Source organism: Phyllobacterium sp. YR531 (assembly GCF_000282595.1).
In the GTDB taxonomy this organism is placed as follows: domain Bacteria; phylum Pseudomonadota; class Alphaproteobacteria; order Rhizobiales; family Rhizobiaceae; genus Phyllobacterium.
Genome location: NZ_AKIZ01000038.1, coordinates 169,639 through 257,533, shown reverse-complemented (window position 1 = coordinate 257,533; position 87,895 = coordinate 169,639). Strand labels below are relative to the sequence as shown.

General features: G+C 52.8%; 86 protein-coding genes, 1 tRNA gene and 2 pseudogenes (1 of these 89 cut by a window edge). 49 read left to right on the top strand and 40 right to left on the bottom strand.

Annotated elements, in window-relative coordinates:
- The 6 genes from PMI41_RS25595 to PMI41_RS22690 form a co-directional block, all read left to right on the top strand.
- Positions 1–1,757: YadA-like family protein (locus tag PMI41_RS25595; RefSeq protein WP_193372110.1), on the top strand; the 1,757-nt coding region annotated here is incomplete at its 5' end.
- A gap of 11 nt (positions 1,758–1,768) precedes the next feature.
- Positions 1,769–2,344, top strand: a complete 576-nt coding sequence (locus PMI41_RS22710; RefSeq protein ID WP_008128801.1) for an invasion associated locus B family protein — start codon at positions 1,769–1,771, stop codon at positions 2,342–2,344.
- Positions 2,345–2,478: 134 nt separating this feature from the next.
- Positions 2,479–4,017 (top strand): Do family serine endopeptidase, encoded by a 1,539-nt coding sequence (locus PMI41_RS22705; RefSeq protein ID WP_008128799.1) that lies wholly within the window; start codon positions 2,479–2,481, stop codon positions 4,015–4,017.
- A gap of 133 nt (positions 4,018–4,150) precedes the next feature.
- Positions 4,151–4,855: a response regulator transcription factor gene (locus PMI41_RS22700; protein ID WP_008128797.1), complete on the top strand. Its 705-nt coding sequence runs from the start codon at positions 4,151–4,153 to the stop codon at positions 4,853–4,855.
- Positions 4,852–6,249 carry a HAMP domain-containing sensor histidine kinase gene (locus PMI41_RS22695; RefSeq protein WP_008128795.1) on the top strand — a complete coding sequence of 466 codons (1,398 nt, stop codon included), beginning with the start codon at positions 4,852–4,854 and terminating at the stop codon, positions 6,247–6,249. Before PMI41_RS22700 ends, PMI41_RS22695 begins: the two co-directional genes overlap by 4 nt.
- Positions 6,246–9,221: a bifunctional [glutamine synthetase] adenylyltransferase/[glutamine synthetase]-adenylyl-L-tyrosine phosphorylase gene (locus PMI41_RS22690; RefSeq protein WP_008128793.1), complete on the top strand. Its 2,976-nt coding sequence runs from the start codon at positions 6,246–6,248 to the stop codon at positions 9,219–9,221. Before PMI41_RS22695 ends, PMI41_RS22690 begins: the two co-directional genes overlap by 4 nt.
- 1 nt (position 9,222) lies before the next feature.
- Here PMI41_RS22690 and PMI41_RS22685 read toward each other — a convergent pair whose 3' ends face one another.
- Positions 9,223–11,553, bottom strand: coding sequence for an ATP-binding protein (locus PMI41_RS22685; protein ID WP_008128792.1), 2,331 nt, complete (start codon positions 11,551–11,553; stop codon positions 9,223–9,225).
- Between the two features lie 250 nt (positions 11,554–11,803).
- On the bottom strand, positions 11,804–14,449 hold the full coding sequence (gene pepN, locus PMI41_RS22680) for an aminopeptidase N (RefSeq protein ID WP_008128790.1): 2,646 nt from the start codon (positions 14,447–14,449) through the stop codon (positions 11,804–11,806).
- 369 nt (positions 14,450–14,818) lie between these two features.
- Here pepN and PMI41_RS22670 point away from each other — a divergent pair, with 369 nt between their 5' ends.
- Entirely contained in the window at positions 14,819–15,742 is a 924-nt protein-coding gene (locus PMI41_RS22670) for a DMT family transporter (protein ID WP_052025966.1), read from the top strand.
- Here the strand turns inward: PMI41_RS22670 and PMI41_RS22665 are convergent.
- The 3 genes from PMI41_RS22665 to PMI41_RS22655 all read right to left on the bottom strand — a co-directional run bounded on the left by PMI41_RS22665 (position 15,739) and on the right by PMI41_RS22655 (position 18,614).
- Positions 15,739–16,995, bottom strand: coding sequence for an MFS transporter (locus PMI41_RS22665; protein ID WP_008128787.1), 1,257 nt, complete (start codon positions 16,993–16,995; stop codon positions 15,739–15,741). The two genes, PMI41_RS22670 and PMI41_RS22665, sit on opposite strands and share 4 nt — an antisense overlap.
- Before the next feature lie 104 nt (positions 16,996–17,099).
- Positions 17,100–17,942, bottom strand: a complete 843-nt coding sequence (locus PMI41_RS22660) for a uracil-DNA glycosylase (RefSeq protein WP_008128785.1) — start codon at positions 17,940–17,942, stop codon at positions 17,100–17,102.
- Between the two features lie 66 nt (positions 17,943–18,008).
- Positions 18,009–18,614, bottom strand: a complete 606-nt coding sequence (locus PMI41_RS22655) for a hypothetical protein (protein WP_008128783.1) — start codon at positions 18,612–18,614, stop codon at positions 18,009–18,011.
- A 160-nt stretch (positions 18,615–18,774) separates the two neighbouring features.
- Here PMI41_RS22655 and PMI41_RS22650 point away from each other — a divergent pair, with 160 nt between their 5' ends.
- The 3 genes from PMI41_RS22650 to PMI41_RS22640 all read left to right on the top strand — a co-directional run bounded on the left by PMI41_RS22650 (position 18,775) and on the right by PMI41_RS22640 (position 21,216).
- Positions 18,775–19,155, top strand: coding sequence for a hypothetical protein (locus PMI41_RS22650; RefSeq protein ID WP_008128781.1), 381 nt, complete (start codon positions 18,775–18,777; stop codon positions 19,153–19,155).
- Positions 19,152–19,346 carry a helix-turn-helix transcriptional regulator gene (locus PMI41_RS22645; protein ID WP_008128780.1) on the top strand — a complete coding sequence of 65 codons (195 nt, stop codon included), beginning with the start codon at positions 19,152–19,154 and terminating at the stop codon, positions 19,344–19,346. The genes PMI41_RS22650 and PMI41_RS22645 overlap by 4 nt, the downstream gene beginning before the upstream one ends.
- A gap of 202 nt (positions 19,347–19,548) precedes the next feature.
- Positions 19,549–21,216 carry an electron transfer flavoprotein-ubiquinone oxidoreductase gene (locus PMI41_RS22640; protein ID WP_008128778.1) on the top strand — a complete coding sequence of 556 codons (1,668 nt, stop codon included), beginning with the start codon at positions 19,549–19,551 and terminating at the stop codon, positions 21,214–21,216.
- Between the two features lie 8 nt (positions 21,217–21,224).
- Here PMI41_RS22640 and PMI41_RS22635 read toward each other — a convergent pair whose 3' ends face one another.
- Entirely contained in the window at positions 21,225–22,226 is a 1,002-nt protein-coding gene (locus tag PMI41_RS22635; protein WP_008128776.1) for an endonuclease/exonuclease/phosphatase family protein, read from the bottom strand.
- Positions 22,227–23,103: 877 nt separating this feature from the next.
- Here PMI41_RS22635 and PMI41_RS22630 point away from each other — a divergent pair.
- Positions 23,104–23,454, top strand: coding sequence for a VOC family protein (locus PMI41_RS22630; RefSeq protein ID WP_008128774.1), 351 nt, complete (start codon positions 23,104–23,106; stop codon positions 23,452–23,454).
- Here PMI41_RS22630 and PMI41_RS22625 read toward each other — a convergent pair whose 3' ends face one another.
- Positions 23,455–23,901: a MarR family transcriptional regulator gene (locus PMI41_RS22625; RefSeq protein WP_040856422.1), complete on the bottom strand. Its 447-nt coding sequence runs from the start codon at positions 23,899–23,901 to the stop codon at positions 23,455–23,457.
- 80 nt (positions 23,902–23,981) lie between these two features.
- On the opposite strand from PMI41_RS22625, the gene PMI41_RS22620 reads away from it, so the two are divergent.
- The gene (locus tag PMI41_RS22620; protein WP_008128771.1) at positions 23,982–24,743 is read left to right on the top strand and encodes a VOC family protein; all 762 of its coding nucleotides are present in this window, start codon (positions 23,982–23,984) and stop codon (positions 24,741–24,743) included.
- Positions 24,744–24,746: 3 nt separating this feature from the next.
- On the opposite strand, the gene PMI41_RS22615 is transcribed toward PMI41_RS22620, so the two are convergent.
- Positions 24,747–26,255, bottom strand: coding sequence for an AMP nucleosidase (locus PMI41_RS22615; RefSeq protein WP_008128770.1), 1,509 nt, complete (start codon positions 26,253–26,255; stop codon positions 24,747–24,749).
- A gap of 44 nt (positions 26,256–26,299) precedes the next feature.
- A complete protein-coding gene (locus PMI41_RS25150; protein ID WP_008128768.1) occupies positions 26,300–26,464 on the bottom strand; it encodes a hypothetical protein in 165 nt (54 codons plus the stop codon).
- Between the two features lie 177 nt (positions 26,465–26,641).
- Between PMI41_RS25150 and PMI41_RS22610 the strand changes: the two genes are divergently transcribed.
- The 3 genes from PMI41_RS22610 to PMI41_RS22600 all read left to right on the top strand — a co-directional run bounded on the left by PMI41_RS22610 (position 26,642) and on the right by PMI41_RS22600 (position 30,810).
- Positions 26,642–27,343, top strand: a complete 702-nt coding sequence (locus PMI41_RS22610) for a glutathione S-transferase N-terminal domain-containing protein (RefSeq protein WP_008128765.1) — start codon at positions 26,642–26,644, stop codon at positions 27,341–27,343.
- Positions 27,344–28,340: 997 nt separating this feature from the next.
- On the top strand, positions 28,341–29,561 hold the full coding sequence (locus tag PMI41_RS22605; protein WP_008128762.1) for an MFS transporter: 1,221 nt from the start codon (positions 28,341–28,343) through the stop codon (positions 29,559–29,561).
- A gap of 172 nt (positions 29,562–29,733) precedes the next feature.
- Positions 29,734–30,810 carry an ABC transporter substrate-binding protein gene (locus tag PMI41_RS22600; RefSeq protein WP_244423996.1) on the top strand — a complete coding sequence of 359 codons (1,077 nt, stop codon included), beginning with the start codon at positions 29,734–29,736 and terminating at the stop codon, positions 30,808–30,810.
- Positions 30,811–30,868: 58 nt separating this feature from the next.
- Here the strand turns inward: PMI41_RS22600 and PMI41_RS22595 are convergent, their stop codons facing one another.
- Positions 30,869–31,216, bottom strand: a complete 348-nt coding sequence (locus PMI41_RS22595; protein WP_008128758.1) for a DUF2147 domain-containing protein — start codon at positions 31,214–31,216, stop codon at positions 30,869–30,871.
- 460 nt (positions 31,217–31,676) lie between these two features.
- On the opposite strand from PMI41_RS22595, the gene PMI41_RS22590 reads away from it, so the two are divergent.
- Together PMI41_RS22590 and PMI41_RS22585 are read left to right on the top strand one after the other, a co-directional pair.
- Positions 31,677–31,943, top strand: a complete 267-nt coding sequence (locus PMI41_RS22590) for a sel1 repeat family protein (RefSeq protein ID WP_008128756.1) — start codon at positions 31,677–31,679, stop codon at positions 31,941–31,943.
- Between the two features lie 249 nt (positions 31,944–32,192).
- Positions 32,193–32,375: a hypothetical protein gene (locus tag PMI41_RS22585; RefSeq protein ID WP_008128754.1), complete on the top strand. Its 183-nt coding sequence runs from the start codon at positions 32,193–32,195 to the stop codon at positions 32,373–32,375.
- A 126-nt stretch (positions 32,376–32,501) separates the two neighbouring features.
- On the opposite strand, the gene PMI41_RS22580 is transcribed toward PMI41_RS22585, so the two are convergent.
- The 5 genes from PMI41_RS22580 to PMI41_RS22560 all read right to left on the bottom strand — a co-directional run bounded on the left by PMI41_RS22580 (position 32,502) and on the right by PMI41_RS22560 (position 39,208).
- A complete protein-coding gene (locus tag PMI41_RS22580) occupies positions 32,502–34,490 on the bottom strand; it encodes an acetyl/propionyl/methylcrotonyl-CoA carboxylase subunit alpha (protein WP_040856505.1) in 1,989 nt (662 codons plus the stop codon).
- Between the two features lie 205 nt (positions 34,491–34,695).
- Positions 34,696–36,303 (bottom strand): carboxyl transferase domain-containing protein, encoded by a 1,608-nt coding sequence (locus tag PMI41_RS22575; RefSeq protein WP_008128750.1) that lies wholly within the window; start codon positions 36,301–36,303, stop codon positions 34,696–34,698.
- A 23-nt stretch (positions 36,304–36,326) separates the two neighbouring features.
- Positions 36,327–37,322, bottom strand: coding sequence for a hypothetical protein (locus tag PMI41_RS22570; RefSeq protein ID WP_157179467.1), 996 nt, complete (start codon positions 37,320–37,322; stop codon positions 36,327–36,329).
- Between the two features lie 58 nt (positions 37,323–37,380).
- Positions 37,381–38,544: an isovaleryl-CoA dehydrogenase gene (locus PMI41_RS22565; RefSeq protein WP_008128746.1), complete on the bottom strand. Its 1,164-nt coding sequence runs from the start codon at positions 38,542–38,544 to the stop codon at positions 37,381–37,383.
- On the bottom strand, positions 38,510–39,208 hold the full coding sequence (locus PMI41_RS22560; protein WP_008128744.1) for a TetR/AcrR family transcriptional regulator: 699 nt from the start codon (positions 39,206–39,208) through the stop codon (positions 38,510–38,512). The genes PMI41_RS22565 and PMI41_RS22560 overlap by 35 nt, the downstream gene beginning before the upstream one ends.
- A 94-nt stretch (positions 39,209–39,302) precedes the next feature.
- Here PMI41_RS22560 and PMI41_RS22555 point away from each other — a divergent pair, with 94 nt between their 5' ends.
- Together PMI41_RS22555 and PMI41_RS24410 are read left to right on the top strand one after the other, a co-directional pair.
- The gene (locus PMI41_RS22555) at positions 39,303–39,779 is read left to right on the top strand and encodes a hypothetical protein (RefSeq protein ID WP_086003544.1); all 477 of its coding nucleotides are present in this window, start codon (positions 39,303–39,305) and stop codon (positions 39,777–39,779) included.
- Entirely contained in the window at positions 39,779–40,450 is a 672-nt protein-coding gene (locus PMI41_RS24410; RefSeq protein ID WP_008128739.1) for a hypothetical protein, read from the top strand. The genes PMI41_RS22555 and PMI41_RS24410 overlap by 1 nt, the downstream gene beginning before the upstream one ends.
- Positions 40,451–40,503: 53 nt before the next feature.
- On the opposite strand, the gene PMI41_RS22545 is transcribed toward PMI41_RS24410, so the two are convergent.
- The 3 genes from PMI41_RS22545 to PMI41_RS22535 form a co-directional block, all read right to left on the bottom strand.
- Entirely contained in the window at positions 40,504–41,793 is a 1,290-nt protein-coding gene (locus tag PMI41_RS22545) for an epoxide hydrolase family protein (RefSeq protein ID WP_008128737.1), read from the bottom strand.
- A gap of 184 nt (positions 41,794–41,977) precedes the next feature.
- Positions 41,978–42,340 (bottom strand): DUF423 domain-containing protein, encoded by a 363-nt coding sequence (locus PMI41_RS22540; protein WP_008128735.1) that lies wholly within the window; start codon positions 42,338–42,340, stop codon positions 41,978–41,980.
- A 1-nt stretch (position 42,341) separates the two neighbouring features.
- Positions 42,342–43,466: a pyridoxal phosphate-dependent aminotransferase gene (locus PMI41_RS22535; protein WP_157179473.1), complete on the bottom strand. Its 1,125-nt coding sequence runs from the start codon at positions 43,464–43,466 to the stop codon at positions 42,342–42,344.
- A gap of 229 nt (positions 43,467–43,695) precedes the next feature.
- Here PMI41_RS22535 and PMI41_RS22530 point away from each other — a divergent pair, with 229 nt between their 5' ends.
- A complete protein-coding gene (locus PMI41_RS22530; RefSeq protein WP_008128731.1) occupies positions 43,696–44,214 on the top strand; it encodes a DUF1236 domain-containing protein in 519 nt (172 codons plus the stop codon).
- Between the two features lie 54 nt (positions 44,215–44,268).
- Here the strand turns inward: PMI41_RS22530 and PMI41_RS22525 are convergent, their stop codons facing one another.
- The 4 genes from PMI41_RS22525 to PMI41_RS22515 form a co-directional block, all read right to left on the bottom strand.
- Complete coding sequence (locus tag PMI41_RS22525; protein WP_008128730.1) at positions 44,269–44,535, bottom strand: hypothetical protein; 267 nt, start codon at positions 44,533–44,535, stop codon at positions 44,269–44,271.
- Positions 44,536–44,784: 249 nt separating this feature from the next.
- Complete coding sequence (locus tag PMI41_RS25340) at positions 44,785–44,979, bottom strand: hypothetical protein (RefSeq protein WP_157179465.1); 195 nt, start codon at positions 44,977–44,979, stop codon at positions 44,785–44,787.
- 171 nt (positions 44,980–45,150) lie between these two features.
- Positions 45,151–48,369 carry a multidrug efflux RND transporter permease subunit gene (locus PMI41_RS22520; RefSeq protein ID WP_008128728.1) on the bottom strand — a complete coding sequence of 1,073 codons (3,219 nt, stop codon included), beginning with the start codon at positions 48,367–48,369 and terminating at the stop codon, positions 45,151–45,153.
- Positions 48,370–48,653: 284 nt separating this feature from the next.
- Positions 48,654–49,874, bottom strand: coding sequence for an efflux RND transporter periplasmic adaptor subunit (locus PMI41_RS22515; protein ID WP_008128726.1), 1,221 nt, complete (start codon positions 49,872–49,874; stop codon positions 48,654–48,656).
- A gap of 181 nt (positions 49,875–50,055) precedes the next feature.
- Here PMI41_RS22515 and PMI41_RS22510 point away from each other — a divergent pair, with 181 nt between their 5' ends.
- Positions 50,056–50,643: a TetR/AcrR family transcriptional regulator gene (locus PMI41_RS22510; protein ID WP_008128723.1), complete on the top strand. Its 588-nt coding sequence runs from the start codon at positions 50,056–50,058 to the stop codon at positions 50,641–50,643.
- A gap of 261 nt (positions 50,644–50,904) precedes the next feature.
- On the opposite strand, the gene PMI41_RS25140 is transcribed toward PMI41_RS22510, so the two are convergent.
- Together PMI41_RS25140 and PMI41_RS22505 are read right to left on the bottom strand one after the other, a co-directional pair.
- A complete protein-coding gene (locus tag PMI41_RS25140; protein WP_008128721.1) occupies positions 50,905–51,069 on the bottom strand; it encodes a hypothetical protein in 165 nt (54 codons plus the stop codon).
- Between the two features lie 175 nt (positions 51,070–51,244).
- A complete protein-coding gene (locus tag PMI41_RS22505) occupies positions 51,245–51,769 on the bottom strand; it encodes a hypothetical protein (RefSeq protein WP_008128720.1) in 525 nt (174 codons plus the stop codon).
- A 17-nt stretch (positions 51,770–51,786) separates the two neighbouring features.
- Between PMI41_RS22505 and PMI41_RS22500 the strand changes: the two genes are divergently transcribed.
- The 5 genes from PMI41_RS22500 to PMI41_RS22485 all read left to right on the top strand — a co-directional run bounded on the left by PMI41_RS22500 (position 51,787) and on the right by PMI41_RS22485 (position 54,104).
- A tRNA-Ser gene (locus tag PMI41_RS22500) sits at positions 51,787–51,878 on the top strand.
- Positions 51,879–52,060: 182 nt separating this feature from the next.
- A complete protein-coding gene (locus PMI41_RS22495) occupies positions 52,061–52,468 on the top strand; it encodes a hypothetical protein (RefSeq protein ID WP_008128719.1) in 408 nt (135 codons plus the stop codon).
- A 160-nt stretch (positions 52,469–52,628) separates the two neighbouring features.
- Positions 52,629–52,760, top strand: a complete 132-nt coding sequence (locus PMI41_RS25590; RefSeq protein ID WP_008128717.1) for a hypothetical protein — start codon at positions 52,629–52,631, stop codon at positions 52,758–52,760.
- A 93-nt stretch (positions 52,761–52,853) separates the two neighbouring features.
- Positions 52,854–53,795, top strand: a complete 942-nt coding sequence (gene dapA, locus PMI41_RS22490) for a 4-hydroxy-tetrahydrodipicolinate synthase (RefSeq protein ID WP_008128715.1) — start codon at positions 52,854–52,856, stop codon at positions 53,793–53,795.
- 51 nt (positions 53,796–53,846) lie between these two features.
- Positions 53,847–54,104, top strand: coding sequence for a hypothetical protein (locus PMI41_RS22485; protein ID WP_008128713.1), 258 nt, complete (start codon positions 53,847–53,849; stop codon positions 54,102–54,104).
- A gap of 8 nt (positions 54,105–54,112) precedes the next feature.
- Here the strand turns inward: PMI41_RS22485 and PMI41_RS22480 are convergent, their stop codons facing one another.
- Both PMI41_RS22480 and PMI41_RS22475 read right to left on the bottom strand, forming a co-directional pair.
- The gene (locus tag PMI41_RS22480) at positions 54,113–54,475 is read right to left on the bottom strand and encodes a DUF4180 domain-containing protein (protein ID WP_008128711.1); all 363 of its coding nucleotides are present in this window, start codon (positions 54,473–54,475) and stop codon (positions 54,113–54,115) included.
- Between the two features lie 89 nt (positions 54,476–54,564).
- Entirely contained in the window at positions 54,565–55,536 is a 972-nt protein-coding gene (locus PMI41_RS22475; protein ID WP_008128710.1) for a nucleoside recognition domain-containing protein, read from the bottom strand.
- A 116-nt stretch (positions 55,537–55,652) separates the two neighbouring features.
- Here PMI41_RS22475 and PMI41_RS22470 point away from each other — a divergent pair, with 116 nt between their 5' ends.
- Genes PMI41_RS22470 through PMI41_RS22460 form a run of 3 tightly spaced genes read left to right on the top strand, consistent with a single transcriptional unit; the run spans position 55,653 to position 57,034 of the window.
- Entirely contained in the window at positions 55,653–56,105 is a 453-nt protein-coding gene (locus PMI41_RS22470; protein WP_008128709.1) for an Lrp/AsnC family transcriptional regulator, read from the top strand.
- Positions 56,106–56,144: 39 nt separating this feature from the next.
- Positions 56,145–56,516, top strand: coding sequence for a hypothetical protein (locus tag PMI41_RS22465; RefSeq protein ID WP_008128707.1), 372 nt, complete (start codon positions 56,145–56,147; stop codon positions 56,514–56,516).
- 23 nt (positions 56,517–56,539) lie between these two features.
- Positions 56,540–57,034 (top strand): cupin domain-containing protein, encoded by a 495-nt coding sequence (locus PMI41_RS22460; RefSeq protein ID WP_008128706.1) that lies wholly within the window; start codon positions 56,540–56,542, stop codon positions 57,032–57,034.
- 3 nt (positions 57,035–57,037) lie between these two features.
- Here the strand turns inward: PMI41_RS22460 and PMI41_RS22455 are convergent, their stop codons facing one another.
- Both PMI41_RS22455 and PMI41_RS22450 read right to left on the bottom strand, forming a co-directional pair.
- Entirely contained in the window at positions 57,038–57,550 is a 513-nt protein-coding gene (locus PMI41_RS22455; protein ID WP_008128705.1) for a hypothetical protein, read from the bottom strand.
- Positions 57,551–57,591: 41 nt separating this feature from the next.
- Positions 57,592–58,461 carry a LysR family transcriptional regulator gene (locus PMI41_RS22450; protein WP_008128704.1) on the bottom strand — a complete coding sequence of 290 codons (870 nt, stop codon included), beginning with the start codon at positions 58,459–58,461 and terminating at the stop codon, positions 57,592–57,594.
- Positions 58,462–58,571: 110 nt separating this feature from the next.
- On the opposite strand from PMI41_RS22450, the gene ampC reads away from it, so the two are divergent.
- The gene (gene ampC / locus PMI41_RS22445) at positions 58,572–59,735 is read left to right on the top strand and encodes a class C beta-lactamase (protein ID WP_008128703.1); all 1,164 of its coding nucleotides are present in this window, start codon (positions 58,572–58,574) and stop codon (positions 59,733–59,735) included.
- Here the strand turns inward: ampC and PMI41_RS22440 are convergent.
- A complete protein-coding gene (locus PMI41_RS22440; protein ID WP_008128702.1) occupies positions 59,702–60,259 on the bottom strand; it encodes an AAA family ATPase in 558 nt (185 codons plus the stop codon). The genes ampC and PMI41_RS22440 overlap by 34 nt on opposite strands.
- Before the next feature lie 183 nt (positions 60,260–60,442).
- On the opposite strand from PMI41_RS22440, the gene PMI41_RS22435 reads away from it, so the two are divergent.
- Together PMI41_RS22435 and PMI41_RS22430 are read left to right on the top strand one after the other, a co-directional pair.
- The gene (locus PMI41_RS22435) at positions 60,443–61,144 is read left to right on the top strand and encodes a hypothetical protein (protein WP_008128701.1); all 702 of its coding nucleotides are present in this window, start codon (positions 60,443–60,445) and stop codon (positions 61,142–61,144) included.
- 166 nt (positions 61,145–61,310) lie between these two features.
- The gene (locus PMI41_RS22430) at positions 61,311–62,519 is read left to right on the top strand and encodes a GAF domain-containing sensor histidine kinase (RefSeq protein ID WP_008128700.1); all 1,209 of its coding nucleotides are present in this window, start codon (positions 61,311–61,313) and stop codon (positions 62,517–62,519) included.
- 17 nt (positions 62,520–62,536) lie between these two features.
- On the opposite strand, the gene PMI41_RS22425 is transcribed toward PMI41_RS22430, so the two are convergent.
- On the bottom strand, positions 62,537–62,920 hold the full coding sequence (locus PMI41_RS22425) for a RidA family protein (RefSeq protein WP_008128699.1): 384 nt from the start codon (positions 62,918–62,920) through the stop codon (positions 62,537–62,539).
- An 86-nt stretch (positions 62,921–63,006) separates the two neighbouring features.
- A complete protein-coding gene (locus PMI41_RS22420) occupies positions 63,007–63,642 on the bottom strand; it encodes a VOC family protein (protein ID WP_008128696.1) in 636 nt (211 codons plus the stop codon).
- 264 nt (positions 63,643–63,906) lie between these two features.
- Between PMI41_RS22420 and PMI41_RS22415 the strand changes: the two genes are divergently transcribed.
- Positions 63,907–64,653, top strand: a complete 747-nt coding sequence (locus PMI41_RS22415) for a L,D-transpeptidase (protein ID WP_040856412.1) — start codon at positions 63,907–63,909, stop codon at positions 64,651–64,653.
- 33 nt (positions 64,654–64,686) lie between these two features.
- Here PMI41_RS22415 and PMI41_RS22410 read toward each other — a convergent pair whose 3' ends face one another.
- From PMI41_RS22410 to PMI41_RS22385, 5 genes and pseudogenes are all read right to left on the bottom strand, one after another.
- Positions 64,687–65,592 (bottom strand): LysR family transcriptional regulator, encoded by a 906-nt coding sequence (locus PMI41_RS22410; protein WP_008128691.1) that lies wholly within the window; start codon positions 65,590–65,592, stop codon positions 64,687–64,689.
- 334 nt (positions 65,593–65,926) lie between these two features.
- Positions 65,927–66,171, bottom strand: a pseudogene (locus PMI41_RS24820) (tyrosine-type recombinase/integrase); the annotation flags it as partial.
- A gap of 576 nt (positions 66,172–66,747) precedes the next feature.
- Positions 66,748–67,662: pseudogene (locus PMI41_RS22400) on the bottom strand (site-specific integrase).
- Positions 67,663–68,045: 383 nt separating this feature from the next.
- Complete coding sequence (locus PMI41_RS22390) at positions 68,046–69,101, bottom strand: porin (protein WP_008128683.1); 1,056 nt, start codon at positions 69,099–69,101, stop codon at positions 68,046–68,048.
- A 60-nt stretch (positions 69,102–69,161) separates the two neighbouring features.
- On the bottom strand, positions 69,162–69,491 hold the full coding sequence (locus tag PMI41_RS22385) for a multidrug efflux SMR transporter (RefSeq protein ID WP_008128681.1): 330 nt from the start codon (positions 69,489–69,491) through the stop codon (positions 69,162–69,164).
- Between the two features lie 462 nt (positions 69,492–69,953).
- Between PMI41_RS22385 and PMI41_RS22380 the strand changes: the two genes are divergently transcribed.
- From PMI41_RS22380 to PMI41_RS22370, 3 genes are all read left to right on the top strand, one after another.
- Entirely contained in the window at positions 69,954–71,036 is a 1,083-nt protein-coding gene (locus PMI41_RS22380) for a porin (RefSeq protein ID WP_008128678.1), read from the top strand.
- A gap of 156 nt (positions 71,037–71,192) precedes the next feature.
- Positions 71,193–71,855, top strand: coding sequence for a BON domain-containing protein (locus tag PMI41_RS22375; RefSeq protein ID WP_008128676.1), 663 nt, complete (start codon positions 71,193–71,195; stop codon positions 71,853–71,855).
- Between the two features lie 141 nt (positions 71,856–71,996).
- Positions 71,997–72,590, top strand: coding sequence for a hypothetical protein (locus PMI41_RS22370; protein ID WP_008128674.1), 594 nt, complete (start codon positions 71,997–71,999; stop codon positions 72,588–72,590).
- Between the two features lie 42 nt (positions 72,591–72,632).
- Here the strand turns inward: PMI41_RS22370 and PMI41_RS22365 are convergent, their stop codons facing one another.
- Complete coding sequence (locus tag PMI41_RS22365; RefSeq protein ID WP_008128672.1) at positions 72,633–73,523, bottom strand: alpha/beta hydrolase; 891 nt, start codon at positions 73,521–73,523, stop codon at positions 72,633–72,635.
- Positions 73,524–73,603: 80 nt separating this feature from the next.
- Entirely contained in the window at positions 73,604–75,697 is a 2,094-nt protein-coding gene (locus PMI41_RS22360; protein ID WP_008128670.1) for a lytic transglycosylase domain-containing protein, read from the bottom strand.
- Positions 75,698–76,273: 576 nt separating this feature from the next.
- On the opposite strand from PMI41_RS22360, the gene dapA (PMI41_RS22345) reads away from it, so the two are divergent.
- The gene (gene dapA / locus PMI41_RS22345; RefSeq protein WP_008128669.1) at positions 76,274–77,155 is read left to right on the top strand and encodes a 4-hydroxy-tetrahydrodipicolinate synthase; all 882 of its coding nucleotides are present in this window, start codon (positions 76,274–76,276) and stop codon (positions 77,153–77,155) included.
- 24 nt (positions 77,156–77,179) lie between these two features.
- Positions 77,180–77,668, top strand: a complete 489-nt coding sequence (smpB, locus tag PMI41_RS22340; protein WP_008128667.1) for an SsrA-binding protein SmpB — start codon at positions 77,180–77,182, stop codon at positions 77,666–77,668.
- Between the two features lie 16 nt (positions 77,669–77,684).
- Here the strand turns inward: smpB and PMI41_RS22335 are convergent, their stop codons facing one another.
- Both PMI41_RS22335 and PMI41_RS22330 read right to left on the bottom strand, forming a co-directional pair.
- On the bottom strand, positions 77,685–78,338 hold the full coding sequence (locus PMI41_RS22335; protein WP_008128665.1) for a uracil-DNA glycosylase: 654 nt from the start codon (positions 78,336–78,338) through the stop codon (positions 77,685–77,687).
- Positions 78,339–78,404: 66 nt separating this feature from the next.
- Positions 78,405–78,980: an NYN domain-containing protein gene (locus tag PMI41_RS22330; RefSeq protein WP_008128663.1), complete on the bottom strand. Its 576-nt coding sequence runs from the start codon at positions 78,978–78,980 to the stop codon at positions 78,405–78,407.
- Positions 78,981–79,281: 301 nt separating this feature from the next.
- Between PMI41_RS22330 and rpoZ the strand changes: the two genes are divergently transcribed.
- The 11 genes from rpoZ to PMI41_RS22275 form a co-directional block, all read left to right on the top strand.
- Entirely contained in the window at positions 79,282–79,680 is a 399-nt protein-coding gene (rpoZ, locus tag PMI41_RS22325; RefSeq protein WP_008128661.1) for a DNA-directed RNA polymerase subunit omega, read from the top strand.
- A 157-nt stretch (positions 79,681–79,837) separates the two neighbouring features.
- Positions 79,838–82,042, top strand: a complete 2,205-nt coding sequence (locus tag PMI41_RS22320; protein WP_008128658.1) for a bifunctional (p)ppGpp synthetase/guanosine-3',5'-bis(diphosphate) 3'-pyrophosphohydrolase — start codon at positions 79,838–79,840, stop codon at positions 82,040–82,042.
- A 28-nt stretch (positions 82,043–82,070) separates the two neighbouring features.
- Positions 82,071–82,649: an orotate phosphoribosyltransferase gene (pyrE, locus tag PMI41_RS22315; RefSeq protein WP_040856397.1), complete on the top strand. Its 579-nt coding sequence runs from the start codon at positions 82,071–82,073 to the stop codon at positions 82,647–82,649.
- 60 nt (positions 82,650–82,709) lie between these two features.
- Positions 82,710–83,267: a DUF2062 domain-containing protein gene (locus PMI41_RS22310; protein WP_008128653.1), complete on the top strand. Its 558-nt coding sequence runs from the start codon at positions 82,710–82,712 to the stop codon at positions 83,265–83,267.
- On the top strand, positions 83,264–83,668 hold the full coding sequence (acpS, locus tag PMI41_RS22305) for a holo-ACP synthase (RefSeq protein WP_008128652.1): 405 nt from the start codon (positions 83,264–83,266) through the stop codon (positions 83,666–83,668). Before PMI41_RS22310 ends, acpS begins: the two co-directional genes overlap by 4 nt.
- An 87-nt stretch (positions 83,669–83,755) precedes the next feature.
- Complete coding sequence (lepB, locus tag PMI41_RS22300) at positions 83,756–84,529, top strand: signal peptidase I (protein WP_008128651.1); 774 nt, start codon at positions 83,756–83,758, stop codon at positions 84,527–84,529.
- A gap of 7 nt (positions 84,530–84,536) precedes the next feature.
- Positions 84,537–85,253, top strand: coding sequence for a ribonuclease III (gene rnc, locus PMI41_RS22295; RefSeq protein WP_008128650.1), 717 nt, complete (start codon positions 84,537–84,539; stop codon positions 85,251–85,253).
- Positions 85,246–86,184 carry a GTPase Era gene (era, locus tag PMI41_RS22290; protein ID WP_008128649.1) on the top strand — a complete coding sequence of 313 codons (939 nt, stop codon included), beginning with the start codon at positions 85,246–85,248 and terminating at the stop codon, positions 86,182–86,184. The genes rnc and era overlap by 8 nt, the downstream gene beginning before the upstream one ends.
- 18 nt (positions 86,185–86,202) lie before the next feature.
- Positions 86,203–86,982 (top strand): DNA repair protein RecO, encoded by a 780-nt coding sequence (gene recO / locus PMI41_RS22285; protein WP_008128648.1) that lies wholly within the window; start codon positions 86,203–86,205, stop codon positions 86,980–86,982.
- Positions 86,975–87,493 (top strand): PaaI family thioesterase, encoded by a 519-nt coding sequence (locus PMI41_RS22280; RefSeq protein WP_008128647.1) that lies wholly within the window; start codon positions 86,975–86,977, stop codon positions 87,491–87,493. Before recO ends, PMI41_RS22280 begins: the two co-directional genes overlap by 8 nt.
- Positions 87,494–87,673: 180 nt before the next feature.
- Positions 87,674–87,895, top strand: partial view of a PTS sugar transporter subunit IIC gene (locus PMI41_RS22275; RefSeq protein ID WP_008128646.1) — the beginning only. 1,182 nt of this gene lie beyond the right edge of the window; only the first 222 of its 1,404 coding nucleotides appear in the window; the start codon lies at positions 87,674–87,676; its stop codon lies off the right edge, out of view.

Sequence of the window (87,895 nt, the reverse complement as noted above, 5' to 3'; positions counted from 1 at the left end):
CGCTGAAAACACAGGGTGATGCGCTTACCACACAAGGCAAGCAGATCGGCGAGCTTGAAACATCGGTCAAGGATCAAGGCGGTCGTTTGACTACGGCTGAAGGCGCACTGAAAACACAGGGCGACAAGATCGGTGCATTGGAGAAAAATGCCCTTCTGCATGACGGAACTGCTTATAATGCCAATCACAATGGCACCAAGAACCGGATTATCAACGTCGAGAATGGTGTTGATGTCAGTGATGCGGCCACTGTGGGTCAATTAGATGATCTCAAGCAGTCATTGAACGCCGGCAAGACCGGACTGGTGCAGAACGATCCGGCAGGTGACGAGATCAAGATTGGTGGTGATTCCACTGCCAATACCGTCAACATCGGCGGTAAGACCCCTGAGCTTGATGACAATGACGATCCGGTGAAAGATGCCAATGGCAATACGGTCATGATTGATGCAGATCGTACGCTGACCGGTGTTGCTGATGGTGTTGAGCCGAATGATGCGGTCAACAAGAGCCAGCTTGATGCGGTCGAAGAGAAAGCCGATAATGCACAGCTTGCTGCTGATAATGCACAGATTACAGCAGATGCTTCCGCCGAACAGCTTGAAGGCATAGGTGCTCACGAGACAGTTGCTGGCAGGATTGCGGAGGCTTCGGAAACGGTCGGCAAGTCAGTTGCCGGTGTGCTTGGCGGTGGTGCAACTGCTGACAAGGATGGCAAGGTAACTATGCCAAGCTTGAAGCTTACAAGTCTTGGCAATGATGCCAACGGCAGGCCGGTTACCCAGCCAAGCACAATCGTCGATGGGCTGAATGCTGTGGATGCGGTAGTCAAGGGTCAAGGCGACAGGCTGACAACAACTGAAGGCACTGTTTTGAAGCAGGACGGGATCCTTGCTACGGCCACGAAGGACATTGCCGATCAAGGCGGTAAGATTGCTGAGTTGAACAAGAATGACGAAGCATTCAACACGCGCTTCCAGGGCGTGGATCAGACAGTTGGTGATCTGAAAAAGCAGCTGGAGGCGGAAGCAAAACTCGCAGCCGAAAATGACGATATGTTGGACACCGTAGTTAATCACGTAGACTCACTCGACAGCAAGCTTGGTAATCTGGAAAACAAGGCTGTGGCTTATGACACAACGCCTGATGGCAAGAAGACTAACCAGCTCACACTGCAGGGCGGTGATCTGAATGCTCCGGTTCTCATCAAGAATGTAGCCGAAGGCAAAGACGATACTGATGCTGCAAACGTGGCTCAGGTGAAGAAGGCCACTGTAGAAGCGAATACTTACACTGATAAAGCAGCGACAACCACTCTAACAAAGTCGAAGACTTATACCGATGAAGTAGCGACAACCACGCTAACCAAGTCGTATGAATATACTGATACCGCTCTTACTAAAGTTGGCAACTTGTCTGAAACAGTCAATGGTATAGATGGCAGAACCGGCGCTCTGGAAACAAGAACTGGCGCTTTGGAAAAAGGCTTCGACCAGCTAAGCTCTGACATCAAGTCGGTACGCAAGGAAGCACATCAGGCGGCAGCTGTCGGTTTGGCTGCATCATCCCTGCGCTTCGATAACACACCGGGTAAGGTCAGTGTGGCCATGGGTGGCGCCGTCTGGCGTGACCAGGGTGCCATGGCATTCGGTGCGGGCTATACCAGCGAAAGCGGTAAAATCCGCACCAATTTGACAGGTGCGACCAGTGGTGGTGAGTTTGGTGTATCGGCTGGTATCAGCTTCACTCTGAATTAATCGGATACAACATGAAATTGCAAACAAGGCAGTTTATCGGGTACCTCGTTTGCATCATCCTGTCCGGCGCTTTACCCGCTGCCGGACAGGAGCTTCCTGTTTCAGACTATTCGATCAAGCCATCCGAAGTAGTGATTCCCCAAGGCGCTGAACTCGGTTCTTATCGCCGCACCGTTCAACCTTTCGAGAACTGGGAACTGCGGTGCGACGAAAATCTCAAGGCAAAGAAAAAAATCTGTAATGTAACGCAAACAATTCTCGATCAGGCGGGACAGTTTGCGTTCAGTTGGTCTTTGGCAGCCACTGAAGACGGCAAGCCATTGATGATTTTGCGGACACGCCCGGAACTGGGTGACAAGAAACCCATAGCACTTCGTTTCAGCGGGCGGAAAGAACCGGTAATTGTTGAAACAAATGGCTGTGATGCGGCCGTTTGCGTGGCAATATTGCCTGTCGGTCCGGTTATCAGAGAGCAAATAGCCAAAGCGGCCATTGCTCAAATATCCTACGAAATCAGCTCTTCCGGCTCTCTGGTTTTCAACGCTCCCCTGCAAGGGCTGGCGACGGCTGTCGCTGCCATCAAGTAAGCTGTTCAATTACCCAGCGCGCCAAACCTTACAAATTTGTCATGATGCGGAAATGGCGGGGTAATCTTCCTATGTGTATCACTGATGGTACAAACGATCATCAGCCGATCGCATTGCCCAAGGAGCACATCCAAATGTCGAATAATCTGAAATCTTCCCGTTACCGTAAGGGCATTGCCGCCGCCCTCCTGTCGTCAGCACTGGTCGGCGGCTTTTTGGCAACGGGTCCGCTTAGCGCAATTGCACCGGCGCAGGCGGAAGCTGTTCGCGTCGAAACCGCCCAGCAGCCGGGTTTCGCTGACGTCGTTGAAAAGGTCAGCCCCGCAGTTGTCAGCGTTCGCGTGAAAAGCGCCGTGAAGGAAAATGTGAGCAGCAATGATGGTTTCCCGGGCATGGATCAATTGCCCGATGATCATCCTTTGAAGCGCTTCTTCTACGATTTCGGTGGCGGTCAGGACCAGCCGGGACGTCGTGGTATGGAGCCACGTAAATCTCCACGCGACCAGAATCGCCCGGAGCGTATCCGACCGACCGCACAGGGTTCCGGTTTCTTCATTTCTGAAGATGGCTATCTCGTCACAAATAATCACGTCGTTGAAGACGGCTCCGCCTACACGGTTGTCCTCGATGACGGCACAGAGCTTGATGCAAAACTTATCGGCAAGGATAAGCGGACAGATCTGGCCGTTCTGAAAGTCGATGACAAGCGCAAGTTCACCTATGTCAATTTCGGCGATGACAACAAGGTTCGCGTTGGTGAATGGGTTGTTGCAGTCGGTAATCCCTTTGGTCTCGGTGGCACGGTAACGGCAGGTATTGTCTCGGCTCGTGGCCGCGATATCGGTGCCGGACCTTATGATGATTTCCTGCAGATTGATGCGGCGGTCAACAAAGGTAATTCCGGTGGCCCTGCCTTCAATCTCAATGGTGAAGTCGTCGGTATCAATACAGCTATTTTCTCACCATCCGGTGGTAGCGTGGGTATCGCCTTTGCCATTCCTGCACAAACCGCAAAACAGGTCGTTGATCAGCTGATCAAGAATGGCACTGTTTCCCGTGGCTGGATTGGTGTGCAAATTCAACCGGTAAGCAAGGAAATTGCCGAATCTCTTGGCCTCGCGGAAGAAAAAGGTGCGCTTGTTGCTGATCCTCAGTCCAATGGGCCTGCCGCAAAAGCCGGTATTGTTGCCGGTGACGTGATTACAGCTGTCAATGGTGACAAGGTTAGTGATCCCCGCGATCTTGCAAAGAAGATTGCAGCAATTGTCCCCGGCAAGGATGTTGAACTGACGGTTTGGCACAAGGGTGAAGCCAAGGCGATCAAGGTTGCGATCAAGGAAATGCCCGGCGACGAGAAACTCGCATCTGCGACACCGCAGCAAAATGATGAGCAAAAATCATCCGCGCTAGACGATTACGGTCTGACTGTGATGCCTGCCGACGATGGTGAAGGTGTTGTTGTGACGGACGTTGATCGTCAGGGCGATGCCGCAGACAAGGGTATCAGCACGGGCGACATCATTGTCTCGGTCAATAATCAGCCGGTCAAAAGCGGCGGCGATATAGATGCTGCAATTGCAGATGCGACCAAGACCGGTCGCAAGGCTGTGCTTTTGCAGGTTCAGACAAAAGACCAGTCGCGTTTTGTAGCCCTGCCAATCAATCAGGGCTAACAGCAGAACCGAGAAATGCAGCGGCGCTGCATCCCCACCCGCTAAGCGCCAATGCACAGGGCAACAGGTTCCTTCGATCTGTTGCCCGTTTTTCTTTCTGGTTTCACTGACTTTATCTGATTAGAGTAAGATCATGAAAATACTTGTCATTGAAGATGATCGTGAAGCGGCCCGCTACCTGGAAAAGGCTTTCACCGAAGCTGGCCACTCGGCAGATATTGCCGGTGATGGCGAGACGGGTTATGCGCTGGCCGAGCAGGGCTCATACGATGCTCTTGTGGTTGATCGCATGTTGCCCCGCCGCGATGGCCTTTCGGTTGTCGCTGCACTGCGCGCCCAAGGCAATGACACGCCGGCTTTGATCCTTTCTGCGCTGGGACAGGTTGATGACAGGGTTACTGGTCTGCGGGCGGGGGGAGACGATTATCTCACCAAACCCTATGCATTCTCGGAATTGCTTGCGCGTATTGAAGTCCTGCAGCGGCGCTCAAGCCCCAAAGAGGCCGAGACTGTCTATCGTGTCGGTGATCTTGAACTTGACCGGCTTTCGCATACGGCAAAGCGGGCGGGTCAAACAATCATTTTGCAGCCACGCGAATTCCGCCTGCTGGAATATTTGATGCGCAATGCCGGTCAGGTCGTTACGCGCACAATGCTGCTAGAGCATGTTTGGGATTACCATTTCGATCCCCAGACAAATGTGATTGATGTCCATGTTTCCCGGCTGCGCGGCAAGATCGAAAAAGGTTTTGATACGCCTCTGCTGCACACAGTGCGCGGTGCCGGATATATGCTGAAGGCTAATCCAGCCGAGATCAGCGCCGGAACCAATGGATGAGCCGTTTTCGCTCTTTGCTGAAAATGACGGCGGTGCGGCTGTCGGCTCTGTACTTGTTGCTTTTCACAATCTGCGCAATCGGACTGGTGTTCTATATGACCAGTTCATCAGTCAGGCTGCTGACCAGCCAGACCGAAACAGCAATCAATGAAGAAGTCGAGGGGATTGGCCGTGCCTATCAACGGGGCGGAATTGCCGGTCTTGTACGGTCAATCGATCGGCGCGGCAGGCAGCCGGGCGCTTTTCTCTATCTGGTTGCAGACCCAGCCGGGCGTATCGTTGCCGGCAACGTCCAGAGCATTGAAGTCGGCGTGTTGCAGACCAATGGCTGGATATCGCGGCCTATAAGTTATGAGCGTTATACGGAGGGTACTGATCCGCAGACGCACACGGCCATAGCCCGCGTCATTGTATTGCCAAATGGCATGCGCGTCATGGTGGGGCGTGATCTGGGTGAGCCGGAACAGGTCCGTCTTGTGGTAAGGCGTGCGCTTCTGGCGGCTCTTGGAACAATGGGTATCGGTGCCTGTCTTATCTGGTTTTTTGTTGGCCGCCGGGCGCTGCATCGGATTGACGAAGTTTCAGTGGCCTCGCAGCGCATCATGGGCGGCGATCTGGCGGGGCGATTGCCCGTCAATGGTTCCGGTGATGAATTTGACCGACTATCGGAAAATCTCAATGGCATGCTGGCGCGGATACAGGAATTGAACGAAGGCGTTCGGCATGTATCCGACAATATTGCTCACGACCTGAAGACGCCGCTGACACGCATGCGTAACCGCGCCGAGTCCGCACTATCAAATGCCAAGACTACCAAGGCCTACCGGGCCGCTATTGAGGATATGATCGGCGATTCCGATGTTCTCATACGCACATTCAATGCCATCCTGATGATATCGCGCCTTGAATCCGGTTATTCCAGCGAGACTATGGAGCTTTTGCCCCTTTCTGTAATCGCCGAAGATGTTTTCGAACTATACGAGCCATCGGCGGAGGATGCGGGGGTCACATTGTCGCTCGGCCAGATGGATTCAACTCCGGTCAAAGCCAATCGCGAACTTGTAGGTCAAACCATCTCCAATCTCGTCGATAATGCCATAAAATATGCTGCGGGCGATGCACCGGTGGAGGTTAAGCTTTCGGTGGAAAAGCATGATCGCCGTATAGAAATCATCGTGAGCGACAATGGACCTGGCATTCCTGCCGATCAGGTGGACCGCGCTACGGAGAGGTTTGTGCGGCTGGAGGAAAGCCGTTCGCAACCCGGGTCTGGCCTCGGTCTAAGCCTTGCAAAGGCTGTCATGAAATTGCACGGTGGAGCTCTGGAACTGCATGACAATGCGCCAGGGCTGCGTGCAGTGCTGGCGTTTCCGGCGGGAGGGGACAATGCATGACTTCAAAAGAATCGAGCACTGGCGGGCAGCCGTTCTTTGATCTGAAACTGCGCAACCTGACACCACTCGACAAGAAGCAGGCAGCGGTATTTCTACAAGAGCTTTTGGATAAAGCCACAGAGCAGGAGTGCCCTGTTGGTACTGCCCTGAAGGATGAAAAGCCTGCCGCAGCTTTTATTTCGGCGGTTCTCGACCTTTCGCCTTATCTGCGAAATGTCCTCTTGCGCCGCCCTGTATTGATCGAACCTTTGTTCAACAGGTCGCTGGACTCCCGCCTTCAGGAATTGCTGCAGGAAATTGCAGATGTCACGCAGGCCGAAAGCGTCACTGAGACATCGATCATGACGGCGTTACGCCAAAAGAAACTTGAAGGGCATCTGTTGATTGCTCTTGGTGATCTTTCCGGCCATTTCTCCAGCAGCGATACAACTCTTTACCTCTCTAAACTTGCGCAAGCCTGTGTCGAAGCGGCTGTACGCTTCCTTTTGCGCGATGCCCACAATGCCGGGAAATTGAAGCTGCCCGATCCTGAAAATCCGGACAAGGATTGCGGATGGATCATTCTGGCCATGGGCAAGTTCGGCGCGTTTGAGCTGAACTATTCCTCGGATATTGATCTGATCGTTTTTATCGACGAGCAGAGCCCGGCAATTACCGACCCTTATGAATGCGTTGAAACCTTTTCGCGCCTGACGCGCCGTCTGGTACGCATTCTTCAAGACCGCACCGCTGACGGCTATGTATTCCGCACCGATTTGCGGCTTCGTCCTGATCCCGGATCGACGCCGCTTGCCATCCCTGTGGGTGCTGCCCTCAATTACTATGAAGGGCGGGGGCAAAACTGGGAACGCGCTGCCATGATAAAGGCGCGGCCAGTGGCGGGGGATATACAGGCGGGCAAACAGGTGCTGGCGGAGCTGGCGCCCTATGTCTGGCGCAAATATCTCGACTATGCCGCTATCGCCGATGTGCATTCCATCAAGCGCCAGATCCACGCCCATAAAGGCCATGGTGAAGTCGCCGTGCGCGGTCACAATGTAAAGCTTGGCCGAGGCGGTATACGTGAGATCGAGTTTTTCGTGCAGACCCAGCAATTGATTGCCGGGGGACGGTTTCCGCAGCTTCGCGGGTCCAGCACTGTTGCCATGCTTGGCGCGTTGCAGGGGCTGGGCTGGATCAGCGCCGAAGCGCGCGACACACTTGCGCAGAAATATGGTTTCCTGCGGGATGTCGAGCATCGCATTCAGATGATTGCCGATGAGCAGACCCACATATTGCCGGAAGATGACGAAAACTTCCGCCGCGTTGCTTGTCTCATGGGTTATCACGATACGGACACCTTCACGGAAGACTTCCGACAAGCCTTGAAGACCGTCGAGACCCATTACGCGGCACTGTTCGAGCAGGCGCAGGATTTGGCGGGAGAGGCGGGCAATCTGGTTTTTACTGGCGATGTCGATGACCCCGATACTTTGGAAACCTTGGCAAAGTTCGGTTTTGAGCGGCCAAGCGATATTTGCCGGGTTATCCGCACATGGCATTTTGGGCGGTACCGCGCTACGCAGTCGGCTGAATCGCGAGAAAGGCTGACCGAGCTGACGCCTGTGCTGCTGAAAGCATTTGGCGCGACCAGCCGCGCGGATGAAGCCCTCATGCGCTTTGACGAGATGATAAAGGGGCTTCCGGCCGGTATCCAGCTGTTCAGTTTGCTACAGTCCAATCCGCGCCTGCTTGATCTGCTCGTGCTGATCATGGGGGCAGCGCCACGACTTGCTGATATTATCACCCGCAAGCCGCACATTTTCGATGGCATGCTCGACCCCGCAATTTTTGCCGACGTGCCTACACACGCCTATCTGGCTGAGCGTCTCACAAGCTTTCTCGGACCGTCGAAGGTCTATGAAGATGTCTTGGACCGCCTGCGCATTTTCGCCGCCGAACATCGTTTTCTCATCGGCATAAGGCTGCTGACCGGCGCAATTGACGGCGCTCGGGCAGGCAAGGCATTTTCTGATCTGGCTGATCTTGTCATAGATAGCGCGCTCCACGCGGTCATCGACGAGTTTGACAGCAAACATGGCAAGATTAGTGGTGGGCATATCGCTATACTCGGCATGGGCAAGCTCGGCAGCCGTGAATTGACGGCAGGTTCGGATATCGATCTGATTCTCTTGTACGACCATGACGAAACTGCTGAAGAATCCGACGGCGCAAAACCACTCGCCCCTTCACAATATTATATGCGCCTGACGCAGCGGCTGATCGCGGCACTGTCTGCACCGACCGCCGAGGGTGTGCTTTACGAGGTTGATTTTCGCCTGCGCCCCTCCGGCAATAAGGGTCCGGTCGCCACTCATATCGACTCTTTTCGCAAGTATCAGCGTACGGAGGCATGGACTTGGGAGCATATGGCACTCAGCCGCGCCCGCCCTGTCGCGGGCGATACCGCATTCTTTGCCGAGATTGAAAAGGATGTTACTGAAATATTGGCGCTGCAACGCGATACATCGAAAATTGCCAAGGACGTTGCCGAGATGCGCGCCATGATCGAGGAAGAAAAACCGCCGCGCGACGAGTGGGATTTGAAGCTTGTGCCAGGTGGCATTATCGATCTTGAGTTCGTTGCGCAATTTGCAGTGTTGACCGGCAATGTCGAAGGGTCCGTTATCGCGCAGTCGACGGCAGAGGTGCTTGGCAAGCTCAACCCGGATTTGGTCGATCCGGCAACCATAGACACGCTGGTCGATGCAGCCAATCTCTATACGGTAGTAACTCAGCTTATCCGCCTGTGTCTCAATGGAGCTGCGAAGCGTGAGGATTTTCCGCCCGGGCTTGTGGAGCAGCTTTGCCGGTCATGCGATCTTCCGGATTTACAGCGGCTTGAAAGTCAGTTGAAGGACAGTGCCAAATCAGTGCGAAAAATCTTCGATGCGATTTTGAAAGATGCACGGAAACAGCCGAAGTCTAGTTGATCTAAGCAGCTTCAGCCAACCGCGTTGGAATGCGGACCGAGACAATCGTTCCGATACCTTCCTGCGAGCGGATTTTGAGGGCGCCACCATGCAATTGTGTCAGCGAGCGCGAGATCGCGAGACCAAGGCCGGAACCGGCATGGGATTTGGTGAATTGGTTTTCGACCTGCTCGAACGGCTGGCCAATTTTCTTCAGCGCAGATTTGGGAATGCCGCAGCCGGTATCCTCGATGGTCAGCACCAATGCGCCTGAGACCTTGCGAGCACGTACGGAGATGCGCCCGCCTGTGCTGGTGAATTTGACGGCATTAGAAAGCAGGTTGATCAATATTTGCTTGATGGCGCGGCGATCTGCGTCGAGTGTGACACACTCGTCGATGCGCGTATCTACTTTCACCTCTTTTGCCTGCGCTTGCAGGGATACAACACGCACTGTCTCGCGGATAAGCGGGCACAGGTCAATTTCTTCGCGGTCCAGTGTGAAATGACCAGCTTCGATCTTAGACATATCGAGGATGTCATTGATCACGTTCAAGAGATAATTGCCACTGGTGTGAATATCCTGAACATATTCAACATAACGGTCCGAACCCAACGCGCCGAATGTTCCCGTGTGCATGATCTCTGAGAAGCCGATGATGGCATTAAGCGGGGTGCGCAGCTCGTGAGACATATTGGCGAGGAATTCGGATTTCGCCCGGTTGGCAGCCTCGGCGCGTTCCTTTTCCACTGCGTATTTACTGTTCAGCTCGGTCAATTCCAGCGTGCGTTCAACTTCCGATTTGCGCGCAAGGCTGAGGTCATGAATTGTTGCCATCAGGCGGCGCTCGCTATCGATCAGCCGTTCCTCATGCACTTTCAACTGCGTGATATCTGTGCCGACGGAAACCAGCCCACCATCCTGCGTGCGCCGCTCATTGACCTGTAGCCAGCGGCCGTCAGCAAGTTGCCGTTCAAAGGTCAAAGCTCCATTACGGCCATGTTCGTTGGCCATGCGCTTTTCAGAAGCGAAGGCACGAATGCGTGGCTCCAACTCATCGCGGCCAATCCCGGGCAGCAAGCATTCATTGGCAAGGCCGGAATATTCATTGAACTTGCCATTGGACATGACAAGACGGTTTTCCGCATCCCAAAGGACGAAGGTTTCCGAAATGCTTTCGATGGCTTCGCGGATACGCTGGTCTGCCTGTGCAGTTGCCTGTGCGAACCTATGCTGCTCGCTGACATCTACAGCCACACCAACCAGATGCAAGTCGCCCAGATTGTCAGTGTCGGCGACCTGAGCGCGAACACGCATCCAGACCCAGTGACCTTCCGCGTGACGCATGCGGAACACCCGGTCCATCTGGGTAACTTCGCTGGCGGCTACCTGCGCGGCAACGGCATAAAGCTTGTCATCATCGGGATGGATGATTGCTGAAATATCACCGAGTGACAGGATGGAGTCATAGGCCTCGTAACCCAGCATCTCATACATCGAGCGTGACCAGTAGACACGGCCACGTGCCATGTCCCAATCCCACAGGCCGCAGCGTCCGCGGGCCAGTGCCGTATCCACCCGTGCCTGCGTATGCTGGTAGAGCGCATCCGCATCCTGCGCCCGGGCTGACTGGCTGAAATATGCGTAGAGTACGATCAGCATGATCGTTGCAGTGCCTGCGAACATCGTGACATTCATTGAAACGGTGCTACGCCAGTCAGCGAAAATCGCTTCCACTGAATGCGCAACCAGAACGGAATAGGCATTGTTTTCAGAGCGGGAAAAGGCGGCAAAAGCTGGCGTACCCTCTACCTTCACCGGCATTGCACCCGCTCTTGCTCCAAAAAGAAACAGTGGCTGACCCTCTGTAATAAAGGCTTCGAGGTTCCTGTTGCGCCAATGATCCATACCATCGGAGGCAGCAACAATATTGGCTTCAGGGGTTGCTATGGCAAACCACATTCCATCCGGGATCAGATCGTTCGAGCGCATTTCGCTCAGTATGTTCTGCAAATCTCCAGCACCAAGAGTCTCGCCCTTGTTCATGCGGTTATCGATGACGCTGGCCACATGGCTGGCAGCAATTGCAAGCGTGGCGCGTGCAGTACGTTCGGTATCGTCGCGCCAGGCAAGAAGCGACATCGAACGGACGACAGCAAGGACGAGCAGGAAAACAATAATGAGTGGCGGGATGGCACGGCGCAGATACGGCTCAGCTGCAAGCAGCTTTCCGTAAGCAGGGTCAGCAAGAAGTCTTATGTGTCCGGAAAGCTTGTTGCGCGGCTTTGCCCCAACCTTGCTTCCGGCATAATTCTTCCCCGTCGGCGCGCGATACGCGTCCGCATTTGCCATCGAGTGGCCCCCTCATTTTGCCTTTGTATTCAGTGATTTGCTTCGACACGCCGCACATCCGAAGCACCTGTAGTGAATCAAAACTGATTCTTCGTGTCTAGCCCTTTTGTTAAATATTTATCAACACTTGTGGCAGGCGGAATCATAATCAAAAGGATAGCCGATAAGCCTTTGATATGACTCAAATTCCCTCCGGAGGGTGTCCGGAGGGAATTTGGAAATGGACCGGTGGATAAGTTTTTTGAGCCGATCAGGCGAGTGTCCGCTCGACGATATCGCGCACATCCGCCGATAATCCAGCGACTGTTGCGATGCTGGCAAGAGCTTCCCTGGCGTGCTCGCGGCGCTCCGGTTCAAAGGACCGCCAAGAGCGCATTGCAGTCAAAAGTCTGGCCGCGAGCTGCGCATTTTTCTTGTCTATGGTGAGGATCGTTTCAGCGAAGAATTGATAGCCTTTGCCATCCGCACGATTGAATCCGGTCTGGTTGCCGCTGGAAAATGCTCCGATGAGCGAACGTGTGCGATTGGGGTTGTCGAGTGAGAACAGCCGGTGCGTCATCAGTTCGCGCACTTTGCCAAGAGCGCTTTCGCCCGGCTGCAGGGCTTGCACGACAAACCACTTGTCCATTACCAGCGCATCATTGCCATAGCGTGCTTCAAATGCCTGCAGCGCGTCATTGGTGGCGCTGCTTGTGCCAAAGCGTTGCACAAGAACGCCAAGAGCTGCGGCGCGGTCGGTCATGTTGTTGGCTTGCTTGAACTGAGCGGCAGCACGTTTCGGCGAGCCATCTGCAACACTCAGATAATCCAGCAGGACGTTACGCAAAGAACGTCTACCAGCGCCGGCCGCATCCGGATTGAACGTGCCATGATGTTCAAGCTCAGCATATAACTGGCTGAACTTTTCGCCATGGGCCTCGGCTACAGCGCGGATAAGTGCATCGCGACTGCCAAGAATGGCGTCCGGGTCGATATTTGCACCAAGCTCACGAGCAATATCACTCTCTGATGGAATGCTGAGGCACAGGGCGCGGAAAGCTTCATCCAAACTATTGTTGAATGCCAGTTCGCCCAGAAGCTTGATTGAAGAGCTTTCAATGGTCGCGGGCTTGCCACCACGCACGCGTTTCGAATTGCTGGTGAGCTTGGAGTTGAGCAGCTGTGTGAGAGCCTGCCAGCGTGTCACTTCATCTCGGTCGTTCCGTGCCAGAAAGACCAGATCTGAGCGGGTGAGTTCGCTGGTCATTGTCACCGGGGCTGAAAAGCCGCGCAGCAGTGAAGGCACTGGCCGCTCGGTTATGCCTGAGAAGGTAAAACGTTCCTTGCGTTTACGCAGATGGATAACATCTTCTTTCACCAGCCCGCCCTTGGTGGCACGTGGCTTTATTTCACGCCCTTTGGTTCCCAGAAGTCCGAACTGTATCGGAATATGCATCGGCTTTTTTGAGGGCTGGCCGGGAGTAGGTTTCAGAGATTGTTCAATCTCGATCTCGAAAGTCTTTGTGGCCTGATCATAATCATAGGTGATGGCAAGGTTTGGCGTTCCCGCCTGATCGTACCAGAGCGCGAACTGGCTCAAATCTTCGCCGGATGCGTCTTCGAATACTTTGATGAAATCTTCGATTGTTGCCGCATCGCCGTCATGGCGCTCAAAATACAGGTCCATGCCCTTGCGGAACGTCTCTGCACCAAGGATCGTGTGGATCATGCGAACCACTTCAGAACCTTTTTCGTAAACGGTCGATGTGTAGAAATTATTGATCTCGCGGAACTGGCGGGGGCGAACCGGATGGGCGAGGGGACCTGCATCTTCCGGAAATTGATGGGCTTTGAGGCCTTTGACTTCGGCAATGCGTTTGACGGCACGAGAGCGCATATCGGCAGAGAATTCATGATCGCGATAAACGGTCAGGCCCTCCTTGAGACAAAGCTGGAACCAGTCGCGGCAAGTGATTCTGTTTCCTGTCCAATTGTGGAAATATTCATGGGCGATGACGGCCTCAATACCGGCATAGTCCACGTCGGTCGCCGTGTCCGGTTCTGCAAGGACGTACTTGTCGTTGAAGACATTAAGGCCCTTGTTCTCCATGGCGCCCATGTTGAAATCCGACACGGCAACAACATTGAAAACATCGAGATCATATTCGCGTCCGAATTTTTCTTCGTCCCATTTCATGGAGCGTTTCAGCGCATCCATGGCATAGAGGGCGCGGCTTTCCTTACCATGCTCGACATAGATGCCAAGATCAACGGAACGTCCCGAGGCCGTGGTAAATGTGTCGGTTATGACACCAAGATCGCCTGCGACGAGCGCAAAAAGATAAGCGGGTTTTGGATGCGGATCATGCCAGGTAGCGAAATGACGCTTGCCATCAAGCGAACCTTTTTCACCCGGATTGCCGTTCGAAAGCAAAAGTGGAGCCGCGCTCGCTTCGGCTTCGATGCGGACCGTGTACACTGACAACAGGTCCGGGCGATCCAGATAGTAAGTAATGCGCCGAAATCCTTCTGCCTCGCACTGGGTGCAGTATACATTGCTTGAGCGATAAAGGCCGGTCAGTTGCCGATTGGTGGTTGGGTTGATCTCGGTAGTGATTTCAAGGGTGAATGCATCGGTGTCCGGTAACCCGCGGATTTCCAGCCGGTCAGGTGTGACCACATAGGCATTGTCACCCAAGGCCACTCCGTCAATGCGAATTCCCGCCAGCGTTAACTCATCACCATCCAGCACGAGCGGCGTGTCGAGTGCGACACCTTCCCTGCGTTCGATCTTCAGCGTGGACTTAACGATTGTCCGCTCCGGGTGCAGACTGAAATCGAGGTGGGTCTCAGGAATAAGAAAATCGGTTGGCTTGTAGTCTTCCAAGTGAAAAACTTGGCCGGTATCGGTACGCATTGGATAACTGTCCTTTAAAAGCAATTCCAGGAAAAGTGGGAACCGGTTTTCCGTCCGGAGTTGCGCATAACAAAAAAGATGGAACGGTACTGGAGTTTCGATGAAGAAACAGACCGTTCCATTTTGGCGGACCCTAACCGTGTTTTGCACCGCGCACAACAAATGCGGGCACTCACCGGATATATGGAGCAAAAACGCAACGTGATTGGTTTTCGTCTGGCGCCGCCTCAGAAACGGTCGTAAAGATATATCAGTTAAATTTCCATACCATCCTTACAAGTTGCTCCAAGTTTCAAGGAATATCTCACCGTGACTACCAATGTTCACCCGAAAGAAGGTGAACCGCTCAACGCGAACGCCGTTCGCACCATGAATGTCATGCTCGGAATCGGCCTGAAGATCGCCTCGGTGTGTGTCTTCGTCTGCATGTCCAGCCTGCTGAAAGCCTCCGACGGAATCCCTGCCGGGCAGCTTGTCTTCTTCCGATCCTTTTTTGCAATCTTTCCGGTCATCGCCTTCATCGCCTGGCAAGGGCAACTCAGTGTTGCTTTCAAAACCAAAGAGCCTTTCAGCCATTTCTGGCGCGGGTTTGTCGGTGTAAGTGCCATGAGCATGAGCTTTTACGGCTTGACCAAACTGCCACTGCCGGAGGCAATCGCCATCAGCTATGCGACACCACTTTTGACTGTCGTATGCAGTGCAATTTTCCTCAAAGAGACGGTGCGGCTTTATCGCTGGTCGGCGGTTGGCGTTGGCCTCATTGGTGTCCTGATCATCCTTTGGCCGCGCATGTCATTCTTCACGGGTGAAAGCGAATTTGGCGGCGATCAGGCAGTTGGAGCATTGGCGACGCTGGGGGGAGCTGGCCTTGCGGCCATCGCCATGCTGTTGGTACGCAGACTGGTGCAGACAGAACGCACGCCTACCATTGTCGTTTACTTCTCCATCGCCTCCAGCCTGATTGCCCTGGTAAGCTTTCCGTTCGGCTGGGTCTGGCCAACAGGACTGCAGGCAACCTATCTGATTATGGCCGGTATTGCGGGCGGTGTGGCGCAGATCCTTTTGACGGAAAGCTATCGCCATGCGGACATGTCTGCAATTGCGCCGTTTGAATACACATCGATGCTGCTTGGACTTGCTATCGGCTATTTACTGTTCGGGGATATCCCCACATGGGAAATGATCATTGGCGCTACCATAGTTATCGGCGCTGGCATCTTTATCATATACCGCGAGCATCGCCTTGGCCTTGCCCGCGCCCGTGCTAAAAAGGCATCGACGCCCCAAGGCTAAGACTTTTGTTGATCGGGCACGCCTTCGCTGAGCGGGTGAAGGTTGAACGTTTCCGGTGTTTGCGGCCTGTCATGAGCACCGATGGCAAAGTCAGGACGGTCTGACGGTGCCTGTGAGGCTCGGCGCAGGCTGCGCCAGAATGCATACCCGCCATAGGCCGCATATGTCATTGCCATGGTGACGAAGAAGCCGGACGGACCATTCATATCCATCAGGCGGCCAGCGATCTGCGGCCCGATCATACTGCCAATGCCATAGACGATCAGTAGACCACTCGAGATTTTCACGAATTCGCTTGGCTCGGCGAAGTCATTGGCGTGGGCAACATTAAGCGAATAGATCGGAAATAGCACAGTTCCGAACGCAAACATCAGCGTATAGACCACCCATGGCGTGTTGGGCTGGACCAGGATCATCGTAATCGAGATCAGCACACCGCCAATACCAGCCACAACCATCACGTAGCGCCGGTCCACGAAATCTGAAATTCGGCCAATGGGATATTGAAACAGCGCACCGCCAATCATAGAGCTGGCGATCATGGTCGCAATACCAAATGTCGAAAGGCCGATATCGCGTCCATACACTGCCGAAAGGAAGTTCCAGGCACCCGCAATGATCCCGGCCAGCAGCGAACCCACCATTGCAGCAGGTGATTTGCGATAGAGACCCGGTAAATCAAGCGATACCTGCGTAAGCGGGCGAGGGGATTGCGCATTGGATAGACCCGTCGGCACCAGCGCCGAGGCATATATCAGAGCGCCGATCATGAACAGCACGTGCGTTGCCGGATTTCCAAAAGGCAATATGTATTGTCCCACCAGCAGGCCGAGCATGGAAACGATCATGTAGATGGAGAAAACCATGCCGCGTGTAGCATTGGTCACGCGCTCGTTGAGCCAACTCTCGATAACCATGTAACTGCCAGCTAACGAAAAGCCAGCCAAAGCCCGGAACAACGTCCAAGCCCATGGATCCATGATCAGCCCATGCATGAGCATCGACATGCTCAGCAGAGTAAGAAGCACCGCGAAAACACGCACATGGCCGACGCGGCGCACAAGGCGCGGAACGACAATGCAACCGCCGGTGAAGGCGAGCGCATAGCCTGTACCCATCCAGCCAATGGTCGTTGGCGTCCAGCCTTCCATGCCAGCGCGAAGCGGCAGCAAAATGCCTGCCAAGCCTCCGGCTGTCAGCATCAAAAATGTGCTGGTCAAAAGCGCCGTAATGGGCAAAAGCTGGCGAAACATGAGTTTATCCTGATTGTCACTGAGCCTACAGCGCGCGGCGGGTGCAACGCGCCGGAAATTACGACACTGCGACTCCGGTTTTGCGGCAGGTGAGGCCGTATGGCCTAATCAGTGAGCGCGCGCAACCGCAACTTGATGTTGACAAAATCTCTCCAGGCAAACCTTTTCTGTGCTGAATTGCGCAGTAGGTAGGCAGGATGCAGCGTCGGCATGACCGGGATTTGATTGCCCGAAACGGTCAGGTGAGTTTTCCAGTTGCCGCGAAGCCGCAAGATGCCTTCCGTGGCATTTGTCAGCGCTTTCGCTGCAGGTCCGCCAAGAGCGACCAGCAGTTTTGGATTTGCCAGTTCAATCTGCCGCTCGAAGAAGGGGCGGCAAATCTCTGTTTCCAGTGGCGTTGGCGTTCGGTTGCCGGGTGGACGCCATGGAATTGTGTTGGCGATGTAGACACTTTGCCGGTCAAGTCCGATTGCAGCGAACATCCGGTCGAGCAATTGACCGGAACGCCCGATGAACGGCACGCCTTCCAAATCTTCCTCGCGGCCTGGAGCTTCCCCGATAAACATTATCGCCGCCTGCGGATTTCCATCGGCGAAGACAAGATTCTTTGCAGTGAACTTGAGGTTACAGCCGTCAAAGGCTGCGAGTTGCTCCCGCAATTCCTCCAGTGTGTTCGCGCTTGCTGCCATCTGGCGGGCCATTGCTATTTTCGCGTCATCCGGCACAGAAGCCTTGCTGAGCGTTGAGGGCGCTGGGCCAGCTGCTTCCGGCGCAGATTTTGCCGCTACAGGCGACGGTGCGACGGTGCTGCGAGCGGCAGCGGGCACTGGTTGGGTAGGTGCACGTTTGGTATCAACCTGCGAAAATCGGTCAATGGGCGCTTCGTCCAACGGGGTATCAACACCCGCTTCGGCATAAAAGTGCAAGATTTCGCTTAACGTTGACAATCGGTTATCCTTCTCATCCCTGAAGTCGCAAATTGCCGCCTCTATTGCAAGCGTAAGACGTCATAATTACGAGGATGGAATGCGCGGGTCCTGTACGAGATAGAATGTGCGCTTGGGTGTGAAGTCGGCAATCGGAAAACCAAAGCTCGCATTCTCGCTGGGATCGATCTTCCCATCGCGGAAAATCATTCTGTCATAGGGTTCGAAATCATCGCTGAAGCTTGCATAGCCCCGCGAATCTATGGCGTCTTTCTTGTCGCCCGGCTGATAGAATGAAAGCCCGTCTCCATAATCGCTCGGCACATTCAACTGTTCCTGTAACTCAAAACCGAATTCCACCCACGGATGGCCGCTGCCATTAACTGCTTCGACCCGCAAATGAAACAGGATGCCGATGTCTTCAGCCGGATCTTTCAGGTTGGTTTGTTCGGTTCGAATGATGAGGACGGTGGGTGCCGTGGAATGAAACTCCTCCGCCAGAACAATGGGGTCCTGCCGCGTGCCCTTGCCGCTTATGCCAGTAATGGTGAATCCACCCATTTCATCGGAAAACGTGTAACGGCCTGCACTCCATAATTTTCCGGATTCGGCAGTCGCTTGCCCGGTCAAGGAGTAAAAGACCCAAAAGACGATCAGGCTCCTCCCAAGCGTGTGCAGACGTAGCCACTTCATCCGGCCCTCCCAAGGGTTTGAAATCAAACGTGGTCGGCAACTCGATAACAGGATTATGACGGAAAAGACTGAAGGTGCAACTAAAGGTATATGTAAAGGAAACTTGACAGGTGTTTGATGCCTCCGGTAGATACCCAACATCGTTTGATGAGGTGTGAAAATGACGAAGTTTGGCAGATATGCGTTTGAGCTTGGTGGTGCGTTGGCCGCCTATATTGTTTGTCTGGTGCTTTCGCTCCGGCTGCTTTCAGTGGGCGGGCAGGGCGAGTTGATGCGCCTCGCACTCACACTGCTGCCCATGCTGCCGGGCCTCGCCATATGTTGGGTTATCCTGCGTGGCTTGCGCCGACTGGACGAGCTTGCGCGCAAAATTCAGCTGGAAGCTATCGGCGTTGCGTTTGCCGGAACTGCGCTTATTACATTCAGCTATGGCTTTCTGGAAAATATCGGCCTGCCAAGCCTTTCGATGTTTGTGGTCTGGCCTTTGATGGCGGGCCTTTGGTTTGTCGGGACCATCATCGGACAACTGCGCTATCGATGAAAAATTCGCTGAAAATTCTGCGTAGTCAAAAGGGCTGGTCACAAGGTGAACTCGCGGACCGGCTCGATGTTTCACGCCAGACAGTCAATGCCATCGAGACCGGAAAATACGATCCCGGTTTGCCGCTGGCTTTCAAGATTTCAACTCTGTTTGACTGCCGGATCGAAGACATATTCCTATACGGTCAGTGACGTGTCACTTCGCCTCATCTTGTTTCAATTATTGACGTTTACGTTAAAGTAAATATAAATTTACCCTGCCAGTCGTGGAATGAGGGCAATTGGCCGCATCTGATATGCGCGACTCACTGTAGCAAACAGCTATTGTTAGGCTACAAATCGAAAAAACTGCGTACCGTAAGGTGCATAAGGGAATTTACTGCAGGAGGAATGCATGAGCGAGGCAATTGAACTTCCAGAGCGCGAGAGCATGGAGTTTGATGTCGTGATTGTTGGTGGTGGCCCATCGGGTCTTTCCGCTGCCATCAGGCTCAAGCAGATCAACCCGGAGCTTTCGGTCGTTGTTCTTGAAAAGGGCGGCGAAGTCGGTGCGCACATTCTTTCCGGCGCTGTGGTCGATCCTATCGGTGTCGACAAGCTTTTGCCCGGCTGGCGCGAAGAGGAGGGGCACCCCTTCAAGACGCCTGTTACCGCCGATCACTTTCTGGTCCTTGGGCCCGCAGGCTCAGTCCGCTTGCCGAACTTTGCCATGCCACCGCTGATGAACAATCACGGTAATTTCATTGTCTCGCTCGGCAATGTCTGCCGCTGGCTCGGCACCAAAGCAGAAGAACTCGGTGTCGAGATTTATCCGGGCTTTGCTGCAACGGAAGTGCTTTACAATGAAGCCGGTGCTGTTATCGGCGTTGCGACAGGCGATATGGGCATCGAGAAGGACGGCTCACATGGCCCGGCCTATACGCGTGGCATGGAACTGCTCGGCAAATATACGCTGATTGCAGAAGGCGCGCGCGGCTCACTCGCCAAGCAGTTGATCAATCAGTTTAAACTGGATGAAGGCAAGGAGCCGGCAAAATTCGGCATCGGTTTGAAAGAACTCTGGCAGATCGATCCTGCCAAGCATAAGCTCGGCCTCGTACAGCATTCATTTGGCTGGCCGCTCGATATGAAGACGGGCGGCGGGTCGTTCCTCTATCATCTTGAGGACAATACGGTCGCGGTCGGGTTCGTGATGCACCTGAACTACAAGAACCCCTATCTATCTCCATTCGAAGAATTCCAGCGCTTCAAGACCCATCCTGCGATCCGCGATATTTTCGAAGGCGGCAAACGTCTTGGATATGGTGCGCGCGCAATTACTGAAGGCGGCTGGCAGTCCGTTCCAAAACTTTCCTTCCCGGGCGGAGCGCTGCTCGGCTGTTCCGCTGGTTTCGTCAATGTCCCGCGTATCAAGGGATCACACAATGCCATGCTTTCGGGCATGCTGGCTGCGGAGCACGTCGCGGAGGCCCTGACAGCGGGCCGCGCCAATGATGAGCTTATTTCTTATGAAAACGCCTGGCGTACGAGTGAGATCGGCAAAGATCTCAAGCGCGTCCGCAACGTCAAACCTATGTGGTCCAAGCTTGGAACCATTGGCGGCGTAGCCCTTGGCGGTCTCGATATGTGGCTCAACACGATTTTCGGTGGGTGGTCACCCTTTGGGACCTGGAAACACGGCAAGAACGACGCCGCATCCTTGGAGCCGGCTGCAAATTACAAACCCATTGCCTATCCAAAGGCGGATGGCGTCCTGACGTTTGATCGTCTCTCCTCCGTATTCCTGTCCAATACAAACCACGAAGAGAATGAGCCGGCTCATCTGATCGTCAAGAACATGGCGCTTCAAAAGACCTCTGAGCACGATATTTATGCCGGACCATCAACCCGTTATTGTCCGGCGGGTGTTTATGAGTGGGTAGAGGAATCGACCGGCCCGAAATTTGTGATCAACGCGCAAAACTGCGTTCACTGCAAAACCTGCGATATCAAAGACCCGAACCAGAATATCAACTGGGTGCCCCCGCAAGGTGGTGAGGGGCCTGTCTACACCAATATGTAGAGCAAATCTTACTGTTGGAGCATCACTGTCTGCTGTTCCGGCTCATTACTGTCGTCAACTCCGGTAATTGAAAACCGTAGCAGCAGCGGCAGGTGGTCGGAACCGACGGGTTCGAGACTTTCAACACGCGCTGCAACGATTCTGTCAGAAACCAGTATATGATCCAGCGGTAGACCAACCCATTTTGCCGCATGGGCAAGAGTTCCATTCACCAGCCAACTTGGACGCAAACCTTCGGCAAGACGGGTTTTGCTATATTGAGTGATGTTCTTGAGCGTCTGGCTCCAAGGCACAGCATTGAAGTCGCCTGAAATAATCAACGGTCCTTCGAGTTTCTCAAAATAAGGCCGGACTTCTTCAACATTCCAATCCTGTGCGAATGGCCACGGCCAATCCAGATGCAATGAAGTTATGATGGCGCTGCGCCCGCCAAAATCTATTCGCGCAATTGCAACGAGGCTATCGACACATATCGGCGTCGACCCCATTGCAAATGGGCGCCGCGAAAGAATTGCCGCGCCGCCGATACGGCTGCGGTTGGAGCAATAGAACGTATAGGGATAACGTGCTTCGATAGTTTTGAGACGCGGCCGCCAATTGTCGGAAACCTCTTGCAAAGCAATGACATCGGGCGACTCCCTGCCAATCAGCCGGAAAACATCTGCCTGCTGCTCGTTGTCATAGCGCAGGTTCAGTTGCAGCAGCTTGTATTGCGCTTGTAGTGTTGGAGCAGCCTCCGCACTGGGACCGGACGGCGGTGTCAGTACAGTTGCCAAAGCCGTCAGTGCCAAAACCATCGCCATAATTCCCTCGCGCCATAGGCGAAAGAACAGGGCAGGAGTGGCAGAAAGCGCCATGAATACGGCAAGATGCATACGCAGATGCGAGAATGAATCTAGTGCCGGATGCGCGGCGCCGAAGAATCCGAGCACCAATGGTATTGAAAAAAGCACCGGCACCAATACGGCGGCTAGCTTCATCCAGGATTGATTGGTCTTGGTTTTCATCATTCCGCATTAAACCGCCAATTGCGACGCAATCAAGATGCGCTGCGCGCGTTCTGACAACAACCCGCAAACCATTCTCTAAACGATTTATACAACCCTGAATTCGTTGCTGTCACATCTGATTCAAGTCAATTGTTCTCCGGTTCCAATGGCAAAAGCAGTGTGGATCGAGCGAACCGATCCATCGGGAAGATAGGCTTCCCGACTGGGCATCAGCCTTGCCATTAAAACTGGAGGTGAACTATGCGGTTGCTACCGTTTAGCGTCACGTTGACAATGAAAAAGACCCGGACAAGCTGGTCACTCAGCATCCGGGTCCATTTCAGATAAGTCAACAAAAGAGGGGTGGGCGGAAGTCCGCCCCTCACTCCACTTCTGAATATAACATCATTGCAGGCATTTCCAAGCAACTTGTGGTTGGATATTAAGTAAACTCGCAATTTACGATCCCAAACCAAGCAGAATTAGCAACCCAATACACCGCCGAGTGCTGGTTTTTACAACCCTGCATTCGTTGCTGTCATATTTGATTCAAGTCAATTGTTCTCCGGTTCCAATGGCAAAAGCAGTGTGGATCGAGCGACCGGTCCATCGGGCAGATAGGCTTCCCGACTGGGCATCAGCCTTGCCGTTAAAACTGGAGGTAATCTATGCGGTACATGCCGTTTAGCGTTACGCTTACTATGAAAAGAACCCGGACTAGCTGGTCGCTCAGCATCCGGGTCCATTTCAAGCAGTAAGCAAAAAGAGGGGTGGGCGGAAGTCCGCCCCTCACTCCACTTCTGAATATAACATCATTGCAGGTATTTCCAAGCAACTTGTGGTTGGACTTTCGTTCAACAAAATTATCCACTACGGTTTGTGACGATGGAGTAATTACATGGCTGTAAAACGTATTGTTGCCAATCTTGCTGCGAACGACCCGCAGGCCTCTCGCTCGTTTTATGAGACATTGTTCGGTCTGGATGTTGTCATGGACCACGGTTGGATTGTGACATTCGCTTCGACGGCGATTATGAAACCCCAATTGAGTGTGGCGAGCGAGGGTGGCTCCGGCACCATGGTTCCACAAATATCGATAGAAGTCGATGATGTGGACAATGTCTATGAACTTGCCAATGCCGGCGGCCATGAGATCGTTTATGAGATTACCGATGAACCGTGGGGCGTGCGCCGTTTTTATGTGCGCGATCCCTCAGGCGCTATCATCAATGTGCTGCAGCACAAATGATCAGAGAAGCTTTCTCAGATCGGCAAGCAGTCGTCCTTGCTCGCCCAAGGTCAAAACCTGCTCCAGATCACCGTGCGTGCTTACCCATATCGGCATCACATCCGCCAGAAGGCTCATGCCTTGTTGCGTCAATGCCAGCAGGCGGCTTCGCTTGTCACTCGGATCGATAATAACCTTAACAAGACCGCGTCTTTCCATAGGCTTCAGTGCGGCGGTCAATGTCGTGCGGTCCATCGCAAGCAAAGAGGCTACGGAGCTGAGATTTGGCGGCTCGGGCCGGTTCAATGACATCAGCAGTGAAAACTGGCCATTGGTCAGATCATGCGGGCGCAATGCTTCATCAAACATTCGCGCCAATGCACGTGCGGCCCGTTGGACAGTCAGGCACATACAATTGTCCCGGACATAGAGGGTGGTTTCGTAGGGAACGGTTATCATCTTTGACATGATTCATTTATGTTGATATCAACTTAATTGTCAATATTGAGATGCTGATATCACAGCTTAATGTTTTGGGAGGAACAGCCATGAGCGGGAGTTTTATCTGGTACGAATTGCTGACAAGCGATGCGCAAGCCGCCGAGGCTTTTTATACCTATGTCGTGGGCTGGGGCGCGGAGGATTCCGTTACTTCACCTTTCCGGTACCGTCTGCTGACCGTCGACAAAGCTCCGGTAGCTGGTTTGATGTCTGCGAAGGACGCACAGGTCGAGGGCGTGCCGCCCATGTGGTCGGGCTACGTCATGGTTGATGATGTGCCTGCCTACGTCGAACGCGTCAAACAGGCTGGCGGGAAGGTTCATACCGAGATCATGGATATTCCCGAGGTTGGAACATTCGTGGTTGTCGCAGACCCGCTGGGCGCACCATTCCAGCTATTCAAGCCCGCCAGAACTGATCGCGGTGGCTATCCGCCGCCCTTCACGCCCGGCACCATCGGCTGGCATGAACTGGTTTCTGATGACGCTGAAAAAGCCTTGGCATTTTACGCCAGTCTGTTTGGCTGGACCAAGGGCGAGGCGATGGATATGGGGCCAATGGGCACTTACCAGATATTCAATGTCGACGGGCAAATGTATGGCGGCATGATGACCAGTACAGATACCTCCGATGTTAAGCTCTGGCGCTTTTACTTCATCGTGGATGACATCGATACGGCAGTTGCGCGCATCAAGGAAAAGGGTGGTCAGGTAACCACCGAGCCTATGGAGGTTCCGGGTGATGCCTGGATCATTGAGGGCCGCGATCCGCAGGGCGCTTATTTTGCACTGACCGGACCGCGTAAATAATCCCTATTGGAATGCCATCTCGAAGAAGCTGCGCAGTTTTCTGGAGTGCAGCTTTTCGGGAGGCATTTCCGCCAGCTTCTCGAGCGCCCGGATACCGATCTGCAGATGTTGTGCCACCTGCCGCTTGTAAAACTCCGTGGCCATGCCCGGCAGTTTCAGTTCGCCATGCAGTGGCTTGTCGGAAACACAAAGCAATGTCCCATAAGGCACGCGGAAACGGAAACCGTTTGCAGCAATTGTTGCAGATTCCATATCAAGGGCAATTGCGCGCGACTGTGACAGCCGCTTCACCGGGCCGCGCTGATCACGCAGTTCCCAATTCCGGTTGTCGATCGTGGCAACTGTCCCTGTGCGCATGATACGCTTCAGATCATAGCCTTCAAGCCCGGTCACTTCCGCCACCGCCTGCTCTAGGGCGACCTGTACTTCCGCCAGTGCCGGAATAGGCACCCAGACCGGCAAGTCGTCATCCAGAACGTGATCTTCGCGCACATAGGCGTGAGCAAGCACATAATCGCCCAGAGCCTGCGTATTGCGCAGACCTGCGCAATGGCCAAGCATCAGCCAGGCATGTGGCCTAAGCACGGCAATATGATCGGTGATTGTCTTGGCATTGGACGGCCCTACGCCAATATTGACCATTGTGATGCCAGAGCCATCTTCACGGGCCAGATGATAGGCCGGCATTTGCGGCAACCTGCCGATGGGGACGCCGGATGTAGGTGCCTCATCACCAGCTTCGGTGATGAGATTGCCCGGCTCGATAAAGCGCTCATACCCGCCACCGCCAGCGGCCATAAGTCCGCGCGATAGCGCGCAGAATTCATCAATATAGAACTGGTAGTTGGTGAAAAGCACATAGTTCTGGAAGTGCATCGGCTTCGTCGCTGTGTAGTGCGACAGGCGATGCAGCGAATAATCCACCCGCTGCGCCGTAAAGGGCGAGAGCGGCATGATGCTATCGAGATCGTCGGTCTCATACTCACCATTAACGATTCGGTCGTCGGTTGCAGCCAGATCCGGTACATCGAACAGATCGCGCAGCGGCAACAGGAACGCGTCGGCGACCGAAGATTCAACATGCGTGCCTTCAAGGAAAGCGAAGTGGATCGGGATCGGCGTTGTCGATTCCTGAACAGTTACCGGTCCGCCATGATTGCGGATCAGCAATCGGATCTGCTCTTCAAGATAATTGTCGAACAGATCGGGGCGGGTGATCGTTGCCGAATATTGGCCAGGCGCAGAGACATGCCCAAAGGCGAGGCGGGAGTCGATCTGCGCGTAGCTTGATGTCGAGAGGCGAACTTCCGGGTAAAACGCTCTAAAATGAGTTGCATCTCCAGCTTCACCCTTTGCCACTTTATCGAAGGAATCGCGCAGAAACTGCGTGTTGCGTTCATAAAGTGCGCTGAGCGCCTGAACGGCGGCCTTGGCATCTGTGAATTCTTCTGCCTCCACATGAGCGGGCATGCTGATGGAGACTATTTTCTTCGTTCCGATTCGTTTGTCCATCACCTAATATAGTGACTTCATGTGACAGTTGAAAAGCGGCTTGCTCAAACTCTTTGCAGGCTTACAAGGAGAACCAGACCTATGCCGCCATTTGATGGCGAGCGGCTTTCATAACTTGCTGCAAAAGCAATAACGGGGCCGACAAGAATGGCAGAAAAGATCAATGCCCGTAAAAACAGCAGCGAATAATTGGCGGTTGCGTTTAACATTATTGTTCCCCGAAAAGCGGCTTTGATATTATCTGGTCACGACTTTGCCCCATCCCGGCTGAACGGACGCTGATAGCATTGTTCATCAAGCGTTCAACAAGCGCTGCGTGAGCCCTTGTGAACCCGCAACCGGTGCCTATCTTTAAAAATCCAGATGACCCACTCATGGAGACGGATATGACGACCCAGACCAAGCCGATCGAGCTTTATTACTGGCCGACACCGAATGGATGGAAAATTTCCATCATGCTCGAAGAGCTCGGCGTTCCTTATGGTGTGAAACTGATCAATATCGGCAAGGGCGATCAATTTGCCCCCTCATTCCTGAAGATTGCGCCCAATAATCGCATGCCTGCCATTATTGATCCGGAGGGACCGGATGGAGAACCGATTTCAATTTTTGAATCCGGTGCGATCTTACAATATCTCGGCCGCAAGTTTGGTAAGTTTTATCCGCAGGATGAAAGGACTCGGGTGGCCGTCGAGGAATGGCTTTTCTGGCAGGTTGGCGGGCTCGGACCCATGGCAGGGCAGGCGCATCATTTCCGCAATTATGCGCCGGAAAAGATCGAGTACGGCATCAACCGCTACACCAATGAGGTAAATCGTCTGTATGGCGTGATGAACCGCCGGCTTGAGGGCAGGGACTATCTGGCGGGCGAGTATTCCATCGCCGACATGGCTTCCTATGGCTGGACAATTTCCCATGCCAATCAGGGGCAGGACCTCAACGATTTCCCGAACCTGAAGCGCTGGTTTGAATCCATTCGCGCACGACCGGCAGTGGAACGCGGTGTAGCAGTTGGCAAGGAAGAACGCCGTAACCTCGCGGATGATAAGGAAGCGCAGAAGATACTCTTCGGCCAGAGAGCGCTCTGATACGCTGTTCTGGTAATTGACTGGAACGCCTCCGAGCGTTCCGGCCTTCAATTAAGGCAATCAAGCTTCCACCGCATTAGTCTGGCCCTACGGGTTACGCTCGTACTCATGGGCGATCTGATGATACGCATGCAAATATCTGATGCCAGGAACGCTGATGCCCGGCGTGAGCAATGCAATTATATGAAGCGAGGAATGCAACATTTGGCGCGGAGGCAAAAATCTGATGCCGGGATGCTAATGCCCGACGCGAGGCCAGTAATTATATGAGACAAGGAATGCAATATCTGGAGCGTATGCAAATATTTTATGCCGGGAACGCTGATGCACCAGGAATGCAAATAGCTGACGCGAAGAGCGCAATCGTTGATACGGAAAATGCAAATGCCCGATGCAAAAAATGCAATCGCTGATACGAAGAATTCTGACGCCTGACCCGAGGAATGCAAATATTTGATTCCGGGAAGCGAATACGCCGATACTGGAGTGCAAATAACCCAGTGCCGTGAATGCAGACGCTCGATGATGCCCATGTAAATAAAAAGGCAGCCACGAAGAATACTTCTTGGCTGCCTTTCTTTGCCCGTAATCAGAAAACCTGATCCGAACCCTAGGTTCTGCTCCGTTCAACCGGAAGAAATCCATCCAGCTGAGACCATTAAAGCAAGCGACATTTGAAATAATCGCTGCCTCACCACCCCTGAAACTCTTGAAATTCACGCGTTGGGAGGATGCGCGTAAACATTCTGGTCTCTTAGATATCGTTCGCAGAATAAAGCGATCTTTGTAATTGATACTTAAAACAGCAACATTCTGAAAGTAATCAATCTATACTCGAGTTGGTTTTGGCGCACAATTATACCTTAGTCTAAGGCTGGCCTGTTTCTTCACTGAAGCTGGATCGATGTATTGTAATGATGAGCGTTCCTCTACTCTGTTGACCCTATCCTGCCTTGCTTTTATGGCTTTGCTCAGTGGATTCTGACGAGAAGCATTTATGACAACAGCCAATTTGCCGGATTCGGAATCTACCCTCGCGGTGCGGGGCACCTCCATTCCTCGAACCGTATGGATACTCGGGATAGTCAGTCTGCTGATGGATGTGTCATCAGAAATGATACAGACGCTACTGCCGTTTTATCTGGTCAGTAGCCTTGGCGCATCTGCCGTTCTCGTGGGGTTCATCGAAGGGCTCTCCGTTGCCATAGCTACAGCCACCAAGCTTGTATCTGGTGTTGTTTCGGATTGGACAGGCCGCAGGAAGCCGCTTGCGGTTCTGGGATATGGGCTGGGCGCACTTTCCAAGCTGATTTTTCCACTTGCCGTGTCTGTAGGCTGGATCGTTGCCGCAAAGAGCATTGACCGTGTAGGCAAAGGTATCCGTGGTACTCCGCGCGATGCTCTGATTGCCGATGTGACGCCACCGGAGCTGCGCGGGGCAAGCTTTGGTCTTCGAAAATCTCTCGATACGGTTGGCGGGTTTATTGGTCCACTCATAGCGATCGCTCTCATGTTTGCTTTTGATGGGAATATCCTTGCCGTTTACTGGCTCGCAATAATTCCGGCTGGAATGGCCATGGTTCTGCTTGTGGTGGGAATCAGAGAGCCCAAGTCGCAGTCTGCCCAAAGTACGCCAGCTATTCCCCGTCTTGCTGACATAATATTATTGAACCGAGCCGTTTGGGTGGCGATCGGCCTCGCTTCGCTGTTGACGTTGGCACGTTTTAGCGAGGCATTTCTGCTTCTCAAGTCACAGGAAGCGGGGTTTACGCCAGCATGGATACCCATAACAATGGTGATCATGCACGCTGTCTATGGTCTCACAGCCTACCCGGTTGGACGATTGTCGGACAAAATCGGGCGATCAGGCTTGCTCGTCGGCAGTATTGCAGTTCTTGCCACTGCCTATATCGTTCTGGCTGCTGCTTCATCCATCGGCATCTTTATATTGGGGATCGTTTTGTGGGGGCTTCACATGGGGCTTTCCCAAGGGCTGCTCGCAACCCTGATCGCAGACACGGCACCCAAGAATCTCAAGGGTACCGCTTTTGGAGTCTTCAATTTGATAACGGGTGTGGTCGTATTGGTGGGCAACGTGGCCGCCGGATGGGTTTGGGATGCACATGGCTCCAGTACTACATTTTTCATGGGAGCGGCTGTTTCAACCGCGGCAATGCTGGTGGTTGGCGCGATGTCCTTGCGGCGCAAAATGCGGTGAGGGACAACCCGTGCGATAGGGCCATCAATCTGTGCCCCTCAAATTTCGCTGGCGCGTCTTGCAATTGCATGTAGGCTCCACCCGCTTGTGTTTACAAAAAGGGGGAACCATGCCTTTCAAGAAAATACTCTATGCCGGTCTGTTCGCTGCCGCGTTCGGCACCTCGTCCGCCATGGCTGCTGAAGATATTGAGATTGCTGTCGCAGGTCCGATGACGGGCCAGCTTGCCAATATCGGCGATCAGTTTAAGCAGGGGGCTCAGGCGGCAGCAGCTGCGATCAACGAAAAGGGTGGTATTGCAGGTCGCAAGATCAAACTCGTCATTGAGGACGATGTCTGTGATCCAAAACAGGCGGTTTCCATTGCCAACCGTATTGTTGCTGCAGGCATCAAGTTTGTGGATGGCCATGCCTGCTCGGGATCAAGCATTCCGGCATCCGCTGTTTATGCCGAAGCTGGCGTGTTGATGATGACGCCTGCCTCGTCAAATCCTGAACTGACCGATGCTGCCGCCAAGAACGGCTGGCCCACCATCATGCGCCTTTACACCCGTGACGATGCGCAGGGCGAATTTGTCGGGCCGTGGATTGCCGAAAAATACAAGGGCAAGAACGTCGTCGTGCTGCATGACAAGGGCGCTTATGGCAAGGGCCTGGCTGATGCGGTCAAGGGCAAGATGAATGAAGCTGGCCTGAAAGAGATTCTTTATGACGGCATCAATGCCGGCGAAAAGGATTATTCGGCGCTTGTTACCAAGCTGAAGGATCTGAAAGCTGATTTTGTTTATTTCGGTGGTTATCATCAGGAAGCAGGCTTGATCCTGCGCCAGGCGGCCGACCAAAACTTCAAGTTCCAGCTGATGATGGGTGATTCCATTGCATCACCGGATTTCTGGGCGGTTTCCGGACCGGCGGCGGAAGGTGTGATCTTCACGTTCCCGGCCAATCCGCAAGCCAGACCGGAAGCAAAGGCAGCAGTGGAAAAGATCAAGGCTGGCGGCTTTGTGCCGGATGGCTTTACGCTGTTTTCCTATGCGGTCGTCGAAGCATTCGCGCAAGGGATAGAGCGGGCGGGCAGCGATGATCCTGCAAAGGTCGCCGAAGTTTTGAAAGACGGCAAGCCGGTAAATACTGTCATCGGTCCAATCGTTTTTGACGAGAAGGGCGATATCAAGGATGCCAAGTACGATATCAATATCTGGCATGATGGCGCTTACGCACCGATAAAGGAAGAGTTCCTCCATCGTTGAAATGAAAACAGGCAGGGTAACCCCTGCCTGTTTTGTTTTGGGGCGAGACGCCTTGGCCCTATTGGCGGGTCAGGCTTTCGCTCTTGCAGATAAGGCCGCCCATGACACAGCCGGCCAGCGAAAGTGTGCCGCCATTGGCTGTGGCTTTGCCATTATATGTCTTGCCTTCGTCCAGCTTGTTGACTGTGCCCTTGTATGAGCCATCCTTGCCAGCCATCGAGCCAATCGATTTGCCCTTATATTCGCCGGTCATCACCGTGCCGCAATATTTGTCGCCGCCGCATGCCGAATATTGGATAATTGTCCCATTAGGCCGCTTCCACGAGCCAACGATAGGCTCTTCAGCCATTGCAGTTCCCGTCATGACAACGAAGCTGGCGCATGCCAGCAGAATTTTGAATTTCATAATGTCCTCCCGGTAAAAGCGAACCAAACTCTCCCGCCTGTTCGCATGATGCTTACGCGCACGTAAAGGTAATTGAAAACCTGGTCGAAGGGAAGTGGGCTGATTGAGAGCGTTTCTGCCTTTGAGTGGCGTCGGGCTAGAGCCGGAAAACAATGAGCATCAGTATGTCACCGTGATCTTTGGTTAGCAAAGGCTTGAAATCGTACTTCAGCATTTTAGGCGAATTTTCAGCAAATACCCGTATTTGCTGGAGCATTATATTTAACGAATTCCGAAGTTTACGAGTTGTTTTTGTTTTGTTTGATTCCGGTTAATCATGCCTTTTAACAGCAATTTCAAGCCTCTCCTTCATTATCGGAAACATCAAAGGAGCACGCCAAACAAACAAAACGGCGGTTCTCAGAAGTCTGACAGGGCTTTCGTTTGAAATACGAATTAGGTTCAACAGGGGTTTGGTAAAATGGCACGCTTCGACCTTCAAAATCTGGAAAATGGCCACATCGGTGGCGCAGCGCAGGCTGATATTCTTTTCGAAATGGGTATCATGTATGCAACGGGGCGCGATTGCGCTGTCGATCTGGTGGCCGCTCACAAATGGTTCAACATTGCTGCAATCAAAGGTTGTGATCGCGCTGCCGAACTGCGCGCCGAGATTATGGCAACGATGTCAAAGGGCGATATCGCGACTGCGCTGCGCGAAGCACGCGAGTGGATGACATCCCACTAACTTTCAATCGCAACAATAAAAAGTATAAAATTTGAATCAAAAGCGGTTCATTTCTGTTTTTTGTGAAAGATAATACCAATTGTCTAGCTTCAACGCGGATCAGATCGAATATTTTGTTCGACTGGTAAAATAAATGGTATATTTCTGACATATGTGCTTTGACAATTTTCAAGCTTTTCGCGTATTGAAGATGCGGTGAATTGCTACAACCTGCGCGTGTGCGCGATTGATAATGAAAACGGAAAACAAATGTTGGACGATTTAGAGAGGTTGTTATCCAGTTTAACTGAAGCTCAAACACAACTCATATTGATGTGTGCCAAATCGAAAGCATTTCCTGACAATAATACTTTGCAGAAGATTGCTACACTTGAGCTTAACATTGCTGCGGTGGAAACAGCTATTGCTAATCTGCCAACACAGGTTGGATAAATTATATCCGGCCTTGTCTCTGCTTAGCGCAATCTTGTCAGAAATAGATCACGCATAGTAAAAGCTGATTCAGAGCGTTAGAATCAAAAACAAAAAGAACCTGACGCTCAATCAAAATTCAGACAGCTAATCATTTGTCTCGAATCGAACCAGCGACGACTTCTCTTTTACCTGTGAACCTTCCGCAACGATCTCAGCAATTTTGCCATCATGGGGCGCTGTAATGGTGTGCTCCATTTTCATTGCTTCCAGTACCAGTAGTATCTGACCCTTCTTTACCGTATCGCCTGCTGAGACACGGACCGACTTTACCAAACCAGGCATGGGTGCACTCAGCCTGTCGCCCGTGTTTCCCGCCGCTTCTGCCAGCAGGAAAGGATCTGCAATGGAAAAGCTTGAAACCGCGCCGGTGGAAAGCACGGCAATCCCGTTGGGAATGGATGCGGTTTTTGCGTAAAGATTAATGCCTTTGCCCGTGACATGCCAACCCTTTGTTTCACGCCGGATTTTCACGTCAAGGATGCCATCCGCAGCGGAAATGGCAAAACGCTCATCCCCCATCACAGACACGCCATAACGAACGGGCTTTTCGTCTACCGAGAATGTCACGGGATAAGCGGGTGAGGCGAGGTGACTATAGCCACGCAGGGAAGCCCATGGATCATCTGATGCAGGTTTTTCCAATAAACCGCTAGCCACGACGATTGCCAGTTCTCTTGCACCGGCAGGAATGTTTGCAGGTGCAACCAGGCTGGCAAGATCACGATCTATCAGGCCGGTGTCGACATCGCCGCTGCTGAAACCCTGATGGCGAACCAGAGCTGCCAGAAAGGCAACATTGGTTGTGGTTCCTGCAATCTCGGTTTGCACGAGGGCATTTTCCATAGCTGCCAGTGCGGATGAACGATCGGAGCCATGAACCACGACCTTGGCAATCATCGGATCGTAAAAGGGCGAAATCGTATCGCCTGCGCGAACACCAGTCTCAATCCGAATCTCACCATTTGGCACGTCGACCGGAAATGCCAGGTGGTGCAGGGTACCAATGGCTGGCAGGAAGCTTCGGGCGGGGTCTTCGGCATAAAGGCGTGCTTCAACTGCATGGCCGTTAAGCGTGATCTGCTTTTGCGTAAGGGGCAGTTTTTCACCAGCCGCAACGCGCAACTGCCACTCGACCAGATCAAGCCCGGTAACCATTTCCGTAACCGGATGCTCCACCTGCAGGCGAGTGTTCATTTCCATAAACCAGAAACGATCGGGCTTGAGGCCATCAGTGGCATCGACGATGAATTCGATAGTGCCTGCACCGGAATAATTGATCGCCAGCGCTGCTTTCACGGCAGCGCTGGTCATTGCCGCCCGCATTTCGGGTGTAATACCGGGGGCGGGGGCTTCCTCGATGACCTTTTGATGGCGACGCTGCAATGAGCAATCGCGTTCATAGAGGTGCACCGCATTGCCGTGATTATCGCCAAATACCTGAACTTCGATATGGCGCGGTTTGGCTACATATTTTTCGACGAGAACGCGATCATCACCAAAGGCACTTTTTGCCTCTCGGCGTGCGCTTCCCAGTGCCTCGGCAAAGTCATCGGGACTATCCACCTTGCGCATGCCTTTGCCACCGCCGCCGGCACGGGCTTTGATCAGCACCGGATAGCCGATTTCACGCGCCTTGGAAGCGAGCACCACAAGTTCCTGCGCTTCGCCGTGATAGCCGGGCACGACTGGCACGCCAGCCTTTTCCATTAGGCGCTTGGCGGCATCCTTCAAGCCCATTGCGCGGATGGAATCTGAACTCGGGCCAATGAAAACCAGCCCCGCTTTCACAACCGCATCAACGAATCCGGGGTTTTCCGAAAGAAAGCCATAGCCGGGATGAATAGCCTCCGCTCCCGTTGCAAGAGCTGCTTCAATGATACGGTCAGCCCGCAAATAGCTGTCGGTAACAGGCGCTGGTCCGATGTTGACCGCTTCGTCGGCCAGGGCAACGTGCAGCGACTGCGCATCCGCATCGGAGTAAACGGCGACGGTGCCGATCCCCATGCGCCGCGCGGTGCGGATAACGCGGCAGGCAATTTCACCACGATTGGCAATGAGGATTCTGGAGAACATTTTTGTCATTATTGCATCTCGCTTGTTGAGCATATGCATTGTGCGTGGTTCGACAGGCTCACCGTGAGGAAGGTTGGTGTTCTGCAATCACGCTTTTTAAGCTGAAGCATCTTGGCTCCTGCAATCCGCCGCCCTTCCTCATGGTGAGCCTGTCGAACCACGCGGAACCGAGTTGCAAAGAAACCGGGCGATGAGGTTTCCATCATCACATCCTGAACATGCCGAAGCGAGTATCTTCCACCGGAGCGTTGAGCGCGGCGGAGAGTGACAGTGCCAATACTTCGCGGCTTTTAGCCGGGTCGATAATGCCATCATCCCACAGCCGCGCCGAAGAATAGAGCGGGTGTCCCTCGCGTTCGTACTTTTCAAGGATCGGCGCACGGAATGCGGCTTCCTCTGCAGCAGGCCATTCAGAACCCTTGCGCTCAATACCTTCACGCTTGACCAGCGCCAGAACGGTGGCTGCCTGTTCACCGCCCATGACCGAGATACGCGCATTCGGCCACATCCACAGGAAGCGCGGTGAGAAGGCACGGCCACACATGCCGTAATTGCCTGCGCCGAACGAACCGCCGACGATCATCGTCACCTTCGGTACACGGGCAGTTGCAACAGCCGTGACGAGTTTTGCGCCATCCTTGGCGATGCCGCGCGCCTCATACGAGCGGCCGACCATGAAGCCGGTAATGTTTTGCAGGAAGACCAGCGGAATGCCGCGCTGCGTGCACAGTTCGATGAAATGGGTGCCTTTGAGTGCGCTTTCAGAGAACAGCACGCCATTATTGGCGATGATCCCGACCGGCATCCCGTAGAGATGTGCAAAGCCGGTTATCAGCGATGTTCCGTAGTTCTGCTTGAACTCGTCAAATTCTGAACCATCGACAATACGGGCAATCAACTCCCGCGCATCATAGGGCTGGCGCAGATCGGTCGGCACGACGCCATAAAGTTCATGTGGATCATAAAGCGGTGGAATCACTTTACGAAGGTCGAGCCCTATCTCTTTCTTCCGATTCAGGTTTCCGACAATGCGCCGGGCGATGGCCAGTGCGTGGGCGTCATCCATGGCATAGTGATCGGCAACGCCGGACTCGCGCGTGTGAACCTCCGCACCGCCGAGATCTTCCGCCGAAACCTCTTCGCCAGTGGCTGCCTTGACGAGGGGCGGGCCAGCCAGAAAGATCGTCGCCTGACCTTTGACCATGATCGTTTCTTCAGACATGGCGGGCACATAGGCACCGCCAGCCGTGCACGACCCCATGACCACGGCGATCTGTGGAATGCCTGCTGCCGACATATTGGCCTGATTGTAGAAAATACGCCCGAAATGCTCGCGGTCAGGAAAAACCTCATCCTGATTGGGCAGGTTTGCTCCGCCACTATCCACTAAATAAAGGCAGGGCAAATTGTTCTGCATGGCGATTTCTTGCGCCCGCAAATGCTTCTTAACCGTCAAGGGATAATAGGTGCCGCCTTTGACCGTGGCATCATTGATGACGATCATGACTTCCTTGCCGGAAACACGCCCGATCCCGGCAATCATGCCAGCAGATGAGATATTGTCACCATACATGTCCCATGCTGCAAACTGGCCGATTTCCAGAAATGGCGAACCCGCATCGAGAAGTTGGGCCAAACGTTCACGGGGCAGGAGCTTGCCCCGCGAAGTATGCCGTGCACGTGCCTCGTCAGTTCCGCCCTTGCTGACTGTTTCAGCCTTGGCGCGGATATCGCCCACAAGTGCACGCATACGCTCCGTATTGGCCGCAAAAGCTTCGGATGCGGTGTCGATTTGGGACTGAAGTACGGTCATACGGTCTCCTGACGATTTACTGCCTAGTTCGACGGCTCGAAAACTTGAATTTTGTTGTTGCGATGGATGTAAACTTCTTCGGAAAGCAGGCTGAAGCCCTCCTTGAAAGTAATCCTGACAACATCGCGGGCTATATCGGCAGCACCCGGAATTGCTGCATCAATAACAAACAATTCATCCATGCGCGGCACAACAAAGATCGCGCCCTTGGGATATTTATTATCGAGAGAACCCCAAAAACTATCGAGCAGCACAAGCGAGGTGGAAAGAAAAGTATTATTGCCCACCTGAAAACGATCAACCACATCTGCGACAGTTGTTTTCTCAATGTCTGGTATTTTTTCCTTCACATTCTCAAGCGAGATATCTTGCAGTTCCTCGAGAGAGTAACCCGGTAAATCCTGAACAGAAAAAGGTGACATCGCCTCTGGCAAATCAGCCATGTAAACCGCGTGAAGCTTACCGGCGATTTGCTTATGTTTTATCTTGACGCCCTGCTTTGCGGTAACTTCTACATATTGCTGTGAGCGAAGAACAACCACAAGGTCTTTGATATCCTTCGTCATCGCTTCGCTGGAATCTAAAATCACCACCCGCTGTCTTATCGCTTCCAAAACGTCCGTATCGCCTTCCGCCTGCATTCGCCCATAAAGATTGGCGAGATCAAAGCCGAATTCCTTGCCTTTATATTTGCCGGTGATAAGCGCGGCCACTTTTTTATCGGCAGTGATTTCGCTCATGTCCGGCATTTTCTCCAATACCTCCATCACATAGAGGCGAAGATCATTCATGCTCGAAAATTTTTGCGATTTGGCGAAAGTCACGCCAGAAAATGAGAGCAAGGCAGACGCTGGTATAAAGGACAGTAATTTTCTTCGGTTAAGCGGGTTTTCCATAAAATGGTCCAATCTGAAAAAAGATAATAAAAATCCAAAAAATATAGTCTTCCGCCCAGCAAAATAAGCGCTGGACGGTGCATGTCCGGAATGGTTCGATTGATATGGCTGAGATAAGATCATCTCTTTCTGCGGGCCTCAAATCAATATTTGTTTGATCAGTGATGATTGCGGAATCGGGTCAAGCACTCTCGGCAAACATCTCCCGTCCGATCAGCATACGGCGGATTTCACTTGTACCGGCACCGATCTCGTAGAGCTTTGCATCGCGCAGCAAGCGACCTGTCGGATAATCGTTGATGTACCCGTTGCCACCAAGAGCCTGAATGGCTTCAAGCGCACACCATGTTGCTTTTTCAGCCGAGTAGAGGATGCAGCCGGCAGCATCCTTGCGGGTGGTTTCGCCACGGTCACAGGCGGAAGCCACGGCATAGACATAGGCGCGTGACGCATTCATCGTCGTGTACATATCCGCCAGTTTGCCCTGCATGAGCTGGAATTCGCCGATGGACTGACCAAACTGTTTGCGTTCATGCACATAAGGCACAACCACATCAAGGCAGGCGGCCATGATGCCGATTGGCCCGCCAGCCAGCACAACGCGTTCATAGTCGAGGCCGGACATCAGGATCTTGACGCCTTTTCCCTCTTCGCCAAGCACGTTTTCAAAAGGCACTTCGCAATCCTCGAACACCAGTTCGCAGGTGTTGGAGCCGCGCATTCCAAGCTTGTCGAGTTTCTGTGCTGTTGAAAAGCCTTTGAAGCCTTTCTCAATCAGGAAAGCAGTCATTCCGCGCGAGCCTGCAGCCGGATCAGTCTTGGCATAAACAACAAGGGTATCGGCGTCGGGGCCGTTGGTGATCCACATCTTGTTGCCATTCAGCACATAGCGATCGTTCTTCTTGTCGGCGCGCAATTTCATGGAAACCACGTCTGACCCTGCACCCGGCTCCGACATGGCCAATGCGCCCACATGCTCGCCGGAGCAAAGTCTCGGCAGGTATTTTTCTTTCTGTTCGGTGGTACCCCAACGGTTGATCTGGTTGACGCAAAGATTGGAATGCGCACCATAGGACAGGCCGATTGATGCTGAAGCGCGGGAAATCTCTTCCATGGCGATTGCGTGGGCGAGGTAGCCCATTCCCGAGCCGCCAAAATCCGGGTCAGCCGTCATGCCAAGCAGGCCAAGCGCGCCCATTTCCTGCCAGAGATGCATTGGAAACTGGTTGTTCTTGTCTGTTTCCTCGGCGAGCGGCGCAACTTTTGCCTGCGCGAACCGGTGCACTGTCTCGCGCAACGCATGGATTTCTTCAGAAACTCCGAATTTTAGGCCCGACTGGTACATCACGTCCTCCCTTCTCAATTGTTTCGATCTTCTTGGCACCAACAAGGCGCAATCCCAACTCAACATAATTTTCGGCCACTTCGCTTGCCGTCAGGCGATTGTCCGAACGAAACCAGACATTGACGCCGGTAGTCATGGCAATAATTGCCCGCGTTGTCAGCGCTATGTCGGCAATATCAAATTCGCGGGTCTCGACACCGTCATCCAGAATGTCACGCAAGCTGCTTTCATAGGTCGAACGAAGGCTTATGATCGTTGCCAGATTGTCAATGGAGAGGCTGCGCAGTTCCATATTGGCAATATGAACGTCTTCCCGGCGTTCCACATGGTATTGGATATGAAAACGGATAAAGGCAGCGAAACGGTTCTGAACGCCTTGCGCCTTGCTGCTTTCCTGCTTCCAGGCACCAAGCAATCGCTCCATATGGTCGCGCATGACCGAAAAGAGCAATTCCTGCTTGTTGGGATAATAGCGGTAAAATGCGGCAGACTGCACTCCGACTTCTTCTGCAAGCTGGCGCATGGACATCGCCTCATATCCAATACGCGCAATCAGCCGCTTGGCTGCGACATCAATCGCGCTGCGTGTCTTCTCACCGTCTGATCCTGTCGTTCGAGCCATCGCAGAATAATAAAACGAACGTTCAATTAATTCAAGAGGCATGCATGTTAGACCTTTGTCCAATTGGAGGAGGGGGGGGATGCATATAGGGTTGCGGCATTGCGAACCGAATACTTATTTTAGAAAGTTGATTTTAATGATGAATGCGCGCGTTTTTCGCCATGTGGCTGCTGGGCTGGCTGGTTTTTTCATGTTGTTGCCTTCCAGTTTTCCTGCAAATGCACTGACGATGAAGGAGTGCAGCGCAAAGTATAAGGCAGCGCAAAGCGCAGGCGAAGCGGAAGGCGTGTCGTGGAGTGATTTCCGCAAGGCTCAATGCCTGAAGCCAAAGGCCGATGTAGCTGATAGCACCGACGAACAGGCGGATGTTAAACCGAAGAAAACCGCAAGCAAGAAGGAACCGGAAGCAAAACCATCTTCAGGCACGACAACATTTCCCTCATCTGTGGCAGCCAAATTTGCCGGTGAGAAGCCAGCAAAAGCCCGCATGCATACTTGCCTTGAGGAATATCGCGTCAATAAGGCGGCAAATACCTTGGGCGGAACGCGGTGGATTGCAAAAGGCGGCGGCTACTACAAGCAATGCAATGACAGGTTGAAGAGTGCCGATTAATGCCTCAACCTGTTACACGTCTAGGTCGCTTGAAGTCGGGTGATGGCAGTGGCACAGTCGACAGTATGGAAACACGCGTCGCATTGCTGGAAAAATCATTTGAGAAGATGGATGTCAAACTAGACACCGTCGTTCGGGATGTTGCGGGTTTAAGGAACGATGTTTCGGATTTGAAAGGGGGCATCATAAGTCTGAAGGGTAATGTTTCAGGTTTGAGCGGGGATGTTTCAAGCTTGAAGAGCGATGTTTCAGGCTTAAAAGGCGACGTTTCAGGTTTAAAAGGCGATGTCGTCGGTTTGAAGGGTGATGTTTCAAGTCTGAAAGGCGATGTTGTCAGTCTGAAAGGCGATGTCGCCTATCTAAAAGCCAAGGTGGACACTCTTCCAACTGGAATGGCTTTTGGTGAACTTGTTGCGAAAGTTGATGCGCTGCCCTCCGCAAGGGCGTTCGGCGAGCTTGCGGCGAAAGTTGACGCGCTCCCATCCGCGATAGCGTTCGGTCAACTTGCCGCCAAAGTGGACGCCCTGCCATCTGCCGAAGCGTGGGGAGAACTTCGCGGACGTGTCGATAGTCTGCCAACGACTGGAAAGCTTGCCAGTATGCTTGCAATTGCGGTCGGTTCCATTGCGATTATCAACAACTGGCCAGCGATTATTGCTGCCGTATTCTAATTCGATAATGGTTCAAGACCCGACGTTGACGCCGGGTCTTGGTGTTTCAGTATTCAGCGCAATGTCTTGAATGCCTTGCGCAGTTCTTCGGTGAAAAGCTGCGGTTCTTCCCAAGCGGCGAAATGACCGACCTTATCAACCGCGTTGAAATAGATCAGGTTGTGATAGCTTTTTTCTGCCCAACTCTTGGGTGTTTGATAAATCTCACCCGGAAATACGGTGATGGCGGTTGGAAGTGAAATATCCACCGCATTGAAGTTATTGGCATTATTCTCCCAATAGAGCTGTGCCGAGGAGATTGCGCTGTTGGTCAGCCAATATAATGTGATGTCATCGAGCATCTCATCCTTGGTCAGTGATTTTTCCGCATCGCCGCCGCTATAGGTCCATTGATTGAACTTATCGAACATCCATGCGGCAAGACCCACTGGCGAGTCCGACAATCCGTAGCCGACTGTTTGCGGACGGGTTGTCATCATGCTGCCATAGGCACCATTTTTGGAAAAGAATGTATTGAGCGCATTATAGGCCGCCGTCTCAACTTCGCTCAGCCCTGCTGGAGCGGGTTCGCCAAGGGTCATCGCCCGAGCAGCTTCCGGCGGCACGGTTGCTGGCATGTTGATATGAATGCCAAGCAGCCCTTCCGGCTTTTGCCGCGCCATCTTGTCAGAAACGACGGAGCCCCAGTCGCCACCTTGCGAAACATAGCGCTTATAGCCAAGCCGCTTCATCAAGACGTCCCATGCCAGACCAATGCGGTCCGCATCCCAACCAGGCTCCGTCGGCTGATTTGAAAAGCCGTAGCCGGGCATGGATGGGATAACGACGTCGAAAGCATCTGCAGCCGTGCCGCCATATGCTGTCGGATCGGTAAGGGGGCCGATCACTTTGAGAAGCTCGAGAATGGAGCCGGGCCAACCATGGGTGATGATGACAGGCAGGGCATTCTCGTGCTTCGAGCGAACGTGAATGAATTGGATGTTGAGCCCGTCGATCTCCGTGACGAACATCGGAAGGGCATTCAGCTGCTTCTCGACTTTGCGCCAATCATAGTCAGTACCCCAATATTCGACCAGCTCTTTCAGTTTGGAAAGCTGTACACCTTGAGACTGGTCGCTGACAGTTTCCTTGGCAGGCCAGCGTGTTGCAACAATCCTTCGGCGCAGGTCAGCGAGGTCTTCCTCGGGAACATTGACGCTGAAAGGCCGGATTGCATCGCTTTCGGCTGCGGAGGCTGATTGCAAGCCAAGCAGGTTAAAGGAGCCGGCAGCGGTAACGACCAAAGCAGTGGCTGAAGTGGCAAGAAAGCCGCGCCGCGTCGGCACGAGCATGGTGGAAGACATGGATCTAACTCCTTGAGTAACGGAACGAGGCTGGAATGCAGCTTCCCGTGCACAAGAAGACGAGGAGGTATCGCAATTGTGTACTGATTGAGCGGAATTGTAATCGAATGTACGAACGGGCAAATTTGTACAATGGGATACAAAGAGCGGCGCTCTTTATACCCGCCGTAGCTTGGATATGACGTTAATCGCGTTTGAAATCCAATGCCTTGAAAGCCGTTGCCGCAACCACAATCCAGCCAAGAATAAGTAATGAACCGCCCAACGGCGCGGCAAAGGCAAAGAGCCTATCCCCGTTAAAGTCGCGGGAGACCAGATCGCCAATGAAGAAAATCAGGCCGAGGATCAATATCAGTCCGCCCAGATAGGAAGCGCGGCTCAATTTTCCGAGGAACGAGAGCGAAAGGAATGCCGGTGCGTGGATGAAAAGGATTGGCGCAATGGTGGCCATATGTCCGCTGGTGCTGTGAGCCGCTGCCGCATAGGCCGCAATGCCAGCCGCACCGAACAGACCGCCCAATCCGGCGAAAACCCGATTAATTTCCACACTATTCTCCTTTTGACTGGGATGTTGCAGCTTTGAGAGCCAATGGCAGTTGCTGCTCGAAAATATCAAGTTCGCCATCAAGTCCGACGCTAACCCTTATGCAGCGGTCGAGCCCCGGTGCCATAGGCTTGCGCACAAATACGTCCTGTTCAATAAGCCTGTTCAGCACCGATAGCGCAAATGCACCATCCTTGCCGCAATCGATGGTGACGAAATTGGTAGCCGATGGGATAGGCTTTAAACAGTTTGCAACAGCGATTGCACTTATGCGATCTCGACCGGCGATGATCTTGTCGACGACTGTTTCCAGATAGTCCTGATCATTCAGTGCGGCCAACGCCGCGATCTGGGTCAGCTTGTTCATGCCGAAATGGTTGCGGATTTTGTCAAATGCCGTGATCTGCTTTTCTGCGCCGATAGCATAGCCACAGCGCATGCCCGCAAGTCCGTAGGCTTTGGAGAAAGTACGCATGCGAAGAACGTTGCTGCGCGAGATGTCGATTGCAGGTCTTGCACTTGCCGGTGCTGTCTCGCCGTAAGCCTCATCAAGAATAAGCATTGTGGTCGATGGCAGCGCATTGATGAAGCGCTCAATCTCAGGCGCTTCCCACCAGGTTCCCATGGGATTGTCCGGATTGGAGAAATAGACCAGCGGCGCATTTTCGCGTTTTACCGCATCCAGCAGTGCGCCCAGATCCTCCCGGTCGTCGCGATAGGGAACTGTCACCAGCCGCCCGCCAAATCCTGCCACATGAAAATTGAACGTTGGATAGGCACCAAGCGATGTGACGACAGGCGTTCCTTCACTTACATATTGGCGCACGGCAAGACCTAGCAGCGTATCAACGCCTTCACCGACAACGACGTTGGCCGGGGCAACGCCCAGATATTTTGCCAAAGCCTGTTTCAGATCAAAGTTTTCCGGGTCAGCGTATTTCCAGGTTTCTGCAGCATGTTCCTGCATGGCGGCAATCACTGACGGGGCAGGGCCAAAGCCATTCTCATTGGCACCGAGGCGCGCTCGAAATGCACTGTTGCGCTTGCGTTCAATCGCTTCGGGGCCAACGAAAGGCACAGTTGAGGGCAGGGAATCGATGAGGGGAACAAGCTTCGGGTCCATGAGCAAATCGATAGCAGTTTTCCTGACCTGCGCCAGCAAAACTTGACCCGAAATCCCAGCAAACCAATCGAAATTTTTCGTTTTGACAGTGGTTGCACCGCCTTATTCGGCCTGTAGCGCATGTGTCGTATGTTTCAGCCTGTCGCATGACGTGTGCCACAAATCTGGAACCAAACAGGTGTCGTTGCGGTTTTCCTGCCAGTGGGACAGTTGAAATAAACAGAGAGGCCACGAAATGAAAAAGATTCTTGTACTGACCGCGGCGGCGTTGCTCGCCACCTCCGGTCTGACATTTGCACAGGATACTGTGGTTATTGAAGTTCCACAGAGTGCCCGTGATTATGTCATCGCAAATCCGTCTGATCCTGTCGTCATCGACGGTGATTTGTCGCAAGGCTATGTCGTGCCAGAAGATGTAGTCGTTCGTGAAATCCCCGAAAGTCCGGGCTATGGGTATATTTATGTAGAAGGCCGCCCCGTGATCGTCTCGTTGGATAACAGGCAGGTTGTCTACCTTTCAGACACCGGTGGTCCAAGCGCTGGCGGCGAGTTTCCAGATGAAGTGCTTACCTATGTCGAGAAGCATCCAAGCGATCCTGTCGTCATAGAAGGTGAGTTGGCGACTGGTGCAATGGTTCCTGCGGATGTTCCGCTTGCGGCCGTGCCGGATCAGCCACGCTATTCATACATCTATGTGGATGATCGCCCGGCGCTGGTTGAAACCGAAACACGCCGGGTCGTTTGGGTCCGCTAAATCAAATACTCTGAGGGGAGAAGCAGCGTCGCCGGCCAGTCCGGCGGCGTTGTTTTATCGCCGGTGATGATGGCGGTAGTGACCGCCATAAAAGATGATGGGCGGATTGTTGAAGCGCATGTCATCAAACTGCGCACGCGATGCAGCCCGGCGATCCAGCTCCAGATTGAGCAGGCATGAGGCAAAACCATCGCCGCCACGCTTGAAACCATATGATGAGCAGGTCTGGCTATCGATTGCCCGGCGTTCTTCAGGTGTCATTGTCGTGCAACCGGCTATTAAAATTGCTCCTAGCAGCGCCGATACAGTCAACAATCTCATGATATCCTCCACTGCGAACAGCAGTCAGTTATGCGATGCATTACGGAGTGTTTATATCATTGGTTTTTGCAAACGAATAGCAGCCGGAGAGGATGCCGGATTGTGTTTTTTGATCAATGAAAAAGAACGTCAGGCCGCTTGTTCGCAGTAGATAATACTAAATGAGCAGCAGGCCGATAATCATCAAAAGGATAATCGCCCCTGCCATTATTGGCAGAAGCGAAAAATTCGACGCAGTGGTTTCGGGTCTCAATACCAATTTGGCAGAGCCAGAAGAATGGTGGCGGCAACTTGAGTTACGACCAGAAACGCAACCAGAGGAATAAACCCATCACTGATTTTGCGGTTGTCATTGGCAGCGCTTGTCATGTGCATCTCTCCCGATTTGACGGCCTCGCAAGTAGTGAGGTCATGATCGTTAGGGCCGAACATCGGCGTGGTCACGAGACTGTAACATCCTGAAATCTTTTGTCACCCCTAAAACGGACAATATGCGGATTTTAACGGGTGCAACTTAGGCAGGATGCAATCTGCGATAGAATAAAAACTATTATTACAACGAGTTAGAGACGATGGCGCAGGCAAATAAATTTATCTGCGCCATCGTATATTTTGTTACTCAGCAGGGGTTGCGGAGTGGGCAATTGCGCCAGAATCGTGGCTGGCATCACCTTCGAACGTGCTTGCGTGATGACTTTTCAGGGGTCGGTTTCCTGTCATTGCGCGAACAAGAACATAGAAAACCGGCGTCATGAACAGTCCAAAAAGGGTCACGCCGATCATGCCGGCAAAGACCGCCACACCCATGGCGCTGCGCATTTCGGCACCGGCACCAGTGGAGGTCACCAAAGGCACAACGCCCATGATGAATGCCAGTGACGTCATCAGGATCGGCCGCAGCCGCAGCCTGCTCGCTTCGATCACCGCCTTGAAGGGTGTCGCCCCGGCAAACTCCAGCTCACGCGCAAACTCCACGATCAGGATGGCGTTCTTGGCGGATAGCCCGACAAGGACGATCAGCCCAATCTGCGTGAAGACGTTGTTGTCTCCGGCTGTCAGCCAGACGCCGGTGAGGGCGGCGAGCAGTCCGAGCGGTACGATCATGATGATCGAGAGCGGCAGCGACAGGCTTTCATATTGAGCGGCGAGAACAAGAAACACCAGAAGGATCGATAGCGGGAAGATCAGATAGGCTGAATTACCCGCGATGATTTCCTGATAGGTCAGTTCCGTCCATTCAAAGCCGATACCCGCAGGCAAGGTTTCTGCAGCGATCCGTTCAACCGCAGCACGTGCCTGACCGGAAGAGAAGCCGGGTGCAGTGTTGCCGTTCACATCGGCGGCAAGGAAGCCGTTGTAACGCTGCGCTCTGTCCGGACCGGCTGTAGAGGTGACCTTGATCAGCGCCGAAAGCGGGATCATTTCTCCCGAACCAGAGCGAACTTTCAGGTCACCAATGTCTTCAGCCTTGGCACGGAAGTTCGATTCCGCCTGCATACGGACGGAATAGGTGCGTCCGAACTTGTTGAAGTCGTTGACATAGACCGAACCCAGATAGATTTGCAGCGTGTTGAAGATTTCCGGCAGCGATACATTGAGTTGGCGTGCCTTGGCACGGTCAACATCGGCGTAAAGCTGCGGCACGTTGATCTGGTAGCTGGTGAACAGGCCGGTCAGTTCCGGTGCTGTTGCCGCCTTGGCCAGGAAGCCCTTGGTTGCATCATCCAGCGCCTGATAGCCGAGACCGTTACGATCTTCGATCTGCAGCTTGAAGCCGCCGATTGAACCAAGGCCCTGAACCGGGGGAGGCGGGAACACCGCACTGAACGATTCCTGTATGCCGGCCAGCTTCTGGTTCAGCTGCATGGCAATGGCACCAGCACTCAGCTCAGCAGTTTTCCGTTCCTCAAAAGGCTTCAGGGAGACGAAAACCACACCCGCATTCGAGCTGTTGGTAAAGCCGGCGATTGACAGGCCGGGGAAGGCGATCGTGCTCTCCACGCCCGGGATCGAGAGGGCCATGTCGCCAATACGGCGGACGACAGACTCCGTACGGTCAAGCGTCGCGCCATCCGGAAGCTGGGTAAAGCCCACCAGATATTGCTTGTCCTGAGGAGGCACGAAACCACCCGGCACTGTGCGGAACATCAGGGCCGTCGCACCGATAAGCACAATGTAGATGCCCATCATGATGGTCTTGCGCGAAATAACTCCTCGTACGCCCTTGCTGTAGCCGTTGGCACCGCGGGTAAACACGGCATTGAAACCGCGGAACAACCAGCCAAGAGTCTTGTCCATGAACCGCGTCAGAGCATCCTTCGGCTGGTCATGCCCCTTGAGCAGCAGGGCTGCGAGGGCTGGCGAAAGCGTCAGCGAGTTGAATGCGGAAATGACTGTTGATATGGCAATGGTCAGCGCGAACTGGCGGTAGAATTGCCCCGTCAAGCCACTGATAAAGGCCAAAGGTACGAACACGGCAACCAACACGAGTGCAATTGCAATGATCGGTCCGGAGACTTCACGCATTGCCTGTATGGTTGCAGCGCGGGGTGCCAGTCCATTTTCAATATTTCGCTCGACGTTTTCAACCACCACGATGGCGTCATCGACCACGATACCAATGGCGAGAACCAGACCGAACAGGCTGAGTGCATTGATTGAAAAGCCGAAGAGGTGCATGACGGCGAACGTACCGACAATCGATACGGGAACCGCAATCAGCGGGATGATCGAAGCGCGCCACGTTTGCAGGAAAAGGATAACCACAAGAACGACGAGCAGGACAGCTTCAAGCAGCGTATGAACCACGGCCTCAATGGAGGCGCGAACAAATTGTGTGGTGTCATATACGATCTTGTAATCGACGCCTTCCGGCATGGTCAGCTTGGCTTCTTCCATGGCGGCGCGAACCTGATCGGCGATCTGGATCGCATTGGAACCCGGCGCCTGGAACACAGGAACGGCCACAGCCGATTTGTTATCGAGCAGTGAACGCAGGGAATATTGCGCTGAACCAAGTTCGATACGGGCAATGTCCCGCAAATGCGTAATCGCGCCGTTTGGCGCGGTTTTGACGATGATCTGGCCGAATTCTTCTTCGGTGGCGAGACGCCCTTGTGCATTTACCGACAATTGCAGATTGACGTCATTCTCATTCGGAGAGGCGCCAATTGTACCTGCCGCCGCCTGCACGTTCTGGGCGCGAATTTCGGCCAGAACATCGGTAGCGGAAAGGCCAAGCTCGGCAGTCTTTTGCGGATCGAGCCAGATGCGCATGGAATAATCGCCCGAGCCAAACAATTGCACATCGCCAACGCCGTCAATGCGGGCAAGGCGATCCTTGATGTTGATCAGGGCGTAATTGCGCAGATAGGTAATGTCATACCGATCATTCGGAGAAATCAGATTGACCACCAGCATCAGGTCCGGCGAGCTTTTTACCGTGGTGATGCCGAGTGCCCGCACTTCTTCCGGCAGGCGTGGTTCAGCCTGCGAAACGCGGTTCTGCACCAGCTGCTGTGCCTTGTCCGGGTCGGTGCCGAGAGCAAAGGTAACAGTCAGTGTCAGCTGGCCATCGGAAGTCGCCTGACTACCCATATAGAGCATGCCTTCAACACCGTTGATGGACTCTTCCATCGGCGTTGCGACAGTTTCCGCAATAACCTTGGGATTTGCACCCGGATATTGCGCACGCACCACAATGGATGGTGGAACAACGTCCGGATATTCAGAAACCGGCATCGTTGTCAGCGCGATAAGACCGCCAAGGAAAACGATGAAGGACAGGACCCCCGCAAAGACCGGGCGATCAATAAAGAAGTTGGAAATATTCATAGCGATTCCGCCTGAGAATTAGATGCGTTCGATTGGTGCCGCGTTATCTCCCCCCTTGTGGGGGAGAAAGGGTTTTCCTGGGTTTAGCCTCTTGGCTAAATCCTTGGAAAAACCAAGAGAGGGGATTTGAAACGCATCATTCAAAATCCCCTCTCTGGCAATTTCTAGCACTTAGCGAAGAAGCTAAGATGCTGAAATCGCTTTCTCTCCCACAAGGGGAGAGATATCGCGGCATCGCTTGCCATTGCGCCATGCCTCACCTTGAGCACATGGCGCAATGGCCTTTATTGTTTGACCTTGGCCTGATCGGCCTGAGCCTGTAGCTGGTTGGATGCGTTTGCACCCATTGCCACCATTTCCGGTGCAACAAGTGAACCTGGCCGAATACGCTGCAAGCCGTTGACGACAACCTTGTCATCCGCCTGCAATCCAGCAGTCACGATACGCAGGCCATCAGCCTTGCCACCCAGTGAAATCTCGCGATACTCAGCGACATTCTGCGGATTGACCACCATGACGAATTTCTTGTTCTGGTCGGTGCCTACGGCCTTTTCGTCAACCAGCAGTTCCTGCCTTTCAGTTGCCTGACCCATGCGAACCTTGGCGAACTGACCCGGCATCAACCGGCCATTGCTGTTGTCGAAGACAGCGCGCACTTTGACTGTGCCACTGTTTGCTTCAACGCTGTTGTTGATCAGCTGCAACTTTCCATCAATATCAGCTTTACCCTGTACGTCCATTTGAACGGGGATGCGATCAACGAAATCGCGGCTGTTCAGACCTTCGGGAAGGTCAGCCAAAGCGCTTCCCACAACATTTTCGTCAGCTTCAAAGCTTGCATAGATCGGGCTGATTGAAACCAGCGAAGTCAGCAATGGTGCGGCAGGACCGGCAGCAATCAGGTTCCCCTGTGTGATCTCGATGCGGCCAACCCGCCCACTGATTGGTGCGCGTATATCCGTATACTCAAGATTGAGCGTTGCCGTCTTGAGCACTGCCTGTGCGGCTTCAAGATCTGCCAATGCACCGGCTTGAACGTTTTGACGCTGGTCATAATCGCTCTGTGACACGGTACGGGAGTCGATGAGGCGCTTGCCGCGCTCAAGTTCGTTTTTGGCCAGAGCCAATCTTGATTCCGCTGCGCTGACCTGCGCCTTGGCGCGGGCGACTTCCGCCTCATAGGTGGCCGGATCGATCTTCACCAGAAGGTCGCCCTGCTTGACAACAGAGCCCTCTTTGAAGTGGATCGACTGTACGGCGCCTGCCACACGGGAGCGCACTTCGACCTGATCGATTGCTTCAAGGCGGCCGGAGAATTCACTCCACTGGCTTACCAGCTTGGGCTGTACCAATGCGACTGAAACGGGAGTTGCCTGTACCGGTGCCTGTTTTTCGCCTTCCGCATGGCTTTTGCTGAAGTCGAAAACCTGGGTGCCGCCTGCTACGCCAAGCGCCAGAACAAGGCCGCCAATGGCGAGATTTCTTTTGAGTGTGCTGATTGACATCGTGGTCATCCTGCTTGAATTTTTCACCATTTGGGAGGATGGTGAACTGGAATCCGGATCACCGGAATCATCATTGACGTTCCATACCGATCGGTATAGAACGGTGATATAAGGCTGCGGAACAGCAGCTGTCAATGGAATTTTATACCGAACGGTATAATTCTTTTAGGGAGTACTGTCCATGGGACGCCCGAGGGAATTTGATGCAGACGATGCTCTGCAGACAGCCTTGGAACTGTTCTGGCGTAAAGGCTATGAGGGTACGTCGATCACTGATCTGACTGACGGCATGGGCATAACCAAGCCAAGCCTCTATGGTACTTTCGGAAACAAAGAAGAGCTTTTTCGTATGGCGCTTGAGCGCTACGAACAAAATTACATGGCATTCTTCTGGAAAGCGCTGGAGCAGCCCGATGCGCGCTCCGTGGCGCGCGATGTGCTGTTTGGATTCGCCAATGCGCAAACCTGCGACTGCAATCCCAGCGGATGTCTTGGAATAAATGCTGCCATGGGTTGCAGCGAAGCCGCCGAGGCGGTTCAAAAAACCATTATTGAGCGGCGACAGGTTGGCCAGAAGGCTTTGACGCGCCGGTTTGAACGCGCCAAGCGCGAGGGTGATTTGCCTGCCGACAGCAATCCGGAAGATTTGGCCCGTTATATTCTGACTGTGTCACAAGGCACGGCAGTTCAAGCCACCAGCGGTATAGGGCGCGATGAAATTCACCGCCTTGTTGATATCGCCATGCGGTCATGGCCGGGGTCTAATTAGGCCACTGCACCAATATTGCTCATCTGCTCTGCGTGGTTCGACAAGCTCACCATGAGGAGGCTAGTGTTTGGCAGGCAGATTGATTTGCAATGATGGCGACAATCTATGCAATCAACCCACCTTCCTCATGGTGAGCTTGTCGAACCACGCATACTCGTTTTGCAATAAGTTCCTGCAATTCCCAGCCCCCCAATCCATCCAACAAAAAGCCCCGCAAACCGGAAAACCGGGCGGGGCCTTAAAATTATCAGGAATGCAGACTTACTGATGCTGCTCTGTCAGAGGCGTTTTGCGCCGCGGAGCCAGGTTTTCCATCGCTTGCTTTTCGTCATTTGCCGGTTTCTTTTCGGCAATCGCCTGACGCAACATTTGCCACTCTCTCTCGTGACGGAGGTAAATATCCTGCGGAACGGTAGGTGTCGTCATTCTGCAATCTCCAATTGAGGTATGTAGCCCCTATAATGTGCAGATAGGACGCCGGTTCCCAATTCTCAATTCAAGATTTGCGACTTTCATTTACACTCCGCATGCTTGCGAAAAATGCTTATCTGGCGCAGTAAAATTACAAAAATGGGCCGGATTATTACCCTAAAAATCAACGTTATTTTTTCAAACGATTTAGAGATTCGTAGCCGATCCGCACCTTTTCGGCGAGAGTCAGCAGCTTGTCCTTGCAGGTCTTCGAATCAAGGTCGGTTGGCTGCTTTGGCGAAGCAATCACGCCCTTGAGCCAGCCACGTACTGTCCGGTCTGCATCCTCAGGTGATTTTCCTATGGCCTTGAGTACAGTTTCACTGCTTTCAATGGCTGAATAGTGTGGCTCGCGGCCGAGAGATGCCTGACACTGATAGGACGTTATCACCAAAGCTTTTGCATCCGCCGTAACCTGATCCTTGCTACCGCCCGTGGTAGTGGTAGTGCAGGCGTAAACCCCTGCCAGCAGCAACAATATCCCGGCTTTACCTGAAAATCTCATAATATCCCCCATCACTGCCAGCAGGCTATTCACCTGATGACGTGATGTCGAGGGGCGGGGCCATTTTGCCGGATTCAAAACTGAATACGGCGAGGGATTTCGATTTTTGAGGACCACACCAACAAAAGCCTTGCCAACAATGGGTTTCATCTTTAGTCAGCGTCCTCGGAGAGGTGGCCGAGTGGTCGAAGGCGCTCCCCTGCTAAGGGAGTAGACCCGTTAAACGGTCTCGAGGGTTCGAATCCCTTCCTCTCCGCCACCGATTTCAATTAACATACTAATTTGAAGACTTTTGGCGCTTACGGACATTAAGCCCACTTACCGTCCCACTAGGTCACAATCCATGACGGCGACTCGGTGTGACGTGGATTGATCAAATGCTTTCAGCATAGAATAGCAAAGTGTATCCTAACCATTCGGTTTGTAGAGGCGGTATTTCAGATGGATCTCAAAGATTTCATAGCTAGTAGCCTTCAACAGATAGTCGAAGGGGTCAAGTTGGCTCAACAAGCTGAAGGTGGCGATAACGTTAACGCTACCTTAGTTTCCACAGACCTTGGCGGCAACTTAATCAATTCTGGAGCCTATGGATTGTTCACGCGGGTGGATTTTGACGTGGCTGTTTCAGCTGAAACGTCTGGTAAAGGTGGCGCTAACCTTAAAGTTTTCGGCGTTGGTTTCGAGGGCGGCGGTGAGCATAAAAGTGGGGCCGCTAATCGGCTTGCTTTCAGTGTTCCCGTTCGACTTCCCGATGGTGATACTGAGAGAACCAACGAAATAGCAAGAAAACGACGGGAATCTACGGAAGCGTTGAGAGCGGCAACGACAACTAGACGGGGCGTTGTTTAGCTGTTTACGGCCTATCAAACTTGGAGCCCGCGTTGAGTCGAATCACAGTTATCGTTGACAGCAAACTTATACATTCCTTACAGCCTGAGCCCCAACTCAGCATCGAAACCCGATCTCGATCTTTCTATTTTCATGTTGTGACCAAAATGGAGTTCACAGCATGAAAACCTATTCACGATCAGGGCTATCCCGTTCTGCCACAGCGCCTGATTTCCTGTTGCAGGCAGCGACTTTCCTCGTTCTCGCCGCTTTGCTTGCGGCAGCAGTTGGTCTGCGCGTGCATCTGCTATAGGTGCCTTAGACACAACCCCTCCCATCATTTTCATCATCAATCGTCGTCACTGAGCCGCTGGCTGCGGATGCATTGGCGCGACCAGAGGAAATTATGAACAAGCTTCCAAATCATCGCTTTAGCGGCCTTTTCACTGCGCTCGTCACACCGTTCAATAATAATGCGGTCGATTACCATGCACTTGAAAATCTGGTCGAATGGCAAATTCAATCAGGTGTCGATGGACTTGTGGTTTGCGGAACCACAGGCGAGGCCCCAACCCTTAACTGGGAGGAGCGCCTTAAAATCATCAGGACCTGTGTTTCCAAGGCAAAGGGCAGGGTGTCGATCATTGCCGGCACCGGCACCAACAGTACAGACCTGACAGTCGCTCATACGTGTTCTGCCGCCGCCTGCGGCGCTGATGCAGCCCTTATCGTCACACCCTATTACAATAAGCCCAGCCAGGAAGGCATTGCCCGGCATTTTGAAACCATTGCTGCCCGCACGGCGCTGCCAATCATCGCTTATAATGTCCCCTCCAGAACGGGTGTAGAGCTTACGGTCAGCACATTGGATCGACTGGCTCAAATTCCGGCTATAATCGGCATCAAGGATGCAACCGGCAATGAAAAAGGGGCGGAACAACTCCGATCGATCTTTGAAGATCGCTTCCTGCTTTTGTCCGGCAGCGATGAAACCGCTTGTGTCTTCAATCTGTCTGGAGGCGATGGCTTTATCTCGGTGATTTCCAATGTTCTGCCACATGTCTATGCCGCATTGCGCGATGCATGCCGTCAGGACGATTGGGCAACTGCGGCTTATATCGATAAAAAACTGCAACCGGTCTACCGGGCCTTCGCATTGGACACCAATCCATCCCCGGTAAAGTACGCTTTGAAGCATCGGCGCGGGATAAGTGATGATGTCCGCCTGCCTCTCGTTCCGGTCAATCCCGATACGGAGGCAAAAATCCGTGCATCGTTGGATCAAATGGGTGCAGACAGCAACGGACTGAAACTTTTGCCTCCGCCAACTTTGGCTTGGCGCGTCTGAGCAATCAACTGATCAATTGAGGATCGCCAGCTTGAAGCAGGCGCGTATCATATGAAACATTTTGTCGAGAATACCCCGAAACTGAGCGAAAAATGCAGATTTCTCGTTGGCCGAAATCTCTGCGGCGATTGGGTTGTCTGCGACCGGAGAAAACAGGTAGGAGGCATTTTTGTTGATCAGGGATCAGCAGTGCACTTTGCTGAAAGCGAAACAAATCACGAGCCGGGCTCCGTGTGGTGTGTCGGCGAAGAGGCATGTCTTCTTGCCGATCCTTGGGAAGATTTGAATGCCAAAGACCGGGCCAGATAGAACAGGCTCTAAGACGACAGCCGGGCATTGAGCTGGTCAAACTCAGTCAGAAACCACAGCGCTTTTCCTTTGTTGGTTTCGCGCACAAAATCACGAAACGCATTGCTTCGCTCAAGAGCGGTGGTGATGTCGCCAATTATCGCGCATGTCATGTGATAATTGGCGAACTTCTGGAATACTTCTCCGGCAATGCGGGTTTCCAGTTTCAGGAAGTCCGGGCCAAGCCGTTCAACCGGAATGGCCAGAACCGTTGCTTCCACGCTCCATGCATCACCCAGAAAATCATTTGCGTCGCTGGGAAGCTGAAGCAAAGCTCCATCCTTCGCAAATCTGAGTACACGCTGATTGCCAATTTCCACGATCTCGTTCATTGGGCCGAATTATCAATGACAATCAGTGGACGCAAGTTCGGATTGCAGGAGCGCTGCAGCAATGAGTGCCACAAAAGCTTTGCAGGCGATCAACCTGGCTGCAAAGCCTTCCTGCGAAACAGCGCTGCGAAGAACAGATTATTCGAAGCTGCACTTAGCGCCAAGGCCACCAATGCCGTTGCCAGCACCGCAAAGATAAGGCGGCCAAAAAGTATGCTCGTCAGATCGGCGCCCAATGCAACGACGAGCAAGGTGTCTTCTATGATACTGTGGGCAAATCCCATGAACACACAGGCAAGAAATATCTGGCGCGGTTCGAGCGCAGTTGTTCTTGCCTCGCGTATCAGCAGTCCGCCGCCATAGGATATTCCCAGAAAAAGCCCGATGGCCACGACAGGCACGGTTTGAGGGCGAATACCGGCGAGATAAAACAGCGGCGACAGGCCCTTGTTCACCCAGCCAAGAATGCCGGATACTTTCAACAGCTCCATCAACCAGCTCAAAGTCAGAAGTACAGCAAGCATGGTCACAAGCGTCTTGAGCGTGCCCAGAGTAAAGCTCATCCAATCCGTCGCCTGATTCATCGGTATCCAAGCGGGTGCCAATGGTGCGGACAGCCAGCCGGTTGCTGCAAATATCTGGTGCAGCAATGCGGCGAAAATCATTCCACCCCCGATGCGGATGATTGCTGTTGCGATAAATCCGGGGCCGGCTTTTTGAATAATGCGTTGTTCGATGGGGATAGCGTGGGCAAACAGTAACAGGGCTGAAAGCACCGTCATATCTGCGGAACTCAGCGCAGAAAGCGGAACAAGCGTGAATATGATCACGACGGCCCCCCATATCCCCACCAGCAGGCCGGTCAGCCAGGCCAGGGCAAGCTCCGGAGGAAGCCCGTAAAGCTCCATGACCGGAGCAAAATATGGCGATACCGCGCGTATGACGCCCAGTTCCACCAGAATTTGCGTTGCGATAGTAACTGGAACAATGATGCGGACCAGCTCCCAATAAACTTCCAGCGTATCAATGGTCTTGCGATAGAGGATTGTACCAAGCTTCATCACGGCTCTCCTTGATAGTCGCAAAAACGTGTAGCGCGGAGCCATTCGCATTTGTGGTCAAAATATGCATTCTTATGCAATAATATTGCAAAGTTGATGTTCAGGGTGGGAATCGAATGGATCGTATCGACAAGAAACTTCTTGATCTGCTGCAGGTGGATGCTTCACGTACCAATGCCAGTCTGGCGGAAATCGTTGGTCTGTCGCCGTCAAGTTGCCTTCGGCGTCTGCAGCGGCTCAAATCAACCGGCATAATCGATCGCATTGTGGCCATCCTTAATCCGGCCAAGAGCGGTAAGGGGATGAAGGCCGTTGTCACGGTCGAGCTTGAACGCCATGGGGAACATCATTCGCAGCACTTTCTGGAACGCGTCAACAAGGAGAATGCGGTCGTGCAGGCCTATAGTGTGACCGGAGAGACCGATGTTATCCTCATGCTGCGCCTTGCGGACATGGAAGAATATGATGCTTTATGCGACAGGATATTTCAGGAAGGCAGTAATGTGGCGCGCTATTATACAATGTTCGTAAAGCGAACAGTAAAAGAGATAACGGCGATCCGGCTTTGAATGCTACTGGGGTCCTGCCCCTAAACTCGAGGCAGTTCATTGGACGCAATCGTAATTACATCTGTACCACAGGGCGATGCACCGCTTGAAATCAGAAAGGCATGGGTCGGCCTGACATTGCCTTTGCACGAGTTCTCCCGGCATGGTCCGGTTTCGATGCCAGCCATATCGGTCTTGGCCGCTTCGGAAGATATCTGGTTAAAGGTGAAACGAAAGTTTGGCTGGACTTACAAAGCGGAGAACTGGTGGGGTTATGTTGTACCCTCCGATCAGGCCATTCATATTCTTGAGGCTTCCTCGCCAATCGCTGCGCAGTGGTGGAGGAAGAATACGCCAGGCCTTTTACTTGCGGGTGACACACTGATGTTTGACGCTAATTGCTGCAAGCCATTGGAATCATCTGGGCACTAGACCGTTTTTCAGGAGACTTGAAGATGAACAGACCCGAATTCATTGGCCACTGGAAGGATATGGAGGGCCCGGATGATCGCCATTATCGCGGGGACAGTGAATTGCTCGCCATTCAGTCTTCGGTTGGCAAAAAGCTCGGCCTCACCCAAATTGGTGTCCATCACGAACGACTGCCGCCCGGCCGCCGTACCTCATTTCCGCATGCTGAAAGCATCGAGGAAGAGTTTGTATTCGTTGTCGAAGGAACACCAGACGTCTGGATCGATGGCCACCTGCATCGTCTGGTTGAAGGCGACAGCGTTGCGTTTCCTTCGGGTACCGGCATTGCGCATACGTTTATCAACAATAGTGATGCAGAAGTTCGGTTGCTTGTGATTGGCGAAGCCAACAAGCCCGGCGCGAAGATCATCTATCCAGTTGATCCCGAGCATGCCAAAACCAGAACGGACATCTGGCCGGATGCTCCAAAGCGCGATCTTGGACCGCATGACGGCAAACCGGATGCCTTGAAAAAATAGCATCTACTCCAGATGCACCTTGTGGCCCAGTGGGGTGCCAAAGTTCGGATCGATTTCGCGTTCGGCAAGAAACTCGATAAGAATATTCTTCCCACGCTCCCAATATTGAGTGCCGCCATCCTGCTGCTGGCGGCATATCCTCGTTTTACTCAAATCGAATAATTTGAAGTCAAGATTATCCAGACCGCCTTGATCATACAGTTCCGGCTTTGGAAACAGGCGGATCACATCGGTAAGCGGGCCTCGGTAAATTGGAACTTCGCCCGCACGGCTCGAATAGACGATCAATACAACATCTTTCATATCGGCTGTGTCGATGTTGAAACGCATTTTGACTGGTGGTGCTCCGGTAAGAGCCGCCAATATGCCGAGTTTGGTTTCATCCTGCAGAATGTTTTCAAATTCGGATCGTTCTATTTGCTGGCAATTGATCGATTTGAGGTTGCTTATGGTCTCAGGCTTTGAACAAGACGCCAGAGTAAGAACAAGGATTGGCCCCAAATACCAGCGATTCATAGTGCTTATCCTTGCTGTTAAATCCCCAGAGCGATTGCTTCCTAAACCTGCTCTGTTATCCAATCGGAAAATGCCTGCATGGCCATAGTGGGGAGGCGTGATTGCAATCTTGTCAGCCAATAGCTGCCAAGTGTTATCGACGTCTGGAACGGCTGTTGGACTGCACCGGAAGAAAGGTGCCGGGAGAACATCAAAGGCGGCGCCAACGCAACGCCGATACCCTGCAACGCGGCGTCCATCATGGCGAGCGATGAATCAAATACGATGCCTTTGCTCGCCTGCGGTGAAGCAGCGACACCCGCAGCCTCGAACCAACGGCTCCATTCGTCCTTGCGATAGCTTCGCAATAAAGGTTGATTGGCAAGGTCTGCCGGTTCACGCAGTTTCTCAGCAAACTCCGGGATGCATAGCGGTGATAGCGGTGCCTCGAACAGGCGAGTCGCTTCGGTGCCATGCCATGAGCCATCGCCGAACCTTATGGCGTAATCTAGCCCCTCCGCTGCAGGGTCCACGCGGTTATTATTTGTCGACAGCCGCACATCGACAAAGGGATATTTCCGCTGGAAATCGGGCAATCGCGGAAGCAGCCACCCTACGGCAAATGTACCGACTGCCCCCAGAAACAGCAGCTCACGCACATGCCCGCCTTCGATTCTTTCAAGTGTGTTTGCCAATTGGTCAAAAGAGCCGGTCACAACGGGCAGCAACGCTTCACCCTCGGCGGTAATTTTCAGCCCTCTCGGCAGGCGTTGAAAAAGCTGTACCCCGAGGCGGGCTTCAAGGCTTTTTACCTGCTGGCTCACCGCCGCCTGCGTCACGTAAAGTTCGATTGCGGCGCGGGTAAAGCTCAGATGCCGTGCAGAGGCTTCAAAAGCCCGCAGACCATTCAGTGGGAGGAAAGAGCGAACCATGATTGACCTAGTTTTTCTTATGTCAGATACCAGATATCATCGTTTGTCTTGAGATCACAGTGCCAATAGACATCTGCCCTGTAGCGATCATCGAGACAAGGAATTCGACCATGACACTGAAAACTGCCGCGGCGCTGACAGCCTCTCTTCTTGTTACCTGCTCATTCGTCACGCAAGGCCATGCCGCAGATGATGCAGACAAAATCAAGCCTGTTGTGGATGCCGCAATCCGGCCTGTCATGGACAAAAACACCATTCCCGGCATGGCGATCGGCGTAATCTTCGAAGGAAAATCCTATATTTTTGAATATGGCGTTGCTTCGAAAGAGACGGGCAAGGCAATCACGCCATCGACAATTTTCGAGGTCGGCTCGGTCAGCAAGACATTTGTCGCAACTCTCGCATCCTATGCGCAGGTCAATGGCCAGCTTTCGTTTTCCGATAAGGTAGAAAAGTATCTACCAGCGCTAAAGGGCACTGCATTTGGCGATGTTGCCTTGCTGCATCTGGCTACGCATACACCCGGCGGCTTCCCGTTGCAGGTGCCGGACGAGGTCAAAACCGATAAGCAGATGATGGCCTATCTGAAGAACTGGAAGCCGGCCTACAAGGTCGGAACAACCCGGACCTATGCAAATCCCAGCATTGGCATGCTTGGCGTTATTACCGCCAAAGCAATGAAGAAGGACTTCAGTTCGCTCATGGAAGGTCAGCTCTTTCCTGCGCTAGGGTTGACCAGCACCTACATCAACGTGCCGAAAAGCAAGATGGCTGATTATGCGCAGGGCTATTCGAGTAAGGACAAGCCGTCGCGAGTCAGCAAAGCCGTTTTGTCTGCCGAAGCCTATGGCGTAAAGACCACTGTCACGGATATGGTCCGCGTCATGCAGGCGAACATGAATATGGTGAAGCTGGACGCCAAGTTGCAGCAGGCGATCACCAACACGCATACGGGCTATTTCAAAGCCGGTGTAATGACCCAGGATTTGTTATGGGAGCAATATTCCTATCCTGTTGCGCTGGATGCGTTGCGGCTGGGTAATTCATCGAAAATTTCCTTGGAGCCGGTGCCTGTTGATGTAATCAATCCGCCATCAGCGCCGCGTGATGATGTTCTGATCAACAAGACTGGCTCGACCAACGGATTTGGCGCTTACGTGGCATTCGTTCCGGAAAAACAACTAGGTATCGTCATTCTTGCCAACAAATACTATCCCAACACGGAGCGTATCGAGGTTGCTCACGAAATCCTGACGAAGCTCGACGCAAGATAAAAATTCTCGTCGGCCAAGGCTGCCTGAACGGCTGCCAGCGTCCCGGTGCGGCTTGAATCTGCCGTATCGAGCACATGGTTCTCAAGTGTGCCAAGCGACGAAAACTGCTGATGCAAGGCGCTGATCGGTCCGGGATCGGTCAGCGTATTGCCTCCGCGCAAACGGCAGCGTTCAATCGCTTCTTCCAAAGCAGGCCGTAGTACAACGTAATGCAGCGGCACTGATAGTGCGCGGAATGGGTCAAGGAACCACGGGCCGATAATCCCGTCAACGACCACGAAAAACCCGCCTTTGGCGTAACGCTCCGCTGCACCCGCAAGAACATCAATCACAGTTTCATTCTGCGCATGGGCTTCCGGCAGAAAAGGCTGGATCAGCCCGCTTTTGATATAGTGCCAAAAATCATCCGAATGCAGGTGCACAGCCGGTATGCCAGACTCGGCAACGAGGAGTTCCGCAGTGGTACTTTTCCCCGAACCCGGAGGCCCGGTTAGGATCAGTATATGGCCCGCCAGATTTTCCATGTGATTTCCAATGTGGTTTTCGTTTGGTGAAAGAGCCTGAAATCCCCGGGCATGACAATAAAAAAACATACTCACAGTTGCATGTAACGCGAACTGCACCATGACTTGACTATTTCTGTCATATAAACAATTTTCTCGCCAAACACAGCATGGCACGAAAGCCAAACATGCAAAGGAAGCATCATGGATAGGTCACTTGATATCTACATAGGCTGGGATTCCCGCGAGCCCATCGCATATGAGGTAGCAAAATCCACCATCCTGAAAAACGCATCGATTCCGGTGAATGTGCACCCGATCATCCTGCAGGATCTCGTTGACAAGGGTGCCTACACCCGTGAGGTCGATCCGCTGGCATCAACGGAATTCACCTATTCACGCTTCTTCACACCATATCTGGCCGGGTATAAGGGCTGGGCGCTTTTTTGCGATTGCGATTTCCTGTTCTTCTCCGATGTCGCGGAATTGCTGCAATATCGCGATGAGAGCAAGGCTGTTGCTTGCGTCAAGCATGACTATCAGCCGAAGGCCGGGGTCAAGATGGATGGCAAGGTACAGACAACCTATCCGCGCAAGAACTGGTCGTCCTTCATGTTGTTCAATTGCGAACATCCGTCGACGCGCCAGTTGACGCCGGAACTGATCAACCGTGAAAGCGGCGCCTATTTGCACCGCATGCAATGGGCGCAGGATGATGAAATCGGTGAAATTCCGACGGAATGGAACTGGCTTGAAGGCTGGAACGACAAGCCCGCAAGCGGCTATCCGCATGCCGTGCATTTCACCAATGGCGGTCCATGGTTCAAGGATTGGCAGAATGTCGACTATGGCGATATCTGGACCAAGAAGGCGCTGGAAATCGATCCGGAATTCAAGCCAATCTGATCAAAAGAACAAATTAATCTTGCGTGGGAATTGCTTCGGCCAGCCTTGCCAAGCGGCAAACTGTTGCAGTTCCACCGCAAGTTGAAAAACAGCTTCTGCTTCCGCGAGAAAACGTATAGTTCTCAGTGACCTTGTGTACTTCTATACAGGGTTTGGAGTTGGACTGTTGAACGAGACGAAAATATTGGACGTTGTGCCAAACCCTGAGTTTCAGGCGGATATCGACGCGGTCAACCGCATCGGCGCTGTTCCTTCCATTCTGGACGTGGTCTGCCGCACCACAGGCATGGGTTTTGCTGCGGTGGCCCGGGTGACCGAAGATCGCTGGGTCGTTTGTCAGGTGCTCGATTCCATCAATTTTGGCATCAAACCCGGTGGCGAGCTGGAAGTCCGCACAACGCTTTGCGATGAAATCCGAGATTCGCGTGTGCCAATTGTCATCGACGAGGTTGCAATTGATCCGCTCTATCAAGGACATCATACGCCTGCAAAATATGGCTTTCAGAGCTATCTCTCCATGCCGATCATTCTACCGGGTGGAAAATTCTTCGGCACGCTTTGCGCAATTGATCCGCGCCCGATGAAACTCAAAAACCCTGGCACAATCGGCATGTTCAAGCTCTTTGCCGAGCTGATTGCCTTTCATCTGGATGCCAATGAGCGACTGGCCTCAACACAGGCCGAGCTTGTGGACGAGCGCAAGATTGCCGAATTTCGCGAACAGTTTATCGCCGTTCTTGGTCACGACCTGCGCAATCCGGTTGCCTCCATCGATGCGGGTACAAGGTTGCTCCAGCGCACACCGCTGAACGAACAGGCCGAAAAGATTGTGAGTTTGATCCGGGGCAGTGTCGTGCGCATGTCTGGCCTCATCGATAATGTGCTTGACCTTGCCCGGGCGCGATTGGGAAGCGGCCTCACGCTGGCTAGCAACGCCGACCAGCCGCTGAAGCCGGTCCTCGTGCAGGTAATTGACGAACTGGTTTCGGTCGGACTTGGCCAATCCATTGAGGCAAACCTCGATTTCGAAGACCCGGTAAAATGTGATCGTGAGCGGGTAGGGCAGTTGCTCTCAAACCTGCTCGGCAATGCCATCACCCATGGGGCGCCGAAAGGCACCATCTATGTCAATGCTGGCATCGCGAATAGCGCGTTTGAACTGTCTGTTACCAATAGTGGCGACCCCATTTTGCCCGAAACGCTCGACCAGCTCTTCATGCCATTTTTTCGTGGCCAATCGCGTCCGAGCCAGCAGGGGTTGGGACTGGGCCTTTATATTGCCTCAGAGATTGCGCGTGCGCATGGCGGAACATTGGTCGCTGCTTCCACTGCAGAAAAAACGCGTTTCACCTTCCGGATGCCACTGAAAAGCTGACAGTTGAAACAGGCAGCTTAAGCCACTGCTATCGCTTCGATTTCCAATAGCCATGCGCTGTCGAATATTTCCGTAATGATGACAGACATGGCAGGCGCTCTGTCTTGCAGAATCTCCGCTCGGACAGCCCGGTTTTCCAAGGCATAGGCGCGGTCCGCAAGAAAAACATTCACCTTCACCAGATTGTCGAGCGACATATCTGCCGCGCGCAATTGAGCTTCGATATTGCGCCAGACAAGCCTTGCCTGATCTCCAAAACTTTCGGGGAGAGTTCCGTCCGCTGCCACTGGTATTTGCCCGCTAATATAGAGCGTACGCTCGGGAGAGCGGACCTCAACGGCCTGCGAGTAGCCGCCGACAGATACTGGTGCATCGGCTGCATTGATCTTGCGTCTTTCCATTTAGATAAACTCCATTTCCCCATTCACGCCGGGCAACATATTGCATCATCAATGACAGTCATGATCGTTTAGTTTTGTGCAGGATCTTATTTTCCGGCAAAACAAATCAGGTTGCCGTCCGGGTCCTCAACAATGAATGTGCGTGAACCCCATGGTTCTGTGCGCAAAGCCTGATGGAAAACAATGCCTGCATCCTGATATTCCAGAAACAGCAGTTTGGAATTATCCAGCGTCAGGGTTGCAGAGATCGCGTCCCGCTCCCGCACACGAAACTGGCTGTCGAACACCCGCCCGCTCACTTTACGAAAATTGAGTCTTCCACCACCCCGAAAAAGTTGGGCGTAAAACGGCGGTTCGCCATAGGTGAACGCGATCTGAAAGCCAAGTTTTTCCACGTAGAATTGGCAGGCAATCGCGATATCGGAAACAAAAATCTGGGGTTCCGCTGCAAGAATGATTGGTGCATCGGCGGCTGGCGATTCTGCTTTTGTCATTGCGTCCACTCCTTTGATGAGCGCTGCCCAATCTTCAAAACCATATTGTCCGGCAACAAGCTGTTGCGCATCGTGGAGTTTGAACTCTGCGTCCAGGATTTCCCTATCGGTCAAATCGCGAAACCGCGGTAGGAATAGGCGGATTTGCTCTGCAACCGGATGACTGTGCTCGCGGTGCCATCGCAGATAGAGTTTGGCTTGTTTTCTGAGATTCTCGATATTGGGCATGGCGCTACTGTTGTTTCACTCATCATAGGCGGGCATTGCCCCTCCGGCCTGAAGCCGACGCGTCCTACAGCAGCACAAGCTATAGTAATACAGCGTAGCTGTTACATCAAGATCGCAGCCAGAGATGAGAAGTCACCAGATTCACACAGTCAATCACGATTATATAGCTTTTGGTTATGCTGCCGATCACATCTATATGTGTAGACATGTTGATCCCAACTCAACTACTTAGCGTTCGAATCTTGGCCTCTGAACGTGTAGAATATGACCAGCTCCCTTCAATTATCCCGTCGCACTTTTGTTTTCGGTTCTATGGCAGCAAGCGCTGCACTTGCCGGATGCACCACAACAACAACGCAAAACGTCGAAGTCAGGCCGGAGCCGCGTCCTGTACAGCCCTCGCTGCCAACCGGCGTGGCACCGGCGTCAGAACTTGAACTGCGCTATGCCGCCGTGCAGGATGGCGGGCATCTTATCCCCGCGATACCCTTTCAGCAGATGGACCCGAAATATTATCGCCAGCGCGTAGCGAACCCAACCGGCGAGCCCGCGGGCACCGTGGTCGTCGATACGCCCGGACGCTTCCTTTATCTGGTGGAGGCAGGCGGGCGCACGGCAATGCGCTATGGTGTTGGTATCGGCCGAGATGGATTTGCCTGGGAGGGTGAGGGGATTATTCATTGGCGCCAGCATTGGCCGCGCTGGAAACCACCGGCAGATATGATTGCAAGGCAGCCCGAGCTTGCAAAATTCTCGGTCGAAAACGGCGGAATGGAGCCGGGTGTTAAAAACCCGTTGGGCGCGCGGGCGCTTTATATCTTCCAGAACGGTCAGGACACGCTGTATCGCCTGCATGGATCACCGCAATGGCGATCTATCGGCAAGGCAACCTCATCCGGCTGTGTGCGGTTGATCAACCAGGACGCAATTGATCTCTATGATCGCGTGCCTTACCACGCACGTATTGTCGTCCATCAATCCCCGCTTGGCGCAGCGCCAGCGGAGGCTTAATGCCAGTTTCGTGTGAAATGCAGAGCCTGCATTTCACACTTTTATCCCGTCGATCGCGCGCAATTTGGGAATGATGAAATCTGTGAAAGCGCGAACGACCGGCCTCATGAATTTCGTGGAAGGGTAGGTTAAAAAGGCTTCCGTGGGCTTTACCGTATAGTCTGGGAGCACCCGGACAAGCAGGCCATCAGCCAGTTCTTTGGTGACAAGGTTTACCTGTACTGGGCCAATACCGCGCCCAGCCAAAAGACTGCTCGTCAGCACATTGGCGCTATTTGTTTTCAAAACCGGGCGTACGGTAATTTCAGTGGTCAGTTCGCCCTTGCAAAGGATCAAACTATCACGCGGCGAAAGGATGACAGTCGTTGCGACAATATCGCTTCCGACAAGCTGCTCCACAGTTTCAATTGGCCCTGCACGTTTCAGATATTCCGGTGATGCAACAAGAATACGCTGTATCCATCCGATCCGCCGGGCAATGATTTCCTGATTATCGATTCTGCCGTAACAGACGGCGAGGTCAAAATTCTCATAAACGAGGTCAACGGTTCGATTGTCCAGAATAAGATCAACGGTAACCGCGGGATGCTCGTCCTGAAACTGCATGATCATTCCGTGAAGGTGCTGTGCGCCGAGGCAGGACGGGGCATGAACCCGCAAATTGCCTTCGATTTCCCCCATATCCCGGCGAACGCCTTCGATTGCCGCATCTATCGATGCCAAGGCATTTCGGCTGGCTTCATAGAGCGTCATCCCATGAGCGGTAGGCCGCATGCTCCTTGATGACCGCTCAAGCAGCCTTGCATTTAAATGGCGCTCGAGATTACGCAGATGCTTGGTAACAGCAGGTTGCGATATCGCCAGATCGCGGGCAGCGCCGGTGACTGAGCCCTTTTCTACTGTCCTGACAAAAGCCCGCAACGCGGCATTGATATCCATCTATAACCCTCAGTTATGATTGTGCCGAAAGCATAACCAAACGGCCGATGTGGAGCAATTGCTGTTACCGCGGAAACGGTAACACCTTCGCGAGGTGGCTTGAGGACGGACTGATAGAGGATAAGCGGGGCAGCGTTACCGGGCGCGAAATCAGGAAGTTGCTCAGAATCTCAATCCGGATCAAGGATCGCATTTCAATGAGATTGCTCAGGCAGTCACCATTCTGGACATTCGATATAAGATCGGCTCACTCAAACAACCGCTTCCCTGCATTGTTCAATCTACCGGAAAAATTGGACAACCTGTCGTCTTTGCACAGCCAATGGACTGTTCACTATCCGCGCTCCAGTACAGCCACGCAGGAATCCAGGTCATTTGTTGCCAGATTGGTCATCGAAAGTGTCTGATGGCCGGGACAGATTTGTACACGCCTGATGTCGATACCGCCGCGGACCAGACGGGAGGCGCAGGTATGGCGCAGAATATGCGGGACAGCGCCAAGTCCAATTTGGCCTTCGCCTCGTTCCAGATTGCGCGGAACCGCACCTGATTGAGCATGGCAAAAGGCCCTTTCAATCGGCCATGTTTTGAGTACGTTTTGAAGCGTGGATTACACCATGCACAATGTGCATCGTGTTACTATTTGAATTAGATGCCCCGGCCGGATTTATATGCCAGCATTTAGGCAGAGCTTGGCTCATGGGCGCGCTGCTTCATTCATGCGCTCAGCACAGCGACACAAATTCCAGCCTGATGCGTGATCGGCGACCATTGCTACACGTTCAAAGGCAGAAGTGATCAAAATAATAGCTGGTCGTGTTGGTACTGGTACATGAGAACAATAGCAGTCATGCTTTAGGAACCGTGCCGCCCAGCGTCACACTTCCCCCGACAATGTTGTAGCAACGATGCCTGTGCAGGCCTGAGTTCATTCATGTTGTGTGGCGACTATTCTAGTCGTTCGCGGATCAAAGCACTGTCGAAATACGAGCTTAGTTTACTTGTATGAGGGTGTGATGCGTGGACGGGCTCAACGGGCGAGGATCGCTCTCCCGTTGGCAAGTTTCGGTACGAGATTACAGCCATTGGTTGGTAATCTCGCGTGCCTTCCACACCAATCGCTTAATGTTGTGATCGAGCCAACCGATTGCTACCTTATCCGCGCTCCAGTACAGCCACGCAGGAATCCAGATCATTTGTTGCCAGATGAGCATAGCGCATGGTCATCGATAGAGTTTGATGGCCGAGCCAGATTTGTACACGCCTGATGTCGATACCGCCGCGGACCAGACGGGAGGCGCAGGTATGGCGCAGAATATGCGGGACAACCTGAATTGTCTTGGCGTATTCAACTGAGCGTTGACTACCCGCGCTCCAAGACAGCCACGCAGGAATCCAGGTCATTCGTCGCCAGATGGGCATAGCGCATGGTCATCGACAGGGTTTGATGGCCGAGCCAGATTTGTACACGCCTGATGTCGAGCGGGCGTCCTGCAGATCATTCCAGGAAAGACCGATGGCCTCGCCCAAACGGCAGCCAGTATCAACCAGGAACACACTTAATCGGTAACTGTCCTCGCAACGAGATCGTACAGCGGAGAACAAACGTGCTTCCTCATCACTTTCGAGAAAGCGGATGCGGCCTTGCCGCTCTTTTTGTCTTCGGAACTCCGGCAGATTATAGATATCGCCCATTTTTGACGCTTTCCGGAGCAGTTTGCTCAAGGCAGCCATCTTTCTATTGATGGTAGCATTGCTATTGCCACGTTCGCGCAGGGTTCCGATCACAGAATCAAGCATCTCCTGCGTAAAAATGCTGAAACGCTGGCCGCCCAATATTTCACTGACCTCTCCAAGGAAAGAACGCACATTGGTTTTATGCGAGCCCTCATCCCAAAGGATGTTGATATATTGCGCAGTCAAATTGCCGAGAGAATATTCTTTAACCAGTCTTTTGGAACCATTACTGGCTGGCGAGTAGTTGAGATCATAGTCTAGACGGACCGAAAATGCCGATTCAAACCCTGATTGGCGGGGAGGCGGGGCAAATGCCGCAGATGAAATAGTCATGAAAATCGCGCTCTGTTCAATAAAACAATAAACTTGGAAATATATGCCAAGTTGTAGCTGTCTTCCCGAAAAGCGCAATCCGCGCAGCCATGCCTCTTTAGGCTAATAGACTTTCGTTTGATAAAGCCATAACCGGCGATACCAATTTTCAACCCAATGGGCCTCTGTCCAACCATTTCTCATCTCCTCGGCTCGCGGCCGGTCCGGAATCCTTCTCTGAAAATGTCTGTGCGCCGCTGGCACGAGCCCGAACCGAAATGGTTTTGTATAGCTTTGTGCCGTTTGAAACTGCCAACGCTGAAAATGGCTTGTTGATTTATGGATTGAGCGGAAAAGCCAACGCCGGGCAAACCCGGCGTTGGTAGATTTATCTAATGAAAGAATTAGAAATTGCGCTGGAAGCGAATGACGCCAGCGAATGCGTCGTCGTCACCGCGTTCGCCACCGAAGTTAGTATATTCAATTTCGGGGGTGACAACAAAGCCAGGAACCAGTTCATAGTTTACATTCAGAGCAGCAGCGATAGTGCCGTCATCTTCGTAAGCAACTTGACCGTTGATTTCTGCCTTTTCTGATACCTTCGCTGACAGTCCGGCCCAAATTGCGTAGTCACCATTCCACGTACCGTAGTAGCTATCTTCCGACTTGTAGCCGCCCAGTACAAATCCCGAAATAGTATCGTTGAACTTCACATCCAAACGAACTTTGCCAGCAAACTCTTCAACAACTGAGTCGTAGCCAACAACACCAGAAATCGCGCCCCAAGCCTGTTCAAACTTCGCACCTGCAACAACGTGCGGTAGATAGTCCTCAATGATATGGTCGCTATCACCCTGTTCTGCGCCTACGAAGGCAGAGAAACCATTGCCACCGGCAAAGGTGTAGCTGATCTGGTTTGTACGGCCACCGGCATACGAAATCACATCGTCGGCGATTACGTTACCGGCAGAACCGGTCCATGTATCAAACTGAGAATCTGTCAAACCGACGCGAAAGCCACCCAGTTCAATATAAGCATGAGTAAGAGTCGTAGTTTGGCCACCATCAACGGCGTTTTCTTGCAGAACATTGTCAACGGTCGTGTCTTTGCGGCCGACAGTGTAGTCAAAACGCGTCTCAATGAATGAGCGCAATGTACCGAGTTCGGTTTCCGAACGAGCATCAAAACGAACCGTAGCGCGAGATTGCCAGAGATAGGTTTCAAACTTGTCGCCGCTATAAACGTTGTCACCGCCAACAGCTTGAGTACGAACGTAACCACCAATCTTCAGGCATGTCTCTGTGCCAGGGATATAAAAGAAGCCAGCGCCGTATGCATCGCAAACGCGAACATATTCGACAGGCTCTGGTTCAGCGACGACAACTGCGTCTGCGGCGCGTGCGCCGGATACTGCAACGAGGGCTGCAGCGGAGCCGAGAAGTAGGCTCTTAATGTTCATTTCTGACCTCCAGTCAAGATTCGCCGGAGATCAGAGGCAAAAAGCCCATTATATTGAGGTTTAGTGGCCGACCGAGTTGGAAAACAGATTAACCACAAGAACGCCGGCTATAATGAGCGCCAGGCCAATGATTGCCGCAAGATCGAGCGTCTGGCGAAACCAGAACCAGCCGACAGCTGCAATCAGTACGATGCCCGCACCGGACCAGATGGCATAAACAACACCTACCGGGATGGTTCTGATAGGAATCGAAAGCAGATAGAACGCTGCGCCGTAGCCGAAGATGCAGACGAGAGATGGGATCAAGCGTGTAAAGCCTTCCGCCTGTTTCAGTGCGGAAGTGGCGATGACTTCAAAGATTATGGCAGCAAGGAGGTAAACATATGTCATGCGGGATCACCATTGAACGTAGAGCAACGCAAATACACTGCACAGAATGATTCCACTGCCCCGTGCGATGGCGGACAGATTTGCCGGTCAAAGGCTTGATTCGATTCAGTGACTCGCATTTCACCGCTTAGTAATGGCCGATTCTGCACAGAAGAGCCGTTCCAATACCGGCAAGTGCGTGCGGATTTTATTAAAATTCGGGTTACCTATATTACTGAGTGGTAAAGATATTGGAGACGGGACGGCGATTTCGTGGCTTTTGTGCAACAGCGCCCGGTCATAGAGCCTGCACAAGGCGTACCAGAGGACATTCGTGGTTGAAACGCGAGCGCTGGCGAGTATGGTCTGTCGAGAGGAAGGGCGTTACAGCATTTCTTCTTGCACTTAGGGGATGGGGACAGGTTGTCCTTCAGCCAAATTGGAATGCCCAGACCCATTTTTAACTTTGACTGGAGGTCAGAAATGAACATTAAGAGCCTACTTCTCGGCTCCGCTGCAGCCCTCGTTGCAGTATCCGGCGCACGCGCTGCAGACGCAGTTGTCGTCGCTGAACCAGAGCCTGTCGAATATGTTCGCGTTTGCGACACATACGGCGCTGGCTTCTTCTACATCCCAGGCACCGAAACCTGCTTGAAGATCAGCGGTTACGTTCGTTACGATGCAGTAGCTGGTGACGATCCTTACAACGGCGCTGAGCTTGGCACATGGGCAAAGCAGGCACGTGCGACCGTTCGTTTCGACGCACGTAGCGAAACAGAGCTTGGCACACTGCGTTCCTTCATCGAAACACGTTTCGATCACAAGGCATACGGCGGCAACGACGACAATGGTGTTGACGATGCTGGTTCATACTACAGCAACGGCGGCTACATCTCGCACGCTTACATCGAACTCGGTGGTTTCCGCGTTGGTGTTTCCGACTCCCTGTATGATACATGGACCGGTTCTGCTGGTAACGTGATCACAGATGACGCGATCGCTTATGCAGGCGGCCGTACAAACCAGATCAGCTACACTTTTGCTGGCGGCAACGGTTTCTCCGCTTTGATCGGCTTGGAACAGGGTGACTCTTCTCACCTGATCGAAGACTACATGCCACACGTTGTTGCTGGTGTGAAGTTTGAACAGGCTTGGGGTGGTATCTCCGCTGTTGCAGCTTACGACTCAGTTGTTGAAGAGTTCGCTGGTAAGGTTCGTTTGGACGTTAAGTTCACCGACACTGTATCCGGTTTCATCATGGGTGGTTATCAGTCCAACGAAGACGACTTTGATGTTGTTTCCGAAGGCGGCAACTACTACGGTTCATGGAACGGCGACTACGCAATCTGGGGCGGTCTGTCCGCTAAGGTTTCCGAAAAGGCAACTGTTAACTTCCAGGCTGCTTACGAAGAACAGGGCACATTCGCTGCTGCTTTGAACGTGAACTACGAAATCGTACCAGGCTTCGTAATCACTCCAGAAGTAAACTACGCTTCGTTTGACGAAGATCGTGGTTCAGGCGACGACGCTTTCACAGGTATCGTACGTTTCCAGCGTAACTTCTAATCCTTTACTGGATTGGTTGATTGGAACCCGGCAGCGCAAGCTGTCGGGTTTTCTTTTGTTTGCAGGTCCTGATTCTCTGCCCGCCGCATGTTGATATCGCTGCCCGTATCAGGCAGAACATCGGTACAACTCGCCGAATACAAGGACAGGTTTGAAATGCGCGCCTTAAAGAGCTGGTTCTGGCCAGGTATCATCACCATCGCGCTTCTCACAGTTCTTGCCGGCTGGTTTCTTGCCGGTCCGATTGATGCACGCATCACCGATGCGGCGAACGCAGCGCTCGAAACGCAAAATGACTGGGCCAGCGCTGAAGTCGACGGCCGCGATCTGATCCTGAAGGGCGTTGCACCATCGGAAGAAGCGCTGGCCGATGCGTTGAAAATCACCAATGACATCACCGGCGTGCGCATTGTCGACAATCAAACCACCCTTTTGCCGCTTGCGGAGCCATTTTCCTTTGTTGTCACCAAGTCGGATGATGGAATCCTGCTTTCAGGCAATGTTCCTTATGGCGATATGCGTGCAAAAATTCTTGCTGCTGCAGAGCTTGCCATGCCGGGCATAGAGATTCTGGATGAAATGGCAGTTGCGCGCGGCGCACCACCCGCCTTCTTTGATCTTGCGCAATTTGCTTTGGGACAGGCCGCACAATTGACCAATGGCGAAGTGGAAATCTCGGGAAAAACCTATACGATCAGGGGCACGGCGGCGAGTGCCACCGACTATACTGCTATAAATGATGCCTTGAAGAAGCCGCTTCCCGGAGATGCTGCTTTAAGTGAAATCAAGTTGGTCGCACCGTCCGGGCAAGGCGGTTAGAGGGAGCACTTGGATGTGGTACATGATTTCGCAATTATGGCTCTTCCTGCTTGTCGCCATTTTGGTGGGATTCTATGTTGGCTGGTCAACCAGTGACGGAAAAATCAGTTGAATCTGTTTGAGTGCGGGAGATAGAACGCGATGGTCACATTCATTCTTCAAGCGTTGTTTCTCATTGCGGCAGCCTTTATCATTGGCGCTATTTTAGGTAATATTTTCAGGCGCTTATCACCGAAGAAACCTTCGGCTGCTGAAAGCTCCACTCGTGCTGCCGATCTGCGTCTTGCCTCTCAATCCACGCTTGTGGCTGGCAACGACGATGTGAAGAAATCAGCTGTCGCGGCCGCTGCCATGATCCCGCCGGCAGAGCCGGTTCCAGCTGGGCGCGTCAACGCGCCTCGAAAATCCACATTAAATAAGGTTGAACTTCAACCCGCATTGCGCAATCCCCGTCAGGATGATGCCAATCGTCCCGCTTCTTTGAAAAACGCCCGCCGAGGCAAGCCTGACAAGCTGATTGAAATTGACGGTATCGGAGCGGTCATTGAATCGAAGCTCTTCGCCCTCGGCATATATCATTTTGACCAGATTGCTGCCTGGACTGTTGAACAGGCCGATTGGGTGAGTATCGAAATCGGTTTCACAGGCAGGGCAGTGCGCGAGAATTGGGTCAAGCAGGCCGGGGCTTTGGTGAAATCAGCTAAGCCTAAAGCTGCCAGAAAAGTTGCAAATTAGCTTGCCGAAGGGCGAACCACGCACAGCATTACTGCTGTCTGACTAACTCCCACGCAAATCGACACCTGCTGCAAAAGCAGCAATCAGTTCTGGCAACCGCCCGGTTTCAAGAAACGGTGCGTGGCCCTGTCCATTGACATTGATGAATTGCAATGCGGGGTGGCGGCGGGTCATTTCATCAACTGTTTCCTGCGCCAGAAGCGTGGTGTTTTCTCCTCGGATTACCAGCAGCGGCAAGTCCTTCAACAGTTCAAACTGTGCCCAGAGATCCGGGAGTTTCGCGCTGAAATCAATTCCTTCGAGCGTTTTTAAAAGATTGGCATCATAATCTGAACGGATAACACCGTTTTCGTCGCGATAGATGGCATGGGCAAAGCGGTCCCAATCGGCATTGGTCAGAGCGGGGAAAGCCTTGCCATGCACTGCTTTTTGCAACGCGGCGGCTTGTTGCCAATCGGCGGGAGCTTTCGCGGTCGACAGATAATCACGGATCTGTCTGAAGCCTTCTGCAACGATCTCAGGCCCGATATCGTTGAAGATCACGCCGCTCAGGATGTGCGGGAAGACGACTGCGAGGACATGGATAACGAGTCCGCCGCGCGAGGTGCCGAGGAAAACCGCCCGCTCGATGTTGAGCGCCTTCAAACCTGCCAGCACATCGCCTGCTTCAATCCGGATATTGTAGTTTTTCCAATCCGGATCGTAGGCCGAAAGCCCGCGACCGCGATAATCGAATGTCACGACTTTACGCGGTGTTTCCGGATGGCTGGCAAGTGTCAGCGCAAGCTCGTGAAAATCCCGGCTGTTCCGCGTCAATCCGGGAAGACAGACAAGCGGCAGGTTTTCATTTTCGACTGTGGAGTTGTAAACGCGGGCATAAAGCTTCAACCCGTCTGGCGCATCGAAAAAGACTTCGTTGAAAGAACCGCTCACGATACTCGCTCCATTATAAAAATACCTCCCTGCTGCGGGCAGGGAGGACTAACCTTTCTCAAACGATCAGATAACTCAAGTCAGCCGCGGCGACCTGCCGTCAGGTCGCTTTCGATCTGAGCCTTGCCGGTTAGCCGTGCTTTATAGACCTGATAGTTTTCCATGACCCGCTGCACATAATTGCGTGTTTCGGTATAGGGAATCCGCTCGATCCAATCGACAACCTCATCTACCGACTTGCCGCGGGGATCGCCATATTTGGCTTTCCATTCATTGGCGCGCGTCGGTCCGGCATTGTAACCGGCAAATGTAAGCACATACGAACCATCGAACTTCGCTATCTGCTCACCGAGGAATTTCGCGCCGAGCGTGGCATTATAGGCGGCATCCGTGGTCAGGCGGGCCTGCGAATAATTCATGCCTGCACGTGTTGCCACACCTTTGGCAGTTCCGGGCAGGAGTTGCAGCAGGCCACGCGCACCGGCACTTGAAACGGCACCGGGATTAAACTCGCTTTCCTGCCGTGCAATCGCATAGGCAAGGGCAGTTCCCGACCCGGAAATATTGGCATTGCCCGGAATCGCACCGACGGGGTGCGAAAGTGCGCCCACATCAATACCGCGTTGCGCGGCTGCCTTGCCGACACGAAGGGCAACAAAATGGTTGTTCTTGCGTTCGGCCATTACGGCCAGCAAAGCCAGCTCGCCGGGACTATCAAGTTCTTGAGCAAGGCTGGTGTAGAGCATGGCAGCACGGCTGTCATAGTCTGTCTGTTCGAGCCGCTGTATCGCACGTACCGCTTCGCGACCGGCAAAGCGATTACGCTCGGCATCGGTTGGCTTGGGGTAGGGCAATTGCAAACTGTTCTGGCCGAGTTTGGCAGCGGCCAGCTGGCCGTAGAATGTCGTGCCGTAGCGGGAAGCGCGTGCATAATAGTCACGGGCGCTGCCTGCACTGCCTTCTTCAGCCGCACGGCCCAGCCAATAATAAGCACGTGATGCTGACATTGGCCGCGATGAGATTTCCGCTATACGAGCGAAATGGCGTTGCGCAGTTTTCGGATCACGAAGAGCCCGCAAGGCATACCATCCCGCGTGGAATTCCGCATCCGCGGCCACGCTTGGCGTTTCAGCGCTGTGCATGGCAGCCACACGGTAAGCACGTTTGGCATCGCCAATATCCAGCAATTCACGCGAGAGTACACGACGCTCCGTCCACCACGCATCCGGGTCTACAAGCGAAGCAGCATCGCGGGGTGCCGTGTTGATTACGTCCGCCGCTTCCTTGTATTTTTCCTGACGACGCAAATACTGCGCTTTGGCGAAAATATAGGCGGCATTAGATTTCCATGACCCGTCGACCTCAGCCAGCTTCTTGCCCGCATCGGGGGACTTTTGCAGCACAGCAGCAAAACCCTGATAAAGCGAGGAAGCATTGGCAAGCTTGGCAACACGGCCGGCAGATTTGACCTTGCCTTCGTAAAGCATGGTCAGCATTCGTGTCAGATGGTCGGAACGCGAAATGACCTGCGAAAATTCCTTCAGGACCATTGCTTCCTGATTGTCATCAAGCTTTTTGCTGCGCCAGAACGGTCCCAGTACTGCCTGTGCCGCACGGGCATTGCCGTTAGCAACATGGGCGCGGGCAAGAATGACAACGCCTTCCACTGTCTGTGGCGCAGTATTTCCAAAGGCATTGATAACAACCGAAGGCGCCGGATTTTCCTTGTAAAGCGCCCGTTCGGAATTGTTCCGGAAAGTGGCCATGCCCGGCCAGCCCGGAAGCTCTGCCGCAGCATTGGCAATCTCGGAAGAGGGGAGACCTGGAGCATTGGAGAGACCGATTGCCCATGTCAGGATATGGCGGTCCAGCGCCTGAGCAGGCAGGCCATTACGAATGCCAACCGCACGCCGTACATCACCGGACGAAATTGCATCAAGTCCGCTCTTCAAGCTTCCGGCGATGGCTGACGGCTTGGAAGGCTGCGCTATTCCAGACGTCGTAACAGGGTCCGGATGGGTGATCGCCTGCATGGCCGGATTAGCCCGCGTCTGGGTCGGGGCAAAGGGACGCAATGTAGGTGTTGGCACGCCATTTTGGGCATGGGTCGTCGTTACCGCCAGGGCGCAGGCGGATCCGAGAAGAACAAGACGCAAAACAGAAGTTCTCAGCATACAGACTACCGGTTATTCAAAGGGTTGGATCCATGGCCCCTGATCCAGAGACCTGTAAACCAGATAATAATGGCGGACGTATGAAAGCGGTATTAACGAAAGGTTATCCCGCTCGATTGGATTTGAACAGATCAAAGGCAACAAGCCCCTGTTTCCCGTTCGAACTCAAAACTTGATCGTTGCGATCACGGAAGTGTGAAAAGAGAATTGGGCAGCAGATTGCTGATATTGAAGAAATACCGGCTCATCATCATTTGAATGATTGTTTAATTGAACGATCGTTTCATTAATTTGGGTGGCTGTTGCCCCAAATTGACCATGCAGCGTGCAAAAAAGGCCATGTGAGTCGTGTTTTTTCGAATTGGAGAGAAGCTCTCTGGGAAAAATCATAAAAACGCGAGCAAAATCGCAAAATTTGGGAGCAAAATAGCAACTTTCGCATGTAAAATGGTTGCGTGAGGTTGTTGATTTTCATAACGCAAATGAACTTGTGCCGTAAGGCTCGTCCGACTATGGTGCGCCACCTTCTTTCCGGCTAAGGAAAGTTGAAAATCGATTGTTATTCTGGAGTTTCCCATGCTGAAAGGCTCAATTACCGCACTCGTCACGCCATTTCTCGATGATGGTGCGTTTGACGAAAAAGCCTTTCGCAGCTTTGTTTCCTGGCAAATAGAAGAGGGAACAAATGGCCTTGTCCCCGTTGGTACAACCGGCGAATCCCCAACGCTTTCCCACGCGGAACACAAGCGTGTTGTCGAGGTTTGCATTGAGGAAGCGGCTGGAAAAGTGCCCGTTATCGCTGGCGCCGGATCAAACAATACCCGCGAAGCCATTGAATTAGCTGAGTTTTCTGAAAAGGCGGGCGCGGATGCAATTTTGGTTGTCACACCCTATTACAACAAGCCCAGCCAGCGCGGTCTTTACGCCCACTATAAGGCGATTGCTGAATCCGTATCACTGCCAATCATCATTTACAATATTCCGGGTCGCTCGATTATAGACATGACGCCGGAAACGATGGGTCAACTGGCCAATGATTTCAAGAACATCGCTGGCGTCAAGGATGCGACGGGCAAGATCGAACGCGTCTCTGAGCAGCGCATTAGCTGTGGTAAGGACTTCATTCAATTGTCCGGCGAAGATGCTACCGCGCTAGGTTTCAATGCTCACGGCGGCGTAGGTTGCATTTCAGTGACATCCAACGTGGCACCACGCCTTTGTGCTGAATTTCAGGCGGCAACACTTGCCGGAGATTATGCCAAGGCGTTGGAAATACAGGATAAATTGATGCCATTGCACAAGGCTATGTTCATTGAGCCAAATCCCAGCGGCCCGAAATACGCGCTTTCCAAGCTCGGCAAAATACAAAATGCACTGCGCTCCCCTATGGTTCAGATCGAAGCTGCCACTGCGGCCCGTATCGATCAGGCAATGCGTCACGCGGGACTGGTGAATTAAGGTTAGAAATCCCATATATATTGCATGAATAAGCCCAAAACTGCTTCAAAACCCATAACGGTTCGCAAAATCATTGCCGAAAACCGTAAAGCTCGCTTCAATTTCGAGATTCTCGACACGCTAGAGGCTGGCATCGTTCTGGCTGGTACTGAGGTCAAATCCCTTCGTAACAACCAGTCGAATATTGCCGAGAGCTATGCAAGTTTCGAAAATGGTGAATTCTGGCTGATCAACTCCTATATCCCTGAATATCTACAGGCGAACAGGTTCAATCATCAGCCGCGTCGCCATCGTAAGCTATTGATAAGCAAGCGTGAAATGTCGCGCCTTGGTCAATCGGTGGATCGTGAAGGCATGACAATTGTGCCGCTGAAACTCTATTTCAACGATCAGGGCAGGGCGAAGCTGGAGATTGCAGTTGCCCGCGGCAAAAAGCTGCACGATAAACGCGAGACTGAAAAGCAACGCGACTGGAACCGGGAGAAATCCCGACTGCTGCGGGATCGTGGCTGATAACTGGTTCTAGAATTTACCCAGTAATATCATTGAGATAGCGTCGAACTTCCGCAAAAACGCTCTTGAACATCGGGGTTGTCAAACGCCCGGTATTCGTGTTGTAGCGCGAGCAATGATAGCTGGAGAAAATGCGGATATTGCCAATATCGTTTTGCCCGCCATGGCTGAACGGATATTTCGCAACCGGTCTTTTAAATGCCCGGACTGTCGACTGATGTGCGATTGTTCCAAGAGTAACAATAGCCCTTAAATTACTGAATTGTTCTATAGTGGGCGTAAGAAACCGTCGGCAATTACTGATTTCGCCACCAACCGGCTTGTTTTCCGGTGGAACGCATCTGACAGCATTCGTGATGGATGCATTCACCAGTTGCAGTCCGTCATCGGGGCGCGCTGCAAATGTTCCACGCGAGAAGCCATACTCGGATAGCGTGCTGTAGAGCAGATCGCCCGCGTAATCGCCGGTAAATGGTCGTCCGGTGCGGTTGGCTCCGCGAACGCCGGGAGCAAGACCAACAATCAACAATTGTACGGAATCAACACCGCCAACAGGCAAAAATGTTGGTACAGGCGCATTGTGCCAGTTTGGCTCCTTTAGCCGCCACTCGGCGATAAAGTCATGTAAACGCTGGCAAATCGGGCAATCTGGGGAGGGTTCGACACTCATAGGTCGCTAGAAAGCATAATGCCGCACGGATTTCCATGCGGCATTTTCTTGATCCTGTTTAAAGGCTCAATATTCGACTTGTTCTTCTTCGATACGCTGACGTGGCGCACGCTCTGAAGCCTCGCGGCCGATTTCATTGCGTAGCGATGTTAGGTCGATGAAGTGGTCAGCCTGACGGCGCAGTTCGTCGGAAATCATTGGCGGCTGGGTTGAAAGCGTTGAAACAACGCTGACCTTGCGGCCTTTCCGCTGCAGAGCTTCTACTAGAGAGCGGAAATCGCCGTCTCCGGAGAAGATAACAAAGTGATCTACTGTATCAGTAAGTTGCATAGCATCGACAGCAAGTTCGATGTCCATATTGCCCTTGATCTTACGACGGCCAGCAGAATCAGTAAATTCCTTAGCAGGCTTGGTTACAACCTTGTAACCGTTATAGTCTAGCCAGTCTATCAAAGGGCGAATTGAAGAGTATTCTTGGTCTTCAACTAGTGCAGTATAATAATAAGCCCGCAACAAATACCCACGCTTCTGAAAAGCTGTGAGCAACTTGCGGTAATCAATATCAAATCCAAGTACCTTGGAAGCTGCATATAGATTTGCACCGTCAATGAACAAGACGATCTTTTCCCGTGGGTCAAACATAATAAGGTTCCATTTCGAAAATCTGAGCGTCAATTTCAAATGAGCTTGTTTTGTAAAGTAGCCCGATCTGATCTTATACGAAAGTCTAATATATTAAGTACGTCGAGTTCGCAGAAAAGCCAATACCCCGGCTTGCAATTTTGTACACATAACTAGACAGAAGTGTTCAATATTCGGTTGATTTTCACCTCTAACATTCGAACGCGTTGAATCTGTGACGCGCTTTTGCTTGTTTTTTGCCTGCAACCGCGTTATGTCCGCAGTAATCCGCTAATTCGTTTAAAAATGAAAGGGGCAGTTCATGGCCCGCGTCACTGTTGAAGATTGCGTTGACAAGGTAGAGAACCGTTTTGAACTGGTTCTGCTTGCCAGCCATCGCGCCCGTCTTATTTCGCAAGGCGCTGCGATCACTATCGATCGCGATAATGATAAGAACCCCGTTGTTGCGCTGCGCGAGATTGCAGACGAAACGCTGTCGCCAGGCGACCTGAAGGAAGACCTCATTCATTCCTTGCAGAAGCATGTTGAAGTTGATGAACCTGAAGCTGCCGCATCTGTACCGGTTGCTGCAATCGAAGGTCAGGTTGCTGAAACTGCAGCTGACGACGATGACAATGTTTCCTTCGACTCCATGTCTGAAGAAGAATTGCTGGCTGGCATCGAGGGTCTTGTGGCCCCGGAAAAAAGCGACGACTACTAATCAAATATCGCGTGAAAGCGCGATAAGCAGCCAATTTCGGCTTTTGATGCGTCGCAGCTTCTGCGGCGCATTATTTTTGCGTCTTGGTAACGCAATTACCATATAGGCTGCATACTCTACAGTATGTATGTGAATTCCGTGTGTGAGGTGCCCGTCCATGATGCGTCAGTATGAGCTTGTCGAGCGTGTTCAGCGTTACAAGCCTGACGTCAATGAGGCGCTGCTTAACAAAGCCTATGTTTATGCAATGCAGAAGCACGGGCATCAGAAGCGCGCATCGGGCGACCCTTATTTTTCTCATCCGCTGGAAGTGGCGGCAATCCTGACGGACATGCATCTCGACGAAGCAACAATCGCTATCGCTCTTCTGCATGATACTATCGAAGATACGTCAGCAACGCGCCAGGAGATTGATACACTTTTCGGGCCGGATATCGGCAAGCTTGTTGAAGGCCTGACCAAACTTAAAAAGCTTGATCTTGTCTCCAAGAAAGCTGTTCAGGCCGAGAATCTACGCAAGCTGCTGCTGGCGATTTCAGATGATGTTCGCGTTCTCCTCGTCAAGCTTGCCGATCGTTTGCACAATATGCGCACACTTCACCATGTGCCTGAAGACAAGCGCTTGCGCATCTCGGAAGAGACGATGGATATCTATGCGCCATTGGCTGGCCGCATGGGTATGCAGGATATGCGCGAAGAGCTGGAACAGCTTGCTTTCCGCTATATTAATCCTGAGGCCTTCAATGCGGTAACCAATCGGCTCGCCGAGTTGATGGAGAAGAATCGCGCCACGCTGCAGCAGATCGAAACTGATCTCTCCAGCCTGTTTGAAAAGAACGGCATCAAATCGAGCGTTAAAAGCCGGCAGAAGAAGGCTTGGTCCGTCTTCCGCAAGATGGAGAGCAAAGGGCTTTCGTTCGAGCAATTATCCGATATTTTTGGCTTTCGAGTTGTCGTTGATACTGTGGCGGATTGCTATAATGCGCTTGGTATCATCCATACCACATGGTCGATGGTTCCGGGCCGTTTCAAGGACTATATCTCGACACCCAAGCAGAACGATTACCGCTCGATCCATACTACGATTGTTGGTCCATCGCGCCAGCGTGTGGAATTGCAGATACGCACCCGCGAGATGAACGATATCGCTGAGTATGGCGTGGCTGCACACTCGATCTACAAGGATCGTGGTAGTGCGCAAAACCCGCACGTTATCTCTACGGAAACCAACGCCTATGCATGGCTTCGCCAGACAATTGAGGCTTTGGCGGAAGGCGACAATCCGGAAGAGTTTCTCGAACATACCAAGCTCGAACTGTTTCAGGATCAGGTATTCTGCTTTACGCCAAAAGGCCGGCTGATTGCACTGCCACGCGGCGCGACACCAATCGATTTTGCCTATGCTGTTCATACGAACATCGGCGACAGCTGCGTCGGCGCCAAGGTGAATGGCCGCATCATGCCGCTAATGACGGTTTTGCATAATGGTGATGAAGTCGACATTATTCGTTCAAAGTCGCAGACGCCGCCAGCAGCATGGGAAGGTATCGTTGTTACAGGCAAAGCAAGAGCAGCGATCCGTCGCGCGACCCGCCTTGCCGTACGCAAGCAATATTCCGGATTGGGCATGCAAATCCTTGAACGCGCGTTTGAGCGGGCAGGGAAGGTCTATTCACGCGATGAGCTGAAGAAAGGCCTGCCACGACTTGCACGTAAGGAAATCGATGATGTTCTAGCCGCTGTAGGTCGCGGCGAACTCCCGTCATCCGATGTTATGAAGGCAGTCTATCCAGAATATCAAGACGCCAAGGTGAAGCCTACTCCGAGCGAGCGTGAAGAGGGCTGGGTGAACTTCCGCAATACTTCCGGCATGATCTTCAAGATGCCTGAGGGTGCCGAACCCGGCGGCCCGCAAGCCTTGCCTATTCGCGGCGCAAGCCATGATATGCCGGTGCACTTCTCGCCCGAGGGCGCAGTGCCGGGAGATCGCATTGTCGGTATTCTCCAGCCCGGTTCTGGTATGACGATTTATCCGATTCAGTCTTCGGCACTCATGGCTTACGACGATCAGCCGGAACGCTGGATTGACGTGCGGTGGGATGTGGACGAGAGCCGTCGTGACCGTTTCCCGGCACGGATCAACATTTCGGCAATCAATGCGCCGGGTTCATTGGCTGAGATTGCACAGATCATCGCAGAGAACGAAACCAATATTCACAATCTATCGATGGTTCGGACTGCGCCGGATTTCACCCAGATGATCGTTGATCTCGAAGTCTGGAACCTGAAGCATCTCAATCGGATATTGTCTAAACTCAAAGAGAGCAATTGCGTCAGTGACGCTCAGCGCGTCAACGGCTAAGAAATTTAGAATCTTTAGCGGGGAAAGCATGAACACAAACGAAGTCCTGGATGTATTCCGCGAGGCCGGTGCGGTTTTGGAAGGCCATTTTATTCTGACATCGGGATTGCGCAGCCCGGTATTCTTGCAAAAAGCCCGCGTTTTCATGCATGCCGATAAAACTGAACGCGTTTGCCGCGGACTTGCTGAAAAGATTAAAAATGCTGATCTGGGACCAATAGACTATGTCGTTGGACCGGCGATCGGTGGCATTATCCCTGCTTATGAAACCTCACGCCATCTGGGTGTTCCAGCAATCTGGGTCGAACGTGAGAACGGCACCTTCAAGCTCCGCCGCTTTGAAATTGCAAAAGGCGCACGCGTCGTCATCGTCGAAGATATTGTAACGACCGGCCTTTCCATCCGCGAAACCGTGACATGCTTGCAGGAATTGGGCGCTGAGGTTGTTGCCGCCGCTTGCATTATCGACCGGTCTGCCGGGAAAAGTGATGTCGGTGTTCCGTTGATTGCACTGGCGGAGTATGAAGTTCCGGCTTATCCTGCAGACAAGCTTCCGCCGGAACTTGCCGCAATTCCGCCCGTTAAACCGGGTAGCCGCAATATATGATCGAACAGATGTCCAGTGCGAGTCCTCTGGCTTGCACTTTGGATAAGAGGACTGAACCAAATGCTCTTCAGGCAGCGCAACGTTCCCGGCTTTCGCGAGCGGATTCGCCTCGCGCTCTGGCCGCGCCGCTCGGTTAGCCGGTCGTTGCGCTATTTCGGCAAGCGCGTGCTGCGTCTGCGCGCAACGCCCCATTCCATAGCAATCGGTTTTTCCTGCGGAATATTTGCCGCATTCATTCCGATTCTTGGCGTTCATATTGCCGTAGCTCTGGCAATTGCCTGGCTTATCGGCGGTAATATCGCTGCGGCCGTTATCGGCACAACATTGGGCAACCCTTTGATTCTGCCCTTCATTTGGGCTGCTACGCTGGAAGTCGGCCGCTTCGTCATGACAGGAAACTTGAGCGGCGATCCTCTGCCGCCGCATCTTGGCGGAATGCTGCGTCACCTTGATTTCGGTGTCTTGTGGCATCCTTTGATTGAACCAATGTTGATTGGAGCGGTGCCGCTTGGCTTGGCTGCGGCTGCTCTTGCTTATTTTCCAATTCGCTGGGCTGTCGCCAGTTTTCAGAGCAGACGTCCGGTTGTTCAACTGCAAAAGATCACTGAAACCCCATGATTGTTGGCGTCGGAAGCGACTTGATCGATATCAGACGGATTGAAAAAACCCTTGAGCGCCATGGAAAGCGCTTCATCGATCGGGTCTACACGCCCATTGAGCAAGCGAAATCCGAACGACGAAACCAACGCGCGGCATCATACGCGAAGCGCTTTGCCGCCAAGGAAGCTTGCGCCAAAGCCCTCGGTACGGGGCTCGCACAAGGCGTATTCTGGCGGGATATGGGCGTCGTCAATCTGCCCAGCGGCGCACCGACCATGAAGCTCACCAATGGTGCGGCGGACCGATTGGCAAAGCTTATCCCGGCAGGTTTTAATCCGCGTATCCACGTGACCATCACTGATGATTTCCCTCTGGCACAAGCTTTCGTGATCATCGAGGCGTTGAAAATCGAAGAATAGCCGTATTCAAAGGGCAATCAGCGGCATTGCTCCCAGAGCCCTCAGCGGTTAAGAGGGGGCACATTCTGTTTTGGAGATATAAGAAGCGTGAGCGATAAAGCTGTTGTGAAAAATTCCGGTGGTCTTGGCGAGACAGTCAGCGTCATCGTGCAGGCGCTCCTGCTTGCTCTGGTCATCCGGACACTGCTGTTCCAGCCGTTCAACATCCCTTCCGGTTCCATGCGTCCGACGCTGTTGGAAGGTGACTATCTCTTCGTTTCGAAATTCTCCTATGGCTATTCGAAATATTCGATCCCGTTCGCTCCGGAGCTGTTTTCGGGACGCATCTGGAGTGGTGATCCGCAGCGCGGCGATATCGCCGTATTCCGCAAGCCAAATGATACGTCACTTGATTTCATCAAGCGCGTCATAGGCCTGCCGGGTGACAAGATTCAGATGCGCAGTGGTGTGCTTTACATCAATGATGTTGCTGTGCCTCGTGAGAAGGTTGGCCAGATCGATAATCCGGATATTACTGAAGCATCTGGTCCGGTGGATGTTTATCGCGAAGTCCTGCCGAATGGCATTACCTATGACACTTTGGACCTGATACCCAACAGCGTTGGTGATGATACGCGCGAATTTGTTGTACCTGCCGGGCACTATTTCATGATGGGCGATAATCGCGATAATTCCAGCGATAGCCGTTTCGATGTGGGCTATGTTCCGATTGAGAATTTTATCGGGCGTGCAAACATTATCTTCTTCTCTATTGCCGGCAAGGCAAGCCCGCTTGAAATTTGGCGCTGGCCATCTGAACTGAGATTCGATCGCTTGCTGCACAGCGTTAACGCAGCGCCGAATTCGGTCCAGAAAAATTGATCTGAAAATGAGTCTGTCAGCCGAAGCCGTTCAAAAACTTGAAGAAAAAACGAAGCATGTCTTTCGTGATCTCGGGCGGCTTGAACGTGCGCTGACACACTCAAGTGCGCGCCCGTCGGCAGGCTCGGATTATGAGCGGCTGGAGTTTCTTGGCGACCGGGTGCTTGGGCTTGTTATTGCGGATATGCTGTTTCGTGCCTATCCAACGGCTGCGGAAGGCGAGCTGTCTTTGCGGCTCAACTCGCTTGTGAATGCTGATACCTGCGCTGCTGTTGCAGACGAAATTGGTCTACACGAGTTCATCAAGACTGGTTCTGATGTAAAAGGTTTGGCGGACAAACGTCTCAAAAGCCTGCGCGCGGACGTCGTTGAATCCTTGATCGCAACGATTTATCTGGACGGCGGGCTCGAAGCGGCGCAACCTTTCATCGAGAGATATTGGAACGCGCGGTCAAAAGGAAGTAATTCCGCCCAGCGCGATCCTAAAACTGAATTGCAGGAATGGGCACATCAGCAGGATGGAGCCCAACCTTTATACAGCGTTGTTGAACGAACCGGACCTGATCATGACCCGCAATTTACGATCCGGGTCAACGTAAAAGGCTTCGAGCCAGCGACAGGCAAAGGCCGTTCCAAGCGTCTGGCGGAACAGGAAGCCGCCATTGCATTGCTTTATCGTGAAGGCGTTCGACAGAAGACGCAGGAAGACACAGGAAATGACTGAACAGGAACAGACACCCGCGAGCGAAGCTGAACAAGCCGTTCCGACACGTTCGGGCTTTATTGCCCTGATTGGTGCACCAAATGCCGGTAAGTCAACGCTGGTGAACCAGCTTGTTGGCAGCAAGGTCTCGATCGTGACGCACAAGGTACAGACGACAAGGGCGCTAGTTCGCGGTATTGTCATACACGAGCAGACACAGATGGTGCTGGTCGACACGCCCGGTATTTTTAAACCCAAACGCCGCCTTGATCGTGCCATGGTGACCACTGCTTGGGGCGGCGCAAAGGATGCTGATCTGATTCTGGTACTCATCGATGTCGAACAGGGCATTGATGATGAGGCTGAAATTCTTCTGGAAAGCCTGCGTGACAAGAAGCGCAAAGTCATACTTGTCCTGAACAAGGTTGATCGCATCGAAGCGCCGATGCTGCTTGAACTTGCCAAAAAGGCCAATGAAAAGGTCAAATTTGATCAGACCTTCATGATTTCGGCGCTCAAAGGTTATGGTTGTAAGGATTTGCTGAAGTATCTGGCGGAAAACCTGCCGGAAGGTCCTTGGTATTATCCTGAAGACCAGATTTCCGATATGCCAATGCGCATGCTGGCCGCCGAAATCACCCGCGAAAAGCTTTATCTGCGCCTGCATAATGAGCTGCCTTATTCCTCGACAGTCGAGACCGAAAGCTGGGAAGAGAAGAAGGATGGTTCAGTCCGGATTCAGCAGGTCATCTATGTCGAACGTGACAGCCAGAAAAAGATTGTTCTTGGTCATGAGGGTCAGGCCATAAAATCGATTGGTCAGGCTGCGCGCAAGGAGTTGATGGAAATCCTGGAGCAGAAGGTTCACCTGTTCCTTTTCGTCAAGGTTCGTGACAATTGGGGCAATGATCCCGAGCGCTATCGCGAAATGGGGCTTGAATTTCCGCAGTAATAGCGCCAAGTCTCGGCTATGGAATGGCGGGACGAAGGCATCATCCTTGGGACAAGACGGCACGGGGAAACCAGTGCCATACTTGAACTGATGACCCGCGAGCATGGCCGTCATCTTGGCTTGGTGCGTGGCGGCCGTTCACGTCGCATGCAGCCATTGCTGCAAGCCGGAAACCGTGTCGATGTTATCTGGCGTGCCCGTATGGATGAACATCTGGGCATGATGCAGGTTGAGCCGGTTAGCTTTTCGGCAGCACGGCTCATCGAGCAACCGGTTGCATTATATGGCTTGCAGCTCGCAGCTTCTCATTTACGTCTCTTACCCGAACGCGACCCGCATCAGAATCTCTTCGAAATACTCGCGGTCATTCTCGAACATTGTGAAGACACCATGATCGCTGGTGAATTGCTGTTGCGTTTCGAGGTGTTGATGCTGGAAGAACTTGGTTTCGGCCTTGATTTGAAGAGTTGTGCCGCAACAGGTATTGCCAGCGATCTGACTTATGTCTCTCCCAAATCGGGCAGGGCAGTTTCACGCGATGCGGGTGCACCATGGGCGGACAAGTTGCTGGTCATGCCACCCTTCATGGTCAGTTCAAATATCCGGGCCCTGTCTATGACTGAGATCAGCGATGCATTTCGTTTGACCAGTTTTTTCTTCACAAGACATGTATGGGAACCCCGCGCGCAAAAAGCGCCTGAAGCACGTGACGGCTTTTTGAACGCTATCGCCAGATCATTAAAAAACAGCGACGGCGAGAGCGCGTCCGCCGAAGAAAGGCCGGTTCATCATGAGTGATGACGTCGTAAGCACTATCGACTTCCCTGGGGGTGTCGGAAAGTTGCCATTGGGCGATCTGGCGGTTCGCAGTGGTCTCGAGATACTGCAGGCAATGCTTCGCGGAGAATATCCAGCGCCCCATATTGCCAAGACACTTTCTTTCACGTTGCATGAGGTGGAACAGGATCGTGTGGTTTTTAAAGGCCTACCATCGATAGAGCACCTCAATCCTATGGGCGGTGTGCATGGCGGTTGGATTGCAACGTTGATGGACTCGGCGCTGGCATGTTGTGTCATGACCACTCTGAAGCCGGGTGAAGCCTATACAACGGCAGAGTTCAAAGTAAACTTGGTACGACCATTGAGTCCCGGGATGGGCATGGTGTTCTGCGAAGGCCGGTTAATCCATCGTGGACGCACACTTGCCACCTCCGAAGCATTCCTGAAAGACCAGAACGGCAAACTGCTTGCGCACGGTACCGAGACTTGTTCGATTTTCCCACTCGAAAGCTTTGTCAGAGCCAAATAATTGGTACAATTGAATAAAATTTGTTGAAATTCTGCAACTTTTTCATAGCAAATGTGGCGAGCCGACACATGGGCTGATGAAGTCGTTGACTTGATGGCGGCGCTGTGCTGAACATTAATTCATTGCAGAATGCAAAAGTTCTGTGGGGTGCGGTCGAGGAGGACCGCGGGGGAGGAAGTAATGGACAATTTCTTGACCGGCTTGAAAGCCGCTGTCGACACTATGGGACCAACTGTCCTGTTGCCTATCGTCATATTTATCATTGCTTTGATACTGGGAGCAAAAGTTGGCCGGGCGTTCCGCGCGGCAGTGACGATTGGCGTTGCCTTTATAGGTATTAATCTTGTTCTCGGCCTTATGCTTACCTCGATAGGCGATGTGGCAAAGGCAATCGTGACCAAT

Coding starts and splice junctions, on each gene's coding strand:
- PMI41_RS22710 (WP_008128801.1), top strand. CDS start 1,769: ATGAAATTGCAAACAAGGCAGTTTATCGGGTACCTCGTTTGCATCATC.
- PMI41_RS22705 (WP_008128799.1), top strand. CDS start 2,479: ATGTCGAATAATCTGAAATCTTCCCGTTACCGTAAGGGCATTGCCGCC.
- PMI41_RS22700 (WP_008128797.1), top strand. CDS start 4,151: ATGAAAATACTTGTCATTGAAGATGATCGTGAAGCGGCCCGCTACCTG.
- PMI41_RS22695 (WP_008128795.1), top strand. CDS start 4,852: ATGAGCCGTTTTCGCTCTTTGCTGAAAATGACGGCGGTGCGGCTGTCG.
- PMI41_RS22690 (WP_008128793.1), top strand. CDS start 6,246: ATGACTTCAAAAGAATCGAGCACTGGCGGGCAGCCGTTCTTTGATCTG.
- PMI41_RS22685 (WP_008128792.1), bottom strand. CDS start 11,553: ATGGCAAATGCGGACGCGTATCGCGCGCCGACGGGGAAGAATTATGCC.
- pepN (WP_008128790.1), bottom strand. CDS start 14,449: ATGCGTACCGATACCGGCCAAGTTTTTCACTTGGAAGACTACAAGCCA.
- PMI41_RS22670 (WP_052025966.1), top strand. CDS start 14,819: ATGAATGTCATGCTCGGAATCGGCCTGAAGATCGCCTCGGTGTGTGTC.
- PMI41_RS22665 (WP_008128787.1), bottom strand. CDS start 16,995: ATGTTTCGCCAGCTTTTGCCCATTACGGCGCTTTTGACCAGCACATTT.
- PMI41_RS22655 (WP_008128783.1), bottom strand. CDS start 18,614: ATGAAGTGGCTACGTCTGCACACGCTTGGGAGGAGCCTGATCGTCTTT.
- PMI41_RS22650 (WP_008128781.1), top strand. CDS start 18,775: ATGACGAAGTTTGGCAGATATGCGTTTGAGCTTGGTGGTGCGTTGGCC.
- PMI41_RS22645 (WP_008128780.1), top strand. CDS start 19,152: ATGAAAAATTCGCTGAAAATTCTGCGTAGTCAAAAGGGCTGGTCACAA.
- PMI41_RS22640 (WP_008128778.1), top strand. CDS start 19,549: ATGAGCGAGGCAATTGAACTTCCAGAGCGCGAGAGCATGGAGTTTGAT.
- PMI41_RS22635 (WP_008128776.1), bottom strand. CDS start 22,226: ATGATGAAAACCAAGACCAATCAATCCTGGATGAAGCTAGCCGCCGTA.
- PMI41_RS22630 (WP_008128774.1), top strand. CDS start 23,104: ATGGCTGTAAAACGTATTGTTGCCAATCTTGCTGCGAACGACCCGCAG.
- PMI41_RS22625 (WP_040856422.1), bottom strand. CDS start 23,901: ATGTCAAAGATGATAACCGTTCCCTACGAAACCACCCTCTATGTCCGG.
- PMI41_RS22620 (WP_008128771.1), top strand. CDS start 23,982: ATGAGCGGGAGTTTTATCTGGTACGAATTGCTGACAAGCGATGCGCAA.
- PMI41_RS22615 (WP_008128770.1), bottom strand. CDS start 26,255: ATGGACAAACGAATCGGAACGAAGAAAATAGTCTCCATCAGCATGCCC.
- PMI41_RS25150 (WP_008128768.1), bottom strand. CDS start 26,464: ATGTTAAACGCAACCGCCAATTATTCGCTGCTGTTTTTACGGGCATTG.
- PMI41_RS22610 (WP_008128765.1), top strand. CDS start 26,642: ATGACGACCCAGACCAAGCCGATCGAGCTTTATTACTGGCCGACACCG.
- PMI41_RS22605 (WP_008128762.1), top strand. CDS start 28,341: ATGACAACAGCCAATTTGCCGGATTCGGAATCTACCCTCGCGGTGCGG.
- PMI41_RS22600 (WP_244423996.1), top strand. CDS start 29,734: ATGGCTGCTGAAGATATTGAGATTGCTGTCGCAGGTCCGATGACGGGC.
- PMI41_RS22595 (WP_008128758.1), bottom strand. CDS start 31,216: ATGAAATTCAAAATTCTGCTGGCATGCGCCAGCTTCGTTGTCATGACG.
- PMI41_RS22590 (WP_008128756.1), top strand. CDS start 31,677: ATGGCACGCTTCGACCTTCAAAATCTGGAAAATGGCCACATCGGTGGC.
- PMI41_RS22585 (WP_008128754.1), top strand. CDS start 32,193: ATGTTGGACGATTTAGAGAGGTTGTTATCCAGTTTAACTGAAGCTCAA.
- PMI41_RS22580 (WP_040856505.1), bottom strand. CDS start 34,490: ATGTTCTCCAGAATCCTCATTGCCAATCGTGGTGAAATTGCCTGCCGC.
- PMI41_RS22575 (WP_008128750.1), bottom strand. CDS start 36,303: ATGACCGTACTTCAGTCCCAAATCGACACCGCATCCGAAGCTTTTGCG.
- PMI41_RS22570 (WP_157179467.1), bottom strand. CDS start 37,322: ATGATCTTATCTCAGCCATATCAATCGAACCATTCCGGACATGCACCG.
- PMI41_RS22565 (WP_008128746.1), bottom strand. CDS start 38,544: ATGTACCAGTCGGGCCTAAAATTCGGAGTTTCTGAAGAAATCCATGCG.
- PMI41_RS22560 (WP_008128744.1), bottom strand. CDS start 39,208: ATGCCTCTTGAATTAATTGAACGTTCGTTTTATTATTCTGCGATGGCT.
- PMI41_RS22555 (WP_086003544.1), top strand. CDS start 39,303: ATGATGAATGCGCGCGTTTTTCGCCATGTGGCTGCTGGGCTGGCTGGT.
- PMI41_RS24410 (WP_008128739.1), top strand. CDS start 39,779: ATGCCTCAACCTGTTACACGTCTAGGTCGCTTGAAGTCGGGTGATGGC.
- PMI41_RS22545 (WP_008128737.1), bottom strand. CDS start 41,793: ATGTCTTCCACCATGCTCGTGCCGACGCGGCGCGGCTTTCTTGCCACT.
- PMI41_RS22530 (WP_008128731.1), top strand. CDS start 43,696: ATGAAAAAGATTCTTGTACTGACCGCGGCGGCGTTGCTCGCCACCTCC.
- PMI41_RS22525 (WP_008128730.1), bottom strand. CDS start 44,535: ATGAGATTGTTGACTGTATCGGCGCTGCTAGGAGCAATTTTAATAGCC.
- PMI41_RS22520 (WP_008128728.1), bottom strand. CDS start 48,369: ATGAATATTTCCAACTTCTTTATTGATCGCCCGGTCTTTGCGGGGGTC.
- PMI41_RS22515 (WP_008128726.1), bottom strand. CDS start 49,874: ATGTCAATCAGCACACTCAAAAGAAATCTCGCCATTGGCGGCCTTGTT.
- PMI41_RS22510 (WP_008128723.1), top strand. CDS start 50,056: ATGGGACGCCCGAGGGAATTTGATGCAGACGATGCTCTGCAGACAGCC.
- PMI41_RS25140 (WP_008128721.1), bottom strand. CDS start 51,069: ATGACGACACCTACCGTTCCGCAGGATATTTACCTCCGTCACGAGAGA.
- PMI41_RS22505 (WP_008128720.1), bottom strand. CDS start 51,769: ATGAAACCCATTGTTGGCAAGGCTTTTGTTGGTGTGGTCCTCAAAAAT.
- PMI41_RS22495 (WP_008128719.1), top strand. CDS start 52,061: ATGGATCTCAAAGATTTCATAGCTAGTAGCCTTCAACAGATAGTCGAA.
- PMI41_RS25590 (WP_008128717.1), top strand. CDS start 52,629: ATGAAAACCTATTCACGATCAGGGCTATCCCGTTCTGCCACAGCGCCT.
- dapA (WP_008128715.1), top strand. CDS start 52,854: ATGAACAAGCTTCCAAATCATCGCTTTAGCGGCCTTTTCACTGCGCTC.
- PMI41_RS22485 (WP_008128713.1), top strand. CDS start 53,847: ATGAAACATTTTGTCGAGAATACCCCGAAACTGAGCGAAAAATGCAGA.
- PMI41_RS22480 (WP_008128711.1), bottom strand. CDS start 54,475: ATGAACGAGATCGTGGAAATTGGCAATCAGCGTGTACTCAGATTTGCG.
- PMI41_RS22475 (WP_008128710.1), bottom strand. CDS start 55,536: ATGAAGCTTGGTACAATCCTCTATCGCAAGACCATTGATACGCTGGAA.
- PMI41_RS22470 (WP_008128709.1), top strand. CDS start 55,653: ATGGATCGTATCGACAAGAAACTTCTTGATCTGCTGCAGGTGGATGCT.
- PMI41_RS22460 (WP_008128706.1), top strand. CDS start 56,540: ATGAACAGACCCGAATTCATTGGCCACTGGAAGGATATGGAGGGCCCG.
- PMI41_RS22455 (WP_008128705.1), bottom strand. CDS start 57,550: ATGAATCGCTGGTATTTGGGGCCAATCCTTGTTCTTACTCTGGCGTCT.
- PMI41_RS22450 (WP_008128704.1), bottom strand. CDS start 58,461: ATGGTTCGCTCTTTCCTCCCACTGAATGGTCTGCGGGCTTTTGAAGCC.
- ampC (WP_008128703.1), top strand. CDS start 58,572: ATGACACTGAAAACTGCCGCGGCGCTGACAGCCTCTCTTCTTGTTACC.
- PMI41_RS22440 (WP_008128702.1), bottom strand. CDS start 60,259: ATGGAAAATCTGGCGGGCCATATACTGATCCTAACCGGGCCTCCGGGT.
- PMI41_RS22435 (WP_008128701.1), top strand. CDS start 60,443: ATGGATAGGTCACTTGATATCTACATAGGCTGGGATTCCCGCGAGCCC.
- PMI41_RS22425 (WP_008128699.1), bottom strand. CDS start 62,920: ATGGAAAGACGCAAGATCAATGCAGCCGATGCACCAGTATCTGTCGGC.
- PMI41_RS22420 (WP_008128696.1), bottom strand. CDS start 63,642: ATGCCCAATATCGAGAATCTCAGAAAACAAGCCAAACTCTATCTGCGA.
- PMI41_RS22415 (WP_040856412.1), top strand. CDS start 63,907: ATGACCAGCTCCCTTCAATTATCCCGTCGCACTTTTGTTTTCGGTTCT.
- PMI41_RS22410 (WP_008128691.1), bottom strand. CDS start 65,592: ATGGATATCAATGCCGCGTTGCGGGCTTTTGTCAGGACAGTAGAAAAG.
- PMI41_RS22390 (WP_008128683.1), bottom strand. CDS start 69,101: ATGAACATTAAGAGCCTACTTCTCGGCTCCGCTGCAGCCCTCGTTGCA.
- PMI41_RS22385 (WP_008128681.1), bottom strand. CDS start 69,491: ATGACATATGTTTACCTCCTTGCTGCCATAATCTTTGAAGTCATCGCC.
- PMI41_RS22380 (WP_008128678.1), top strand. CDS start 69,954: ATGAACATTAAGAGCCTACTTCTCGGCTCCGCTGCAGCCCTCGTTGCA.
- PMI41_RS22375 (WP_008128676.1), top strand. CDS start 71,193: ATGCGCGCCTTAAAGAGCTGGTTCTGGCCAGGTATCATCACCATCGCG.
- PMI41_RS22370 (WP_008128674.1), top strand. CDS start 71,997: ATGGTCACATTCATTCTTCAAGCGTTGTTTCTCATTGCGGCAGCCTTT.
- PMI41_RS22360 (WP_008128670.1), bottom strand. CDS start 75,697: ATGCTGAGAACTTCTGTTTTGCGTCTTGTTCTTCTCGGATCCGCCTGC.
- dapA (WP_008128669.1), top strand. CDS start 76,274: ATGCTGAAAGGCTCAATTACCGCACTCGTCACGCCATTTCTCGATGAT.
- smpB (WP_008128667.1), top strand. CDS start 77,180: ATGAATAAGCCCAAAACTGCTTCAAAACCCATAACGGTTCGCAAAATC.
- PMI41_RS22335 (WP_008128665.1), bottom strand. CDS start 78,338: ATGAGTGTCGAACCCTCCCCAGATTGCCCGATTTGCCAGCGTTTACAT.
- PMI41_RS22330 (WP_008128663.1), bottom strand. CDS start 78,980: ATGTTTGACCCACGGGAAAAGATCGTCTTGTTCATTGACGGTGCAAAT.
- rpoZ (WP_008128661.1), top strand. CDS start 79,282: ATGGCCCGCGTCACTGTTGAAGATTGCGTTGACAAGGTAGAGAACCGT.
- PMI41_RS22320 (WP_008128658.1), top strand. CDS start 79,838: ATGATGCGTCAGTATGAGCTTGTCGAGCGTGTTCAGCGTTACAAGCCT.
- pyrE (WP_040856397.1), top strand. CDS start 82,071: ATGAACACAAACGAAGTCCTGGATGTATTCCGCGAGGCCGGTGCGGTT.
- PMI41_RS22310 (WP_008128653.1), top strand. CDS start 82,710: ATGCTCTTCAGGCAGCGCAACGTTCCCGGCTTTCGCGAGCGGATTCGC.
- acpS (WP_008128652.1), top strand. CDS start 83,264: ATGATTGTTGGCGTCGGAAGCGACTTGATCGATATCAGACGGATTGAA.
- rnc (WP_008128650.1), top strand. CDS start 84,537: ATGAGTCTGTCAGCCGAAGCCGTTCAAAAACTTGAAGAAAAAACGAAG.
- era (WP_008128649.1), top strand. CDS start 85,246: ATGACTGAACAGGAACAGACACCCGCGAGCGAAGCTGAACAAGCCGTT.
- recO (WP_008128648.1), top strand. CDS start 86,203: ATGGAATGGCGGGACGAAGGCATCATCCTTGGGACAAGACGGCACGGG.
- PMI41_RS22280 (WP_008128647.1), top strand. CDS start 86,975: ATGAGTGATGACGTCGTAAGCACTATCGACTTCCCTGGGGGTGTCGGA.